Below are 115343 nucleotides of genomic sequence, written 5' to 3'. Positions count from 1 at the left end.
GATTGGAAAGTGGACAAGGGTATCCGACTCTCAGGAATTAGTTCATTTGGTTTAAGTGGCACTAACGTACATCTCGTATTGGAAGAAGCGCCTTCTGATGTAGAAGATAAGCTTTCGTCCGAAGATGAGATGTCATCCTGTTACGAAGGTATTTTTACATTGTCAGGGATGACGGCGAACAGTTTGAAAGATTTACTGAAGCGCTATCGTTCATGGTTCGCGGCGCAAAGTGGACATTTCTCAGACGTGCGTAACATTAGTTATACAGCCAATGTCGGCCGTAGTCATTACAGTTATCGATTATCGATTGTTTATGTCGGCATAGAGGATTTGATATCTAAGATTGACACAGCCTGTGACAGCGATCTGGATACGCTTACCCATTCAGATATTTATTACGGCTGGCATAAACAAGCATCGAACAGGAAACCGGGAGGGCCCGGAACGGAACCTACAGCTGCAAGTAGTACAGACTTCAGTCGTCTCGCGGAGAGCCTAGTGCAGCAGCTTGTTAGAACGTCCGATTCGACCATAGATGGGCTCCGAGAACTAGCAAGATTGTATGCGCAAGGCGCAGATGTTCGTTGGAAAAGCCTATATTCGTTTAAATCAAACCAACGGGTTCATTTACCGGCGTACCCGTTTGAGCGGAAGCGATGCTGGCCGGACTTGAGCGCTGTCCGGGCAGCCAAACCGAGTTCATCCGGCGCAGAGGTTCTCGGTTACGGGGAAGAGTACATACACCCGCTACTGCAAATAAACGTGTGGGAAGCAACCGATCAATCATTATTCATTTCAAATTTTAGTACAGACAGTTGGATATTGTCGCAACATAAACTGTTCGGTCAATTTGTTGTTCCGGGAACTACATATATCGAGATGGCGATGCAGGCAGGCCAAGCCTATAGACGGCTTCCTGTTACGAAACTGTATGACTTCGTATTCCTGGAGCCGATTATTCTGACTGAGAACACATCTTGCAGGGTGCAAAGTATGATTCGCAGAGAAGGCGAGCATATCCATTTCAAAGTAATCAGCAAGCGTGAAGGTGAACATCATTGGCGGGAGCATGCACAAGCTAAGCTCGAATTCGACAGACTTCTGTTACCCGACCCTACCATTGACTTCAGTAACATGCAGAAGGAAGCTCACAATGTGCTTCACGCTACGGACATTTATAATGGGAATATTGACCAGAATTACGGTCCCCGGTTCAAAAATTTAAAGAAGGTATGGGTGAATGGTAATACGGTGCTATGCCACTTGAAGCTGGCCGATACCGAAGATCTGAATCATTATTGTCTGCATCCCGGGCTGCTGGACAGCGCCGTAGGAAGTATGGTGTATTGCGGCTTATTAGGCAACGAGTTGTATCTTCCTTTCACCTACAAAGAAGTTTCTTTTTATCGTGCGCTTCCAAGTGAAATATATTGTGTTTGCACAAGAATTGACGATCCCGGCGTGCAGGGAGAAATTGTGAAATTCAATCTATCTATCATGGATCGATATGGAGAGGTTCTGGCCCAAATTCATGAATACTCGGTCAAACGGGTAAACGAGCTTTCAGCCCAACGTCTTCTTGACTTATCGGATACCTCCGCAAATATAATTTGGCGGTTGGCTTGGCGGCGAGAGGATAAACCTTACAATGAAGATCCGTCGTTTGACGTGCCTATTGCTGTGTTCCGTTATGAAGGGGATAGCTGCAATAGACTTGATCGTGACAAGAATGGCCGACGTCTGAATGTGTTCGATAATATCATGAACGGGCAGCAGGATCAGGCTGAGTTCAATGCAATGGTGTCTGAATTAAGAGCTAAGAGTATTGAAACTGTCATATATATGGCTCCTGCGGAATGGCACAATGATACGCCCGATGAAGAGGTCATAACTGATTTGTTTCGGCTGTTCCGCGCCTTAGTCAGTGAAAAGCTGCATGAACGACTTACGTTGTGTATTGTGACTGAAGGTGCATACCAAGTTACAGTAGAGGATGCGGTAGTAGTACCGAGAAACAGGGGGCTATTGTCTTTGGGCAGCGTCATCAATCAAGAACACCAGACGTTGCACTGTATATGCATAGATGTCGATGGACAAGTCGATATCTTAAGGATGATCAGACAAGAGTCTGCATTAAATACGCAATCTCCGGTCGCTTACCGGAGCGGCAATCGCTATGTTATGGAGTTAGATCGGTCGATTGTGACTCCTGAAACTAACGAGTTATCCATACAGGCAAATGGCGTGTATGTCATTACAGGCGGTCTAGGTGGAATCGGACTGGAAATCGCCTCCTGCCTTGCCGACTTGAATTCGAAAGTGACAATAGCATTAATAAGCAGAACCACATTGCCTCATAGAGATCTATGGGATGATATCACCGCATCGTCGGATGACAATAAGCTGACCTCGCGGATTCAGAAGATCCGCGACCTTGAGGCTACGGGAGCGACAATAATTAGCTTCACGGTAGATGTTGCGGATTCTTCGGCAATTGAATCGTTATTCGTAGGGTTGCGGGAACGATTTGGTCGTATCAATGGAATTGTTCATGGTGCTGGAATAGCAGGAGACGGCTTCTTATTCAGGAAGGAGGAGTCTGGATTCACTGACGTGTTGCTGCCGAAAGTACGTGGTGCCATCGTACTGGATTCGCACACCGAATCCGACGAGCTCGATTTCTTTATTGTATTCTCATCGATAACCGGCTGGCTTGGCGGGGTAGGACAAGGTGATTACGCGGCGGCAAGTGCTTATCTTGATGCATTCGCACAAGCCCGGACCATGCGCGGTAAGCCTACTCTTGCAATCGCGTGGAGTGCATGGAAGGAGACCGGGATGGCGGTCGATTATAATGCAGTAACGGAAAATTCCATATTTAAGCCCCTTTCTACTGCTATTGCATTGCAAGCATTCAGACGGTTATTAATGGCTTCGAATGGGCAGGTTACGGTTGGCGAGCTCAATTACGACCGTATCAGTACAGTGAAGAACGAGCATCCGATTATGCTTGCCAATGCGGTTCAAATTGAAGTTGATAAGCGAGTATATGAGTCCGACCGACAAGGCTTTGGTTCTGGCACTCAGCTTAAGTGTGTACGTCTGCTAGGTAAGCAGGAAGAGGAGATTTCGCCAACGGAACGGAAGTTGGCTGATATATGGGGAGATATCTTAGGTATCGAGGAGCTTAACGTCTACGACAATTTTTATGATCTGGGCGGAGACTCGATTATTGCGGTTAAATTATCTAGCCATATTGCGCATTATATGAATCGCGAGGTTGACGTTACCGACATTTTTAATTATTTGACAATAGCCGAACTTGCCCGATTTCTAGTTCCGGCTGGCGAAACCGAAACGGATAAGCAAGAAATAGAGGAGCAGGGTCAACCGCAAGTGCCCTCCATAAACCGGACATCTGGTGCTGATGCTGCAAGGGGACAGCAGCAAGGTGAATATAATTATGCCAATCAGCTGTCTTGGCGCCAATTCAATTGCTATGACAGGGGATTAGCACTTATGATGACGGCTGACGAATCGTTGATCCAGCATTTCAAGCTGCTGCTGGGGATGAAGAGGGGGTTTGACTTGCAGGATGAAGGCTACCCTTTCGATTATTATAGTCAAGAGGAAGTGAGTGGGTACCCTTCCGACAACGAGTTACTTCAACAATTCGGTTATTGTGTTCGCACCGAGAAGGTTGACGATATGCAGCAGCTGCACAGGATGATTACTCGTCAACTAGATAATAAAATGCCAGTTATGGTTTCATTTGACGAGTATTATACGTTCTATACGCCATTTTATATGAAAGAGCATACGGATCACCTGACCATACTTACCGAGTACGATGCGGATAAAAAGTTGTATATGATAATCAACCATAATCATCTGGCAAGGACGAGCCATCAGAAAGTTTCGTATGGTCAGTTCATGACAACTTATCAAACGATCGAAGAGATTTATGCATTCCTGCCGGAAGAGTCCAGATGCATTCTAACACTTGAACGGGTGCCGGACAGCGAAGCTCCGCTCCAGTTTGATTATGCGCAGCAATTGAATCGACTGCTGTTGGCATTGCAGGACAAGCAGCAGGTAGGGAGAGAGTTCGAAAATATATATGCTCTAGTGGAACGTCCAGAACTTGAGGAAAGTGAACTAAAGGAAGCGTTGAATGAAATATATGTAAACCTTGGCGGCAAAGAGCTATGGGTGCAGACCTTGCTTGATTGGTACGTTCCTTCCGATAATCAAGAGCTCCGCCAATTAGGCGATAAGATTATAACGATCTCAAGCCGGTTGGTGAATAACTTTGTGTTAAGCATTTATAGAAAGAAGCGTATGAAACCATCCGATATAACTGTTGCGATTGAAGAGCTGCAACCGATAATGGCTGTATTTATTCAGAAGATGATTGACTACACAACGACACATGATACTGACATGAATGTGATAGGGGGAGGCAAGGATGTTGACCGGACAACTCCAATGGAAAGAACGAGCATTAAATAAGCTGTCAGATTTAGCTGGGATTGTAGGCCATACGCCATTAATGAAGCTGGATCATCCACATATCAACTTGTATTGCAAACTTGAGTTTCTGAACATAACCGGTAGTATTAAAGTTAGGCCAGCTTTATACGCGCTCTGCGAAGCGGTAAAGAGAGGTCAAATTACAGAGCATACGGTTGTGATTGAATCTTCTTCAGGTAACTTTGCGATCGCACTTGCAACAATTTGTAAAATGATTGGCACAAAATTTATTGCAGTAATTGATCCCAATATTTCTGCAACATCGGAGAAATTCTTGAAACAAATTGCCTACGATGTCGTCAAAGTGACGGATCGTGATGAAACCGGGGGGTATCTGTTAAACCGAATTCACATGGTCCAGCAACTGCAAAATAAAATAAGCGATAGCTACTGGACCAATCAGTACGGAAACCCGGATTGTTATCGTGCATATTATTATGGTTTAGGTGAAGAATTGGTCAGTAGTTTGGATAAGATAGACTATGCTTTCATTGGCGTCGGCTCAGGGGGTACGGTTACGGGGCTTTCGAAAATACTGAAAGAGAAGTTAGAAGGTATAAAAATAGTCGGCGTTGATACTCTAGGGTCGGTAATCTTTGATCAGGCACCTCGGAAACGGCATATTCCGGGGATAGGTTCAAGCATTAAGCCGAGCATATTGCGAGAGGCTAGCATTGATGAGGTTATATTTGTATCGGAGGTTGACGCAGTAACCTCTTGCAATCTAATGTTTGAATGTCATGGTCTGTTTGTAGGGGGCTCAACCGGAAGTGTGTATCATGCTATTCAACAATATTTTGATTCAATCGACATAGGCTCACAGCCCAATGTCGTTTTTTTGTGTGCAGATGGCGGTACAGCTTATTTGGATACAGTCTACAACTCCGAATGGTTTGAGTGGTTACATGCGATGGAAAATGCAACAACAGTTCTTTCATAAGAGATATCGAAATGGAAAGCGGAGGCTGAGATATATGTTGTATTTGAACACAGCGGACTTGGTGAAATGTGGATTGAATTGGTGTGAAACAGTAGGTGTTATCGAAGAAACGGTACGATTGCTGCATACAAATGACTACAATCAGCCCATTAAGCCTTATCTGCGTTACTATGATCCAGTTAATCGAATTATTGCTATGCCTGCCTTCGTAGGAGGCGACATATTTGCTGCCGGTATCAAATGGATTGCCAGCTTTCCTGGAAATTTAGCGATAGGGATGAAGAGAGCCCACTCGGTTACTATTTTGAATGACACATCAACAGGTAAAGCTCTAGCAACTATCAATTCAGCGCTGATCAGTGGCATTCGTACGGCTTCTGTATCAGGACTTGTAGTTCAATATTACGATACAATACGTAATTGGAATGATGGCGTCGTAGGCATAATCGGTTTTGGGCCGATAGGCCAACTTCATTTGGAAATGCTACAGGACCTTTTTGGAGACAAGATAAATAAATTCATCCTTTATGATATCGCTGGTGTTAACGTTAATGCTCTTTCCGAGGATATCAGACATAAAGTCGTCATCGCAGCACATTGGGTTGAGGCATATGAAGCTTCGGACATTGTCGTTACTTGCACAGTATCAAAGCATCGGTATATCGATCAACCGCCCAAACCAGGATCCTTGTTGCTCAATGTGTCGCTTAGAGATTATAAACCTGACATCATCAATCACACCTCGTCTATCATCGTTGATGATTGGGATGAAGTATGCAGAGAGAATACAGATATTGAAATGCTGGCAAAGGAGAGGGGATTAACCAAGGATCAAACCAAATCAATTGTAGAAATGGTATGTGTGGCTGAAAAATGTCGGTTCGCAGAAAGTGATCCCATCTATTTTAATCCTATGGGGATGGCCGTATTCGATATTGCGGTGGCTTCCTACTACTACAAGAAAGCATTATCGACTGGGAACGGAGTCCGATTAGATGATTAATGGCACAAGGGTAGAAAAGGAGAGTAATCAGGCTATTCGATTATGTTGTGTTTCTCATGCGGGGAGTTCAGCATCGATTTACATGAGTTGGCAGAAGTATCACAATGATCATATTAAAATCGATCCATTGGAGATAGCCGGGAGGGGTAAGAGGTTTGGTGAACCTTTTGCCCAAACGTTAAGTGATTGTGTTGAAGATATATTTCAATCAATGGTAGCCGATTCTGTGTTCAATGGTTCGGCTTACTCCCTGTTTGGCCATTCCATGGGGGCGACAATTGTGTATGAATTATATCGGAAAATTAAACTATTAAACCTTGTTCAGCCCAAACATATTTTTTTATCGGGGCAGAAACCGCCGCATTTGATGTCAAGTGGTATTAAATGCCATCTTATGTCGAATAAACAATTAATTGATAAGCTTAGAGATCTTGGAGGAACTTTAAAAGATCTGTTTGAGGACGTAAAGTTGCAGGATGTTTTTCTGCCCATTATTCGGTCTGACTATAAAATGATTGAAGAGTATCAACATGAAGGCCCGATAGGGAAATTTGGCTGCAATGTTACAGTTATGCACGGAACCAAAGATACATTAAACTTAGAGGAAGTAAAGGAGTGGGACCAATACAGCTCACCCGACACCAATGTTCGCTTTTTATTATACGAGGACGGGCACTTCTTTATTCAATCTCACCAAGCTGAGATTAATAAGGTAATAGCAAAAACGTTGGCAATGAGTTAGTTGCCCTCGTGCTTCTCTCAATAGTCAACTGGTGTGGCCGACTCCAATAGAAGTGAGGTACGCGATGTTTATCCGAATAACGACAATTCTTATTACGATTCTACTGGGCATAAATTTTTTACTATCAGCTCCTGCTGAAGCCGAGAGTGTAACACCACCTAATGACAGTGAAATGCAAAAGCTCGAACAAATTAACACATATGTTAAGAAACAGATGAAGAAAGGTAAGATTCCTGGATTTGCTTTGGTTATTGCTATGGATCATAGTATTATCTACAGCAACGGGTTTGGATACGCAGATAAAGAACATTCCACAAAGGTAACGGCAAGTACATTATTCGAATTGGGATCAAATAGTAAGGCATACACAGCTGCGGGTATATATTTGCTGGAGGAAAAAGGGCTTTTACGGACAAGTGATCCGGTCAGCAAATATATACCGTGGTTGAAATTGAAATTTAAAGGCAAATATAAAAATGCCGCTTATGATGATTACGTTGATATTACGTTAGAGCAATTGCTGCACCATACTAGCGGCATATCCTCCCAAATGATCGGGTATATACCGGAAACGACAAAGGATGACGCGTTAGAGCAAACGGTCAGATTATTGTTGGATCACAACCTTGATTTTTATCCAGGACAGAAATTCGAATACGCAACATTGAATTATGATGTGCTAGCGCTTGTAATTGAGAGCGTTACCAAAATGTCGTTTGAACGTTTCATTAAAGATTCACTGTTGGTGCCACTAGGGCTTCATCACACGTATTTCGGGGTCGAAAAACCGCATTTAGACGAAATGGCCACAGGCTACAAAATGAGATTTTTTAGGCCAACTGCATATGATGCACCGATTTATCGAGGAAATACGGCAGCAGGCTATATTATTACAGATGCAGACGACTTGGGTAAGTGGATGCTGGTTCAATTCAGAGGAAACGAATTAGCCAATGAGAGTCCTATTTTAAACGCTATCCATAAGACGCATCTGCCAAACCGCCAAGTGCCTCCTAGTATAGAGGGAGCATCATATGCAGGTGGTTGGGAAATTATACAAAATGGGGGCGGCGAGCTTCAGCACGGGGGGAATAATCCGAACTATTCCTCATATATATTGCTTCGGCCAGAGACGGGGCTAGGTATAGGGGTAATGTCCAATATCAACACTTCCTATATCAAAGGAATAGCACTAGGTATTGAGAGTATATTGGATAATGAGACTGTAGCGAAAATCAGCTCGGATCATCTTGCCGACATAGACAAAATGATGAGCCTTGTCATTCTATTTTTACTGACACTGATTGGGGCGACTACAGTTGCTTTGAGCCGGATGATGTATCAATTGCTTCGCGGCAAGAGAAGATTGATGCATAATGGCCGTAAGAGTGTATACAAGCTCTTCTATTTTGTGCTGGTGCTCGGTGGCTTCATGTATATTATATATCAGATGCCTAATGTCTTCTTTGAACAAATGCCTTGGTCAGCAGTTTCGGTATGGGGACCTGCTACAATAATCCCTGCTGTCATCATGTTACTCGTCGTAGAGGTTTTGTTCTCCGCATATATTCTTTTAACCCATTTTTTCCCTATGGAAGGCGAACGGTTATATTTCCAGCTTACAACAGTCGGGTTACTTACTGGTCTGGGAAATGCCTCTGTCATCTTTATTATCAATGAGAAGTTAAATCAAGCCGATAATCGAAGTAGTTTTGATTGGTTTTTATATTTTATTATGGCAGTAGCGGTATATGTTATCGGTTCAAAGTTCGTACAAGCTAATCTTATCACTCTAACGAATAACGTTGTTTATAAGAAGAGAAGTGTTTTGATCGATAAGTTGCTTCATGCTTCTTATCATAAATTCGAAGAATTAGACCGTGGTGCAATCCATACTGCTTTAAACAACGATACTGCAGCGATAAGTGAATTGCCACGAATGCTTTTGAATGGTGTAACGTGTTTGGTTACAGTGCTATTCTGTTTTATATATTTAGGAGCCAAGAATGTCTTTGGGTTGCTGCTTGCAATCGGTGTCATACTGCTTGCCGCGGGGCTCTATAGATATATTGGGCAGCAAGCCAATGTTTTTTGGAACCGGAATAGAGACACACAAGAAACGTTCTTTGGATTCATTAATGATCTCGTGCATGGTATGAAAGAACTCAATCTGCACCAAAATAAGCGGGAATCCTTTAGGCAAGATATTATGGAAAGCTGTGAAAACAACCGCTCGACCAATGTGCAAGGATCTTTGAAATTCGTAAATGTGTTCGTTATTGGAGAACTGCTATTTACGTTTGTGTTGGGAACAATCGTATTCGGATTTCCGTATATGTTTGCTAATGTGACAAACGATATTCTACAAAACTACGTGTTGGTTATTTTGTATATGGTAGGGCCGGTACATGGCATATTAAACTTTATTCCCAGTATCATGCAGCTACAGGTAATATGGAAACGGTTAGAAAGGTTTGAAGAGCATATTTCCTCTATGGATGCAGAGAAAGCCCATGTTAACATCGGTGTGAATGACGCAATGCCAATTTCTATCGCGTTAAGAAATGTTGAGTACAGTTATACAGATGAGAATGGCGAAACATTTCATTTAGGGCCCATCAACTTCACGTTTAATCAGGGTGAGCTTATTTTTATTACCGGGGGAAACGGAAGCGGGAAATCGACATTGGCGAAAATTATTACGGGCCTGTATGTTCCCACCAAAGGTGAAGTTGTCGTGAATGGACAGCCTGTCTCTCAGGACATGTTAGGAGAGTATTTCTCGGTCATTTTTAGTGACTATCATCTGTTCGATAAACTATACGGTATCAACGAGGCTGCTATAGACGAGAAGCTTGAGCGCAGCATGAAACTGTTACAGATCGATCATAAGGTGAAAGTAACCGATAGACGGTTTTCGACTACAAAGCTCTCATCTGGACAGAGGAAGCGCTTAGCTATGTTAGTGAGTATGTTGGAAGATAAGCCTGTCTCGCTATTTGATGAGTGGGCTGCCGAGCAGGATCCTGAATTCAGGGAGTTTTTTTATCAAGAAATGCTAATGCGGTTTAAGAATAGCGGGAAATGCATCATTGCGATTACACATGATGATCGTTTTTTTTCCTTAGCAGACAAGATACTAAAATTGGAAAGGGGGGGGATGGTGGCTATAGATGAGTTCGGATTTGTAGCCCATTGTTAACAAGTTGGGCAGTATTCACCTCTACAAAAATAGAGCGGTATGGCAGGTGAATAACAGTAGGTAACTGGTAAATAGCCATAACGTTCACGTGAAGTTTTTGTGAAAAGTTGTCAGAGATTGGGACTGTATTAGCCGGGGGGCTGTTCTTCAACGAGAAATTGAGTTGAGTGCTGCAAGTTTTGGATCGGAAAAAGATTCACCCCGGCTACTATTTGACTTTGCCGCACCACGTGCCAGCCGAGTTTTGTGGGGGATCGCCACAAGTCAGGGTGTAGACCGGAGCAGACTCAAACGCGCAGGTTTAATTTCACTGTTTGATGTGGTTCTACCTTTGCTGCGATAATTTAGCAAGCTACTTTTTTCGACATATTTAGGAAAAATACTACAAAATATCCTAATGATGGACTTGGGAGGGTGGTATATAATAATAAATGAATGTGAATTAAATATCACTTTATGGGTGAAATTTATTGCGAAATTTCAAGAAGGAGAAATATTATTCTAGGAGATAATATACCCGAACACTAGAGCTGATCCTTGCTCAAGATTATTGTATGAGAAACAGTTCTATATAAGGATTTGAATTGATTAAAATAGTACATTTCAATATTCTAGTAGGTGGTATTTAGATGAAATGGTACGCGTTATTTGTAAAAAACGGCGAGGAAGAATATGTAAGGTATCAGATTCAAATTGAATTGGGAAATGTAGATTGCAAATGTTTTATCCCCAAAAGAAAGGTTCCTGAAAAGAAAAGTGGCGTAATAGTGCATGTCATTAAAATGATGTTTCCTGGTTATGTGTTTTTACAAACTAAAATGGATTTTTCTAAATACAATAAAATCAAAAAAATACACTATATAATATCTTTCCTTAACTACAGAAACAAAAAGGATATTCAGTTTCAAAATGAAGATGTTTTTTTTAAGTGGATCCCTGATGAAGAAATGGAAGTACTCTTTGAGCTAATCGACCCTAAAACTGATACTATAGAATACTCAAAATTTTGGTTGTGCAATAACAAATTGACTATTTTATCCGGTCCATTGGTCGGAATGGAAGACCGTATTAAGAAAATCGATAAGCGACAGCAACGAGCGAAGCTTGCGATTTATATAATGGGTCAAGAAAAGTTAATTGATATCGGTTTCGAAGCTATGGATTCAACAACGAATACTTTGCTGAATCCAATACAGTGTCCTTGGCTTGAAGTAAGGCAACGAGTTGAAAACATGATCAAAGAATTGCTTCAACTTTCAACGTTAACATCACTTAGCAATAAATTTATTAGTAACGGAATTAATTCGATTTATTTCATTAAGCTTATTTATAACGTAGAGTCGGAATTTGGGATTAAAGTATCTGATGACTTTCTATCTATGGAAAAGCTACAAACCATTGATGATTTAGTTCATTATATCCAAACAGAATCTCAGTAATAACAAAAATACATAACCACGAGAGAACGGGGAAGTAAAGCAATAGAATACGAACTAATTTGAAGTGAGATGAAAGCGCTATCTAAGGGAAAGGGGGTCTTCCTCAATAAGTTATTCCTATAAGGAATTCTAAATCCGGTATCACCTCTTGCGTCAGTTCATTCGCACATGAATTTTTCGTTTTTTTAATGAAAAGTTCATCTGTTCTATGGCTCTAGCATGGGAAGGCTCTAGATTTCACCCGTCCGTTTATTTAAAATGATGCTGATTTGGCATCCGCTCGGAACCTGTATTGGTAAAAGAGATCGATATAAACCTGGCCTGAGCGGGTTCCCGCCCATTCCACCATTAGCTGGAACCGGAATAACTGGTTGTGGGAACTTCTGTTTTTCAGGATATCTTTGATGAATTGGTCCGGCTTGCGATCTTCCACCACATAATTACAAAACGTCTACTGATTACCGATTCTATGCTTATCCAGCCAATGCCAATAAAAACCTCTACACGCTTGAGGTTCTAAGGAAACGCCCCAACCCATCTGCAGGAATTGGAGCAGGAGGTTAAGGAGAGCCGTAAAGCTCACGGAAAAAAGCCTTTGCCTTCTGTGTGCTTATATCCCGGTAATAGTTGTTTTCATGTATTTTTTAAATCATTAACCAACAAATTCAATGCGTGATCTTCTTTACACTTAATTTCTCTTATGATTTGTATGATTTTACTGATTACTTGCTCTTGTCGTATAATCTCGTATTTCAAACTGAGATTTCGAGATATCAAGGCGTTCCTTTCTATATCAAAATATTCTTCTAGGATTAAAGGGTTAAAATGGATACCCAATTCATCGATTAAAAAACGTATTCTAGAAAACATACATTTCTTATGTTCATAGAATATATGAAAAAAACGTATATCTATTTCATCTTCTATATGCATAAGGTATTTGATAATTGAATTATAAGTATCCATACCATAAATGAATTTATTGTTGTTATTTTCGTACATTCTTAATCTATAAGAGGTATCACTTGAAGATAAATAATCTTCTATAAATTCTATGAAAATCTCTAAATCAAAGTTGTATGAATTTTCCGGTTTTAATTGTAATAAGTGCATGCCATCAGCCCATTTAGCTAAGTCTCCTGTTGCTAATGTACTATAAAAAGCTTTTTCGAAATTTAAGAACTCTACTTCGGAAGTTCCAAGAACTCTTTTGTTATTGTATCCAGCAACGTTGAAAATTTTCCTTGTGTTATCATATCCATATATAAGGATGTCGTGTATATAATGATATTTTTGATACGCAACTCTTTCAGGTATATAAAATTCATCAACAAACGTCACTATATAGTGGTTATTCTCCAATGAATCGATTAGAAATTTTATAGGATTAACATATCGTTCAATTAAACTTTTTGGGATGTACATTTCGCCTAGAAATGGTGATTTTGATTTTAGGCTTGGAAAGTCATAAAAGTTAAAACTTAGTCCAGATCCTATATCCTTATTACAGTATATTTGAATATAATTACAATTAAACCATTGAAAAAAATCGGGGTGTAAAGAGCTAATAAGAAGAGGAAAAGCATGATGTTGATATCCATTTATTGGTGAATCACCTAATGGCAACTGTATTGACAAATTAATTCCTCCAATTGGATGAGTGTTCATTTGAAAGGCACAGAGTGACGGACAGCATAAGTATCCCTGTCATCAATTTATTTTTTATTGTAATATAATTCTCCACATTACTTTAAAGGCCTGCTTAGCCTAAGATAAAGACACTGAGGTCTATTAATTATCTTTATTATGTCTAGCGTTGATCCTCCGCCTCTGGTCAAAGTGGCGGCCGAAATACATTGACCGGTGCCCTTATGAATATCTCGTACCAGATTCTTATGGCAAGGGTGATTCTGCCCGGCCACCGCATGTAATATTTTTTGTTGGTTGAATATTAAATATATGGATTTAGTTGCGGTGAAGTACGTTATTAATGGGGGGATTGTTAAATGAGTAACATCAAAATGCTAACAATTAATAGATTATTGTTACTAAATCTATTGGTAATTAAGGAGACAGTATGATTGATTTGAAAACCTCATTAAAACTGTTGTCTGTCGATAACATTAAAATGCATGAAAGCTTCCAGGCAACAAGATTGGAAATAACAATGTCAGCTATATCAAATGAAAAAATATTGATAAACCCTATAGTCACAACCAGAATTAATGAACATGATTATATGATAATCGATGGAGTTCATCGTTTTTTATCTTTAAAGGAGCTGGGCTTTAGAACGGTTGCTTGTCAAATTGTAGAGGAAGATGATGTAGAACTTACAATGTGGTCTCATCTTGTAAAAGCAGGTGCATGGTTAAAAGATTTTACAGATAAAAATGTGATACGAACAAAGAAGGAGCTCGGTAATCAAAGATATGCGTTTAAAATAACAGACTCAAAACAAGAAGTCTTTTATTTTTATTTAATTGACGATCAAAAATTAATGAGCTTTGTGGAAGCAATGCATAGTATTATTGCAAAATATAGCAGCAAATATTTTGTAAGAGTTAGTGAGTTAAGCAAGAGTGAGATTATTGGGGACGATGTACTGGTTGAGTTTTATAACATTAGTATGAAAGAGATAAATAATATTGTGTCTAGAAAGGACCAGTTACCAACAGGAGTTACGCACTTTTCTGTAAATAACCGGCTGTTGAACCTGAAAATCCCTTTGGAATACATGGAACCTGCAGCTAGTGGACGTAATTGGCTTGATTTCATAATGCATATTCAACAAAAATTGAGGTATTACCCCGAATCTGTATATATTTGTGAATGATTTTATGAGTGATCTTTCACTGTACGAAGTACAAATAGGAGGAATTGAGATGAAAAAAAGCTATAGTTCATTTATTTCGATTTCTGATACTTCTAAACATGATTGATTACACCTTAACCCGCGAAGAGTTTACTCCGGCTGTTCTTTCTCTGCCTGAAGGTTATGTTTTGGAAATGGTTGATCTGAAGGTGCTTCGGCATAAAAACTACGTGAACGCAGACAAAATTTACGATTGGGTAGAGGCATGGGGGAGCGATGAGCATTTGGATAAAGCAGGTTGCGGCTGCTATATTCGTTATCAGGATACAATCGTCAGTTGGTCCATAAGCGACTGTTATGCCAGAGACAGAATTGCTGTGGGAATTCACACGGATTCCAGCTACAGAAAAATGGGGTTGGCCAACAAGGCCGCTTCAGCAGTCGTTCAATCCTGTTTTGACAAAGGTTATAACATCGTAGAGTGGTTGTGCGTATCCACCGATGTTGGCTCCAAAGCAATTGCCCATAGAAAACCTGACTGATTTAGACGAGTATGGGTGGTATGAGTGGGGAATTTATTTGGAACAAGCATTACAGGAAGAACCAAGGCTGTACTGGGAATGTCTGAATTGTTTTGTGAAGGCGAAAGCCGTTGAAAAGACGATAGAAATAATCGGTGAAATGAATCGCACAGGGAATCCATGTAATCTGGAGCAGTTGACTGGAGCGATCTCTTACTACCAAAGTGAAGGGTTATGTTCTGCATTCAAGACTCCGAAGTGGGAGGAATTTAAACATCAGGCATTTTTTTATCAAGGATAATGTGGAGGAAAAGTATATAGTCCGTATCAAAAAGAGACTCTATCCCGCAAGGCACCGGGCCCTGCGTGAAGAGTCTCTTTTGTTTACGCGGTGATTATTTTCCAAGCAGCTTGGCAATATCCGCTTCAATCTGATCCGGTGTAGTCTGCGGGGAGAACCGTTTCAGCACCCGGCCCTCCTGGTCAACCAGGAACTTGGTGAAATTCCATTTGACGCTCTTAGAGCCCAGTACGCCTGGTGCTTCCTTGGAGAGGTATTTGAATAACGGATGAGCTTCGTTGCCTTTTACATCAACTTTCTCGTACATCGGGAAGGTTACGCCGTAATTGATCTCGCAGAACTCTGCAATATCTTCACTCTCACCCGGCTCCTGGCCGGCGAACTGATTGCTGGGGAAACCAAGCACTTCAAAACCGCGGTCCTTAAATTTATCGTACACTTCCTGGAGACCCTTATACTGAGGAGTGAATCCGCACTTACTGGCTGTATTGACGACGAGCAGCACTTTGCCTTTGTACTTGGACAGTGATTCTTCCTGGCCTCGCAGTGTGTTTGCTTCAAAATCATAAATACTCATGGATAATTCCTCCCGAACATTGATTTATCACAATTTAATTTTACACTATTTATTAAAAGAAGCAAGCTAAAAGGCTGTAACAATATTGCGTATTCGTTTCAAAATGTGCCAGTGGTTTAAGTTAGAAGTATGCGGAAGTAAAAATTTGGCTTGAAAAGGAGCGGATAGGCGATGACAGCATTGAAAATGAAAGCATTATACACGGCTTCAGCTACGGTACGGGGTGGACGCGAAGGTTCAGTGGAATCCTCGGACGGTGCTCTCAAGCATGATTTGAAAATGCCGAAGGAGCTAGGTGGACCGGGGGGCATGGGTACAAATCCGGAGCAGCTGTTCGCTGCAGGCTATGGTGCATGTTATGAAAGTGCGCTGGCGAATATTGCCCGTAAAGAGGGTGTGAAGCTTCAGGATGTCGTCGTGACTTCCAATGTGCTGATCGGCAAGGATGAGAGCGACGGAGGCTTCAAACTGGCCGTAAGACTGGATGTGAGCCTGCCCGGAATTGAACGTGCGAAGGCGGAGGATTTGGCCGAGAAGGCTCATGCCTTCTGCCCTTACTCTAAGGCAACACGCGGCAATATAGAGGTTGAACTTAACGTGCTGTAACAATGGTAAGGAGTGGCTTGCAGACAGTAATGTTTATATCTAAAATAAGCCGGACAGATATGTCCGGTTTTTTGGTGTTCTCCCTAAATGGATGGCATATATATAAGGTTTCTGGAAATAATGTCTAAATGGAGTCGGGAAATTCAGGTAAACGCATAAATGCAAGTCCAGAGAGTCTGCTTTGGTTGACATCACCCCTAAAATTCTTTAATATGTCTAAGTATCTGTTAATGTCGCGTGTGCTATTAACTACCAAAAATTTAAATAATGGGTGATGAAGATGTCTTACAGACCGAATATTACGAATGTGACCAAAGCCAGCAGCAACGATAAGGAAGGATTGTACGAGTTCATTATCAAGCTTGCTGACGGAACGGAGTGCCGCGCGTTCTACAATCGGTTTCCGGAATGGAAAATGACGAACATCAGCCGCCTGCTTAAGACACCATGTCCGGTATGCCGCAAAGACTTCATCTGTAAATGCATGGAGGCTTTCACAGCTGATTTCGAAGGGCAAATGCTCGGGGACGAATGGATCGACAAGGCAATCGCAGAATAACTTAAACGGACGGATCATGACGGCGCGGGAGCTTATCCCGCGTTTTTGTTTTTTTCTAAGCATAGTTCTGGATATACTGTGACTAACGGAAGGGGGAGAGGGCAATGAAGGAAGAACAGAGGGGAATTATGATGAAGGACAAATCTGTTGTGCTGATCGACGGGGTCTGCCATCTGTGTCAAGGTATGGTCCGGTTTATTATTCCGCGCGATCCCAAAGGCAGGTTTCTATTTGCCCCGTTGCAGAGCGAGGTTTCTCATCAACTGTTGAGAGACAGCGGTCTTGTGCCTGGTCAGCTAAGCACGGTAGTTCTGATCGAGGATGGGGTCTTCTATACGGAGTCGGCTGCGGTGCTGCGGATTGCGCGCAGGCTGCGTTTTCCTTGGCCGGCTGCCTATCTGCTCATTGTTGTCCCCCGGCCGCTTCGCAGTGCCTTGTACAGATTTGTAGCCAGGAACCGTTACCGTTGGTTCGGCCGGGATGATCAGTGCCTGGTCCCAACGCCAGAGATCCGCCAACGGTTTCTGTGAGGGGATATGGTTCCAAATAAAAACGCAGCAGATGCTCCTGGCAGGGAGTCTGCTGCGTTTCATTTTATATCAGGAAATTGTCCATTTAGCCTATTTGGTCAGCGGTTCGATATTTAGATTGTAGGTTTGAACCAGCTTCCATTTGCCATCTGCTGATTTCTTGACGGTTGTCACGGTTTCTGCCCGGTAATCGGTGAATTGTGGCCCCTTCAGCTTTTTGGATGTTAATACGGCATAGATGGCGGCCTCGTTATTATTGTAGTAAATGATTTTGGAAGATTCCACAGCGGACTCCAAATCATAAGCGGCGAAAAGCTGCTTATAGGTTTGTTCGCTCTGTGCATAGGCTGGTGAGGATTCGTCTATTGTAGACAGTACGCCGCTCAGGTCTTCTTTGTTGGAGAAATCTGTATTGGCCTGCAGCACAGCCTTGATTTGATCTTCATCAGCCGCGGGAACAGGAGGTTTGGCTTCAAGTGTGCCGTCAGGCAGGGAGTATTTGATGGCCTTAATCTGCACATTGCTGATCAGCCAGTCGGAGCCGCCAGCATTTTTGGTAAGTGAATAAATGTACTCCGCGGTGCTGTTAGGTGTAAAGGCTCCGCTGTTTCTAACGGTTGTTTCCACAACGTCCACCGTTGCTTCCTTTGCCTGAACATCGATAATGTCCATTTTTGCAATCGCTGTGGTGGTATCAGATTTTTCCATCTGCTCTTTGAGTGCAGGGGCTGCTGCGGCAAGTGGTGATTTCGGATCAATCAGACCCAGGAATCCGGCGAAATCATTTTTGTTGGAATAGCTGGTGTATTTATCAAAAAGCTCCGAGATTCCCTTGGTCACGGCGCTGCTCTGATTGCTTTTGATTTCTACGGTATTAGCTTTAGCATTCCAGGTGACACTGTTGCCTGTCGCTTCGCTTACGAACCGGAGAGGGACATAGGTAACGTTGTTGATCATTTTGGGTGCGGAAGTGAGCTGCTTCACAGTCCCGTTCACACTTGCTTTTTTGCTTCCAAGCTGCAGGGTGATTGTCAGGCCCTCCTTGGAGGCTGTAATCGTGCTTGTCTTGGCATTCCATACCAGGCTGAGGCCCAGCTTCTCAAAAATAGGACGCATAGGAACGAGGATGGCATCATGGTCTTTGACCGGTGCACTGGTGCTTAGGTTCAGCTTTTGCTGATCGATCGTTACGGTGATAGGTTGGTCTGATGCTGCTGCTGCTGATACGGTGATGGCACCGGATAAGGCTAGTACTGCAAGAAAACCGGGTACGAATTTCATGTGGTGTAAATCCCCTTTGTTATGGTTTTGAGTTAGGTGAATGATGAACGTATGAATTATACAGGGGGATAGAGAACTTGGGAATATCCAGCACTGGATATGGGAGTTCGTGGGATTTTGAGGTAATGAAAAAAAAGCTATTGCTGTACTCTTATATATATGCTACTATTGCTGTAAATTATAGGAATAGTAACGGAAGCACCGTTCAATGACCGTATCCCACGGTTATTGGCGGTGCTTTTTTGCTGTCTTTATGCAGAAAGGAGAGAGGGATCATGGCGGCAAGAATCGTACTTGCAGTGCGGGAGAGTCAATACATTGAGCCATTGCTGCACTATATTCACCATAGTGAATATGGAGGAATGCTGCGGATCAGCGCTTTCAGCCGGTTGGATACTTTTATGGAATTCATGAAGGGGGAGGAGGTGCCGGATGCTGTGGTAGCAGATCCTTCTTTCATCGAGGCCTGGCTGGTGGAGGGGAAGAGTACCATTCCGTGGGCGGTTCTCAGCGATGCAGGGGACGTCCGCGGCAAACCTTCCGGAAATCTGGCGGGGGGACAAGTGATTGAAAAGTATCAATCGCTTCCTTCTTTGCTGGATGCCATTCTACAGCTGTGCGATGTGAAGCGGAGCAGAATGGCGTCCATCTCCAAGGAGGAGACACTGCTGATTGGAGTTGTTTCAGCCAGTGGCAGCAGCGGCAAAACCACGCTTGCACTCAACTTGGCCAAGCAGCTTGGAGGGCTGGGACTGTCCGTTTTTTATCTGAACCTGGAGAGTGTGGACAGCAGCGGGTTGTTCCTGCGGGTGCCGGACGGAAACGCCCCCGGTCTGGAGCGGCTGCTCTATGAACTGAAGGCGAATGAAGGGGAAGGGAGCAAAGTGAAGACACAGCTGGAGCTTGAAAGGTATGTGATCAGACACGAGAGTCTAAGGAGTGAAGCCTTCAGACCGGTAGAGAATCTTAAGGAAAAACTGCAGATGACACGTACGGATACGCTGGATGTTCTGGAGCAGCTGTCCGGGGCAGGACGCTATGATGTTGTCATTGTTGATACGGGAGCCCTTGAGGAGGAACAAACCCAGGCAGTTCTGCATAGATGTGGACTTCTGCTCTGGGTATTGACAGGTGCTAAGACCAGTCACCATAAGACTGCCGGGTGGCTGGGTCACTGCAGTAATCCGCATTCTGGCATGCTTCAGGAGGTACCCGTCAAAAGCAGGTTTGTCATGAACCTCGCAGCCGATGCACATAACGCGGGGATTCTTCCTGAAGGGATGCAGATGGATGCTGTGCTTCCTTATATCCCATCATGGGCCATACAGCATCATGTGGAGCTGTGCCTGAATTCCCCGCAATTCACGGCCGGAGTGCAGCAGCTGTGCTCGGAAATCATTGAACCGGCGCTGCCGCATGTCTTTACCGGGAATGTATATGAATGAAGAAATGTTCAGGTCGCTGCGCAGTGACATCCGTTCCGGGCTGGATCTGACGTCTGCTGTAGGCAACCGTGAGCTTACCGCGTATATTGAGCGGACGGTTCTTGCACGGGACAACCTTCAGCATCTGACGGCTCAAGAGAAACATGCCTTGGTCAAGAAGCTGTTCGACTCCTTCCGGGGGTTGGATGTATTGCAGCCGCTGGTGGATAATCCGGCCATCACCGAGATTATGATTAACAGTCATGATGAAATCTTCGTAGAGGAGGAGGGGCAGATCCGGCGTCTGCCGCTGGCTTTTGAGTCCAGAAGCCGGCTTGAGGATATTATCCAGTCCGTAGTATCGGGTGTGAACCGGGTGGTTAATGATTCCTCGCCAATCGTTGATGCGCGGCTGAAGGATGGTTCCCGTGTCAATATCGTTCTGCCGCCGGTAGCACTGAAGGGGCCGGCAATGACAATCCGCAAGTTTCCCGAAACCCCGATGACGATGAATGAGCTGATCCGCCGGGAAGCAATAAGCGCGGAAGCAGCGGAAATGCTGCAGATGCTTGTGGTGGCCAAATACAATATTTTCATCAGCGGTGGCACCGGTTCGGGCAAAACCACCTTCCTGAATGCTTTGTCGCAATTCATTCCGCCGCAGGAACGTGTGATCACTGTAGAGGATTCAGCGGAGCTGCAGATCGTGACTGTACCGAATCTCGTCTCCCTGGAAACAAGAAATGCGAATACGGAAGGCCGCGGCGAGATCACCATCCGTGATCTGATTCGCTCCTCACTCCGGATGCGGCCGAACCGCATTGTGGTCGGCGAGGTCCGGGGCGCAGAATGCCTTGATATGCTGCAGGCGATGAACACTGGACATGATGGCTCACTCAGTACTGGCCATTCTAACAGTGCGCAGGATATGCTCAGCCGTCTCGAAACGATGGTACTCAGTGCAGCCGATTTGCCCGTGGCAGTAGTCCGGCAGCAGATTGGCTCCGCAATTGATATTTTTGTGCATCTGTCGCGTCTGCGTGACCGTTCACGCCGGGTGGTGGAAATCTGTGAGGTTACCGGGGTTCAAGAAGGGGAGGTGGTGCTTAATCCGCTGTATGAATTCCGTGAAACAGGTGAGAGGAACGGGCGGGTCCAAGGGGGACTGATCCCCAGCGGGAATCCGATGCTGCATACCGGCAAACTCAGAATGGCCGGAATTGATAAGAAGGAGGAAGTGCTCTGATCTCATTGAGACAAAAGCCGCAAGGACTGCGTGATACCGGAGCGGAGGCACAACTGCCAGATTATACGGTGTACGTCCTAACCTCCTTGCAAAAGATCACGGCGATGCTGACTGGCGGAACGCTGTTATGGGCAATAGGATACCTTTTTTATCACAATGGGCTGCTGTCTTGTCTGCTGGTGCCGGGCGGGGTATATGCTCCACGGCTGTTGCGTGACTACCTGCACCGGCGGCGCCGTACTGCCCTTAATCTGCAATTCAAGCAAATGCTGTTCTCGCTGTCTTCATCGCTGTCGGCCGGCCGCTCTGTTGAGAATGCATTTCGTGAAGCGGTGCAGGATCTGCTTATGCTCGACCCCGAGGGGGGAGGCGATATGATCTTCGAGCTGAATATTATCTGCACGCGCATGGAGTATGGCCAGCCGGTAGAAGAAGCACTGGAGGATTTCAGCAAGCGGGCGGGCATGGAAGATGTCGAACGGTTCGCTGATGTATTCTCCGTGTGCAAACGGACTGGAGGTGACCTGGTAGAGATCGTGAGGCGTACTTCAACCATTATCGGAGAGAAGCTGGATATTCAACAAGATATAGCCGTCAGCATCGCCCAGAAGAAATTCGAGGCCAAGGCTTTACTAGTTTCCCCGCTCATTATGGTGATGTTCATGAGTCTGACAGCAGGGGATTATATGGAACCTATGTATACAGGTGCAGGTATAGCGATATCTACACTTGCTCTCGGGTTGCTGTTTCTGTGTTATCTGTGGACTTCCAGAATCATGAATATTCCACTGTAAAGGAGGTGAAATAAATGATTTGGCTAAGCGGCACCATCACGTTGGTGTTGACACTTGGTTGGGGTTTGCTCCACCTGAAATGCGGCAGTCGCTACTCCGGGCTACGCTCACTCCCAATGGAAGGGCTGCGCCTGCGTCGGCTGGGTGAACCCTTCCTTTGGCTGATCGACACCTGGAAGCTTGGAAGCCACATTCCATCTGTCATGTTCCGGATTCAGCGCTCACTTCAGCGGACCTACGGCAACCGTTACAGTGCAGAGCGGACACTGCTTTTCATGGGAGAAATGATCACCTACAGTTGGCTATTCCTGACAGCTGGCTGTGCGTACGCGCTATTTAGCGGGGAGAAAGCCGGGATTGCACTTGGAGGGATGCTGGCAGTAATATTGCCGTTTGCCCTGGTCAGTGACCTGCATAAGAAGGTGCGTCTGCGGGAGCAGAATATCATGCTTGAGCTGCCGGATCTGCTGAACAGCATCGTGCTCCTGGTAGGTGCAGGTGAGACGGTGCAGAGAGCAATCATCCGTTGTGTGGAAAGCCGCAAAGGGGACATGGCACATCCGCTTTACAAGGAGTTGCACAAAATGACTGCCGAGTGGGACAGCGGCTATTCGTTTCAGCAAGCTTTTGAGAATTTCAGTAAACGCTGTGCGGTACAGGAGGTTTCTTTGTTCACTACCACTGTTCTGCTTAATTACCGCAGGGGTGGAGCGGATTTTGTCTTGTCGCTGCGTGACCTCTCTCGGATACTCTGGGAGAAGCGGAAGTCTGTCAGCCGGACGCGCGGGGAACAGGCTTCCTCGAAGCTGGTTTTTCCGATGGTGGTCATCTTTTTAATTGTTATTGTGCTGGTGGGAGCACCGGCGCTCATGATGCTCAAAATGTAGAGGAGGAAGCTGTGTATGAGTTCAATGATTGTGGAAGCTGTAAAGCGCTTTTGGAAGGATGAGGAAGGACTAGGTACATTGGAGATGATTATGATCATCGCTGTGTTGATTGCAGTAGTATTAATATTCCGTACGGAAATTGTGAAGGTCGTAAAAGATCTGATTGCTACAGCGGGTGAAAAGAGCCAGGAAGTTTTTGAGTGAGCTCACTCCGGAAAGACGAGGGCAGCTTTACTATTGAAGCCTCTCTATTGTTGCCGATCGTTATGTGCATCACTATGCTGCTGCTGTTCTTCTGCTTGTACAGCTACCAGAAGTCGATGCTTCTGCAGGTAGCTTCAGCCGCTACGGAACGCGCTGCTTACAATTGGGATAACAGCCACAAAGAAACGAAGGGTTCTTACGCCATTGGCGAATATGATTCTCTCTATTGGCGTATTGGCGACGACGATCTGCTCTCCTCTTTGTTCGGTATCGGTGCGCCAGAGGGCGGAGCAGCTATTACGCTGCCTGCTGCCGGGGATGGAGGCACTCTGCCTGTGGTCAAGCTTACGCATGCATCCGCTATGGTTCCGGCAAATATGCCAGGAGAGATGAACTATACGTATAGCCTTACGGGCCGTAAAGTAAGCGCAGAGCTGAAGCGGGTACTGAATTTGCCTGTGCTGAACGAAATTCTGTCCGACAAGGCAGTGCCGGTGGTGCAGGCCCGGTCCGCAATTGCTGAACCTGTTGAATTCATCCGCACCGTTGATCTTATGCGTTATTATGGAGCCAAATTCAAGGGTAATGCGGATAGCACCAAGTCAGGGACAGGCATGGACAAGAAAAATGCTGCCGTCATGATGAGCAAGCTGCATTAAACAAGTTGAATTAGCTTAATTCCTAATGAATATGGGACAGCAACTGAGGGGCGAAAGGGGGATATGACACGCTTGAAGGCAGAGAAAGGGCATGCTTTTGAAAGAGTGGTAAGATACATGGTCAGCGGGTATACCCGATCCGAAGGTTCAGTCTCTATCTTTTTAATTATGGTGCTGGCATTTGTCTTTCTATTTACCGCAGTGCTGATTGACTATGCGCGCATTGCGGCTGTAAACGTCCAGGAAGAGCGTTTAGCCAGAGCTGCAGTCCGCTCAGTAATGTCTTCATATGATATCGAACTGAAAGATAAATACGGACTGTTCGCCTATGGCGGCAATGACGGTGATCAGCTTTTGGCCGGTGTGCTGAATGATAATCTGTATGAGAGCGGGCGCGGTGATTCTTTTAATCTTCTGCCCTTGGGTCTGGATTCCTCCTCCTTAAGCTGGAGCCGTCCGCTTGGAAGCTATGACATTTTCCGGCGGCAGATTGTGGAAGAGATGAAGTACAAGGCGCCGATTGATTTCGCCCTAGAGCTGGCTGGCAAATTCAAGCCGCTGTCTGCGGCCATGGGTGAGGCTTCACGGACAACCAAGGTGCTCGGCAAGCTTCAGCCTTTGTATGATGAGCGTGAGGAAGCGCTGGATCAGATGCTGAAGTCGCGGAAGCAGGCAGGGGAGAGTGGACAAGCACTGCAGGAGCTGATCATGAATCCACCTGGTGGTAGAATGATACCCGCTACATTAGGCACCATTGGCACTGCTGCGGATATTGCGGCTATGTACGGCGACTATGTGGGCAAATATTATGCTGATTTGTATCGTGATGAGAAAAGGTCTGCACAGTACCAGGGGCTTTTGGCGGCTTATATACAGCAATCCGGTGAACTGCTTGCCCGGTTTCCTGATGCACAGGCTTCTTATCAAGAGAAACAATCGCGTTATTTGGAGGAGGCGGCAGCCGCGCTGGAGCGGGCGAAAACTTTGAATGCCCAAATGAAAAGCCTGCTTGAGCAGTCACGAAACAGCGGGCCGGACGATGCGCAGAATTCAGCCCGAGACTGGGATATCCCGGACACTTCAGCTGAGTTAAGTGCAGATCCCATTAAAAAGCTGCGCGAGCAGGAAGATTCGCTTATCCTCACAGCAAACGAGGTCAGCACGATGGAAAATAGCTTGTCAGCACAGCTGACAGCTTCACAGGCCGTGGTACCGAAGGTGGTTCTTTTGCCAGGAAGCTTGAGCCCGGCTTCGGGACTTAATGCCGACGTTTCCAGCATGAATGCCAGTATTCTCAACGCTTCGGAAGCGGTGAATAATTATTTGCGCAATTATGGAAACGCGGGGACGCTGATTGCTTCCGAAAGTGCTCAAATTGAAGCACATCGCACATATGATAACCAGCGCAAGCAAGTGGAGCAGGAAGCTAAAGGCAAGCTTAGCGAGGCCATGAAGCTGCTGGATCAGATTCGCGGTCTTGGCGCGAGCGCCGGGGAAGCTATGAAACGTTATCAGACTCTGCATAAGTATTACAACGACAATATCGCTTTCAACACGGGAGTGGATCAGCCAACTGAGCCAGGGACTGCTGATCAGAATCCCTATACTGCCGGAAGCGCCTCTATGGTTAAAGTGGACAGTCTCTATGCTGCAATGGGCAATGTGCTGGAGGGGGCCAGGGACAGGCTATTTCAGACAGAGTATTCGGCGCTGTATTTTCCTCCCTTTGATATTTCACAGCTGGCCGGTCTGGCCTCAGGCTCTGTAAATGAAGGAGCAGGAAGGCTGGCGGATCAGCTTGATCCTAATGCCCAGGAGCTGGAGTATATTCTGTATGGATTTTATAACCCTGCCGGGAATATAGCGGCAGCTTACGGGGAGATTTTTGCAGTGCGGCTGGCTATACGTACCATGGAGGGATTTACAGAACGTGCGGGGCTTGCCAATCCGCTGCTGATATTGGCAGCAGCACTTCTGTACGGAGTTGAGCAGGCAGTACAGGATATGCTGCTGTTATGTAAAAATGGTGAAATTCCACTGTCCAAATACATACCTGTCAAGCTGAGCTACCGGGACTATCTGCGGCTTTTTCTGGTGCTGCATGGAGGGGGCGATGTTCAATTGTCGCGTATGCTGGCCTTAATCCGGCTGAACACAGGAAGCAACTTGGATGAGAAATTTACATACACAGCAGCGGATATCAAAATGGCTATGCCATTATGGTTTTTGCCGGGAGTGGTGAAGCTGCTGGATTATGGTACAGGTCTTTCCGGTGAAGTGCAGGGCAAATTATATTACCGGACTGTGCAGGCTGATTTTTCTTACTAGCGGGAGGTGGAACCAGGTGGGGTATGGGAATCGGAAGCAAAAAAATCTGGGATCTGAAGGCAGTATGGTAGTAGAAGCCGCAATGGTCCTTCCTATGTTTCTGCTCTTTGTCCTGTTCCTGATCTTCATCGTGCAAATGACCTTATATTCAACTGCGCTGCAGAGCACGGCTTCGGATACGGTAAAAGTGATCTCGACTCATATGTACCCTGCTGCGTTGGCAGCACAGAAATGGGAGGACAAGAAAGGAGATGCTGCCGGTGGTCCTGGCGGAGCGGGAGCGGCTTCGGACGGTGCTGCATCCACGGATAAATGGAGCGTTCCGCGGCTCTCGCTTGAAGAGTGGAGTGACAGCTATGTGGCAGATCTGCCGGAACCAATAGCGGATTGGGTCAGCGCGGCCGTAAAGCGGGGGGAAGAACCTTTGCAGGAACTACAGGCAGAGGCATCCGAAGGCGTACTGGATCTAGCGCTCAAGCCTGTAATGAAGCCTTATCTATCCACAGACTGGCTGGATTATGACCGCATACATGTTTCGAATGTGATTGTCCCGGACCTGAAGACGGGGTCGCGGCCATACTTTGGACTTGTGGTGAGTTATGCGCTGCCGATGAAGGTACCTTTTCTGAATCAGCGCATCGTGCTTGAGGCCAGTGCGGTGGAGCGCTTGTGGATAGGGAATACAGATGCCGAAGGCGATGAAGACAGCTCAGCAGGTGAAGACGACCATAGCACTATTGTGATTCTGGAGAAACCAAATCCAGGAGTAGCGAATGATCAGGGCAGGATCCGGGTTAAGATACCGCCTAATGCTTCTGCCAGTCTATCTATCTTCTACAAGAGCGGTCAGAGTACGGCTAAATATTTAGGGTGGAAGCAGGCGGATGCGAACGGATATCTTGAGTGGGAATGGAAAATCGGGGTTAACACTACTCCGGGTACATGGCCATTTGTTATTCAGCTGGAGGATGGAACCTCTCTGGAGGCGACCTTTACAGTGGTGAAAAGAAATCAAGTGAAAGAAGTGAAATGATAATGACGGTATGGGCATTCTGGAGCTGCCTGCTATTTCTCGCAGCGGCACTCCTTATGGATATCCGTTTCATGAGAATACCGAACTGGATTACGCTTCCGCTATTGATTGTAGGACTGATTGCGCAAGGTGTGATGAATGGACGTCACGGAATCCTAACGGCTATATGCGGTGCAGGTGCAGGGTTTTTACTGCTGCTGATCTTGCATGTTCTGGGGGCGGTTGGAGCTGGGGATGTGAAGCTTTTTGCGGGAATCGGTGCCTGGACTGGGATATTGTTCACACTGCAGGTCACTGTCTATTCTGTATTGTTCGGTGCAGTAATTGGTTGGATTATCGTTCTCGCAAAACATGAAACGGGAAGCCGGGTAAGAGGGATTATCAGCAGAAGTGCCGGGTTTCTAATGCTCCGGGATCCCCGGATATTGAAGACCGGCAGCAAGGAAGCGTTGAAATTCCCTTTTATGCTGGCAGTTATGCCGGGGTTCATCTGTGCTTATTTGTACTTATAATGAAGAGGTGAGGAGTATTGTTCGGATTAAGCCGTGATTTTGTACAGCAGGACGGTATTTCGATGCTGCTCAGCAAGCCTGGGGGGCTAAGACCGGCAGAGCTTAATATGATTCAGGCCCGGATGCTGATGAATTCAGGAATTCCTCATCATCTGAGGCTGCAGCTCCGGGAAATAGATTTGCAGGTAACCCTGGAATATGCGCTGTCCCGCCGGAAAATGCTCAGTCATCTCCTGAAAGGGGAGAAGCTTGGCTTGTCCGATTTCTTCGGACTGCTGCTGCAGATTGCGTCGGGGATGGAAGAGGGGCGCCTGTACATGCTGCAGGCTGAACAGTATTTGCTGCATGAGGATTATATTTTTATTGATGGGCCACTGCATGGCGGCAAAGTATACCTCACTTATCTCCCTATGCAGTCTGCTGAGAATTCAGTGAGTGCCGGAAGAGCGCTAACGGCATTGATTATGGCGCTTATGGCGTCCGTGAGAGAACTGTCCGGTGACGGGGTTCAGAGGCTGTTGCAATACTGCGGGGAGGAGGGGTTCACTCCGGGAGGGCTAAAGGAACTTCTGGCAGAGCTGTTGACAGAGGGTGGAGGGACAAAATGGCATTCGGATACTGTCCGGCCTGCACCAAGTACCCTTATGCCTGATGTACATGTACCCGCTGTAGAGAGAAGTATTCAGAAACGGAGTGGTTCATTGCCTGGCGTTACTCTACCCGGTGAAGAGCAGCGCAGCACGGATCAGAGTTTCGCGAGTGTGGCTGCAGAGCCTCCCAAGCCAACTCCATGGATGAGCGGCTATCCGAGGCTTAAGCTGAAGGAGGAACAGCAGCAGCTGCTGGCGGATGATCGGGATCTTGGGAGCAAAGCGGCTCCCGATACCTCTGCTTACAGAACCTATGCAATGCTGGGTGGTGTTGTGGCCGATGCGGTGTTGTGGAAGTTTCTATATTTGAACCATCCCAAACCGCTTTGGATGGTTGTATGTATACTTGCGACGCTCATGTTAGGTGTATTCTGCTGGCTGGTATGGAGTGGAAGGCTGATCTTGGGTGGTACCCAAGCAGATGAAGAGGCAGGAGACGAGATTGGGGCTAAGGGCCGGAGGACTCCTAAAGAGCTGGACTGGGACTTTGTCCGAAACACTGCAGTTTCTTCTAATAAAGTAGATACTTCAAGGGCACCCGTTCCGGTACGAAACTTGGAGCACCCTATTCACAATGACATTCACACTACGGTGACGAAAACCGAATGGCCGGAACGCAGTCTAGCCAAAGCACCGGTTCCAACACCTCCATTATTTGTAGAAGCTACAGCACTGCTACAGCATGATTCCCACTCCAGGAAGGAACAGGAGCAGGAAGGGGGGCGTGCGATACCCTATCTTGAAAGAATTCAGGAAAACGCAGGTGGGATTCCGGAAAAGATCGAACTGAACCGTCCCAGTTTTCTTATCGGCCGATCCCCTGATGTTGCTCAGTATGTGGAGAAGTCTGAGGGGGTCTCAAGAGTCCATGCAGAGATTTCCAAGAGTGCGGGAGGATATATCCTGAAGGATCTGGACTCCAGGAATGGAACTCTGTTTCAGGGAGAGGCAATGATTCCATACAAGGAGTATCCGCTGACTGAGGGAGCGATGTTCACTATAGTAAAAGGATGCTATACTTTCCGTTCCGCCTGAGAGGCGGGGCTGACTGTTATTCCGATTTCAGATGTTCCAATGATGGCTGTAAGGTAGGATAAGTAAAGGAAAACCCGTGCTGCAAGGCTTTGGCAGGGAGTACCCGCTGGCCTTCCAGTAAGATTTCCGACAGTTCACCGACGGCAGCCTTCAGCAGAAACGACGGGATGGGGAACCAGTGTGGCCGATGATATACCTTACCGATCATTCTGCCAAATGTCTCATTGGTAACAGGGTTCGGGGCAGTAGCATTGACAGGACCTTCAATTCCGGGAGTTTGGACGCAAAAATCGATCAGCCGGACGATATCAGTGAGATCAATCCAGGACAGCCACTGCTTTCCGCTGCCGATTTTACCGCCGAAGCCTAGCATGTAGGGCAGCTTCATTTTGGGGAAAGCGCCGCTTTCGTTGCCGAGCACTACTCCTGTGCGCAGCTTGACCACTCTTGCGTTCTTATAAGCTTCGTCCACAGCCGCTTCCCAAGCCTTAACAACCTCGGACGGAAAGTCCATGACATGAGCCGGAGAGGCTTCGTCATAGGTACCCTGCAGTGAAGTTCCGTAAATAGCTACGGCAGAGGACTGGATCACTACGGAAGGTCTGTTCTTCAGTGCATTCAGAAGCTTGGCCACTGCCGAGACGGTTTCAAGACGGGACTGCATAATGGCCTTTTTGCCGCTTGGGGTCCAGCGCTGGCTGAGTGAAGAACCGGCAAGATTAACCAGCGCATCTGCCCCTTCGGCTAGCTCCGGATTTGACGCTAGGCTGTCCCAGGTAAGGAAGCTAAGGCCTGGATGGGCAGCGGTCTGGGATTCAGGCTGCTTGCGGCCGACAACAATGATCTGATGCCCGCCCTGGAGCCAATATTCGGTAAGCTCGCGTCCGATAAATCCGCTGCCGCCGCAGATTACGTATTTCATACAATCGCTCCTTCGGTTACTTAATCAGATGCTGGTAAGGAGAGTAGTCAATGCCGTTCTTTTCAAGGAAGCTGATGAGAAAGCGGTTGTCGCGCCGTGGTGTAGCCACGATATAGCCTCTGATGCAGTGCTCGCGGGTGACCTCCGGCGCATGACTCTCCACGGCGATCCTGCCAATCTCGGCAGCTATGGAGTGCTTGGCGATATCGCGGAAGGGACCCGGCACAGGCTGGACGAGCTGATCCAGAAAAGCTTTCATCTCGTCGCTCCACAGAGGACGGCTGCGTTCGACCCAATAATTTTGCCAGTCCAGCTTGGATTTGCCATCGGCTTTGGGCAGCACTTTGAGAAATTTGCGAAACATAAAATAGCCGCCGATGCACATGCAGCCCAGCAGCAAAAAAGTCCAAAATGCGATGGAGTTCATAAACCAATTGCTCGGTGCTGCGGATAACAAGCTTAAGCTTGATTTAAATGACATGATTACACCGCCTTTGACAATGATGATTGTCACAAACTTCATTCTCATCTAAAGTATAGCGTATTTCTATAGTTTTGCGAAGCGGAAGCAGGTACATGGAGCTTGCCTAGATTTATTTTCCCGATCACGGTAGAATAAGGGTTAATTCGTGAAGGAAAGAGGGAAAAAAGCATGCTGAAAATAGGTTCACATGTGTCCTGTGCGGACAAGGGTCTCCTGAGTGCGGCCAATGAAGCAAACGAGTACGGATCAACCTCATTTATGATATATACAGGTGCGCCGCAGAACACGCGCCGCAAACCAATTGAATCGATGTATCCCGCTGAAGGTAAGCTGGCAATGAAAGAGAACGGTGTGGAAGAAATCGTAGTCCATGCCCCCTACATCATCAACTTGGGTTCCTACAAGGAAAGCACATATCAATTGGCTGTTGATTTTCTGCAAGAGGAAATCCGCCGTACCCATGCGCTTGAGGTGAAACATATTGTACTCCATCCGGGAGCATATACGGACAAGGATGCCGAATACGGCGTACAGCGGATTGCTGATGGCCTGAATGAGGTACTTGACGGTACGAACGAGACGGAAGTGCATATTGCACTGGAAACGATGGCAGGTAAAGGGACAGAGGTGGGCCGCAGCTTCGAAGAAATCGCCTCGATTATCGATAAGGTCACACATAATGAGCGGCTGTCCATCTGCCTCGATACCTGTCACATTCACGATGCCGGATATGATATAGTCGGCGACCTCGATGGTGTGCTTCAGCAGTTTGACCGGATCATTGGCCTGAATCGGCTGGGCGTAGTCCATATCAACGACAGCAAAAATCCGCGCGGAGCGGGCAAAGACCGTCATACCCCTATCGGCTCAGGGTACATTGGCTTTGAAACCATCAACAAGGTAGTTCACCACGAAGCTCTTGCGGGTCTGCCGTTCATTCTGGAGACGCCTTGGATCGGGAAGGAAGCGAAGACACTGCGTCCTATGTACGAGGTGGAAATTGCGCTGCTTCGCGGCAACGTTGCTGAACGGTTCGGAGCGGAGTTCCTCGGTGAGGTTGAGCAGCTGCAGGCCTTTTTTGCCAAACAGGAGCTTGATCCCCGCCAGTATGTGCTGAATGTATGGGAACTGCTGAAGAACGATGCGAAGGCCAAGAAGGCGGACCCGCGTGAGCCTCTGGAACGTTTGTACGATTCGGTTGCCGAGGCACAGCTGTTTCCGCAGCTAAGCGAGGAAGCTGTCAATCAGCGGCTTATTGCCTGGCTGGCAGGCAAGCAATTACTCGTGAACGCATAAGCCAAACTACAGAATGCGCAAGTAGATGAGAGGATGGAAAGAGAACTATGGTGTTGCATGTGAAAAGAGATCATTCGTCAAGCGGACAATACCCGGACCGGGCACGCATGCTTATCTCCTGTCCGGATGGGCCGGGGATTGTGGCTGCAGTATCGCATTTTCTGTACCAGCACGGCGCGAATATTGTTCAGTCGGATCAATATACCATGGACCCGGATGGCGGAATGTTTTTTATGAGAGTGGAGTTTGACCTGCCCAAGCTGGATGAGCGGATTGACGAGGTGCGTTCGATCTTCGGCGGGGTTGCTGAACGTTTCCAGATGAACTGGCAAATTTTCAATGTTAGCCACAAGAAGCGGTTGGCCATCTTTGTCTCCAAAGAGGATCATTGTCTGGTGGAGTTGCTCTGGCAGTGGCAGGCCGGGGATCTCGATGCGGATATCGCGCTGGTTGTCAGCAACCACACGGATATGCAGGCCTATGTGGAATCCTTCGGTATTCCGTTCTATCATATTCCGGTCACGCCAGATACCAAAGTGGAAGCGGAGCAGCGCCAGCTTGAGGTCATCGGAGATGACATTGATGTGATTATTTTGGCGCGCTACATGCAGATTATCTCACCAGCGTTCATAGAGCATTACCGTCACCGGATCATTAACATCCATCATTCGTTCCTTCCGGCGTTCGTTGGCGGCAAGCCCTATGCCCAGGCCTATCAGCGCGGAGTGAAAATTATCGGTGCAACCGCCCATTATGTTACAGAAGAGCTGGACGGTGGTCCCATTATTGAGCAGGACGTGCAGCGGGTCAGCCACAGCGATGACGTGAACGAGCTAAAACGCATCGGGCGTACCATTGAGCGGGTCGTTCTGGCCCGGGCGGTCAAATGGCATATCGAAGACAGAATTCTTGTACATCATAACAAGACAGTGGTTTTTAATTAATTGGAATTTCTCCGGTGAACAGCAGCAGTCATGCTGTATTTTGACAGTGTCTGCCGTTCACCGGAATCCTTCTCCTGCCGGGAGCTTGCTCCCGCAGTTATCCTCAAGCCCAGTAACTCCTCATTGATAATCTAATACTTTTCTCAATCACAACAGGTGAAAAAGCATTTTACCGGACATTTTGGCGCACTATGCCAAAGTGTATTTTGTCGTGTTCACTAACTCATTTATAAGGGGGTAAAAGGCTTGGTTTCACAGCGGAGACATTTGTTAAGACGCAATTATTTGTTTGCTTTTCTCATTTTACTTATCGGCTTCGGCGGTCTGCTCGGCTACGATCTGTACTTCAAGCCATACGTGCTGTCGCAGACTGTAGTTAAGATCAAAGTGGCCCAGGACAGCTTTTTGCCTAAAAATTATGAGCTTAAGCCAAGTGATCTTTATCTGGATTCTGTCCAGACCAAGGATATTCCTTCAGGGGTAATTACGGACATCAGTCAGGTGGAGCATAAGATCACTAATGTTAATTTGACGAACGGAAGTATTCTGACGGCAGCTCTTGTGGATGTCAGTGATTTGGAGCCGCAGCAGGATGAGGGGATTTTCCCGATTCCCAAGGAAGCGATCTATGCGATCAACGGCTCACTGCGCAGCAGAGACAAGGTGGATATTTATCTCGTCGAAGGCGATTCGGCGGATCAGGCACGGAATAGCGGATATAGAGCCTCAGTCGCAACCGCAGGTGATGGGAAATCCGGCACAAATGGTTCAACAGCAGGGACAGGAGCCTTGGAATCACAGCTCCCCGCCCCTCCGCGCAAGGTGTTTCTCACCGGAGTCACTGTTAATTATGTAAGAACTGAAGACAACAATGATGTCCAGGATTCCGAGAATGGCAACACGAACAACCGCTTCACCTCAACAGGCAAGGTAGCTGCACCCGAACTGAAGCTGAAAAAAAGTGACGGCGAACGGCTTGGACAATATCTGGAGCAAGGTAAAAAGCTGTGGATAGTGCGTGTTGAGTAAAAGGGAAAGGAGGAGAATGAAATGAAAATATTCAGTTATGGGATGGATCAGCTGACCATCAATGAGCTCAAGCTTGCCGGATTCACGGTGGTTACGCAGAATGTCCTGCCCGAGCCTTCACAGACTCAGGGGCAGATGCTAATGGTTACAAGCGAACAGGTGCCCGTTTCAGGCTTAAGTGAACTGCGGCAGGGTTATCCGAACTCCTCCATATTATATATTTACCGGCAAAAGGGGGTAAGGAGCTATCAGGCTATTCATATGTTATGTGAAAGTCTGGGGATCTTCTTTATCCCGCCCCGTGCGACCTCTTCAGCGATTGTGGAGAAGCTGCGCTACATTCTGGAGGATGAGCATGAAGAGCGCGGTAATCTCGTCGGATTTTTCGGCTCCGGTCCTGGTATCGGTTGTACGAGTATCGCCAAATTATTCGCCCGGCGGATTGCCGCTGCTGGCCAACGTGTGATTCTGCTCGGACTTGATCTGTATGATCCCGGATTCGACCGTAAGACGGCCATCAGCCTCGACAGGCTGCGCCCCCGGATGACCGGTAAAATGCTCCAGGCAGCGGACTTTGAAAGTCTGGTTAAGCAGGAGGGGTACGCCTATTTGCCGGGCAATTTTGATTATTTAAGTGTTCAGGATTACCAGGAGGAGGAGATTGAGTATCTGCTTACCCAAGCCGCCGGGAATGCCGATGTGGTAGTCGCCGACTTCGGGTCCATTCCCGAGAGTGCCGCATGGTATGTGGGGATGCAGAAAACGGCTCTGCGCATGATGGTTACGCATCCGAAGCATGAGTACCGCCTTCAGCCGCTCATGGAGCTTGCCGGACACATGGATCTGCATCCGCAGGATTTCCAGTGGATCATCAACCGCAGCAATGTGGAGGAAATGAGCTCACCTAAGAATTTGGCCCTCCGCTTCGGCAGTGAGATTTTGCTTGAGTTGCCCTATTACCAGCCATTTCAGGACAGTCTTCCACTGGGCAAAAGAGAGCTGCAGCAGGTGGACGACAAGGTTCACGCGCTGCTGGTATCCCTCGGTATGGCACCGGAAGCCCGAAAGAAGGGGATTTTTCAATGATTGAATATCGGGATGAGGTATGGCCGGCAAGTTGGAAGCAGCAGAAGGAGACGAAGCTTGAAGTCGGAGCGTTGGAACATGTACATGAGCCGTTGCGGCTGCCGATTCTACAGGATAACCATAGGCTGTTTTCACTGAAGCAAAAAGTGCTGAGTACCTGCAAGCCGGGCAAGGAGGACTTTTACGGTTTTCTGCAAAAAATGAAAAATGACATGAACGCCGAGCTGGAGCGAGAGGACGACGGGTACTTTGAGCTAAATGCAAAGGCGCTGATCGGGGATCCGCAGGCCGTTAGCTTTTTTATGAATGAGATCGAGAAATATCTGCGCAAAACACCGTTTACCGGCAAAGTGCCGGATGCCTACGGGACAGCGGCAGAGGCGCTGTTTCACGAATGGAAGGGATTTGGACCTGCCTACCGCTGGTTCACTGACCGGGCCTATAGCGAATCTACCGGGCTGCAGATGATCGGACGTCAGATTTTTTATAACCATCGCGGGAAATTTGTGGTGTATCCCTATGAGATGCCTTCACTGGACCGGGTTGAACAGCTCAAACGTTCCTTGCTGAAAAGCGACCCCAACAAAAAACTCAACAAGGATAACCCCTCCGTCGAGTTCAAAATGGATGATCCCCTCTGGCCCGGCCGCTTCATCCGGCTCGCGATTTGGGTATCGCCCAGGGTGTGGGAGGGCTTCACCACGATCTCGCTGCGGCGGCAGGTAGTGGAGTTCCTGGATCTGGAGGATCAGGCCGGTACCGAATGTATCCCTGCAGAAGCTATTGAGCTGATCCGCGCGCTGTCGGGTACGTTCCGCAACACCATTATCGCCGGTGCAATCGGATCAGGTAAAACCACTTTTGCCAACACGGTTGTAGGTGAGCAGTTGCTCGGTTCCTCTTCCTGCATGGGAGTCGTGATGATCGAAAAGCATCCGGAGTCGATTTTGCCGTATCAGATCAAAGGCCATCGGATTATCCCGATCCAGGCAGCCAATGAGGAATTGATGGAGGTTGGGGTAGAGTCGCTGCGGCATGATCCGAACATTCTCTATATGACGGAAATGCGGTATAACGAATGGGAATTTTATCTGTGGAGCGGTGAAAAGGGCTATGACGGGATTACAGGAACCTTTCATACGGTGGATTCGGAAGATATTCCTTATCAGGGCGCTTTTGCGGTGTCCACCCGGATCGGCGGCAGCCTGAAGGGCCATCTGATCTCTGCGCTGAAGTCCTGTGAGCTGGTGTTTATTCTGGAAAGTGTAGCGGACGGAAAAAAGCGGCTGGCCCGGATCTCAGAGGTGTACTATGACGAAGCGGCCAACTCCGTATTTGCCAATGATCTGATGCGCTGGGAAGAAGAAGAGTCCGCCTGGAGCTACAACGACAAGCTGACGGCCGGCCTGATGCAGAAGATGAAGAAGAAAAATCCGCGCGCTTCGCGGGTGTTTCTGCAGGAGCTTGGGCATCTGGCTGCGCTGAAACCGATGGACGGACCGCTGAAGGAGAGTCTCAAGTCTAAGATTGTCCTGAACGAATGAAATGAGGGGGAGAGCGTATGGAGCTGTTATTTTATGTGCTTCAGGTTGCCTTTCATTTATTGATTGCCGGTGGCCTGTGGCTGCTGGTGAAGCCGCTCATTGAGAGGCATCTAAGGCAGCTTGGACAAAAGATCGACCAGCGGATGAGCCTGCGGATTAGTCTTTTTGGTAAAAGGGTCAGCAGCAATAAAAAGCGGAGGTGGCTGTACCGGCATTTGGACGATCTGCTCTATTTTGCTAAGCGTAAGTATGAGCCGGGGATTAGTGTCACGCGTTTTTTGATTCACACGTTGTTTCTGTTCAGCGCCGTGTTTCTCTCGGGAATGCTGACCCTAAGCGAACTGCCGGGACATTTGAGCTTCAGTAATCCGTTTTTGGAGGGCATCAGCTTCGATGAACGGATTCCGGTTCAGGGGAATTGGCGCTTCCCGCTCTTTGTTGCAGTCATTGCAGCCAGTATTCCTTATTTGCGGACGAGATACCTCTATGCTCAACGCAAGGTGCGCGGGAGCTACGATCTATTGGATGTGATCAAAATCGCCACCAAATTTACTCACCTGTCGGTAGACTCGATTTTAACCAAAACCGCTGAATTCTTAACGGAAGAAAGTGTGCTGAAAACCCCGCTGAGACTGCTGGGAGCGGCCTTCTCCAACTATAGCAATGAACGGGAGCTGACCCGTGAGGCAGAGCGGTTTGCGGGGGCTATTGGAACTACCTTTGCCGTGGAATTTGTCTCGGATTTGCTCTACTGCGAGAAAGAGGGCACCCGTTATCTGAAGAACACGCTTATGATGCTAAGCCGCTCCATGGAGCAGCAGCGGGAGACGATCCTGACAGTGAAGGCGGGCAGCAGGGACGCGATTAGTCTTGGACTGTACGGCAATCTGGTGGTTCTCGTATCATCCGTCGGTACGTTTATTTACATGCTGAAGCCGGATGTTTATTTCAAATTGCAGTTTCAGACCACTGTGGGTTTGACGTTTTTGATGATTATTATTGCTGGACTGTTCATCTCTTTCATGATCAGTACCATACTCGCCAGGCCAAAGCTGGACTACCACTAAGGTGATGAATGAATTATGGACAGACTCTTACTTTTGATTGCTGTACTGGGAATTGTATATCTTTCGTTGCTGGTTTTTGTGAGTAGCAGTTCAAGACAGGAGCGTTATCTGCTTCGGCTGGGTACAAGGTGGAAGATACTCGGAGAACGGATGCACAATGAGCGGCTGCAGCTGCTGTTGAATAACAGCGGACTAACCCTTTCCGCAGGCAAAATCACACTGTTCCGCTATTCGGCCGCAATGATCTATTTGTTGGTTCAGGGGGCAGGAGACTTCCTGCGTTCGGAATCTTTTTCTATCTATGATCTACTTGTTGCTGCTCTGATTCTGTTGATCACCAGTCCGTTAAGATATCTTCCGCTGGGGTGGCTGCTCGCCTGGCTACATCAGAAGACCCTTATTCAAAAAGACGGTGAGTTGATCTCCTTCATCCGGCTCTATGAGAACAATCGGCTGCGCAAGCGGGGTTACGTGCAGTTTGGAGCTTTTTGCGCCGGAACGGCCGGACATTTTAATTACATTCGCCAGGATCTGTATGAGCTGTCCGAACGTGCAGTCGATGAAGGGACTGAACGGGCGATTGAATGGTTCTGCGGTAAATTCCCGGACAATCACGCTTTTATCAACGATATCCGTTCTATTCTGCTGGCTACGGAGGGGATGGACGATGATACGGAAGCAGCCAATTATTTGCGGGAGCAAGGCAAGATCATTACCAAGATCTCCAGTGATCAGTATTTGAAAAAATGGTCCTTCATCGGAGACGTCTCCACCATCATCAACGTGATTCCCTCCATCGCCACTTTCCTAATGATTGTGTCGCTGGCAATGCAGTACATTTTGCTAATCAAAGGCAACTTCAATGGGGTGGGGATGTTTCAGTGAGTGGGTGAATTGCATCGTATGAAATTTTCTATATTCAAGAATCATTTAAAAATATAAAATGAAAAGGGAGATATTAACAATGAAAAAAGACGCCATTTCTACTGGATTGTTCATCGCTATCGGATTCCTGTGTGTTGCCATCGTAATTGCCATTTTGATTCCGGTTGTTCGGGATGTCATTAACTCTGCGGACGACAACAGACCAACCATACCAGGCGTCACTATGGTGCAACCGGTAGAGGACGGGCCATCGGCTACACTCGCCCAGACCCAGTTCCACACTTCGGTCTAATCACGATGAAAAAAGACTCCATATCAGTCGCAATGTTTCTGGCTATCGGTTTTGTGATTGCGGGCATGTTCATCGCAGCGGCAACTAACATTATCGGCAGCAGCCAGGACGATATCATCACACACACCAAACAAGTCGAGCAGTATTAAGAGGGGGCGTAGGCATTGAAAGCTACCGTTCTCCGGGCATTATTCATGTGGCTTGTCTTGTTCATTATCCTGCAGCCCATCTTCACCTACATTGATTATCTGCTCGATTTGCAGGTCAAGGCCAATACCTCCTATATTACGCAAAAAGCGGCAACGGAGGGGATGGTCACGGCTTCAATGAAAAGTGAGGTCATCGCGAATCTAAAGGCTGTTGGATTTCCTGAGGCTTCGATTCATATCACAAGCAGCACGGAAACTGTTCAGGAACGCAAGCGCCGCATGGATGTGTATATCTCAGCACCACGAATGAATCTTTTCCCGTATAATTTTTCCGGAGTGGCCCAGCCCACGCGTTATTACGGGCACGGTTCTATCATGAGTGAGTATCTCGACTGATTAAGGGATGAGCCTAATCTATGGACTATATTATTAAGCTGGCGTTTGTTCTACTGATCTTCGTCTATTCCTGGTTTTTTCAGATTCAGAATCAGGAATGGGACATGCTACGCAGCATGCTCAAGGATGCTAATAACATAGCCGTCCATGACGCATCACAGGAGCTTAATGAGTCCGCACGGGCACAAGGCCGTCTGATCATCGATCCCGCTGAAGCTTTTGCCACATTCCGGCAATCCCTTCGAGCGAATCTGGGACTGGACGACGGCCTGTCCCCTCTGGCGGGCAGCAGGCTTCAAACTCAAGTGAAAATTGTAAAGTTCGACATTGTCGATCAATCCAGCGGAGTTACTTTTCCTTTTCTCTACGAGGATAGCAACTATGGTATCACTAAATACATACAAGGTCCGTCGGTAATTGCCGTTATTGAGACGACCCATCCGGTGCTCATCTCCCGGGCGAAGGTTCAGGAGGCCATCATCGTTCCTGCTGTGCAGGAGTATAAGATGAATGATTAATCATTCAATTAGAATGGATAATATTTCAAAGTATGGACTTATGAAGGATATGAGTTACCGGCTACTGTGATGACTCGTGGTTGAGTTATACGTTGGAGAAGATAATGATTGGTGCTTTTTCTCCAAAGCTGGAGACTGATACTACGAGTAAAAAGTGATTTAGCATTCGGATTGGTAATTATGATCTGAGGCGAGCCTTAGCAGGCTGCATCCAAATACAATAACAGGAGTGTTCGAAGATGAAAAAGACAATGATGAAAGCAATTATGGCAGCAACAATGTTAATCAGTACAGTAGCAGGTCAGTGGGAGATTTCAAATGCAAATGCAGCTGAAGCAACTCCTGCACCGATTATCAGAGATAACCTATTTAAGTTTGGTCTGAAAAAGGAAGTTGAGTTGCCGGTGACCATTACGTCCGGAGGGTTCAGCTATACGCTGGAAAAGTTAATGATTTACGATGTCAATTCCAATGATGCACAGGCGCTGATGAAGAAATATGGATATATTGATCGTCTCTACAAAACTCCAACTAAGTATATGGTATGGACAAAAATTACGATTGAAAATAAAAGCAAGAAGATTGTGCAACGAAACGCTAAAGACCAACAAGATAAGTGGTTTTTATGTTTCGATGGTTATAACCTTAATTGGCCAGCTCCTAAAAAAGTATTTGAAGTAGTAAATAGTAGAGAAGCTTTAAATACTTGGGTATTAAAACCGGGTGAAAAATTAACTACTTATCAAATGTATGGATATTTCAAAGAACCAACATTTATAGCTGTTCGTACTTATGTCGGTGGCGGTTTTGATGAAGAAATAATTGTAAAGGATTAAAAAATGAACAAAATATACATTTCTTTACTTGCCGTTATCTTGTTATTCCTTAGCATCCCGATTTCTATGAAGGCTGCGAATTCACAAAACAAGACAATATCTATACCAACGGAAATACTTACTGGAACTAAAAGCAAGCAGACATACTATTTAGCTTTGCCTAGTGGAGTCTCCGGTTCTTCTATTAATACGTCATCGTTAAAATATAATGGCACAAATGAAAAAGTGGCTCTCTCCATTGAAAATGGCAAAGTGAAGGTGACACTAAAAGGAGTAGAAGCAAAACAAAGAATTGATAATATATTAGGCTATAATGCTTCATGGCAAGCCCCTTTTGTTACAACACCAGGTAACTCTATTTGGAGATACTCAGATGGAATACGCTGGCAAATTAATCAGTGGGATCAGTATTCGAATACTCAAAAGCATAATGATGTAAATGGTCTAGGTTCGGGGGTACCTAGGGATGATCCCCCTGACATGACAATTGCAACCAAGTCGGATGTGTCTAGGGATGGCTTGAAATGGTATAACAAAAGTGTAGACCAAGTTATAGACCCTGTGAGCATCATAGAATCGTCTGTTCAAATAACTGTGTTAAAGGAGTCTCTTCCACCCCAATATGTTAGTCATAATATTGTGAACGGCAGTCAGTTTATCATTTATTATAAAACGGATGCAGCAGCTACAAACTATGATGCGGAGAATTTACCCGATAGCTGGAAGGGCGGATGGGCTACAGGAAGGCGTTACAGAACATGGCTGAATTATTATTTCACCGCCTCCGCAAACGTAACCTCCTACAAATACAGCGGCAATGTTTCTTTCGACTACAATCTCCCCACGGAACCGACCCTTACAGGGGACGTTACCCTCATTAAGCCCAATCCCAATCCCGCAAAAATCACGGATAAAGTACCCGTCCGAATCTCAGTAAAAGGTGAACTACAAGCCTACTCAGATGTAGCGAATATCAAAGAATGGGTGTTTTATGCTAAAAAGAAAGACCAAAACGGGACATTGCAGACGAAAAAGGAAAATGCCAAGTCCTTAACGGCAAGCAAAGAGTTTGACTTTGAAATTGCCACGGCTGATTTTTCAGGGGAAGAATTTACTCAAAATTATGATTTGTCAGTAATCGTGCGTTTCAATAAAAAGGTTTATACCAAAGCAGGAGAGATTGATTCGCTAGAAGTTAAACTGAGAACTTCGGCAGGGGTATACAAGAATACTCCGACAGTCACCTTTCCACCTGTTGTAAACCCACCAGCCCCTAAAGGAAAGCCGCCTATCGCCAGTATTAGAGCTCCTAGTGAAGTGAAGGCCGGTGATGATGTTTTAATCTTTGGGAATGGTTCTTATGATCCCGATGGGTATATCAAAGATTATTGGTGGGATACATCTGGAGCGCAAGAAAAAATAGGAAATGCCCCAAATGGAACTACATGGTATAGCCAATCGGATGTTGGTAAAACGTTCAATATTCTATTAACCGTTGTGGATAATGATTCGATGTTCGGTAGCACGAGTACAGAGATTACAGTAATCAAACCCGAACCATACGCACGTTTAAGTGTGGGGGGAACGTTAAAGCAAAACCGGAAAGTCATACTCACGAATAGTAGTACCAGCCCCACACGTTTTCCGTTGGTTCCAGAAAAAACATATGTTGTTTTAACTGCTCTTACGGGTGGTTCAAATGCGGACATTAAGTATAGCGGAACATTAGGACAATTTGAGACAAAAGAGCTGCTATTCAAACAGCCCGGAACCTATAAGGCTGCAGTTTATGTGGAGAATACACTTGGCTACTCTTCAAGTACTTCCATTACATTTACCATTGTCCCTGATGAAGTTCCAGTAAATTACTTTTCCATGGCTGGTGTAGCTTACCGAAGTCCGGAAAATGCTAACAAAGCTCTTGTCTCCATTGATGATATGTCCTATTCGCCAGATAAAGATGTCATTGGCCGGAGAGTATGGGAGTATCGCTATGACTCAAATAATGATGGTAATTTTAATAACGAAACTTGGGTTATGTATAGTGATGCAAATCAAGAGCGCTTGAATATGGAATTGAGCCAAGTAGGTAAGTACGAAGTGCGATTAACCGTGTTTGAAGAATTTGGCCAACCTACGATAGATGAATTTGTAACAGCGGGTGACCGGAAATCCACAAATTCGGATGGGCAGGTACAATCGGAAAGAATTGTGGAAGTGAAAAACCGGGCACCAGAAGTGGATTGGTCTTGGTAAGGAGGAGTAACAATGAATAAAAACAAGCTTACCTTTATTCTATTTTTTATGGTATTTCTAATTGGAATGCTCTTTAATCTTCCTTTTGGACCTATGATTGCAAAGGCTTATACAGGAGATCCTAATATCATTCATTATAGAAATATTAATATTCCTGCACATTACAAAACGGAATCCTATTCAGATACTGGGACTATATCGGGATCTATAAATGACCAGCAATTTAGTAACATCCAATACAATCTTACAACAAAAAAATTGACCTTTGATATCAGTCCAACAGCAACATTAACTGTCTCTGCTGATTTGGTACCCTCAAATAGTGGCCTAGATAAACGAGTCGCTAAGGCGGGGGTATGCGTAGCGGGCATTCCTGAAGGTCAACCACTGGATGATGACCCTCTGGTTTATAGATGTCCAGGCCAGTGGAATTCTTCTTATATTTGGCATACAAGTTGGACCCCACTAGACCTAGGGTTTTTTCATGGTCCTTTTGAGAGTAATTCTTTTACGACCACATTTAACCTGGGTACAGAAGCTCCCTATAAAAAAGATATTGGTATGAACTATTATGGCGAGCTTCCAATCGGCATTGCAGTACAATATTTATATGCAGCAGGACAAAATGACGGTAGGGACGGCTATAGTGGAGAAGATGGACTAGGGGGGCCAGCGATAATGACTTGGTTTAACCTCATATTCCCCTTGATTCCCAACAGTCCACCAACCATTAGCATCAACTCACCAAATGATCAGGTGTTGCAAAATGAACCCGGACGAAACACCATGAATATTGAGGGATACGTTCATGATCCGGATAACGAGGATCTCATCGTTAGCGCAGAAATCCCTAACTTATTCTATAAAAAGACAGTTGTAACCCAAACCAAAGGATACAAGCCGTTCTCGATCCCTATAGATGCCATTGAGGATTCCTTACCCCCTGGAGACTATACAATCAATGTGAAGGTATCTGATCCTTCCAATATGACAGAATCCAAACCAATGACTGTAAAAGTAAGGAACCGATTGAAACGCAATGCTTACGTTTTGGTTAACAGTCCGATTGAAAACAGCGGCACAACCTATACGGATTATGAGAGTGATCCGAAACTGATAGAGCGAGTCAGATATCAGCACGATCCTAACTATTTTGAGAATTCTAGGGGCATCATCAGTGATTCCGGATTATGGAGAACGAGCCTATACAACTCCTTTCCTTATACAGGGGAATATGTAGTGACGTATCAGGCCAAAGATATCCCAAAAACCGAGAGTAGTTTCGCTGAGTACCAAATGTGGAGTAAGGATGCTGCCTCCACGATGAGCTTCCAGGTTCACCGAAAGCCGATTGCACTATTTACAGCGCGTCTTGTCGGGAGTTCCATCGTGCTTGCGGATAGCTCATACGACTTGGACCATGTATCCAGAGCAGATAAAGGACTCATGCAATGGCAGTGGCAGTACAAAAAAAGCTATGAAGAAATGTGGACCGATGGCCAACCAACCGGTGCAGTCTCAAGCAAAGATAATTATGATATCCGGCTAAGGGTGCGGGATGTGGATGGAGATAACGGGGCAGGTGCATGGAGTGATTGGTGCCAGCGAACGGTGGGAACTGCTGCGGGGAACTTACCGCCTGTTGCCATGTTCACCGTGAATCCCAGCATTGTGTCATACCATAAGACCACAACGATTATAGATAAATCCTTTGATCCGGACAATGACCCCCTGGATACATACAAATGGAATGTGGTTAAGGATGGCTGGAACACGGTATGGTCGCATTATGGTGCCGCGAATATACCGCCCAATATCGCAGCATATGGGGTAGGAGATTATCAAATTAGCTTACAGGTGCGTGATAACCGGGGGTTATGGTCCGATACGTATAGCCAAAACGTACAGGTAGTAAATCATCCACCGGTAGCCGCGTTTAACATGCCCAATGAAGTCTATAGGGACACGCTGATCACCCTGGATAATCAAACACCTGATCCGGATGAAGATGGCGATGCACTCACGTACACATGGAATGCAAGGGTTAACAGCAGCCCGTATTATTGGTCTGGTAACAATCGGTACCAATCCCTGACCATTCGGGACCTCATTGCCCGTAATGGGATTTCTCCGAAGCAGGCAATCTCAGACGGCTGGGAAATGAGGCTAACGGCTTCGGATGGATCGCTTAGTTCCAATGCTACACGATCATTTGTTGTAAAGAATCACGCGCCTGTAGCCGCAATAAACGGTTCTGCAACGGCCCATCAGTATGATACCCTGTCCTACTCTTCTGATGATGTGGACGAAGATACATCCGATCAAGGCTCCTTAGCCTACTACTGGAAAGTAACAAACAGTGATGGGGCCATAAAGTCATACCGCACATCAAATGTGAATCTTACCTTTCCAGAGCCGGGAGTGTACACCATGGAGCATTGGGCCATAGACCAAATCGGAGATAAATCCAATGTGGCCGTGCTCCAAGTGAGTGTGACGAAGAATCTTGCACCATCTATGGTCCTGACTTCCCCTCCGGGAGCACCGAGTAATCCAACGATTATAGATGCCGAGCTTCAAGGAGATCCTTTGATTAAGTGGACCTATTCTGATCCGGAGAATGATGCTCAGGAGAAATTCCACCTGGATTTTTTCTCGAAGGAAGATGATCTACTGAGTTTTTCTGTAGAAAATCCGGACAGTACTGGATCGCTGCGGCAATATCAAGTTCCTGATCAAACCTTTGAGAGGTTTAAATATTTCTACCTATATGGGAGTGTATTCTCTAAAGAGGCCTGGTCGGATCTTTCGAATGAGAAAGCATTTATCATCGACAACCCACCGCATCCGTGCTTTACCCTGATCACAGATACCGGACGTGACGCGACTACCGTGCCGATCTACCGGACAGATGTACTCCAGATTAAAAGTACAGCTACAGATGCCGATTTACCGAAAGGTGATAGTATCGGGTATCAATATTACCTGAAGCCATCAGGTGGGGCGGAGAGCTTGGCGGGTACGCAGAGCACGTTTACCAAGCAATTCAGTTCGAACGGTACTTTTACCCTGCGGCAGAGGGTTACGGATTCATTGGGGCTGTACCGGGAACTGACTCAAACTCTTACGGTTGTGAACCGTATCCCTACGGCTGATATCACATACCCGGCCAGCGCCAGCCAAGCTAGTCCAACGATCGTCAGTACGCTGACTCCAATCATCAAATGGGATTATCATGACGAAGACGGAGATCTCCAGCAGCGATATAAGGTAAGAATCATTAATCTGACTACCGGAGCGGTCACTGTGCAGTCCAGCGAACAAGCATCAAGCGATGAACAGTGGCAAATACCGTCCAGCGCCTTGGTGGAGAATCAGAAGTATGCTGCAGAGGTAGAGGTCTATGACGGCTTCAACTGGAGCACCGTGTCTCTCCGTAAATACTTTATGGTCAATCTGCTTACGGTGAAGGGCGGGGTCAAGCATACACCAGAATGGAATGCCAATCGCCAAGCCTACAATTTGAATAAAACCGGGAGTGCAGAGAGTCCGCGGGGGTATAGCGTGTATTGGGCGGGAGAACGCTTTGTGCTGCAAGCGAATGCAACCGGGCTGCCAGATACGATTGATGTAGTAATGTCTGGCGGGTATACGGCACAGCTTAGTCCTATAGACAGCGGTAAAACATTATGGAACGGTGAATTGTACGATCCCATTTTTGAAAAACTGCCAGACGGTCCAATTACGTTTACTTTCACCGCAAAGAATGAATATAACACCAAAATAGATGCGGTAACCGTTACGGTGCTGGGAGACTGGACAGAATATTTTCAGAGCCATAGGGTCAAATAGAAAGATGAGGATACGCAAGCTTTAGCATTGTGAATTTTGAACCTGATCATCTTGAACCTGACCGATGTGAGGCATTTTTTGTAAGCAGCAGCGCGCGGAGAGCGGGTGTTCAGACAACCTCTTCCGCACGTTGATCCTGCAGCCTCATCAATCGTGCCGCAACGGAAGCCGGAACTGCGGACCCTGAAGAAGTATGTACACCAGAAGCGTAGCCTGTCATTCTATGTGTTCTGCGCATATAGTAGGACAGCTTGCCGCTGAAGATTTTGTGAGCGCACAGAGAGTCAGCGAAATCTTCGGGAGTCACGAAGCAGGAGGGCTTGGCTACCGGATGAACAGCAGACTCTTCGAACACAGAGGCGACAAAATGGGAGCAGAAATAAGCGTCTTCCCGGTTGATTTTCACATTCAGCAGAACTCCGATCAAGCCTAACAAATGGTATTTGTAGCGGTCCTGATGCTCCATCATGCCCTTCACGTGGTTGTACATCTTTTCGTATTCGTTTTTGCTCACTCGGAGCTGATAGATTGCACAGTCCGCACTGTTATAAAAGGGATGGATAAAGTCCTCGCGGATCAGTCCTGCGACAAAGGGGTTATAGGCTTTTTTTCGCCCAAAGCTATAGACCTCACGAAGTTCACAGTCAAAGGCAATCGAAGCATGATTGAGCTCGGCTTTGGTAAACCATTTAATGAGCCCGCTAAAAGCAGTGCCCGTTCCGGTAAGCACAACGTAGATATTATGATTTGCTGTCATTTTCGCGATTCCTTTCTGCTGGAAATATGAATAATTTGGTATAACCGCTCACTTAAGTAATTCCATCTTACTGTATATTCCAGCATCGTAAAACAAACTTTAGTCTAATTCGGGTACTGGACCAAAGCCTAAGTTGTGAACTGGTCTTATGTATGTTGCAGAATATTTAAGAGGATAACTCCTCCGTTACATCTAAAATAAAACGTTTTCATTCATGAATCTATCATACTCTATTTTTACTCTGGCAGCCTGTTCTTTTCATAGTGCGGGCTGTTTTTTTACTGCTGTTGTAAGGGAGGGAGCTGTTGTTAGTCACTGGAAAATTGATGCATAGATAAGACTGAAACCGCAAAATATAAGCTGTTCGAACATTGAGATTGCAAAAACAATTGGAAATGCTTCCACTTTAGTGATACAATAATAGTCAAAATGACATTCTTGAATTCGAGGAGGATTATTTTCATGACTGAACAGGCAAAAGAACAAGCCATCCACAAAAAAGAAAACTCCACAGTGGACAACCTGGCCATCACGACGATCCGCACGCTTGCTATCGATGCGATTGAAAAAGCAAATTCCGGACACCCGGGAATGCCGATGGGTTCAGCTCCAATGGGGTATCAGCTGTTTGCGAAGACAATGAATCATAATCCGGAGCACCCGACCTGGGTCAACCGTGACCGCTTTGTATTGTCCGCAGGACACGGTTCCATGCTGCTGTACAGCCTGCTGCACCTTAGCGGCTATGATCTGCCGATGGAAGAATTGAAGCAATTCCGCCAATGGGGCAGCCTGACACCGGGACATCCGGAGTTCGGCCATACTGCAGGTGTTGATGCCACTACCGGTCCACTGGGTCAGGGTATCGGGATGGCAGTAGGGATGGCAATGGCTGAGGCTCAGCTAGGCGCTACCTATAATAAAGGCGAACACAATGTAATTGACCACTATACGTACGCAATCTGCGGCGACGGCGATTTGATGGAAGGGATCTCTTCCGAATCTGCTTCGCTTGCCGGCCATTTGAAGCTTGGCAAACTGATTGTCATGTACGATTCCAATGATATCTCGCTGGACGGCAAGCTGAATCTTGCGTTCTCCGAGAATGTTGCCAAACGTTTTGAAGCTTATGGCTGGCAGGTTCTGCGTGTGGAAGACGGCAACGACCTTCCTGCACTGGGCAAGGCTATTGGTGAAGCACAAGCCGACAGCAGCAAGCCAACACTGATTGAAGTGAAGACGGTTATCGGCTATGGCAGCCCGAACAAACAAGGTAAAGGCGGCCACGGTGGTACTCACGGTTCCCCGCTGGGAGCAGACGAAGCCAAGCTGACGAAGGATTTCTACAAATGGGTATATGAAGAAAACTTCTTTGTGCCTGATGAAGTCCGTGCCCGTTTTGCTGAAGTGAAGGAAAAAGGCATTGCAGTCAACAAAGCATGGGACGAGAAATTCGCGGCATACAAAAAAGCATACCCAGAGCTTGCAGCACAGTTCGAAACGGCTCTGAAGGGTGAACTTCCTGAAGGCTGGGATGCGAATCTGCCATTCTACAAAGCTGAAGACAAAGCGGTGTCCACCCGTGTTGCCTCCGGTAATGCTCTGAACGGATTGACTGCGGGAGTTCCTCAATTGGTGGGCGGTTCTGCTGACCTGGAAAGCTCGACAATGACCCATCTGAACGGTCTCGACCAATTCACTCCGGATTCCTATCATGGCCGCAATATTTATTTCGGTGTACGCGAGTTCGGTATGGCTGCGGCGATGAACGGGATTGCCCTGCACAGTGGTCTCAAAGTATTCGGCGGTACGTTCTTCGTATTCACCGACTACCTGCGTCCGGCGGTTCGTCTGGCTTCGATTATGAAGCTTCCGGTAACTTATGTGCTTACGCATGACAGTATCGCTGTTGGTGAAGACGGTCCGACACATGAACCTATCGAGCAGCTCGCTTCCCTGCGCATCATTCCGGGCCTTACGGTGATCCGTCCGGCTGACGGCAATGAAACCTCTGCAGCTTGGGCCTATGCAATGGAAAACACTTCAAATCCGGTAGCGCTGGTGCTGACCCGCCAAAACCTGCCGATCCTGCAAGGCACGGTAGACGGAGTGCGTGATAACATCAAACGCGGCGGATACGTGGTTTCCGATTCCAAGAACGGTACACCGCAGGCACAAATTATCGCAACAGGCTCCGAGGTTCAATTGGCTGTGAAAGCACAGGTTGCTCTTGCCGAAGAAGGCATCGATGTCCGTGTTATTAGTTTGCCGAGCTGGGATTTGTTCGAGAAGCAAGATAAAGCCTACCGTGATTCCGTTATCCTGCCTGAAGTCAAAGCGCGGCTGGCTATCGAAATGGCGCAAACCTTCGGCTGGGAACGTTACACCGGCGATCAGGGTGATATCCTGGGTATTACAACGTTTGGCGCTTCCGCACCTGGCGATACTGTAATCAGAGAATATGGCTTTACGGTTGACAATGTAGTCAGCCGCGTGAAGGCCCTGCTATAATAGACGGATTAAGGACAAAGGGGAGAATAAGCAGATGAGTCAGTTCACCAACGCGACAATTCAAAAAGCAGCTAATATTTATTACGATGGAAAAGTTACCAGCCGTACAGTTACATTGCAGGACGGCACTAAGGTGACGCTCGGCATCATGCTGCCTGGAGTGTATGAATTCGGTACCGAAGGCCCTGAGACGATGGAAATTCTGTCCGGCGATCTAAAAGTGCTGCTTCCCGGCTCAGACATTTGGAAAGAAATCAAGGGTACAGACACCTTCCACGTTCCCGGCAACTCCAAATTTTCGCTGGAAGTATTCGCATTAACTGATTATTGCTGTTCTTACCCGATTTTGTAATTTAAGCCAAGGAATGAAGAGTGTCCCAACAGCTTCGGCTGCTGGGACACTTTTTTTGTTTCAGGCAGATAAATCTACTAATTATTAATATTGACGACATGAATACATTCTCATATGCTTCACTAGCTACCAGAGGGGCCAGAGTGCCTCAAGCAGATAGAATGGGAGATGGGAATGTGATAAAGTCAGGGTTTTGCAAGGAAATACATAAGGTTACGTTATTTTTATTAAGTTTTATGTTGCTACAAACCTTGTGAACCCCAATCAGGTATATTCCTATACGGTAATGCGGATATTGAGAGAGTAGTGAAGCAATACCCCGACCTGGAATCGCTGGGACAAACCGCACCAGGATCAGGTCTGAGAATAAAGAGGTTGGGCTGTATTCTGCAATGCAATCCTATTCATTATGGCTTAAGAAGCAGACTATTCAGTATCTTCAGCAATCTATGAGTTCATATTGAATCAGTGTTTCTCCACTAGGTTCGAGTGAAACCTCGGCGATCTGCACAAATCCCAGCTTTTCATAGAAATATTGGTTTCTGACCGCCCATGAAGGGGTATCCAGTGTCCATTTCTGCGCATTGGGGAAAGTGCTGAACAGGAAGTTGAATGCATCTTGCCCGTACCCCCGGTTTTGATACAGCGGGTCAATGAAGATACGGCCGAGATGGTATTCCCGTTCATCCGGTGAAGCGAATACAAGCATTCCGCCGATGATAGAGTCATCTGCAAGCAGCTTGTAATATAGGCCTTTCTCCATCATCTCGCTTTGCCAGGAGCTGGAGCTATATCCCGGCGGTCCGTCTTCAGCTTTGTTCTGAAACCGCCGGGCGTCGTGATCAAATGTGACTTTTTGGACTTTCGCTAACGCAGGGGCGTCTAACGGATCAGCTAACTGGATAAACAGCATATGGATTTCCTCCTTGGGATTTTAGCCATCAAAAGACGCAGCCTGAAATTCCAGCTGCGCCAAATGAAAACCTGGGTATGTGAGAAGAGTATGCTTATTCCTTGCTTGCGCCATCGCCGATCTTCTGGCCGATCCATTCTTCATAGGATTTGACCACTGCGGACAGATCTTCGTCCCCGAAGCCGTGGTTGAATCCGGCCTGGAACATGCTTTTGGCTACGCCAAGCATAGGTGAAGGCACACCTGTAGAGTCACTGAGTGAGGAGGCCAGCTTGAGATCCTTCAGCATCAGCGCAAGGGAGAACTGGTTGCTGAAATCATTATCGATGATCTTCTGGCCCTTCAGCTCGGCTTGTTTGCTGCCGGCCGACCCGTTCTTCACCAGTTCCAGGAACTTGTCAGCGGGAACGCCTGATTTCACCGCGATGGAGAAGCCCTCAGCGAGCGCGACATTATGAATGCCGACCATAGCGTTATGTGCCAGCTTCGCAACTGCACCGCTGCCGTTGCCGCCCATATGCAGCAGCAGTCTGCCCATAGAGTCGAAGATATCCCGGTGCTCTTCAATGACATCAGCACTGCCGCCAACCATGAATACCAGTGTACCTTCAATGGCGGCGGGTTTGCTGCCCGTTACTGGCGCATCCAGGAACTTTCCACCCCGTTCCTCCACGGCTGCGGCAATTTCACGGGCCAAACCAGGAGATATTGTACTGGAATCGACTACGGTTGCCCCCGGTTTGATCGCATCCAGGATACCGTTTGCGCCATAGAATACTTCACGGATAGAATCATCGTTGCTGATCATGGTAATAATAACATCCTTGCCTTTGGCGGCTTCTTGAGATGTTGCAGCCACCTGGGCGCCTTCTGCCCTGAGAGGTTCGCTTTTGCTTAATGTCCGGTTGTACACTGTAACCCCAAATCCGCTGCGCAGCAGATTGGAAGCCATAGGTGCACCCATGGTTCCGAGTCCGATAAAGCCGATCTGTTTCATTCCGTTTCCACCTTCGCTCTTTGAAATGGCATGCTTTGTTATATTCTATCACGCCCCCAGGGCTTGTTCCACACAACCGTGCTTTGCTCTAGCGGCAAACGCTTCCACAAAAACTTTCAAAAACATGGTACTAAAGCCCGGGATGTGCCTTAAGACCTTGCCAGTACAGGCAAATTAAAGTATCCTATTATAAAGTTGTAACAAACGGTGTCAAATCTAAAGAGATATACAGGAGGTTACCAATACCGATGTCCAAGAAGATTAATTTTGACTACACCAAAGCCCTTTCCTTCTTTAGCCAGCATGAGATTGACTACTTTGCCGCCCCGGTGAAGCTGGCCCATGAGCAGCTTCATAACAAAAGTGGAGCAGGTTCCGACTACCTGGGCTGGATCGATCTGCCTACAGCTTATGACAAGGAAGAGTTCGCCCGTATCCAACAGGCTGCCAAGAAAATCCAAGGGGATTCCGATGTGCTTATCGTTATCGGTATCGGCGGTTCTTATCTGGGCGCGCGTGCAGCGATTGAAGCTCTCTCGCATTCCTTCTATAACAACCTTTCCAAAGACAAACGCAAAACACCGGAAGTTTATTTTGCAGGGAATAATATCAGCTCGACATACATCACACACCTGCTTGACCTTGTAGAAGGCAAAGACTTCTCCGTGAACGTTATCTCCAAATCCGGAACAACTACTGAGCCGGCTATCGCATTCCGCATTTTCCGCGCTGCGCTTGAGAAGAAATACGGCAAAGAAGAAGCACGCAAACGTATCTACGCCACTACTGACAAGGAGAAGGGCGCACTCAAGAAGCTTGCGAATGAAGAAGGCTATGAGTCGTTCATTATTCCTGACGATGTAGGCGGACGTTATTCCGTGCTTACACCGGTAGGCCTGTTGCCAATCGCAGTGGCCGGAATCAACATCGAAGAAATGATGCAAGGGGCCGCAGCCGCAGCCGATGAGTTCAACAATCCTGATGTGGCTACCAACCAGAGCTATCAATATGCTGCAGTCCGCAATGCTTTGTACCGTAAGGGCAAAACAACGGAAATTCTCGTCAACTACGAACCTTCCCTGCACTATGTATCCGAATGGTGGAAGCAGCTGTACGGCGAAAGCGAAGGCAAGGATTTCAAGGGTATTTACCCATCCTCTGTTGATTTCTCCACGGATCTGCATTCCATGGGCCAATTCATCCAAGAGGGTAACCGTAATATTTTTGAAACAGTGATTCAGGTTGAACAAGTTCAGCATCATGTATCGATTGAGAATGATCCGGATGATCTGGACGGTCTGAACTTCCTGACTGGCAAGACCATGGATTTTGTCAACAAAAAAGCGTTCCAGGGTACCATGCTGGCGCACACAGACGGACAAGTGCCGAATCTGATCGTGACCATCCCGGATCAAACGCCTTATACCTTTGGGTACCTGGTGTACTTCTTTGAAAAAGCTTGCGGAATCAGCGGATACCTGCTGGGCGTTAATCCGTTTGACCAACCGGGCGTAGAAGCATACAAGAAGAATATGTTCGCGCTGCTCGGCAAACCGGGCTATGAGAAAGAAAAAGTAGAGCTCGAAGCCAGACTTACCGAATAGTATTGCCGAACACCGCAGATCATTCATACAAGCAGTAAGCACCCGGGAGCAGTCCATAGGTAATCCAATACCATGGCCTGCTCCTAATATATATCAAGTTATTATATAGATGTTAGGAATGGAATAATGATGCTGGAACAATACCGGACGGTGCGCTCTCCCGGTTCCCGGGAAGTCGTAATCCGTAAGTCACGCTTTATCGGTCATGTTATGCCGGTAGAGAACGAAGAAGAAGCAGTTCAATTTATCGAGAATATCAAGAAGCAGCATTGGAATGCCACACATAACTGCTCTGCTTATATGATTGGTGAGCGGGACGAGATCCAGAGACAGTCGGATGACGGGGAACCGAGTGGAACGGCCGGTAAACCGATTTTGGAAGTAATTCGCAGCCAAAACGTTAAAAATGTCGCAATTGTTGTTACCCGTTATTTCGGAGGCATTATGCTGGGTGCAGGCGGATTAATCCGGGCCTATACGGACGGCGCTGTGCTGGCACTCGAAGCTGGAGAAGTGATCACCCGTGTGCTGAGGCGGGAGGTATTTGTTGAAATCGACTATACCTGGCTGGGCAAGGTTGAGAACGAGCTTAGAGGAAGAGGCATTCAGACGGGTGAAACTTTATTTACGGATAAGGTTACGCTGCTGTGTCTTCCACGCAATGATGATGGCGACACATTTATGGCATGGATAACGGATCTTACCCAGGGGCAAGCACTGGTTACAGAAGGGCGGCGGCTTTACTACAGCGAAGGGGAATAAGATATGGCAAGAAGAGCAGTCGAGCAGGAATTGTCGAGGGAAAGAATCCTGGAAGCGGCCAGGCATTTATTTATTACCAAGGGATATCGGGCCATATCGATGCGCAGCATTGGCCAGCATTTGGGGTACAGCCATGGGTCGCTCTATTATCACTTCAAGGAAAAGGCTGAGTTGTTCTACGCCATCGTCGTCGAGGATTTCAATCATGTAGCCACATTGCTGAATCAAGTCATGCAGACTCCTCCTGAAACGGGAATGACCCGGGTGGAACAGCTGATTCTGGAATTTATCCGTTTTGGCTTGGATCATCCTTATCAGTATGAAATTATGTTCATGATCCGTGACGAAGAGCTGCTTGCTTATTGTCGTGCGGAACAGGGCCGATGTTTTGAGTTATTCGCAGGTATTGTGCGTTCTCATATGAAGGAAGAGGGGTATGTGTCCGAAGACTGGCAGAGCATCCCGTTAACCTTGTTCTTGTCTGCACACGGATTTATTTCTTACTATATTCAGGATAAGGTATCCTTCGAAGATGTCAGGCAGGCTGCAATCATGCATGTCAAGGTATTAAGCCGCAGTTTGTAGGGCTTGTTTTTTTATCACTTATCAATTTAGCGCGTTGCATTGGTATTACTTTATTACTTTCAATGGTGAAAGTGCGAAGGCAGTTCTCATAGGTATAGGTGTATAAATAGCGGCTCGCCGGACCAGGCGGAGCCGCTATTTTTGTTAGGCAGGGAAGTGCTTTTGAAATTTGGCGGTTAAGGCTGTCTTAGCCCTCGATGATCTTAAAATGGCATTGCCGGTGTCTGGGCCCGTCGAACTCACAGAAATAAATACCCTGCCAGCGTCCCAGCAGCAGTGCTCCTTCATGAATAATAATACTTTGTGAGGTGCCGGCGGTGATGGATTTCAGATGGGAAGCAGTATTGCCTTCTCCATGGCGGTATTTGGGATGCTCCCAAGGATAAACCTCATCAAGCCTCATTAGCACATCATGCTTGACATCAGGGTCAGCATTCTCATTAATGGCTATTCCGGCTGTGGTATGCGGGCAGTAGACGACGATGATGCCATTCTGTACACCGCTCTTTTTGACATAGGAAATGACTTCGCGGGTGATGTCCCGCAGTTCATCCCGTTTGCTGGTACTGATCTCCATAGTGTGCAGCATAACGTTATCCCCTCTCTGTGTTGCCAATATACTATATTTTACCCCAAAACAGCATGAAAGTAATTGACGGGGCAAGGGGCATTTGGTAAAGTAGTGATAACTTTAAACCAAGTATATTAATAGGAATAATTATGGCTGTAAAGGCGAGTATACCGACCGGTAAGCCGGAGGTGGGGGGACTTATTCTTGAATACGCTGCTTAGACACAAGGGATGGACCTGGGGATTCCGCACGACGATACTTCTTTATTTTGTTGTACTTATTGTTCTGCCGATTCTCGGTGTCTATTACAACTCATTCTCTCTGGGCTTCGGAAACTTTGCCGAGAGCGTCGGCGACCCGATTGCCTGGAAGTCGGTACTGTTGACATTGAAACTGGCCGTTATTGCTACAGTTATTAATGTTCTGCTCGGCACGATGATTGCCTGGGTGCTGATCCGCTATCCATTTCCCGGTAAGGCACTGCTGAACAGTCTTGTGGATTTGCCATTTGCGCTGCCGACTGCGGTTGGGGGGCTAATGATTCTGCTGCTGCTGGGTCCGGGCAGTCTGATCGGCGGCATGGCTGAAGCATTGGGATTTGAGATTGTATTTCACCAGCCGGCTATTGTGATTGCCATGGTCTTTGTAACTTTTCCATTTGTGATCCGTGCGGTCCAGCCGCTGCTGGAGGAATTGGACCCCTCTGAAGAGGAAGCGGCTTATACGATGGGGGCTACACGCAGCCGGGTATTCTGGCAGGTTATTCTTCCTTCCATGGCCCCCGGGATGATTAGTGGCGGCATGCTTGCATTCTCCCGGGCACTTGCCGAATTTGGAGCTGTCGTGCTCGTAGCGGGCAATATTCCGGGACGGACACTAGTGTCCTCCGTGTTTATTTTCGGTGAAGTTGAAAGTGACAATCCGGTCGGTGCCGCAGCAGTGTCCATTATCCTGTTAACCTTGTCCTTTCTCATTCTCTGGCTGATTAATATGCTGCAAATGCGGGGGAGAAGAGCATGAGGAAACTATGGATCGGACTGACTTATCTTGTGTTTTTCCTGCTGATTGCTGCACCTCTCGGGAAAATGGCAATCGGTGCCTTCAGTGAAGGCTTCGGCGGCTTCTGGGCTGCGCTGACCCGGCCGGAGGCGCTGCACGCGCTGATGATGACAGGATTCGTCGTTGTGGTGGTCACGCTGCTCAATACGTTGTTTGGCATTATGATGGCCTTGTATTTGGTAAGGGCGAACTGGCTGGGCAGACGGGTCAGAGGGCTTTTGAACAGCATTGTAGATCTGCCTTATGCCGTATCGCCGGTTATTGGCGGACTGATGATTGTGCTCCTGCTCGGGCCGGATAGTGCGCTGGGTGCTGTATTTGAGCAAATCGGGATGAAGATTGTGTATGCTTTTCCGGGAATGGTCATTGCCACACTCTTCGTGACTTTTCCCCTGATGGTGCGTGAAGTCATGCCTGTGCTTCAGGAGATCGGGTCGCAGCAGGAGGAGGCAGCTTCAACGCTTGGTGCGTATGGCTGGACTACCTTTTGGAAGGTAACCTGGCCCTCCATCCGCTGGGCTGTGATCTACGGTGTGATTCTGACGGTTGCGCGTTCCCTGGGTGAATTCGGGGCAGTGCTGGTGGTTTCGGGGAATATCATGAACAAAACCCAGACGGCCACTACCCTGGTCTATCAGGACGTCGAGAACTTCAATGTAACGGCTGCGGGCGGTATAGCGCTGGTGCTGGCCGCATTCTCCGCGGGTCTGCTGCTGCTTATGGAATGGAGTAAAAGAAGAAAGGAAGTGCATTAATATGCATGTGGAAGTCCGGGGACTCGATAAGCATTTTGGAGATTTTCATGCGGTGAAGGACGTTAACTTCGGAATTACCAAAGGCCATCTTATTGGCCTGCTCGGTCCAAGCGGCGGCGGCAAAACCTCGATACTGCGCATGCTGGCGGGCCTTGAGACACCGGACAGCGGCGAGATCATTTTTCACGGCAAGACTGTAAATAATCTACCGCCCCAGGAACGCGAGATCGGCTTTGTATTCCAGAACTATGCGCTGTTCAAGCACATGACTGTGTATGAGAATATTGCTTTTGGACTTAAGGTGAAAAAGGTGAACAAAAACACGATCCAGCACCGGGTGGCCGAGCTGGTGGAGCTTACGGGACTGAAGGGCTTTGAGAAACGCTATCCGCATCAGCTTTCGGGCGGGCAGCGTCAGCGGGTCGCTTTTGCCCGGGCGCTAGCACCTGAGCCGCAGCTGCTGCTGCTGGATGAGCCGTTCGCCGCGATTGATGCCAAGATCCGGCAGGAGCTGCGTTCATGGCTTCGCGAGCTGATTGAGCGCGTCGGCATCACCTCCATTTTCGTGACCCATGACCAGGATGAAGCCATTGAAGTGGCGGATGAGATTATGATTATTAATCAGGGACGGCTGGAGCAGAAGGGTACACCTTGGGATATCTATAAAGAGCCGAAAACGCCGTTTGTGGCAACCTTTATCGGGGAATCCACACTGATCGGGAGCGCTTCCGAGCTAAAGGGCTTCAACAATGCAGGTGGCGGCAAGCCTACCAAGGCGCTGATTCGTCCGGAATACATCGAAGTAGGCAACCTCAATGAATTCAAAATGGCTTCGGCCACGGAGCAGGGCATCGTGAAACATCTGCATTTCCGCGGCAGTGAATGGCTGGTTGAGGTGGAAGTGAACGGCCACAAGCTGGTGACTTACCGTTCTCTGGAGAAAGAAACCCTTACGCCGGGTCAGGAAATCGCTGTGCTTGTCCACCGTGCCTACTTGTTCAATGACGATCGGAGCTGGATTCAAGAGAATGGACTGAAGGAAGATCCAATGCCTGTATTTATCTAATACTAGAAGGATTTCTAGGTTATCGGGGTTCCCGCAAGTATTTGAGTACGCTTCGAAGTCAAATCTCCACTTTGTGGGGTATCTTGTCAAAGGATGTGTCGCCGGGATGAGGCTTATCAAAAGGAGCAGACAACTGCACGGATGGCTGGCGCCCTTAATGCTGGCAATGCTTGCACTGGCCGTGGCCGGTTGCGGGAATGGTAAGGAAAGTACGGCGGCTGACAGCCCGCAGCATGGGGATCTTACGCTAGTGATTGGAGCCTATAGTGTTGCGAAGGATGCCATGGGTGAGATTCTGCCCCTGTTCGCAGCAGAGTGGAAGGCCAAAACGGGGCAGACACTCACCTTTCAGCAGTCTTATGAGGCTTCAGGAACCCAGGCACGGGCCATTGTTGGCGGATTTGAAGCGGATGTGACGCTGCTGGCGATGGAAGGCGATGTGGAGAAGCTGGTTAAGGCTGGACTTGTTGAACCTAGCTGGAAGGACCGCGGGGTGAACGGAATGGTGACCCGCTCAGTGGTAGCACTGGGTACCCGGGAGGGCAACCCGAAGGGCATTCATGATTTTGCGGATCTGGCGAAGCCTGGGGTGAAGGTACTCTATCCCAATCCGAAGACCTCCGGCGGGGCACAGTGGGATATCAACGCCATCTACGGGGCGGGTCTGAAGCTGTCTGAGGAGCAGGAGGGGGTGAAAGACCCTGCTGCCGCCAAAGCATTTTTGGAGAGCATACACGCGAACGTAGAGTCTCTGGACAAAAGCGGACGGGCTTCCATGGCGGCTTTTGAATACGGGGTTGGCGATGTGATCGTCACTTACGAGAATGAGCTGCTGGCCCGGATTGCAAAAGGTGTGAAATATGAGGTGGTTATTCCCAAGAATACGATCCTGATTGAAAATCCGGCTGCGGTCGTGGATAAGTATGCCAAAGAACATGGTACCAGCGAAGCTGCGGACGCATTGGTGGATTATCTGGCTACACCGGAAGCGCAGGAGGTCTTTGCCAAATACGGGTTCCGGCCCGTTGACAAGCAGGTCTATGCAGAGAATGAGAGCCGTTATCCGGTTCCTGCGGGTCTGTTCGACATTTCGTATCTCGGCGGCTGGAATGAGGTTCGCACTACACTGTATTCGAAGCGGGGCATCTGGTATCAGGTGCTGGCTGGAATCTAGGATAGAGAATTCAGATGAAAAAGAGGGGTCTCACGGCAGGGCAAACCTGCGGATGAGGCCGCTCTTTTTTATATTCAGTTGGGGGGTAGTCCGATGGACCGGAGCCACTTCTTACCGTAGGGTGCAATAGGTGGCTGAGCTGTTCTATAATGATAAAGTGTTTCTGAACATCCGTGACGCATGACGCGAAATTTAAGGAGGGCTGGCTTGTGGACACATTGGTATTCTTGGGAACCGGGGACGCCATGGGCGTACCCCGGGTATATTGCAGCTGTGAGACCTGCATGGAGGCGAGAAGCAACGGAGAAAATATCCGGCTGCGCTCCTCAGTGCTGATTGATAACGCCAGTGATTTCTGGGTCATAGACTGCGGTCCGGATTGGCGGCGCCAGATGGAGCTGCAGGGGCGGCGCAGCATGCGCAGGCTGCTGGTCACGCATGCCCATTTCGACCATATCGGCGGATTGCCGGAATGGGCAGACAGCTGCCGCTGGATGGGGTATAGAGGGGAGCTCTATGCGCCGGCCGAGGTGATTCCGGTGATTCAGCGGCAGTATCCGTGGCTTGGCGGCCACATCGATATGATTCCGTGTGATGACGGAATTGAACTGGACGGCTGGCAGATCCGCACCTGGCGGGTCAACCATGGGAAGAACGGCTATTCCTATGCCTACAGGCTGGAAAAGGACGACTACACCTGGGTCTATTGCCCGGACTCTATTTCCCTCTCGCCGGAGGAAATGAAGCATATGCATGGGGCGGACCTTCTGGTGCTGGGAACAAGCTTTTATTATGAATCTGCTGAGCTGTCCACCCGTTCAGTCTATGATATGACCGAAGCTGCAGAACTGCTGGACATCGTACAGCCAATCCGTGCCGTGTACACCCATATGTCGCATGATGTGGACTTCAGAAAAGACTACATCCTTCCGGGAAATGTGACCCTCGCGGTAACAGGACTGAAGCTGCAACTGGGCCATGGTGAAGGATAAGGCTGACAGAGACAGGACATCCGGAACTGAGGCCAAGCCTATAAGAGAAATTCTCCCCAAGCGTCCCCATTGTGCATGACTGCTGCTGCTCAAGTGGGGGCCTTTTTGCTTTTCACAGGAAATTAGGGTCTTCCTTCGGTGTGAATATGGGAATGGAGGGTTGCTGGGCGCCGTGGGAAATCGGAGTGGAATTAGTGAACTTAAATGGGACTCCAAGGCGTTGGGAAGTGGATTTAGTGGGAATTAGTAGACCTAATCTAAGCGGATTTACCCGTACGTGTGCGAATGGGCCAGATTAAGTTTACTTTGTCCAACTAGCGTTTGCGGGGGATAGAAAAAGGAAGTATTAAGTTCACTTTTTCCACTTGAGCTTGCCTCTGGCCCAAGAATTCTCTCCCCGTATAAGCTCCCGGCTGTGTTCGAAATCTAAGATAGCAGCGGATTTCCGATTGTCGGAAACCCGCTGTTTTTGATTCCTGTCCCTGAAAAATATTGTTCCCCCGACGCTATGGTGACAAGCACAATTGGCTTTTTTACGGGACTTCATGGAGGAGTTCTAAAGAAAGGCATAAAAAGCGAAAAATGTGCAGATCACGCCGTCATGTTACCTACACCCCCTGCATAATCTAGAGTAATTCGTTCACTGCAAGCTTGTTTTGCCTGGTAACGGACGGAGAAAAAAGAGGTCTTTTCTTGGCAGACATGCGGGATGGAGGAACACGCTCGATGGAAGGGTTGCTTGGCAAATTAGTTGAGCAAAACGAGTTGGATCAAGAAGAAATAGTCTATTTTCTGCAGCATCTGACTCCTGAACTCAAGGTCCGGTTGTTTGATCTCGCGGCACAAACCCGGAAGCTGCACTATAATGAAAACGTTTTTATGAGGGGCCTAATTGAATTTTCAAACTTTTGCAAACAGGACTGCCTGTATTGCGGTCTGCGCAGGTCGAACGCTGCGGCGGAGCGTTACCGGCTGACTGAGAAGGAGATTCTGGAGTGTGCAGAAGAGGGATACCGTCTCGGGTATCGTTCATTTGTCCTACAGAGCGGAGAAGATTTCCACTTCACGGAAGCACGGATGGTCCGCTTGGTCACGAGCATGAAGATCCGTTTTCCTGAGGCGGCAATCACTTTATCCATTGGAGAACGGAGCGAAGCTTTTTATCGTGCGCTTTTTGATGCCGGAACTGACCGGTACTTGCTTCGGCACGAGGCAGCTTCACGTTCGCTGTACCAGTCATTGCATCCGGGGATGTCGTACGATAACCGTGTGAACTGCCTGCGTACGCTCAAGAAAATTGGCTACCAGGTTGGAGCCGGCTTTATGGTGGGACTTCCCGGACAGACCCATGAGCACCTGGCAGAGGATCTCCTTTTTCTGAAGGAACTCCATCCGGAAATGATCGGCATCGGCCCGTTCATCCCGCATAGCGCAACTCCGCTTAAAGATGCTCAGGGAGGGACGGTTGAAGATACGCTCGTGATGATTGCAATGGCAAGATTGCTCATTCCGGATGCGCTGATGCCTGCCACAACGGCAATGGGAACTCTTGATCATACAGGCAGGGAAAAGGCGCTTGCAGCGGGTAGTAACGTAGTGATGCCCATACTCTCCCCACTGAGCGTCCGCAGGAAATATGCGCTATATGAGAACAAGATTTGCACGGGGGACGAGGCTTCCCAATGCAGAAGCTGTATGGAGATGAGGATCGCAGCCGCCGGCTATAAGATTGATCTCACTAGAGGGGATCACTGCAGCTTCAACCGCACACCAGAGAAAAGCTAGAGGGAAAGGTTTATTTTAGGCTTATAAGTGAATAATTTCACGTTCGATGGCCTGGAGATAAAAGTACATGCAGCCAAGAGGGTTTTATACGAAGTGATCGTGATCTCATAGAAGGATGCTGACATAACTAAGTTCATGCTTCCGGAGCTAGTTTTGTACGAAGTGATCTCATAGAAGGATGCTGACATAACTTTTAGGAGGAGATTTAATGTCAACGTTGCCAAAAAAGAATGCGCTGGGTTTTTATGAAATCCGTCTGGAATCCATCGGCGGACTTGGGGCCAACCTTGCGGGTAAAATGCTTGCCGAGACCGGTGCGATTGAGCTTGGCTTCAATGCATCCAACTTCTCATCTTACGGCTCCGAAAAAAAAGGGACTCCTATCAAAACATTCGTCCGCTTCTGTGATCCAGAAGTCGAAATCAGGGACCACAGTCCAATTGAAGAGCCCCATCTGGTTGCTGTTTTTCATGAGGCCCTGTACAAGACGGTTAACGTGGTCAGTGGCCTGCAGCCGGACGGTGTTGTCCTGGTGAATACCTCGCGCGGTTTCGATGAGGTCCGGGCAGATCTGAAGCTGGAATACGGTACGGTTGCATTGGTGGATGCCATGGGGATCGCCGTTGAGGAGCAGACGAAAGTCAATACCTCGATGCTTGGCGCTATGTTCCGTATCTGTGATTTCCTTGATCCGGAAGCGATGCGCAAGGTGATCCGCAGAACCTTTGAGAAAAAATATCCGCACCTGGTGGAACCGAACATCCGCACCTTCGACCGGGGATATAACGAAGTGAAATTCAAAACCTACGAAGTGCCTGCAGGGACACAGGCTGTACCTTTCAAGCGTGCGCAGTCTCTGCTCGGCTACGAGACACAAGTTCCCGGCGGTGTGATTCTCGCGCAGGGCAACAGTATTCAGAAGGATCTGAGCGGCTCGCGTTCAGGTGTACTGCCGGTCCTTGATGTGGATTCATGTATTAGCTGCGCGGCATGCGACAATGTATGCCCTGACAACTGTTTTGTCTGGGAGGAAGGCGAAGACAAGCGTGGACGGCCCCAGCAGATCCTGCTTGGCATCGACTATCACTACTGTAAAGGCTGCCTGAAATGCATTGAAGTATGCCCCACAGAAGCCCTCACCAGTATCCGTGAAGAAGTGGGTTTTGCCGAAGAGCATCGCGTTCCCCAAGTGTTCAAGTGATGGAAAGGGAGGAAACAACAATGGCTGTTAGTGAAGATGCACAGACTGAGATCATTGTAGCTGAACAAGTCACTCACTTCGAATCCGGTAATGAAATGGCGGCTACTGCGGCTGCCCAGATAAATTACCACATTATGGGTTATTTTCCCATTACACCATCTACAGAAGTTGCCCAGTACTTGGATCAGATGAAAGCGAACGGTCTACACGATATTCAACTAATCGCAGCAGATGGTGAACATGGTTCTGCCGGGATATGCTACGGTGCGGCTATGGCGGGTGCACGCGTGATTAACGCAACCAGTTCCCAAGGTTTTCTGTATATGCTGGAGCAGCTTCCCACCCAGTCCGGGACACGGTTCCCGATGGTGCTTAACCTCGTTACCCGTGCAGTGAGCGGGCCGCTTGATATCCGTGGAGATCATTCTGACTTGTACTACGGTCTTAATACAGGCTGGGTGATCCTGACTGCCAGCACCCCGCAGGCTGTATATGACATGAATATCATGGCCCTCAAAATAGCTGAACATTCTGAGGTGCGTCTGCCTGTAATCGTTGCTTATGACGGTTTCTTCACCTCCCACCAGAAACGCAAAGTCCAATACTTTAAAGAGAATGAAGTTGTACAAAATTTTGTAGGTCCGAATCCCAATCCCAACTATCCGAATGTCTCGGACCCTGCCCATCCGGTGACCATAGGGGCGCATATGGGTGGTGATGACCTGCTGAACAACCACTATCAGCTATCGGTAGCTCTGGAAAAAGCAGGTGAGGTCTATGCGGAGGTCGCCCGGGAATATGCCGCGTTGTCAGGACGTGAACATAAAGTTCTCGACCTGTACCGTATGGATGATGCCGAAGTCGCTGTGTTCCTGCTGAACTCCGCAGGGGAATCCGCCAAGGATACCGTAGACGCGCTTCGGGCTAAAGGCATCCGGGCAGGCTTGGTCCGTCCCAACCTCATTCGTCCGTTCCCGGCGGAGCAGCTGCGGCAAGCCCTTAAGAATGTCAAGGCACTGCTTGTCGGTGAACGCGCTGATTCCTATGGGGCCCAGGGCGGTAATCTGACCCACGAGATCCGTTCTGCGCTGCAGGTAGATCCGGACAACAAGACAATCATCCTCTCCCGTATTTTTGGTCTGGGCGGCAAGGATTTCTATGCGGATGATGCAGAAGCCTTTTTTCAACTGGCTATGGATGCAGCGGCTAAAGGGTATGCCGAGAAACCGTTCGACTATCATGGTTACTACCCCGGGGATGCCAAGGATGCACTTGTTCCTGTGATGGAACCGCTGCATGGCGATGCGTACAAAAGCGGCCTCATTGAGGTGACTCCCAGTGAAGATACCGGCCTGCTGAAAGTGAAGCTTCCCCCGCTCCGTCAACTGACTGCCAAGCCGCACCGCCTGGCCCCGGGGCATGGCGCCTGTCCCGGCTGTGGCGCACTTTCGGCACTGGAGCTGTTCTTCAAGGGAATCGAAGGCGATATGGTGGTCCTGTTCCAGACGGGCTGTGCGTATGTGGTAACGGCAAGCTACCCGTATTCCTCCCATAACCAGACCTTTGTACACAACCTGTTCCAGAACGGAGCAGCTACACTCGCCGGAATGGTGGATGCCTTCTACGAATTGAAGCGGCGCGGCGAAGTCCAGATTAGTGACGACATCACCTTCGTGATGGTGTCCGGCGACGGCGGTATGGATATCGGCATGGGGGCAACCGTAGGCGCGGCTCTCCGCAACCATAAAATGATCATCCTTGAATATGATAACGAGGGCTACATGAACACCGGCTCCCAACTGTCTTACTCGACTCCGATGGGGCACATGACCAGCACCTCCGGGGTAGGGAAGGCGCAGAAGGGTAAAAAAGGGCATCACAAGGATACGGCGCAAATTCTGGCGGCCTGCAACATTCCTTATGTATTTACCGGTGCTGAATCCAACCCCCAGGATTTGCTGCAAAAGGCTGCCAAGGCACAGTGGTATGCCAACAACGTCGGTACTGCCTACGGAAAGCTGCTCTGCGCCTGCCCGCTGAACTGGAAGACGAGTGACCATAGCGGCTATGATCTGGTAAAAGCGGCTGTGGATTCCTGCTTCTTCCCGCTGTATGAAATTGAACAGGGCATCACGAGCATCACCTACAATCCGGAATTGAAGGGCAAGCGCATCCCGGCAGTAGAGTGGCTGAAGGGAATGGGCAAAACCAAACATCTGCTGAAGGATGAAGAGCTGCTGCAAAATTTCGAAGCCGAAATTGAACGCCGCTGGAGCCGGTTGAAGCTCAAGAATGAGAGTTCGCTGCTCTAACTGCCCTAGGGCAGGGTTGTGTAGAGGCCGACAGATAAAGGGGTTGGCCTCATCCTCATCCTTTTTAACTGAAAATCATTCTCAATATATTCTATTTGGATTTCAGCAAAAGATGTTGCATTTCTAAATATCGCGCTCAACTTTTTACCTTGAGTGGAAGGAGCATTCTTAATGAAACAACAACCAATCAGTAACAGTGGGGGCGTAGCGGAGGCCGACGAGAAGCTGATGAAAGTCCAGGCCGCGATTTCGCAATTCAAAATGATTCAGGGGGCTTTGATTCCCGTGCTTCATGAAATTCAGGATATCTACGGCTATCTGCCGGAGCCCGTTCTCCAGATCGTGTCTGCTGAACTTCACTTGCCGATGAGTGAAATCTATGGTGTGGCATCGTTTTATCATTTCTTTTCGCTGACCCCCAAAGGGGAGAATGTGGTCCATGTGTGCCTCGGCACAGCTTGCTATATCAAGGGTGCACAAGGTGTGCTTGACCGGCTGAGCACGGAGCTGAAGGTCCCTGTACAAGGAACCACCGAAGACAATAAATTCACACTGGAAGCGACCCGCTGTCTGGGGGCCTGCGGCCTTGCACCCGTCATGACCATTGGCGAAAAAGTCCATGGACGGCTGGTACCCAATAACATTCCGAAAATTCTGAAGGAATACAATTGATGCTCTTGCGCCTCTGGCGCATTTGATACGGGAGGTATGAGTATGAAGCTCTTAACGGATCTTGATGCTATCAGAACGCTTACGCAAGGTCGTCTGGATAACCGGAAAATCACCGGAGAATCTCCTGATTCCATCCGGTTCAGGTCAGTGATGGTATGCGGGGGGACAGGATGTACATCGTCTGATTCCAATCAGATTATTGCTAAGCTGAACCAGGAAATCGCAGGCCACGGCATCCAGGAGCAGGTGGAGGTCGTGCGCACAGGCTGCTTCGGCCTATGCGAGCTCGGGCCAGTCGTCATCGTCTATCCGGAAGGTATATTTTATAGCAGGGTAGAGGTTCAGGATATTCCGAAGCTGGTGGAAGCACATCTGCTCCATGGCAAACCTTACGAGAAGAAAATTTACGAGAAGACCAAGCAGGACGGCGAAACCCTGAACTTTGAAGAAACGGAATTCTACAAAAAACAAGTGCGGATCGCTTTGCACAACTGCGGGGTTATTGACCCGGAAAATATTGATGAGTACATCGGCAGTGACGGCTATCAGGCGCTTGGCAAGGTGCTGAAGACCATGGGACGCCAGGAGGTGATTGATACCATCAAGCAATCGGGTCTGCGGGGACGCGGCGGCGGCGGGTTCAACACAGGTCTGAAGTGGGAATTTGCAGCCAAGCAGGATAAGAAGCAAAAGTACGTCATTTGTAATGCGGACGAAGGGGACCCCGGGGCATTTATGGACCGTTCAATCCTCGAAGGCAACCCTCACTCGGTCATTGAGGCGATGGCGATTGCCGGGTATGCCATTGGTTCCAGTCAAGGCTTCATCTATGTCCGTGCGGAATATCCAATCGCTGTCCAACGATTCGTGAAAGCGCTTGCCCAAGCCCGCGAATATGGTCTGCTCGGCGATAATATCCTGGGAACCGGCTTTTGCTTTAACATTGATGTACGGCTTGGAGCCGGAGCTTTTGTCTGCGGAGAAGAAACAGCTCTGATTCACTCGGTGGAGGGTCACCGGGGAATGCCAACCCCCAAACCGCCTTTTCCGGCCGTTCAAGGTCTGTGGGAGCAGCCGACAATCATCAATAATGTTGAAACCCTGGCAAATGTTGCCCAGATTATTCTGAAGGGTGCCGCATGGTATGCAGGTATCGGAACCGAAAAATCTAAGGGCACCAAAGTATTCGCTTTGGGCGGAAAAGTCGTGAATACCGGCCTGGTTGAGGTTCCCATGGGAATAACCCTGCGTGAAGTTATTTTTGAAATCGGCGGCGGGATTCCGGGCGGTAAAAAATTCAAGGCGGTACAGACCGGAGGGCCTTCCGGCGGCTGTCTGACAGAAGAGCACCTGGACTGCAGCATTGATTTTGATACGCTGACCAGTCTGGGTTCGATGATGGGCTCCGGCGGTATGATTATCATGGACGAAGATACCTGCATGGTCGACGTTGCCCGGTTCTACCTGGATTTCACACGTGATGAGTCCTGCGGGAAATGCACGCCTTGCCGCATTGGCACCAAACGTCTGCTGGAGCTGCTCGACAAGATCACTGAAGGCAAAGGAAGTATGGAGGATCTCGAGAAGCTAGAGAATCTCTCGGTCCAGATCAAGAATGCCTCCCTGTGTGCCTTGGGCCAGACCGCTCCGAATCCGGTATTGTCCACCATCAAGTATTTCCGCGAAGAGTACATGGCCCATATTGTCGACAAAAAATGTCCGGCAGGCGTCTGTAAATCGCTGATTTCTTATCAGATCGATTCTGATCTGTGCCGGGGCTGCAGCCTTTGTGCCAAAAAGTGTCCAACGGATGCGATCTCCGGTGAAATGAAGGAACCGTTTGTCATCGACACGGCGGTCTGCATCAAGTGCGGGGTCTGCTTCGATGTATGCAAGTTCAAAGCCGTAGCGATAGTCTGACGAGAGGAGTGATTACTTTGGATACGATTAAATTCATGATTGACGGGATCGAGGCAGAAGTCACCAAAGGTACAACTGTGCTCGAAGCAGCCCGTAATCAAGGTGTTGATATACCCTCCCTGTGTTATTTGAAAGAAATCAACCACTCGTCCAGCTGCCGGGTATGTGTGGTTGAAGTGGGCCCGAGGCTCATTGCCTCCTGCACGCTGATTGCGGAAGAAGGCATGAAGATTCAGACGAACACCCAGAAGGTCCGGGATGCCCGCCGTGCTTCCGTCGAGCTTTTGCTGTCCGATCATAATCAGGAATGTCTAAGCTGCTCCCGCAGCGGCGGCTGTGAGCTGCAGGACGTCTCCAGTAATCTTAATATCCGTAAAGTGACTTACACCGGTGAGAAATCCAGCCAGGAGAAAGACTATACTTCTCCGGCTATCGTCCGTGATGCATCGAAATGTATCCTTTGCGGCCGCTGTGTCGGGGCTTGCGGGACTATGCAGACCGTGGGTGCGATCAGCTTTGCGAAGCGCGGGTTTGATACGGTGATCTCCACCGCGTTTGGCCGTCCGCTTGCCGAGTCCACCTGCGTCAACTGCGGCCAGTGTATTATGGCTTGTCCTGTAGGCGCACTTAGTGAACGTGAGAACATCGACGATGTGTGGGATGATCTTGCAGACCCGGCCAAATATGTTGTTGTCCAGACAGCGCCTGCTGTTCGTGTAGCCCTGGGAGAAGAATTTGGCCTGCCGGTTGGAACCCGGGTTACCGGTAAAATGGTCGCAGCCCTGCGGAAGCTTGGATTTGATAAAGTATTTGATGCTAATTTCGGTGCCGATCTTACCATTATGGAAGAAGGGACCGAACTGCTCTCCCGCCTTGGCAGCGGAGAGAACCTGCCGCTTATGACGTCCTGCTGCCCCGGCTGGGTGAAATTTATGGAGCATAACTTCCCTGACAGGCTGGGTAACCTGTCTACCTGCAAATCGCCGCATGAAATGGAAGGCTCCATGGTGAAGTCCTTCTTCGCCAAGAAAGCGGGGATAGATCCAAAGAATATTGTGGTTGTCTCCATCATGCCTTGTACCGCCAAGAAGTACGAGGGTGCGCGTGAAGAACTGTCGAGGGAAGGGCTGCAGGATGTCGACTGGGTCCTCACCACGCGTGAGCTTGCGGCAATGATCAAAGAAGCCGGTTTAGACTTTGTGAACCTGAAGGATGAAGCGTTCGATAATCCGATCGGCAAGGGTTCGGGTGCTGCTGTTATTTTTGGTGCAACCGGTGGTGTGGCAGAAGCGGCACTTCGTACCGTGTTCGAGATCACCTCAGGCAAAGCACTCGATACCATTGAATATACCGCTGTCCGTGGCATGGAGGGCATTAAGGAAACCGTCATTGATTTGCCCACCGGCCAGAGAATTCGTACGGCTGTTGTTCATGGCCTCGGCAACGCGCGTAAGCTGATGGAAGCGATGGAGCGGGGTGACAAGACCTATGACTTCATGGAAGTCATGGCATGCCCCGGCGGCTGTATCACTGGCGGGGGTCAGCCCATCGTGGATGCCGGAACCTCCGAGCGGATTGATATTAAGGCAGAGCGTGCAAAAGCCATCTACACCGAAGATGAGGCCCAAACGGTTCGCAAATCGCATAACAATCCTTACATCAAAGCTCTTTATGAAGAATTCTTAGGGGAGCCTAACGGTCACCTGGCACATGAACTGCTGCATACTCACTATATTAAGCGTTCCAAGGTTTAGGCTTATGCCCACAAGCTTTGAGGTCTAGTTCATGGAGGTTGATGGATGTGCGGAAGGATTGGGAAGCAGCGGACTTTATCAATGATGAGGAAATTCGCCTGAGTCTTGAAGAAGCCAAGGTGAAGGCGGGTGATTCCGCCTATGTCCAGACCATCTTGGAAAAAGCGAGAGCATGCGAGGGACTGACCCACCGGGAGGCGGCTGTCCTGCTTGAAGTCGCAGAGACTGAGGTGCTTGACAGTATTAACTGCTCGGCCAAGGTAATCAAAGAGAAAATTTACGGCAACCGCATTGTATTGTTCGCTCCACTATATATAAGCAACTATTGCGTCAATAATTGCGAGTACTGCGGATATAAACACACCAACGGGGATTTTCTGCGGCGGAAGCTGGATCTGGATAAGTTGGCGGATGAAGTCCGTGTGCTTCAGGAATTAGGCCATAAACGGCTTGTCGTTGAAGCAGGAGAAGATCCGGTGAATTGTGACATTGACTATGTTGTCGAAGCGATCAAGACCATCTATTCGGTTAAGGTGGATAACGGAAGCATCCGCCGTGTGAATATTAACATAGCAGCTACTACCGTTGAAGACTACTCAAAGCTTAGGGATGCAGAAATCGGAACCTATATTTTGTTTCAGGAGACCTACCACAGACCCACCTATGCTACCATGCACCCTAAGGGACCCAAAAGCGATTACGACTGGCACACTACAGCCATGGACCGGGCGCAAATGGGAGGGATTGATGATGTGGGGATAGGTGTTCTCTACGGCCTATATGACTATAAGTACGATACAGTTGCCATGCTGATGCATGCGGAGCATTTGGAGGAGAGGTTTGGGGTAGGCCCTCACACCGTTTCCGTTCCCAGATTGCGGGAGGCGGAGGGCGTGAATCTGGAGGTGTATCCGCATTTGGTGAAGGATGAGGACTTCAAAAGGCTTGTTGCTGTCTTGCGGCTCGCCGTTCCTTATGCCGGAATGATTCTGTCCACCCGCGAAGAACCGTCATTCCGTGACGAGGTGATTAAGCTTGGCATTTCTCAGGTGAGTGCAGGCTCCAGTACGGGGGTCGGGGGTTACATGGAGACCAAACAGGGAACCGGAGGCCGGCCGCAAGAGAAGCCTCAATTCGAAGTCAGCGACCATCGTTTGCCGGAGGAAATTATCCGCGGATTGTGTCAGGACGGATATGTTCCCAGCTATTGTACAGCCTGCTATCGGGAAGGACGGACAGGGGACCGTTTTATGCGGCTCGCCAAATCCGGACAGATTCATAATATATGCCAGCCGAACTCTCTGTTAACTTTTAAAGAATATTTGCTGGATTACGCAGATGAAACAACACGTACCTTGGGGGAAGAGATCATTCGCAAGGGGCTTGAGGATATTCCGAAGGAAGCCGCGAGAAAAGCAACGATGGACCGGCTCCGGCGCATTGAGAATGGTGAACGGGATTTGCGTTTCTAAAATCGCATATTGAGGAGAGAATTGCTATGCAATTTACACCACAATCTAACAAAATGCACATTGCTGTTTTTGGCAAAAGAAATGCCGGAAAGTCCAGTCTGATCAACGCGCTCACAGGGAAATCGACCTTGCTGGTCAGTGATGAGCCCGGAACGACGGCTGAACCCATTTTTCAATATGTGGAGATCAAGAATGTGGGGACCGCTATTATCGTAGATACAGCCGGAATTGATGATGCTGACCTCTTCCGCGTGCAAAAGACGAGAGAGGTGATGGATCTGACCGATCTGGGCATCATGATCTTCTCGGATGAAGCGGGCGACTACAAGCTGGAGAAGGAATGGGTACACGAACTGGACAAACGGAACATTCCCGTCATTGGAGTCATTGCCAAAACCGACGATCATTATGTTGATATTGATTCGCTGAAGGCAAATCTGAATGTACCCATCGTGAAGCTCAGTGTGAAGCGGAATTCCAATCTTGGCAGTCTGCGCCATGCCATGAGCGCCTTGGCTCCTGCTGAATTTGAACGAAACAGCATTGTAGGTGATCTCGTGAACCTGGGGGACCTGGTCGTTATGGTAATGCCGGAGATGATCCCTGCTCCCAAATACCGGCTGGTTGCCTCCCAGCAGCAAATCCTCCGCGACCTGCTCGATCATCACGCGATAGCGTTGTCGGTTACTGAAGAAGAGCTGCCTGAGCTGCTCGCGCGCTTAAACAAGCTGCCCGATCTTGTTATTACGGATTCGCAGGTATTTGACAGAGTGAATGAGATTATACCGGCGAGTGTGCCATTAACCACCTTTGCAATTCTGATGGCGCGTTTTAAGGGGGATTTGAAAACCTTTGTGACCGGTGCCGCGATGATATCCAGCCTGAAGCCTGGGGACAAGGTGCTGCTGTCAGAGGCCTGTATCCACCACCCGCATAACGGAGAGATCGACCGTATGCTCGTCAAAGCCAAACTGCAGGAAATGGCTGGCGGCGGGCTGGATATTACGACAAGTGTGGGGCCTGATTTCCCTGATGACGTCTCTGATTATAAACTGATCGTTCACTGCGGCGGCTGTATATTCAACCGGAAGCAACTGATGATGCGGCTGCGGAGCTCGGGTGTACAAAACGTGCCGATTACCAACTATGGCATCGCCTTTGCCTATTTTCACGGGATTCTGCCGCGTGTGCTGGAAGTCCTGGAAGTGAAGGCTTGAGCAGGCTGTCCAGGGTGGAGAACCCGCTGAAATCTTTCCGCGAAGAGCAGGATGCACTAGGTGTCAGGAATATACCAAAAGCAGCGTATTACGGGATTCATACCGCTAGGGCTATGGATAATTTCGCTGTAAGCGGCAGAACGGTCAACGTTCATTTGCTTCATGGCCTAATAACAGTGAAGAAAGCTGCGGCACAGGCTCATTTGCAGCTAAATACCTATCCGGCAGCGATAGCCCGGGCGATTGTGCAGGCCTGTGATGAGCTTCTGGCCGGTGCCTACAGGGAGCAATTTACGGTAGATGCCATGCAGGGCGGTGCCGGGACATCGGCCAATATGAATGTGAACGAAGTCATCGCTAACCGTGCTATTGAGCTCATGGGCGGAGAGCGGGGAGACTATTCACGGGTACATCCACTGGATCACGTCAACTGCTGCCAATCTACCAATGATATCTATCCCACGGCACTAAGAATTGCCGCAATCGGGCTGGTTCGGCGGCTGAGTCAAGCTTTTGCGTCCTTGCAGGAAGCCCTTCAGGAGAAAGAGCATGCCTTCGCCGATGTGCTCAAGCTGGGCCGTACCGAGCTCATGGATGCCTTGCCGATGATGGCAGGGCAGGGCTTTGGAGCCTATGCCAAAGCGGTAGCCCGGGACCGCTGGCGCCTGTACAAAGTGGAGGAGCGGCTCAGGGAGATCAACATTGGAGGAACTGCAATTGGCACGGGCCTCAATGCACCGGTAAAATATACGTTTTTGATGACTGATATTTTGCAGGATTTGACCGGATATGGGCTGGCCCGTAGTGAATATCCGATGGACCCTACGCAGAATATGGATGTTTTTGCTGAAGTATCCGGGCTGTTGAAGGCAGCTTCTATTAATCTATTGAAAATTTCCGGTGATCTGCGTCTGCTGGCCAGCGGGCCGGTTGGGGGTCTGGGGGAGCTTGAATTGCCGGCGGTGCAGGCAGGCTCCTCCATTATGCCGGGTAAAGTCAATCCGGTAATGGCAGAGATGGCGGGGCTTGTGGCGATGCGTGTCATTGCCAATGATACGGCTGTAACGCTGGCGGCTGCGGGCGGCCAGCTGGAGCTGAATGCGTTCATGCCGCTGATTGCGGATGCGCTCCTGGAGTCCCTGGAGGTCCTGGCCAATGCTGTACGGCTGTTCGAAGAGCGCTGTGTCCGCGGTATCCGGATCTGTGAGCAGCGGTGTTATGAAAGGGTTGAGAATTCCTCCGCTTTGGCAGCCGCGCTGATACACCACATCGGATACGAGAAAAGTGCCGAGGTAGCCAAACGGGCAAGCCAAGAAGGCAAAACGGTGCGGCAGGTACTGCTGGAGGCTCAGCTTCTACCGGAGGCTGAGCTGGATCAAATCCTGAATCCGTATCAAGTAACCAAACCGGGTGTACCCGGTAAATAAGTCCAGCTCGGTGCTAGCCGCTGGGGGAAGGAGAGAGCCGTGTGAGTGTGAACGATACCCCGCGCCCGAATCGCCTGCATATCGCCCTGTTTGGCAGGAGCAACGCAGGGAAATCAAGCCTGATCAACGCAATCACCAAACAGGATGCCGCGGTTGTGTCACCCGTCAAAGGAACGACAACAGATCCGGTGTATAAAGCGATGGAGCTGCTGCCGCTCGGGCCAGTAGTATTTATTGATACCGCCGGCCTGGATGAAGCAGGTGAGCTGGGTGAGTTGAGGAAACAGAAGACGTTGGAGGTTCTTAACAAATCCGATATGGCCCTGATCGTTGTCGATGCTGTCTGCGGTGTGAACCCATATGACCGGCAGATTGCCGAGACCGTCCGCAGTAAGAGCATCCCCGCAATGGGCATCTTGAATAAAATAGATTGCATAGCGGACCAGCAGACATCTCATGCGGGTGATCTTGCTGTTCTTGTTGATCAGGCGGAGCAGGAACTGGGCTGTAAGGTGATCCCTGTATCTGCACTTGAGCAGCAGGGAATTAGCGGACTGATGAAGGCACTGATTGCTGCTGTGCCGGATGCCGAGGATAAATTCCGCATTATCGGCGACCTGGTCTCTCCGGGAGACTTGGTCGTACTGGTGGTTCCGATTGACAAGGCAGCGCCCAAAGGCAGATTGATTCTTCCGCAGCAGCAGACCATCCGTGACCTGCTGGAGAGCGATGCCATTGCGGTGGTTACGAAGGAATTCGAGCTGAAGGAAACGCTGGAGAGTCTCGGCAAGAAGCCCCGGCTTGTGGTGACAGACTCACAGGTATTCCTGAAGGCTGCAGCTGATACACCCAAAGACATTCCGCTTACCTCATTTTCTATCCTGTTTGCCCGGCACAAAGGTAATCTGGAAGAGATGGTGAGGGGCGCGCGTGCCATCGACGGGCTTCAGCATGGTGACAGAGTGCTCATTGCCGAGGCCTGTACCCATCACGGGCAGGCAGATGATATCGGCAAAGTGAAAATTCCGCGCTGGATCCGGCAAGCCACCGGCAAGCAGCTGCAATTCGAATACGCCAGTGGCATGAAGTTCCCGGACAATCTGGATGATTACTCCCTTATTGTGCACTGTGGGGGCTGTATGCTGAACCGCAGACAGATGCTCTGGCGGGTGGAGCAAGCGATTAGAGCCGGGGTGCCCATCGTCAATTATGGCGTTGCGATTGCCTATGTCCAGGGTATTCTGGAGCGGGCGATTTTACCGTTTCCGCTTGCCCGTATAGCCTGGGAAGAGAGCGGGACGCATGAGTGATTTGTGTTTGTGTAAGAGGGATGACCGCCTTTCTGGAACCGAAAGGCGGTTTTTCTATGGGTTTCCTTGCATAGGTTCTGCTCCTGCATATTAATTTTCCTTTCAAAGAAAGATAGCCGCCTATATAATGGGAATCACTTGTGGTTGATTTGGTTGAAAATTGAAATTTGCGAAGAACTGAATTTTAGAGGGAGATGATGGATTGAAGCAGAAAGGCGCATTTTCGAGGTTGAGTACATATATGCTGAAGCACAAGCTGCTCTATACCGTACTGCTGCTGATTACATTGTTCAGCATTGTTCTGGATCTGACAATGGCCTGGTTTCTGGCCAGAATTACGGATGCGGCGGTCCGTATGGATGTGGAGGCTTTCAGCGGACTCGCCTGGTTCGGGGGGCTTTTCCTGATTACCGCAGGCGTGAGCAGCTATTTCAGTGCCTACCTCAAAATCAATATTTCCGCCAAAATCAGAAATGAGCTGCGCCTGGATCTGATGAACCATACGCTGCTGCTGCCGCAATCCTATTTTGACCGCAATCATTCTGGAGATCTATTGTCCCGTTTTACCAATGATAATCAATCAGTCGGAGAAGCCTGCGGACAGGTTATGATTGATCTTTTGCGCAATCCGCTCTTGGCTGTGGCGTCTTTTGCCTATCTGATCTATATTAACTGGCTGCTTGCACTGATCTGTATTACCATGGGGCCGCTGCTCTATCTGGTCGGTAAGGTTTTTGGCAAAGCGATGCGGAAGAACAGTGTGCAGGTACAGGAGAATATGAGCCGGACGACTTCATTTCTGAACGATATTCTGGGCAGTAGTATGGTCTTCAAGTCATTCTCGATTGAGCGCAGACTGATGAAGCAGTACAAAGGCTACAGTGACAGCATTAATGCCGGAGAGCAGAATCGGGGACGGATTGAAGGGGCTACGGGGGCACTGTCCTCTGTATTAGGAAATCTCACCTTTCTGCTGGCTCTGGTCATCGCGGGATATTTTGTCGCCAAAGGTTCGCTTGAGGTAGGAGCCATGATCGCATTCATTCAATTGATGAATTATCTGGTTATGCCTTTCTCGGCGTTGCCGGGACTTGTGGCTTCCATGCAGCAGTCGCTGGGAGCGGCGCAGCGGATCTTTGAGGTGATGGATGCGCCTGCTGAGGTAGAGGCTCTGCCTGAGAAACAAATGCAGCATCCCGAGTTTGAGCAGCTAAATCTGTCGGAGGTAACGTTCAGTTATCCCGGGGCCGGGAAGCTCAGCTTAAACCAGGCTAGTCTTGAATTGCCGCAGGGGATGCAGATGGCGGTGGTCGGGCCGAGCGGAGGCGGGAAGTCTACGTTATTCAAGCTTCTGCTGGGCTTCTACAATCCGGATGAAGGCGAGATTTTAATCAATGGCCAAACGGTTCAGGGGATGAGTCTGGAGCAGCTTAGAAGCCATTTTGCCTATGTGCCACAGGAGTCCGGGCTATATACAGGCAGTATCCGCGAAAATATCCGCAATGGCAGGCAGGATGCCTCGGAGGAAGAGGTAATAGAGGCGCTTCGTCAGGCCAATGCCTATGATTTCGTAATGGAGCTGCCTGAAGGGGTAGACTCTGAGATCGGTGAGCATGGCTCGCGGCTCTCCGGCGGCCAGCGCCAGCGGCTTTCGATTGCAAGAGCGATGCTGAAGAACGCGCCGATTCTACTGCTGGATGAAGCAACAGCCGCGCTGGATAACGAATCGGAGAAAATGGTGCAGCAGGCCATCCGCAAGCTGATGAAGGACAAAACCACCATCGTTATTGCCCACCGTCTGTCAACGATTCAGAGCGCCGACGTCATTCTGGTGATGGAGAACGGGGAGATTGTAGAGCGCGGTAACCATGAGGAACTGCTTGCGGCAGAAGGGCGCTACTATGATCTCTACAACTCCCAGCTGGAGCAGGAGGAGACAGAGGGGAAGGAAGAAAGGTCAACGAATGAGGAGTATGGGGATAAGCAGGGGGCTCTCCTCACTCCAAGCTGAAATTTTGAGGGGTAAACATGAACATAAATGATAATTATCTAAAAGAACAATGAAGCCACGTGTATTGGATAAATGGCGGACCTTGCGCCGGAAAGACCTGGTGAGATCAGAACGGCAAAAAAAACCTGTTGAGCTTGCTGCATATCACAGCCGCAATACGGTGATTGGCTCGTTGTCGCAGATTTCGCCGTTGTCATGGAAGCCGAAACTTTCATAGAGCTTTCAAGATTGAATAGGATACGCCGGTTCTCCAGCGTGATTGTTCTAAGTGAAATCATACAGGTCATCCCCTTTCGGTGAAAAGTCACCCGGACTAAGCACTATTGTATATTCTCCCGGGTCATATGCTAAAATGGCACTAATACATTATACCAGACAAGGAGGCCGCCATGCAGCCGATACTCCCCGAAGATATCCAGTTCCAGATCGATCAACTTGCCAATCAGGAGCTTTATGTACACCTTGAACTTACGACAGGCGCCTATGCCAGTCATCTGGACAGTACCCGGCATCCGGCATCAGCCTTCATCTCCAATGCGGTGATCCGGTATACACAAGGTTCTATCTCTGGTACAGGTCCATACCGGGTGGGCTTAAAGACAACGCTTGGCTGGATTTATGCCGAAGGCCTTACACACATTGATGAAATGGACAAGGATCGGCTAATCCTGGCAGGGCATGACAGTCAGGGAAAGCTGATTGTTGCCTTGCAACTAAGCCGGGACAAGTTTTGATGAAAGCGGAGGATCAAACATCTATGAATCATAATCATGCAGAACACCAGCGAATCCTGGTTGTGCTCCCTCATCCCGACGACGAATCTTTTGTTGCATCAGGGACGTTATCAATGTACATAGCAAGCGGTGCAGAGGTCACCTATGCTTGTCTGACCCTAGGAGAGATGGGGCGCAACATGGGCATCCCGCCGTTCGCGAACCGTGTCACCTTGCCGGCAATCCGTAAGGACGAACTGGCAGCCTCCTGCCTTGCGATCGGTATCCAGGATCTAAGAATGCTCGGGTTCCACGATAAAATGATCGAATTCGAAGACGAGGATCTTCTGGACTCTCAAATTATGCAGCTGCTCAAGGAACTGACGCCATCGCTGGTCATCACCTTCTATCCAGGGTACAGTGTGCATCCCGATCACGATGCCACCGGAGCTGCTGTCATCCGAACGATTGACCGGCTCCCTGCGGCAGAGCGTCCATTGGTATATTGCAGCGCGTTCGCCAGCAATCGCGAGCAGATGATCGGAAAAGCGGATGTGACCATAGACGTAACCGAATTCCTTGCGAATAAAATGGCCTCGATTCAGGCGCACCGGACGCAATTCCAAGCGGCAGAGCTTGTGGGAAACCAGGATCTTACGGAAGAGGAAATGCGGAGGCGGTTTGGAACAGAACAGTTCTGGACCTACCGGTTTGTTGAATCTTCGTAACATTGTTATGAAATTGTACGAATCTTAAGTTATCTTACAGTAATACAAAGGGTGCCTTACAGCCGGATCACAACCGGAGAAAGGCACCCTTTGTACTGCGCTAGAGTAAGCTTACGCTCCCTATTCCACAGTGTGCAGGATGAATTTATCGATGGCGTATTTCACGCCGTCTTCATTGTTGCTGAGGGTGATGAAATCGGCAATGTCCTTCAGCGCCGGGATTGCGTTAGCCATGGCTACGCCAAGGCCGGCAGCTTCGAGCATTTCGTGGTCATTCCAGGAGTCGCCGACGGCGATGGTTTCGGACAGCTCGCAGCCGAAGTGGGCTGCCAGGAACTCCAGAGCCAGACCCTTAGTACCCTCATGGTGCATGATCTCCAGGAAATGCGGCTTGGATTTCGTGATGTGTACGGAATCGCCCAGCAGCTCACGCAGAATCGGTGACAGCTCATCCAGGAAGGCCGGATCGTCGATGATCAGCATTTTTGGTGTTTTTTGCGGAACAAGCTTTTCCCAGTCCGGCTCAATAAAATATTGGGTTCCGTTGAGTGTGGCATAGTCAATCAGCTTTTGATTTTCTTCACGTGCATACAGCTTGTCATCAATGTAGGTCTGTAAGTGCAGGTTATGCTCTACGCAATAGCTGAACAGCTTCCGTACGGCATCTTGTGGCACATAACGCTCGTAGAGCACCTTTTCATCCATCAGGTTCTTCACAAGTGCACCCTGGTAGGTGATAATCGGTACGTTCAGTCCGGTCTGGCGGGCAATAGCCTGGGCGGAAGCATAGGCGCGTCCGGTAGCCAGGGTAACCACAACGCCTGCGGCAACGGCCTGTTCCAGTGCTGTTTGTGTGGCAGGGGTAACTTCCTTGGTATCCGTAATCAGGGTGTCGTCAATATCGATTGCAATCAATTTGTACATGCAGGTTCTCTCCTAATGGTTTGGTGAGCGCAGCCAATGAGTGTTTCCACACCCGTGAGATACGCTGTAGTAATCATGCTGTGAGCCTATGCGGAAGGCTAGACTCTTTCTCTAATAGGCGGAGAACTTGGGGGAACTCAGGCTTTTTTTCTAAAATGCTGCATTCGCTGCCTGGGATCAGGTTCCCTCAAGTCATCTCGCATTTCACCTTTACTTCAAGCATCGTTCGGGTGAATCTCTGTACATAAGCGCAATTTGTCTGATCAAATCATTTATCTGATGAAATCAGAAAGCCAGGTTCTTCACTTTCTTGGGCTGCAGGTCCAGGTTCCGGGCTAAGTTCGGCCATCAGCATAGCTGCAAGAATACATAGACAGCCAAGCAACGCCGACATGCCGAGCGTCTCCCCGCCAAACACCAGTCCTGTCAGGGCAGCGAATACCGGCTCCGTGGCAAAGATAATCGCCACCCGGGAAGGTGTAGTGTATTTCTGGCAGGCGGTCTGAATCCAGAAGGCAAACGCGCTGGTTGGTCCGATGGAGACGAGCAGTGCCCACACTACCTCTGGTTTCAGGATCAGTGCCCCGCTGTGCGCAAGCGGGGCAGGCCCATCCACAAGCAGGGAAGCGAGGGCGCTGAGCAACCCGACAAAGGCAAGCTGCAGCGTGGCCAGCGGCAGCGCCGGATACTGCGGAGCATATACGCCGGTATATGCGACCTGCAGCGCAAAGGCGACGGCACATAGCAGGACGAGTGCATCGCCCCGGTTCAGGGACAGCGCAGAGCCGGTGAAGGTGAGCAGGTAGAGGCCTGCCACCGCGAGTCCTGCGCTGAACCAGGTATACCGTGAGATGGCATGCCGTAACAAGGCCAGCGACAGGAAAGGGACGAGGACTACCGACAGTCCAGTGATAAATCCGGTGTTGGACGTAGTGGTATAGAGCAGTCCCATCGTCTGGAAGCCATAGCCCAGGAACAGAAAAAGACCCAGCAATAAGGCGTGCCCAGTCATGCGCCAGCTCAGCAGCCTCCATTCCCGGCGGTAGAAAACGGCGGTGATCAGCGCCAGCAGCACGGCGGCACCGGTGAAACGGATGCTGTTAAATGCGAGCGGCGGCAGCACCTTGACTGCGCTTTGCACAATCAGAAACGTACATCCCCACATCATCGCCACCAGCAGCAGACTGAGATCGGCTATTCGGGAGCGATTCACAGAGGTCATCCTTTCTTGGGTAAGGGCAGAATGTATGCCAAATGAAGTTGTCCAAATTGTATCGTGAACTACACACCACCTAAGAGGTAGGTGCTTCTTGGTCAATAGAGCTGTTGCTCCAAGTTTACCCAAGCTTATAGGCTAGTTCCTAACCCGATACGTGTATTTACATTGCTAATTTTAGAAGATTTGCAGCAGCATTCCGATCTCTGTCGTGTTGTGTAAGACATTCAGGACAAGTCCATTCTCGTACAGCAAGGTTTTTCACTTCTGTGTTTTTGTAGCCACAGCAGGAACATAATTGGCTGCTTGCATAGTTTTTGGGTGCAATAATCAATGTTCTACCGTACCAGTTCGCCTTGTATTCGAGCATTGAACGAAACCTACTCCAGGATGCTTCGGATATGGCTTTAGCTAATTTGTGATTCTGCATCATGTTCTTTACACGCAAGTCTTCCATAACGATCACTTGGTTATCGCATATCATTTGGGTTGACGTTTTGTGCAAGAAGTCTTTACGCTGATTGGCTATTTTTTCATGAAGCTTAGCGACTTTCAAGCGTGCTTTATATCGGTTATGGCTCCCTTTCTTCTTTCTCGATAAGTTCTTCTGCAACTTGGCTAATCGTTTTTCGGATTTACGAAAATGTTTAGGATTGGCGATAACTTCACCATCCGAAGTAATGGCAAAGTCTTTCAGTCCTAGATCAACGCCAATCTTCTTTTCTGTTTTCGGCATAGGAGCTATATCTGTTTCCACCAGTACGGAAACAAAGTATTTTCCTGATGCTGTTTTGGATAGGGTGCAGGATTTGATTCGCCCCGTGTATGGACGATGCACCTTGATTCGAATTCTTTTCTTTAGTTTCGGAATTTTGATCGTTCCATCTTTAATGGCTATCGTTCCGTTTTGATTGTTCGTTGTGAAGCTGTTGTTGTTCGTCTTCTTGCTTTTGAATTTAGGGAAACCAACGTTCTTATCCCGAAAAAAATGCGTATAGGCTTTCTCCAGATTAAGCTGGACGTTTGCTAATGCAAGGCTGTCCACTTCTTTCAGCCACGGGAATGCTTTCTTGTACCTGGTAGGCGTATTATAGAGCATTTTCTCCGTTTGTTTATAGTGTTCGATCTTATCAGCAAGCATCTTATTGAAGATGAAGCGAACGGAGCCGAATACTTTTGCCAGATATTGTTGTTGCTCATGGGTCGGATAGATGCGGTATTTGTAGGCTTTCAGCAAGTGTTCACCTCATTTCTGACCTTGAGTTTCAATATACTTTTGGATTACATCCATAGGCGCTCCACCAGTCGTTATTAGGCAATAGCTTTTTGACCAGAAATATTCCTTCCAAAGTTGTTTACGAATAATCGGGAAATCTTTCTTGATCAGTCGAGAGGAAGCACTTTTATAAGCGTTAAGAAATTTGGAAATCTCGGTATTGGGATAAGCCTTCATAAGAACGTGAACATGATCCTTGTCATAATTCCATTCTTGCAGCGTGATATTGTATTTGGGCTGAATATACTCAAATATCTCTTTCAGTCTATTCGATATTTCATCACCTATTACTTTTCTGCGATACTTCACGACTAAAACAAGATGATAATGAAGCGAGAATACTGAATGGTTATTAGAGTCTAATTCCATTGATTACACAACCTTTTATATGATACGACCGAATACTTTTATTCTAGCGTTTTAGGTTGGATTCGTCAAAGAAGAAAGACCGTTGCCATTCATCTTGCCACTTTAGAGGCAGGGGAATTCTGACAACTGATGGTTAAATCAGGGGGGAGGACAAGACGAAACTGCTCATCAGGCAAGCCAGCTAAGAGTTCGGCACCCGAAAAACAGCCAAAGGCTGGACAAAAAAGCCAGCAATTGATATACTTCGATAACCGTACACTTGTTCTTATTTTTGCATTAGATAACCCTACACCTTAGAAAGGAGCGGGTACACCATGATGGGCAAATCCCATTTCATCATCAGCACCGGGGTTACCCTATCCGTCATGAGCCTGCTCGGCCATGAGATTACGATTCCGGCGGTTGCCGTAGCGGGACTTAGCGCCCTCTTACCTGATATCGATGAGCCGAATTCACTGCTGGTGCGCAAAGCTCTGCCTGAATTCCTGCTGCGGATACTGCAGGTGGCTCTGATCGGGGCGGCCATCTATCTGTATTTTTCCGGAATCGCCGCACCGCCCTGGAACATTGCGTTGGCGCTGCTTGTCGGGAGCGTATCCTTCCTGCCGGGCAGGCGGCTGCGGCATCTGGTGATGCTGCTGCTGGCACTGGGGCTGTTTGCGTTCGCGGAAGACTACGACCCATGGAACTACATTGCAGCCTGCGTGCTTGTCGTATCCTCGGTTGTTCCGCACCGCGGACTGACACATACGCTGTACGGCGTGGCCGGCTGGGGAGCGTTGCTTTATTTTGCCTCGCTTGGCATGAATGACGGCGGCAGCCTGTGGATTGCCGGAGGCATGTCCTACGCGCTGCACCTGCTGGCCGATTCCCTGACCCAGCGCGGCATTACCCCGCTGCCTCCTCTGCCCTTCAAGCTTCGCCTGAAGCTGATGAGCACCGGGACGAAGAAGGGCAATGCGGTGGAGAAGTTCTGCATCATACTTACGTTTGCACTGGTTATGTATGTTTTTGTGCTTACTCCCGGTATCTAAAGTGCTTTTGCCCGAGGACATCAAAAAGGCTTTCTGCGGATCATTCACAGAAGGCCTTTTTGGTCGTTGGGAAAAGGGAGGGCTGGTTCCTGCAAGAGTGGCTCATCCCTCTTTCCAGATTCGGCTCCGCTAACCGGGAGCTATTCCTCCAGGAAAATCAAACCGATGAAGTCCTCCGGCTCGATCCGGCCGAAATAATGCTTCAGGTCCAGCCCGGATAGGGCGTCTCTGACCTCTGCATCTTCATAGCGTTTGCCGCGCAGCGCGTTCTCCACGTCCACCACATCGCCGACGCCGAAGAAGTCGCCATAGATTTTAATATCCTTAATGTAGGAATCTTCAATGTCCATGCGGATATCGACGAGCCCTGCCGGGAACTTGCGGGTATGCTTCACGTTGCTTTTTGGCGAGAGGCCGTAATTCCAATCCCAGTTCTGGTAATGCTCCTTGGAAATTTCGTTAATCCGCACCCAGTCGTCCTGGGTCAGCTTGTACTGCGGAACCTCGGAGGGCTCCATGCCAAAGATGGAACGCAGCAGGCCCTCACGGAATTCCTCAATGGTCATGTCGCTTCCAAGCAGTTCCTTGATATTAGCCACACGGCTGCGCACGGATTTGGTGCTCTTGGACTTGAATTTCTCCGGGTTCACATTCAGGGAGGCCTGCACATCGTCCAGATTAAGATCGAACATCAGGGTGCCGTGGCTGAACATGCGTCCGCGTGTGGAGAACTGGGCATTGCCGGAGATTTTTTGCTCCCCGACCTGGAGATCATTGCGTCCGCTCAGCTCGGCATTCACACCCATGGACTGCAGGTAGTCGATGACCGGCTGGGTGAATTTCAGGAAATTATGAAAAGACTGTCCGTCGTCCTTGGTAATGAAGCTGAAGTTGAGATTTCCGAGATCATGATAGACAGCTCCGCCGCCGGACAACCGCCGCACGACCTGAATATTGTTGTCCTTCACGTATTCCTGGTTGATCTCTTCAATGGTATTCTGATGTTTGCCGATGATAATGGACGGGCTGTTGATATAAAAAAGCAAATAGCTGTCGTCCATCGGCAGATTCTTGAGCGCAAATTCCTCAATCGCGAGATTGATCGATGCGTCTGTAATTCCGGTGTTATCGATAAAAAGCATAGTAAATTCCTCCGCTTGGGCATGATGAACTGCTCTAGTTATTTTAAACCAAAAGCACGGTTTGTACAAAAGAGCCGATGGTTGCGAGGCAGGGGCTAGTCTGCGGCAAGCGGCATTGTCTTGCGGTACGGGGATGCGAAACATTGACGTATTTCTGGCAAAGGGGCAATAATGGGGACAATGAGTGAATAGAAAGATAAAGAGGAGTGTAGGCATGCTTGAAAAATACGGACACGGCGGCGATTTGCTGACGGCAGCGGAACTTTACGGGGAGGGGAGCGGCGCTTTTGTTGATTTTAGCGCGAATATCAACCCTCTTGGTCCGCCGCCCGGTGTGCTGGACCTGCTGCGTAATTCATTGTCAGTTGTGACGGCCTATCCCGATCCAGGGCACCGCAGACTGAAGTCCCTGCTTGCGGAGAATCTGGGGGTAGACAACGACTGCATTACGGTGGGCAACGGGGCGGCGGAATCGATGGCGCTGCTGCTCCTGGCTGTGAAACCGCGTAAGGTGGGCATCATCGAGCCCTGCTTCTCAGAATACCGCCAGCTCGCAGAGCAGTTCGGTGCAGAGGTCATGTCCGTTCAAGGCACGAAGGAGCAGGGCTACCGTGCCGGTGCGGATAACATCGCCGGACTGCTGGAACAGGTGGACCTGCTGTTCCTCGGGCAACCGAATAACCCGAACGGCGTCCAGTATGCGCTGGACGAACTCCGGGTGCTGGCGCAGCAGGCGGAGCGCTGCGGGGCGGTGCTGGCGGTGGATGAAGCGTTCATCGACTTCATCCCCGAAGAGCGGCGGCAGTCGCTGCTGCCGGAGCTTGGGGCTTATCGTCATACGGTGCTGATCCGCTCGATGACGAAGTTTTATGCCATTCCGGGGCTGCGGCTGGGCTTCACGATCGCAGCCCCGGAGCTTGCCGCGGCCATGACCGGCAAGCAGGTGACCTGGAGCGTGAACGGCCTGGCGCTGCTGGCCGGGGAAGCCTGCCTGCGCAGCGGGCGCGAGTATGAGGAGCGCACGCGCGGGCTGATTACCGCAGAGCGCGAAGCGCTGCGGCAGGGTCTGCTGCGGCTCGGCTGCGAGGTGCCGCCGGGCGAAGCGAACTTCCTGCTGCTCGGACTGCCAGCAGGGTGGAGCGCTGCAGCCATGCAGGAGAGGCTGGGCCGCAGCAGCATTCTTGTGCGCAGCTGCGCGATGTATCCGGGCCTTACGCCGGGGCATATCCGCATCGCGGTCAAAGGCAACGAGGACAACGCGCGTCTTCTTCACCAACTGGAGGCGACGCTGCGGGCGGGAGTAAAGGATGAAGGAAACGGAAGGATGGACTAAAGACCGGTAGCGTAGGGAAGCAGGCTGACAGCGGAATGAAATACGCGTGAATGAGATAAGCGTGAATGAAATAAGCGGAATGAGTACAGTCAAATATCTAATGCCTCTGCTCGCTAGCCTGGTTGATTGCTAAGTGGAATTAGTATAACTAATTTGTGGAAATCCACGCTACAGCGGGCATTAGTGGGATTTTCTACAACTAAATCAGGCGAAACCCCTACATATAAGCTGAGAGGGCCGGATTAGGTTTACTTTTTCCAACTAGTTCCTTCCGGAGAGCCGACAGGTGTAGATTCGTGGGAGGAATTCCACTTATACATCAAGGTCGTCTGAGTATCTCCCCATTCCACTGGAATGGTATGATGTTTATATCAAATCATACATAATGGTAAGAAGAGCGATATAAAACTATGCATCTATTGTACTGATGTACTGAAAAATCATTTTAGGAGTTTGAAATTATGAGTATAGAAGTTGTAAAAGTACCTTTGGAAGAGAAAGCAATATTGAAAAATCTATTGAAAATGTATTGCTACGAGTGGTCACAGTATAATAAATTTGATGTAAATGACAAAGGCGAATATGAATTTGAACATCATATTTCTGATTATTGGGATAAGAAAAAACACTATCCGTTTTTCGTAAAAGTGAATGGAATATTAGCAGGGTTTGTCCTAATTGATGATGATTTCGTATTACATCCTAATTATGATTATTCAATGGGTGAGTTTTTTATTTTGCATAAGTATCGTCGATCCGGTGTAGGACGATATGCAGCAAAAGCTGTATTTGACATGTTTCGCGGGAAATGGGAAATAGGAGAACACCCGGATAATATTTCGTCTATTAGATTTTGGGATAGCGTTATTAATGAATATACGGATGGTAAATATGAAATCATAAAATCTTGTCCAAATCTTGTATATCATGATGGAACATGTGGTAACGTTATTTCATTTGAGAATTAGCTTTTTTTCTGTGTAAGATGGATATGATCTGAAATCACTTCTAGTGTTTTATGAAGATAAATTGAATTTTGTTTATCACAACATTTTTTAAGTCTAACTCTTTTTCTGATTTATTGTTTCCGGTAGTTATAGTAGTTATTGAACATTAATGCTGTGAGAGGAGCGGGATCAAATGGGTGAAGTACAGCTTCCTTTTAACCCAGGCAGCGGCGCGGCGGTGTATCACTCTAGCGTCTGGCCTGGACTTGTGCTCGAATGGAAGCAGGAGCATCTGCTGCTGGAATTCCCGGTTGAAGCAGAAGGGCTGTCGAGCGCGGTGTACGGCGGCGGGATGGTCCGTCTGAAACGGGCGGTCAACCAGTTCGTCAGCCGTGATTATGAGTGCAGCAATCCGGTGCGCGATATGGAGAACAAATTGCGCGAATGGGGTTATCCGCTGGAAGGCTGCGCCGGTCTGATGACAGCGGTGCCGCTGGAGCATGCTGCTGTTGCCGAGGAGGATATCGGCTCGGCGGGTATTTTCTGCTGTGTTACCGCAGCCTCGGGTAATGCCGCGCGCGCCGGAGTCCGGCGGAACGTGCTGGCCGCTTACCGCTCCGGGACGATCAACATCATGCTGGGCATTGACGGTCGACTGACTCCGTCTGCGATGGTCAATGCCGTGATGACGGCAACCGAGGCGAAGGCTGCCGCGCTCGCCGATCTCGGGGTCACGGATCCCGAGAATGGCCTGATTGCCACTGGCACCACTACAGATGCTGTCGTGCTCGCAGTGAGTGGGAGCGTACGCTACGCCGCAGAGCATGTCTACGCCGGAACCGCCACCGACCTGGGCGGAGCAATTGGCAGGCTGGTGTATGCCGCTGTAACGGCAAGCCTCGGATCAGTGAAAGCAGCCCAACTGGCAAGGAAGGACAGCCAATGAGCCGCATAAGCAACAAGCCGCTTGCGGGTGCTGCCCGGTGAAGCTTGCGATTATTTTACTTGCAGCCTATGTGCTGGACCGGATCATAGGCGACCCGCGCAGTATCCCTCATCCGGTGGTGCTTATGGGAAAAGCGATTACAGCTCTTGAACGGCTGATCCGCCGCTTCTGCACGCAGCCGCGCACTCTGAAACGCGCAGGAATCCTGCTTCCGCTGCTGGTCGCAGGCGGAGCCTGGGGAGTGACAGCAGCCCTTCTATTGCTGCTGTCCCGGGTATCGCCTGGACTGGGCTGGGCAGCGGAGGTCTGGCTGATCGCTACAACTATTGCCTCTAAGGGACTAAAAGATGCCGGGATGGCCGTCTATGTGGAGCTGCGCAAGGGAGATATCCCTGCAGCCCGCACGGCGCTCGGGATGATCGTTGGCCGCGACACCACCAAGCTGGAGAGCCCGGATATTGTCCGGGGCACGGTGGAGACTGTGGCGGAGAATATTGTCGATGCGATTATTTCTCCGTTGTTCTTCGCCCTGCTCGGCGGAGCACCGCTGGCTATGGCTTACCGTGCGGTGAATACGCTGGATTCCATGGTCGGCTACAAAAACGACAAATACCGTGATCTCGGCTGGGCCTCCGCCCGGCTCGATGACGTAGCCAATTACATAGCGGCGCGGATGACAGCAGTGCTGTTGGTCTTGTGCGCCTGTCTGCTGCGTCTGGACTGGCGCAGCAGCTGGCGCATTGTGCGGCGCGATGCGCGCAGCCATCCCAGCCCAAACAGCGGATTCCCCGAATCGGCGGTAGCCGGAGCGCTTGGCATCCGTCTGGGCGGCGAAAATGTATACCACGGCGTAGCCACGTTCCGCGCCTATATGGGCGACCCCCTCCGGACTATGGAGCCGGAGGATATCATTCTTGCCTCACGGCTGATGATGTGGTCTTCCGCAATTTTCGTCTGCCTGTGTGCAGCGGCGGCTATGCTGTGGCACGGGATTGGAGGCTGATCCAGAGAGATGGCAAATAACCGAGCCGGATTGGACGCTGAGCATGTACTGCACCCTGAGTATATGCCGGGCGCCCGGAATGAAAGGAAACCTGAGGCAGCACTGAATCCTGAGTATGAACCAGACCCTGGACAGGATGCGGACCCTGAGAGTGAACCAGACCCTAAGAGTGAACCAGACTCTGAGAGTGAACCAGACCCTGAGAGTGAACCAGACCCTGAGAGTGAACCAGACCCTGAGAGTGAACGGGCATATGAGTGCAAAGTAGATCTTCAAGTTGAGCTTGAGCTGGTGCTGATCCGCCATGGACATACCCAGTGGAATGCCGAACGCCGTTACCTGGGCAGCACCGATCTTCCGCTGCTGCCTGAATCGGAGGTGAAGTTGTCTGCTCTTCGGCACCAGCCCGAACTTGCCGGCAGCTTCTGGCGTGTGTACTGCAGTGATTTGCGCAGATGCCGCGAGACACTGGCGGTCATTGCCCCTTCACTTGAGCAGTCAGCAGTGTACGATTCACGGCTGCGCGAGATGAGCTTTGGTGCTTGGGAGGGACAGACTTATGAGCAGCTGCAGAGTAATCCAAGCTATCGGAGCTGGATTGATGATCCTACGGCGTTTACTCCGCCGGACGGAGAATCCTGGGCAGAATTCACCGGACGCGTGGAGAGTTTTTTGTCTGAACTGCTCCATATAGCTGCCGAGGCGCCTGGCCTTAGGAATGGACCTATTCGTATACTGATTGTGACTCACGGCGGCGTTATCCGCCAGATGCTGGCACGGACAACCGCGGGGCTTGGCTTCCGTGAAGCTGCTGCACCTCCGCCGGGAACGGCAACCACGGTGAGGCTGCGGTGGCGCGGAGGGGAAGAGGGCAGTTGCCACTGAGTAAAGTGGAAAAGGGAAAACTAATTTGTGAATTTCACCGATTTTTCGATGAATAGGTGCAAAAGTAGATTTAATCACCTCCATTTCCATCCATTCAGCGCTATCTGGGGGAATGATATGGATTTTTTCCCGTTAAGCCTCTCCGTGGTGGTCTCTCAGCAGAATGAAGTGGATAAATTTCACCAAAGCTATCTACCTAGTAAATAGGGGATTTGTATTTCGAAAAAATGGCTGTAAGCGATCGCCCTGGGTACCGGGCCTTTTCAGCTTCTACAGCCAAAGAACCACGGCCGGAAGAAAATTCCGGGCCGTGGTTCTTTTTTTACGAAGAGGACTGTGCCATGATAGCTATGGGGGCGATGGAAGCATGTTCAAGGATTTCAGGCTCATTGCCGGACGGCCGGTATTCATTCAAGTAAAAGATTACATGAAGCAGCTGATCCTCAGAGGCGCCCTCCAGGGTGACCAAAAGCTGCCGTCTACACGCGAGCTCAGCACGCTGCTGGGGGTCAGCCGCAATTCGGTCATTTCCGCCTACGAGGCACTTGCGGATGACGGCTTTACTTATGCGGTGCAGGGCCAGGGCAGCTATGTATCACAAGCAGCGGCTGATCAAGCCGGAAGTCCTGGAGATTCTGCTTGGACGGTGGACTGGAAAGAGCGGCTGAGCAGCCAGGCCAGGCTGGCCGAGGAACTGGATATTATGAAGCGCGGAATACGCGCGGCGAAGGGTACGATTTCTTTTACCAGCATCGCGCCTGATGAGAGCCTGTTCGATCTGGACAATGTGAAGCGGGCATTTATGGAGCGCATGGCGGTAGAAGGCAATGTTCTGCTGAACTATGGCTATGCCAAGGGGTATAAGCCTTTAATAGACTATTTGCTGCAATATATGGAGCACAAGGGTGTGAATACGCGGGGCAAGGACATTCTGATTACGAACGGATTTACGGAAGGGTTTGATGTGGTATTGTCCGCGCTTGGCCGCAAGGCTGGGGCGGTGCTGTGCGAGAATCCGACGCATCACACGGCGATTAAGAATATGAAGCTGCACGGTTTTGAGATTGCGGGTGTGCCTATGGAGCGGGACGGCATCCATCTGGGTGAGCTGAAGCGGGCGCTTGAGGCGCGTGAGTATGACTGTGCATATTTGGTTCCCTCCTACCACAATCCAACGGGCATCGTCATGTCTCCCGAGAAAAGACAGCGGCTGATGAAGCTGATGACGGAATACAAGGTACCGGTGATCGAGGACGGTTTTAACGAGGAACTCCGGTATTCGGGTTCCCACGTGGCGCCTCTGATCGCAGCAGCGGGCGGCGGGAATAGCGTGATCTATCTGGGAAGCTTCTCCAAGGTGCTTTTTCCCGGACTGCGTGTGGGCTGGGTGCTTGCGGATCAGGAGCTGATCTATTACCTGGAAAGCGTCAAAAGAGCGCGAAGCATTCATACCTCAACGCTGGATCAATCGATTCTGTATCAATATCTGCTGGGCGGCAATCTGGAGAAATACCTGAAACGGGCGAGAGCGGAATATAAGCGCAAATACGAGCTGACCCTGGCCTGCTGCCAGGAGCACATTCCGTATACATCACTCACCGGGGATGGGGGCCTGCATCTTTTTATTACGTTTGCTGAGGGCTTCAGCACGAGGGAGCTGCTTACCGCATGCCGGGAGCAAGGGGTTATTTTTACAGCGGGAGATATATTCTATACGAATGGGCAAGGGCAGAACACACTGCGGCTGGGGTTCTCCAGAGTGGCTGACGGGGATATCCGGAAGGGCGTTGAAATTATTGGCAGCACTGCACGGCAACTACTGGGATGAAGAGGGGTTAAGGGAATGAGAAAAGTAGGCGTAATTATGGGCGGGGTATCCTCGGAATATGAGGTGTCGCTGAATACGGGCAGAGAAATGCTGAAGCATCTGGACCGCAATAAATATGAAGGCGTCCCGGTAGTCATTTCTTCGCGGGAAGAGCTGGTTGATGCGGTAAAAGATCTGGATTTCGCGCTGCTTGCCCTCCATGGAGCCTACGGCGAGGACGGAACCGTACAAGGGACGCTGGAAACGCTGGGTATTCCGTATTCCGGCAGCGGTGTGCTGTCCAGCAGCCTGTGCATGGATAAAGCGCTGTCCAAGACCATTCTCCGCAGCCAAGGGGTGCATACGCCCGCCTGGATCTGCCTGGACCGTATGGAGGATTTCGTGCCGGAAGCTGTAGAGAAGCTCGGATATCCTGTAATGGTAAAACCAAATTCGGGCGGCTCCAGCATCGGCATGACAAAGGTGAACAGCCGTGCGGAGCTGCGGAGCGCAGTAGAGAAGGCTTTTGCCGCTGACCGTTCGGTGCTGATCGAAGAATATACCGAGGGTCAGGAAATCACCTGTCCCATTCTCGGAGGAAAGATGCTGCCCGTTATCGGCATCCGCTCACTGGGAGCGGATTGGTTCGATTACAGTGCCAAATATGAGTTGGGCGGTGCGGAGGAACAGGTCATTCAGCTGCCAGTAGAGCTTGAAGAACGGGTGCGTGCGGCGGCTTTGACCTGCTATCAGGCGCTGAAGTGTACGGTATATGCGCGGGTGGATATGCTGCTTAAGGACGGCGTTCCTTATGTGCTTGAGGTAAACACATTGCCGGGCATGACCGAAACGAGCCTGCTGCCAAGAAGTGCGCTTGCTGCCGGATATACCTTCAGCGGGCTGCTGGATGAGATTATCTCCGGTTCGCTTGCAGAGCGGCGGGGGATCGCTTCGGAGCCGGAGGTTCCAGGCGCTGTAGGCGTACCGGGAGTCCGGCGCGCACAGGGAGAAGACGGCAACGAAAATAAGCAGGACGCTCAGAGTTTGCGGGACACGCAGGCACTGCAGACTGTGCGGCAGGGGGCTGTCCACTATGGATAAACACAAACGGTTTCAACAACAGGATCACAGCGCCCTGCTGAGCGAGCTCATTGCTCCGCGTGTACGGGAGATAGCGCCCTCGGGCATCCGTGCTTTTTTTGATCTCAGTGCGGGTAACAACGAGATTATATCACTGGGTGTAGGCGAACCCGATTTCACTACCCCTGAGCATATCAGAGCCGCCTGTATCCGTGCCCTGGAGCGGGGAGAGACGAGTTATACCCCGAATGCCGGTCTGCCAGAGCTCCGGGAGGAGATTGCCCGCTATCAGCAGGAAAGCTTCGGACTGTCCTATCAGCCTATGGAGGAGGTGCTGGTAACGGTGGGCAGCAGTGAAGCCCTTGATCTGGCGCTGCGTGCCTTCACCGCGCCGGGTGATGAGGTAATCATTCCATCGCCCAGTTACATCGCCTATTCGCCAATCGCCTATCTGAACGGGGGAACATTAGTGGAAGTGGAGGCTACTGCGGAGCAGGGCTTCAAGCTTACCGCCGAGGCGCTGCTTAGAGCCATTACCCCGCGCTCCAAGCTACTGATGGTGAACTTCCCGAATAACCCAACAGGGGCAGTAATGTCTTATGAGGATTGGCTTCCGATTGCAGAAATCGTAAAAGCCCATAATCTGATCGTACTTTCGGATGAAATCTATGCCGAGCTGACCTATGACAGCAGGCATGTCAGCATTGCTTCGCTTCCCGGCATGAAGGAGCGGACGATCGTAATCAGCGGTTTCTCCAAAGCTTTTGCCATGACCGGCTGGCGGGTCGGTTATGCCTGCGGGAACCGGGAACTGCTGTCTGCAATGCTGAAAATCCATCAGTATACGGCGATGTGCGCGCCTGTTCTGGGCCAGATTGCCGCGATCGAATCGCTGCGCCACGGATTGCCGGACAAGAATACAATGAAAGAATGCTTCCGGCAGCGCCGTTCTCTGTTTGTTGAAGGACTCAGATCCATCGGGCTGCATTGCCATGAGCCGCAAGGGGCTTTTTATGCCTTTCCCTCTATTAAACATACCGGAATGACTTCAGAAGAATTTGCGCTTCGCCTGCTGCAGGAAGCAGGGGTTGCAGCTGTGCCGGGACACGTATTCGGTATGGGCGGTGAAGGTCATCTCCGCTGTTCCTATGCCGCTTCCACAGCGAAGCTGACCGAAGCGCTTGAACGGATGGAAGGTTTTATGAAGGTAAAAATGTAATTGTAAGATTAATCTCTATCCCCTATAATCCATAAGGAAGAAATAGGGAGTAATAGGGACGGAATAGCTGGCGATCCGCAGCAGAGGGCCCACTTCTTCAGAGAAGGGGGCCCTTCTAATTTCAATGCAAGAACAAACAGGAGGCTATAATGATGATTTCAGCAATTGAAGAAGTAACGGGACGGATTGCTCCGCCGGATGAACAAGCCGAACTGCAGGCAGCGCTTCGCCTGAACAGTCTGACCAAGCCGCCGGGAAGCCTCGGACGCCTGGAAGCGCTGGCTGTCCGGCTGGCCGGCATCTCGAAGAAGGCGCAGCCCAGTTACGGAACGCGCACCGTTGTTGTAATGGCTGCCGACCACGGCGTCTGCTGTGAGGGGATCAGTGCTTTTCCGCAGGAAGTTACTGTGCAGATGGCCTATAATTTTCTCACCGGTGGGGCGGCGGTCAATGTCCTGGCCCGTCAGGCGGGAGCAAGCGTGCAGTTCGTGGATATCGGAATCAATGCGGAGCTGGAGCATCCGGAACTGATCAACCGCAAGGTGCGGCCGGGAACGGGCAATATGGCAGCAGGACCAGCCATGAGCCGGGAAGAGGCTCTTCAGGCTGTACTTGTCGGTGTAAATGTTGCCCGGGAAGCAGTTAAGAACGGAACGGAGATTTTTATCACCGGTGAAATGGGCATCGGTAATACAACGGCCAGTGCCGCCATTCTGTGCGCTCTGGAGGGCATCTTGCCGGAGGTTGCTGTGGGCCGCGGAACAGGGATTGATAATGAACGGCTGCTGCATAAAATTGAAGTCGTAGCGCGTGCACTGCGCGTGAATTCTCCAAACCCGGCAGATCCGCTGGATGTGCTTGCCAAGGTAGGCGGACTTGAGATCGCTGGTCTGGCCGGGCTCATTCTTGGAGCCGCTGCACTCCGCGTACCCGTCATTCTGGACGGATTCATCTCCGGTGCCGCTGCACTTGTGGCGAAGGCCATTGCGCCTGAATCCACAGCGTATATGATTGCTTCCCATGTGTCGAATGAGCAGGGCCATAAGCTGATGCTGGAGCGCCTGGGACTGGAAGCACTGCTTGATTTGGGGCTGCGTCTGGGCGAAGGAACGGGAGGCGTGCTCAGCCTTCACCTGATTGACGCGGTCAGCGGCATCATGACGGAGATGGCTACCTTTGAGAGCGCCGGAGTTTCCGGGGCTGAGGGAAAATGAGCATCCTTGTAACCGGAGGAGCGCGGAGCGGGAAAAGCGGCTTCGCCGAACGGCTGACGCTCTCCCTGGCGGATCAGGCCATATATGTAGCTACCGGACAAGCCTTTGATGAAGAAATGAAGGCAAGAATTACCCTGCACCGCAAGCTTCGTGAAGCGAATAGCAGTGCCTGGGAGACGCTGGAGGAGCCGCATGCTCTGCCAGCGCTTCTGGACCGTCTCTCCGGCGGAAAGGCGGTGCTTGTGGATTGCCTGACTCTATGGCTCTCTAATGTGCTGCTGGCCGTGGAGGATCAGGAGGACAGACAGGAACGGGTGGAGCGGGAAATCGCCCGCTTGGAGCACAGTGTATCGTCTTTTCAGGGTACACTGGTGCTGGTGACGAATGAGGTGGGGGACAGCATTGTGCCGGAATATGCGCTTGGCCGGCTGTATCGGGATCTGGCCGGCCGCATGAATGCGCTGCTGGCCCGGAGCAGTAAGCAGGTCTTTCTGGTCACTGCCGGCATTCCGATAGAGCTGAAAAGCAGGGAGTATCTGTTATGAGCGTACGTGGGGATGCTGCCGCCGCATTTCAGTTTCTTTCGCGGTTCCCGGTCAAGGGTGGCGGAGATTTCTCCCGCGATTTGCTGCAGCGCAGTGTGGTCTATTACCCGCTGGTTGGCGCAGCTATCGGACTGAGTGCAGCGCTGGGTGGAGGCATCGCGGCCTGGCTGCTGCCTGCCTGGCCGGCTGCTGTGATTACTCTCATTCTGTGGGTGGGGCTGACCGGCGGCCTGCATCTGGACGGCTGGATGGATAGTGCGGATGCGCTCCTCAGCTACCGTACACGTGAGCGAATGCTGGAGATCATGAAGGACAGCCGCGTAGGGGCCATGGGGGTGCTGGCCTGCGTGCTGCTTCTGCTGCTGAAGGCCTCGCTGCTAGCGGCATTCATCGAAGGCGGCTCCTGGGCGGAGCTGCCGCTGCTCCTGCTGCCGCCGGTCTGGGGCCGCTGGTACATGGTGCGGGCTATGGCCCGCTACCCGCTCGCCCGCGGCAATGAAGGGCTGGCCGCCAGCTTCAAGGGGCTGCCTGCCCGGCAGGAGCGGCGCACGCTGCTGCTGGCAGCGCTGCTCTCGCTGGCCGCAGCCGCCGCGCCTCTGGCGCTCGGCGCGGACAGCGCCTGGCCGCAGCTGCTGGTAGCGGCCATCCTTGCGCCGGCTCTGGCGCTGGCCTGCGGCACGCTTGCGGCCCGGCGGATCAGCAGCCGGCTCGGCGGGCTCACCGGCGATGTGTACGGCGCACTGAACGAGCTGCTGGAGGCGCTGCTCCTGCTGCTTCTGGTGCTATTACAGCACAACCTGTAGTGCGCCGAGCCTTAGAGCGCTTATCATAGCCGGCCTGTGTGCCGGCTTATTTTAAGAATATAAGCATTTATATGTTTCACGCTATCAATCATCCTTATATTTCTCCGGCAGCAGAATAATAGCAAGGAGGCTTGGCATGGAAGATCAAGCAGTAACTACACGTATGAAGCCACAGCCTGCGGCTGTGCTGATGATCCAGGGAACAGCTTCGGATGTCGGGAAGAGTCTGGTTACCGCCGCTATTGGGCGGATTATGACCCGGGACGGATACCGGACAGCGCCTTTCAAATCGCAGAATATGGCGTTGAATTCCTACGTCACTGTGGACGGCAAGGAAATCGGCCGTGCCCAGGGCATGCAGGCTGAAGCATTCGGCACTACCGCGACCACCGATATGAATCCGATTCTGTTGAAGCCCTCCGGCGAGATGAGTGCGCAGATTGTAGTGCACGGCGTGCCGCATGTAGCGCTGAGCGCCCGCGAATACCGGGAGAAATTCCTGCCGGAAGCCAAAAGCACGGTGATGGATGCGCTTGGACGGCTGCGGAGCTCTTATGATGTCGTATTGATGGAGGGCGCAGGCAGCCCGGCTGAGATCAACCTAAAGGCGAGGGACATCGTCAATATGAATCTTGCGGGATGGGCGGATGCTCCGGTGCTACTGGTGGCCGACATAGACAGGGGCGGTGTGTTTGCTTTTCTGGTCGGTACCTTGGAACTGCTGGAGCCGCATGAGCGGGCTCGTGTCAAAGGCTTCATTATCAATAAATTCCGCGGCGATTTGTCGCTGCTCCAGCCTGGGCTCGATTGGCTGGAGCAGCGGACAGGCATACCGGTTCTGGGAGTCCTGCCATTTCTGCCTCAATTGCGGATCGAAGCTGAGGATTCCGTGGTTCTGGAAGGAACGACTGGACGGTTGCAGGCGATGAAGGGCAAAGAGCTGGATATCGCCGTCATCCGCTACCCGAGAATCTCCAACTTTACCGATTTTGATCCTCTGGAGGACGAGCCGGATACTGCTGTGCGCTATGTGGCAGCTGCTGATGAGCTGGGCACGCCGGATGCCATCATCCTGCCGGGGACTAAGAACACAGGTGCCGATTTAGATTATCTGCGGGAACAGGGTTTCCCGGAAGCGATCGCCGCGGCAATGAACCAGGGGACCAGGCAGCTTGTTGGCATCTGCGGAGGGTATCAGATGCTGGGCCGGAAGTTGTATGACCCGCATGCGGTAGAAAGTTCAGAACCGGGGGAAAGAGAAGGGCTTGGGCTGTTACCGCTGTCCACTTCTTTTCTCCAGCAGAAGACTACGGTCCGAGCCAGCGGTGTACTGGCTCAGAACCATCCGCTGCTCTTAGGCGGAACACCTCCCGGATCAGTAATGGAACTCTCTATTGAAGGGTATGAAATTCATATGGGAACCACTGCGAACCATGATCCCTCATTGGTCAGAAGCCTCTTTCAGCTGAAGGGACCGGAAGGGAGTACGCAGCCTGAAGGTTGGGGAACACCGGAGGGCCGGGTCTGGGGGACCTATCTGCATGGATTGTTCCACAATGACGGCTTGCGCAGAGCATGGCTTGATGGTCTGAGACTCTCCAAAGGGCTTATACCGCTTGCGCAGACCTTCTCGGCAGCAGCGCTGCGCGAACAGGAGTTTGACAGGCTGGCGGATAGCGTGCGTGCGAATCTTGACATGGCAGCGGTCTATGAGATCATGGGATTAACTCAATAAGGGAGGTAACCATGGCCATAGCGATTCTTCTCTTTATCGTTGCCGGTCTGGCCGAAATCGGCGGCGGGTATCTGATCTGGCTGTGGCTGCGCGAATCGCGTCCGCTCTGGTACGGAGGAGTTGGAGCGCTGATTCTCGTAGTATACGGCATTATTCCCACCCTTCAGAAGTTTCCTTCCTTCGGCAGAGTCTATGCAGCCTATGGCGGGGTATTCATCGTGCTAGCCGTACTATGGGGCTGGCTGGTGGATAAAAAAACACCGGATCTCTATGACTGGATCGGTGCCGGCATTTGTGTAATCGGAGTGGCCGTCATTCTCTGGGCACCGAGACATTGACCGGCAGCAAGCGTGAATGCTCACCAGTGTACCGGGACTCAAGGCCACACCACCTACACACAAAAACAGCAACGGGTGCCGTTCCTTCATAGGACGGCACCCGTTGCTGTATGCTTCTGCGGCAATTATCATAATTCACCGCAGGACTAAATTTTGAACTGCTGTACCGCTTCCTGCAGCTTCACGGCTTGCTGGTACAAATGCTCTACTGTCTCAGCATGAACTTCAAGCTCCTGATGCTGCTGCTCGGAGTTGGCAGCAAGTGTGTCGGCATTTTGCTGTGACTTGGAAGTGATCTGGGCGGTTTCCTCCACGGATGCACTGACCTCCTCGGTACCTGCCGAAATTTGCTGTGTAGCGGCAGATACGGACTGAATGCTGTGGTTGATGCTCTGAATAAGAATCAGCAAGTGGCTAAAAGCATTTCCGGCCTCAGACACTTTGCCCACACCCGAAGCCACCTCGGCATTCACATGATTCATTTCTTCTACCGACCGGTTCATATCCTCCTGCAGGCTAAGCAGGAACTCACGGATTTGTTCATTCGATTCTTTGGATTGCTCGGACAGCTTGCGGACCTCTCCGGCAACCACTGCAAAACCGCGGCCATGTTCACCCGCACGTGCGGCTTCAATGGAAGCATTCAGCGAGAGCATTTGAATCTGCTTGGTGATCTCTGTAATTCCCTGGACAACTTCACCGATCTGCATAGAGCGCTCATTCATGATGCGGAACTGCTCCAGCGACTTCACCGAAGCCTCTGCCACATGACGCATCTGATCCACAGCACTTTGAGCGATGTCATTGCCGCCTGAGGCTTCTTGGGAAGCCTCAATGATCTGTTCGGTAACTTCACCTGCGGCTGAAGCAATATGCTGGATGCCGATATTGATCTCATCCATCGCCCGGGAATTATCCTGCGCGCTGCCGGCAATGGCCGTGCTGCCTTTGCTGATTTCCACAACAGACAGGGCGGATTCCTCAGCCATTCCGTTCAGAATGTCAGTGCGTTCCTTCAAGACATTGGAATCCGTGACCACAATGCTGGAGGTATCCAGAACCTGTCCAATCATCTCTCTCAGCCTCTCGCTCATGGTCCGGAAGCTCTCAGCCAGCAGGCCTACTTCATCGTTTCCTTTAATCTCCAGCTGCTGGGTGAAATCCCCGCTGGCCAGCTTCGTGCTGTAGACTGCAAGCTGTGTGATCGGACGTGTGATTCTGCGGGTCATAAGCAGCGCAGCGCCCACACCAACGATCAGCACACCCAAAGTGATTCCTGCACTAACCCAAAGGATACTGTTCATTTTATTCTGGATAAAAGCAACATCTGAACTTGCTCCGATGACCATTGTAGTGCCGGGAACCCCGACATACGCGGTCTTATGTATTCCGTGACTATCACTGTATATTTCACTAAGTCCGGCTTTTCCCTTGGTCGCCCGCTCCATGGCGGGTTGTACCTCAATGCTCTCATCCGGCTGCAGCTTCGCTCCATGATCTGCAGTTAATACAGTAGCTTTGCCTTCCTTCAAATCGATGAGAAAGATGGTTTCCAAGCCATGCTGTTTTCGTTTATCCTGAAAATAAAATTCAATCGTTGTCATTGATTGTTCGTTTTTGTTCAGAGTCTGCTGGGCATATGTCGCATTCATATTTTTATAGATGTCCTGCGCGGAACTGGTCAGAATCTTGTCAATCTGCGGGATCACATAACTGTCAAAGGTATTGATAGATATGAAATAATAGCTGGTACTTAATAAAGCAGATGACAGCAACAGAACAATGAACAGCAAAAACGTAAATCTACGGCCAATGGATTTCTTGACTTGAAACATTTCATTCTCTCCTTTTCCTTCAATTACATCCTTCTATCCCATGCCAATGCTTTTCGGGCAGGCAAGCAGCAATATATTCCGTAGGTAGGGTCATATATGAAGCTATCGTTTCCGGGAATGTGATTGATAACTATTCTATAGAATTAACCTCAGGTTGAATAGTGAAAAATTGCTTAATGATGAAGAATTTTCAGAAAATTTATGTATATTTATCGAATACTTTAGCTGTTTTATGAAAAAAATGAATTTATATTTCATAGCATGTTAGCTTTGATTGTGGTAGAGTAGAAATGTTTTGTTCTCAAAAAAAGAACGCCGCGGTTCGTAACCATCCCGCGTAACCAAAACTAGGAGGAATAATAGATTCGTGTTTAATTTGTTGTGGGGAATGTTGTTCGTAGTTGTCAATTTTGGTTTCTATCTGCTTTGCTACCGGCTTTTTGGCAAAAAAGGCCTGTATGCCTGGGTCGGTGTGGCTACTGTCATCGCCAACATTCAGGTCGCCAAGACGATTGCCTTGCCCTTCGATATTGTGATGACACTGGGCAACACGATGTATGTCACACTCTATATGACCAATGACCTGTTGAATGAGAAATATGGAAGAGCCGAGGCGCGGAATGCGGTGTGGTTTGGTTTTTTTACATTGCTGATGACTACGGTAATCATGCAGATGGTGCTGTGGTTCGAGCCCCAGGAGACGGATTTCGCCCAACATTCGCTCGAGATCATCTTTGGTCTGATGCCGCGTCTCGCGGCGGGAAGCCTAACCGCTTATTTTATCAGCCAGTTTCTTGATGTCCGGCTGTATGCCTGGATTCGCAAATATTACAGCAGTTCAAGACAGCTCTGGATCCGCTCCAACGGCAGTACGATGGTCAGTTCTTTTGTTGATACACTAATTTTCTGCACCATTGCCTTTGCCGGAACTTATGATCTGCGGGTATGGACAGAAATTCTGCTGACCACGTATATCGTGAAATTTCTGCTTACCGGTGCCGGAACACCAATTCTGTACATTGCCCGTTCCTTCAAATTTGCAGAGGACGAGTTGCCTGCTCAACCGGCAGCAGATTCACGCAGCGCTTCCTGAAGCCTGGGAGAAGAACCGCCGCACCACAGAAGGTGCCTTATCATTGCATCAAAAAAAGCAGCAAACCACTCCGGGAGGAGCTGGTTTGCTGCTTTTTTATTAATGTAAGGATTTACGCTATAAATCTATAAATGCAGCACCGTCAGCTCTTTCGGCAAAGTCGTCAGCGTCTTGGGACCCTCTGGTGTAATCCAGACATCATCTTCAATCCGGACGCCTCCCAGACCCGCTACATAAATACCTGGCTCTACAGTGAAGACATTGCCAATGTCGATGAAATCCCCATTCATTCCGTGCAGTGAAGGATATTCATGCGTGTCCATCCCGAGGCCATGTCCGACCCGGTGCATGAAATACTCGCCGTAACCTGCGGCTTCGATCACTTCACGGGCCGCGCGGTCCACCGAACCGAAGGTCGCTCCGGCCCGCGAAGCCGCAATACCGGCTTCATTGGCAGCCAGAACCGTGTTGTAGATTTCAACCAGCTTGGGATTTGCCTCTTCAACGGCATAGGTGCGGGTGATATCGGAGGCATAGCCTGCGGCGTATACGCCGAGGTCGAACATCAGGAAGTCACCCGGCTGAATGACCCGGCTGCCAGGCACACCGTGGGGCAGTGCGGTATTCGGACCGGAGAGGACCATCGTATCGAAGGAAGGGCCGGAAGCGCCAACCTTTTTCATCAGATAGTCCAGCTCGGCCACCAGCTCGATTTCGCTGACTCCCGCTTTGACATGAGTGAGGCCTTGACGGAGTACCTCCTCTACCAGCTCGGCGGCATGCTTCATGCGGCTGACTTCCTCCGGGGTTTTCTTCGCGCGCATCGCCCGCAGGATAGGGCCGATATCACGGAAAACATCCGCAGGAACCGCTTCTGCCAGTTGTTCATAACGGCTCACGGTGAAGTGCTCCTTCTCAATGCCCAGCGTTCCGGGCCTCAAGCCTGCAAAACATGATTTCAGCAGCTCATACGGATTGTCCGTGTCGCTGTGTGTCAGAATCTTGGTCACTGAGGAGGCAGCAGAAGCGGCTTCGGCATCGAGTGCGGGAACGATCAGCACCGGCTCCTCGCCGCGGATCAGCAGCAGTCCCAGAAAACGCTCATGAGGATTGCTGGCAAATCCGGTCAAATAGTACACATGCTTAGGATCGGTGACGAGCAGCGCATCCAGGCTCCCGCCAGCCATTCCCTGCTCCAAAGTGGATAGAGCCTTATTCATTTCATTAGTTCCCCTTTCGGATTCACGTTAAAATCAACGTTCTCATTATAGATCATAACCCGTCAGGGTGCACGTGCAGTGACGCTGGTTATTGAACGGGAAACGGATAATCATGTATTTCTTACATGTTCGTGAAATGCACAACTTTAGTCCTATCTCTATCTTGGGTTTATTGGGGGAATGTGACAAATTATCTTTTTTTACGATAAAATGCGAGATTTTAATACAGGAATAGATTGACATCTAATAGGCCGTTGGGTAGGATTTCCACTAGGTCTATCTAATTATGACAATTCTGCTGGGGGAGTAGTCATGGGTAGGATACTATCATGGGGAAAAGGGAGACATCTATGTATTCAAAAAGGTTGAGAACTACGGTTTCACTGGTTTTAGTTTTACTTTTATCTTTTCTAAGTGTGCTGGAGGTATCGGCGGCATCTTTGAAGGCGGGGGTGGTAACCTCGGAAAAAATGCTGAACGGGAAGCAAAAAATCTCCGTCAACAGCGTACTGGATGTAACCTACGGTGATTATACGACGCTAAATACGGTGAAATTCTCCCTTCTTAAGGAAGGGAATGAAGTAGCCAGTCAATCGAGGTCGAAATACCAGATCGTGCATATGTCTGCAGCAGACTCGGTTTACTCTGTCTATTATTCCAACATTGCCTTTGAGGGGCTGAATGCAGGAGAGGAATACACTCTGCGGGCAGAGTACCAGGGAAAGTCGGGGGTAGTCGTTACAGATCCCCAGAGCATAACAATCCCTGCTTCAACAAAAATTAAAGTGGTCGTAGAACATATGGCCAAAGACTCGGATACATACGTGGAAGCCGCTGCAGGGGAAGTTCGCAGTGATGATAAAAGCATCAGAATCTCGTTTATGAGCAATGGGGTGCCGCTGGTAAATGAGAGAATTGGAGTATCGGCGTATGCTAAGTATTCTAATGGCTTTGTTACCAATTCCCTAGGTCAGATCGAACTGGTGGGCAAAGCAGATTTCCCATTAGTGAACTCTGTCCTGATCCTTTCTGTCAAATCAGGAACGGATAACTATGAGGCCACACCAGTGTATATTACGGATAAGCAGGAGGCAGGGACATATACAGCTGCTATCCGTTATCTTGATGCTGATGGTAATCTGATGCGCCAGAACTATGACAATTCTAGCTGGCCAAACGGTGTTGTTCAAAGAATTGGTGTTTCTGGACTAGATGTGCTGGTTCTAAAAACAGCCGGTATAACAGGTGATTTCAAAACACTCATTAAATCCGCAAACAATGAAATGTATATGTTCCATACGAGCCAATCGGCGCTGTACTCCGCCGTAGACGGAAGTCATCTTGCCATTATCCAGAATGGCAGTGACTATAGCCGCCTGAACCTGAAGTACTCTTGGGATGGAGCGCCATTAGAGGTGAAATCCGTCTCGGTTACAGCGAATAATCACTATAAACAGCTCAGCAGCTCCAACATCTCTCAGGATATAACTGCAAATGTATTATACGTTAAGAAAGACATCGAATACGATGTCACAGCCGTTGCCGCTATTCCGGGAACGGACAGCAGAGTTGTGTTGCATCATCAGATAAAGCCGGGTGAACCGGTTAGTACCATAGAGTATGCAGCCAAGTCTGAGGACTTCAGTGCACTGAAGCTCCAGGTCCCGGATCGGGGACAAGGTCAAGGTCAGATCAAGGTATCTTTTTTAAATGCCAAATTGAACTTCAACCAGGCCAGCGTAACAGTGCCTTCAGCGGATTCAACCGTGTATGTTCATAAAGGGGAAGAAATTCACCGTCTGACTGCGACAACAACAATCGGAAATAATGGCAGCAGCAACTACACGAATCAGGTTGTTCTGAAATCCTTTTTCACGCCGGTAGAGAAAGAGTATTCCCTTAAGGCTGGGAGCAGCTACAAATCGCAAATTATTCTGAATGTGCTGGGCTCGAATTATTATGCTCAGGACGAAGTCCGCAACCAGATCGTTCTGGGTGAAAACCTGGAGACGCGGGTGGTTATGACTGACGAGAATCAGAATGTTGTGGATCTGAACGGCAACTACAGAATTCAGATTCTGGATGCAGCCGGAGCTATCGTTGAAGAGAATTCGCTCTATTGGACTACGGAAGAAAAGGATGGCTATCTCCAGCGTGTGAACAAACGGGAATGGAAACCTGTGAAGTCCGGAGACTATAAAGTCCAATTTGTCCCTTACTTCTATCAGAATGGGGGATATGTGAAGGGTGAAGTTCTTGCGGAAGCCGACCTGAAAGTCTTGTCTAAGCAGGAACTGGAAGTGGAAGTCCGCGATAAGGCTGGTAAGCTGGTCGACTTGGTGAATAAACCTTATCTAACCGTGGATCAAGCCGGGAAGGTTACCTTCACTGTACGTGAACATGTAACAGGGGCTGTTGGTAAGGCTCTTCCAGGTGTGAAAATTACTCGTTATGGACAGGAAATAGGAATCACTGATGCAGAGGGGCAATTCACACTGCCTGCAAGCGAAAGCTCCTATCTTGGAGAGTTCTTCTTCCAAAAATCGGATTACTTGTCCAAAACGGTATCGGTAGCTGTAATTGATCCGAAAACGCAATCCGTAATACGGGTCCGGGGACTCGATAAGCCGGAGGGGGAATATGCCGGCGGAGTTCCGCTGGATTATGCCTATGTGCAGGCTAGAATCAAGAAAAGCGACGGCACATATATTCAACAGACTGAGTATATCAACATTGATGACCAGCAGGCTTTTCTTATTGTAGAGGCACCTTCGGTAGTCGGTGTAGACTTTATGCGCTACAACCGCAGCAATATGGGAGTAGAGTCCAAATACGGGTATTATATGTACGGTTCTGTGCAAACCAATCCAGGCAAGGAATATTCACTGGTGCTGGATGCCAGAGATCCTCTTCAAGAGGTAAGTAAAGTCAAGCTTACAGAGTACATGGAGGAATTATCTCTTATCCGTAAAGGATTGTCAGGAGTGGATTATGTTCCTTATGTAATCGACAGCAACAGCAGTGATCAGAACTACTTCTATGCTACAGAGGGAACTTACAGTGTATTAGCTCATACCAGCAGAGACACTTTCATTTATCGTGATAATGTAGTAGTCACCAAAGGGGATAACACATGGCTGTATACGGATTCTGCCAGTGATCTGGCTACGGTCGTTGCACCGGAATCAGGAAGCATCTACACGGTGGATTACATCACAGCAGATCAATCGAAGCTTAGGGGTTATGCTTATGACGCTACACAGGTTCAACTGACACCCGGCGAAGTGATTGTGAATCTGGACCAGATGATCGGTAGTCTGGAGTATCAATATAATATCCACCTTTCAGGAGATACACTCAAAGCGGGAACCTTCAACGAGCTGAGTCCCGGCGCTATTGCCGGACTGGATATAGTGGGTCTGAAGAATGGGAAATTGGTTCGCAGCAGTGCCTATAACTCGCTGAATATCGGATTGGTTGATACAGCAGGTAACGCAATAAGCCAACTGTCCAAACCAAGAATTCTGGTTACAAGCTATGGTTCATCCAGCGGTCACACCACGATTAATCCGGAAGCATCTTCTTACACCATTGAGGATGAAGCGGGGAACAAGCTGTATGAAGGAAGTTCGTTAAGCTATCCATTGAATGCTTCCGTAGTGTTGAAAGACGGAAGCTATGTAGTGAAAGCGAATGTTACTATTGACGGAAAAACTTACACCCTTAACAAGAAAATCGTACTGGAAACGAAAGCGGGCACAATAGTTGATCCGGGAACCACTCCTCCAGGTGAAGATTTAGAGAACGGTGGCAGCACACCAGGAAACGGAACTAATCCTGGCAGCGGCACTGGTAGTGGTACAGGTGGCGGTACAGGTGGTGGCACAGTAACAACTCCTGTACCAACCCAAGCGCCGAATGTAAGCGTAAATGAACAGAACACCAAGCTTCAGGAACTGATCAAAAATGTGACAGGGACACCGGCAGAGCGGGCAGCCGCAGCTCAAAGCGCACTAAGCAGTATTGCTAATTCGCTCAAATCCGTGACAACGGCTCAAGGGGCTGAGCAGAACAGCAAGAGCTTGTCCCAAGCCTTGGACAGCGCTGCCCAATTACTCGCAACGATTCAAGATCCGGCAGAGAAGCTGAAGATTGTCAGCTCAGTCAATGATCTGGTAAGCAGCGCTCCTTATGTGCTGAATCATCTGGAAACCGGTGAGAAGGCAGTTGCTTTTGCACAGTCGCTGATTCAGAATGCAGCAGCAGTCTTGAATAACGCACAGGGGGTCGCTGCGGCCGATATCCTGCAAATCAAGAATGGCATAGTGTCTTCCAGCCAAGCGGCCCTGAACAAAGCTGGTGAAGTAACGATCGCCAAGGAAAACGTAACGGTGGAGGGAAACTCTGTCTCCTCTCAATTGACAGAAGGATTGGTCAGCAAGCAGATTGAAGCCTCCAAAAAAGCTCTGGCTGCTGTATCAGAGGACCTGAACGCCAAGCTCGGTGCGGGTCTGGCCAGTGAACTCAAAGTTTCCTTGACCGTAGAGATCCCTCCGGTTGGTGAAGGTGTGAATAAGCTGAACACTTCGCTCCCATCGGAGATTCTGACGATGATACAGAACAATGGTATTGATGGACTCAAGCTCCAGATGGGAAAAACGGCATTTACCATTGAGCCGGATACATTTGGTACAGTGAAAGCCGGGGAGAAGATTACCCTTGCAGCTGAAGTTGTGGAGAATGCTGTAATCGGCAAGCCAAGCCAGGCAGAACCGCTGGCTACCCTGCCTGTGATGGAATTCAGCGCAAAGGTAGGAGATAAGGCAGTCAAAAGCTTCGAGAAGCCGATCAACGTGTCCTTCGACGTATCTGCAATTGACACATCCAAATACTCGGCAGCCAGCCTTGAAAAACTCACAGTGTATGTGCTGAATGAGACCAGCCTGACCTGGGAAGCGGTTGGCGGTAAGTTTGATCCGGTTACACAAACCGTGACTGCGCTAAGAGGCCACTTCAGCCGTTATACCGTAATGCTCGGAAAAGGTGCATTTACGGATGTAGCTGAAAATCATTGGGCTGTGAAAGAAATCAATTACCTGTTAACTAAGGGAATTGTGGAACAGACGGCCAAGTTTAATCCTTCGGATAAGGTAAACCGCGCACAGTTTGCTGCCTGGATTTCCAAAGCCTATGGTCTGGATGGCACAGGGCTGACTCTGCCATTCAAAGATCTCGCTGCCGGAAGCGCCGGTTATAATGAAATCGCCGCTGCTTATGCAGCAGGAATCATTACAGGCAAATCTGCTTCGGTTTTTGACCCTAAGGCGACCATTTCCCGTCAGGAAATGGCCACAATGCTGGCACGTGCTCTTACTCTCTATAACGGGGCTAAGAACGTTTCCGATCCAGGGAATGTAAATGCAGCCTTTACCGATAACGGTAAAATTGCCAAGTGGGCAGCTGCAGGTGTAGCTCTGACCAAGAGCAGCAAGCTCTTTGGGGGCTTTGAAGACGGTACCTTCCGTCCAGCACAAACGGCAACTAAAGCAGAAGCAGCAGCACTGATCTACAGACTTTATCAACTGAAGTAGAGTAAACTGTCCTACAACCAACTAAAGGCTGGCCTGTACGTAGATAACATTCTACGGGCGGGCCAGCCTATTTGTGTATTAGAGCTTTTCTTCATCCCCTGATATGATGTAACATAATCTTAAATCATGTGCTTTGTAAGGGCCAGGCCGAAGCGGATGCCGTCCAAAAAAGAACGGCGGAGCCGTATCCACCTGGAGGAGAGGGGACTTGCCCATGCTAGGGAAGACGGTGCTGGTCACCGGAGGCAACTCCGGTATGGGACTGGCGACAAGCATTGAAATGGCCCGGCGGGGAGCGGCGGTCATTATGGCCTGCCGCAGCCGCCAGCGGGGAGAAGAAGCGCTGGCAGAAGTGAAGCGGCAAAGCGGGTCCGATCATATCAGGCTGATGCTGTGCGATCTGGCCTCGTTCAAGAGCATCAGCGCGTTTACGGAGGAATTCAAGGCCGGCTATCCCGTGCTTGATGTGCTGATTAATAACGCAGGAGTGGTTACAGTCAAGAGACAGCTCACGGCAGACGGGTATGAAATGGATTTTGGTGTGAACCATCTGGGCCACTTTTTGCTGACCAATCTGTTGCTGGAGCCGCTGGCTGCGGCAGAGCAGGGCCGGATTGTAGTGGTTGCCTCAGGAGCCTATAAAATCGGCAAACTTCATCTGGATGATCATACTCTCTCGCGCGGCTATAATCCGGCGAAGGCTTACGCCCGTTCCAAGCTGGCCAATATTTTGTTCACCCGGGAGCTGGCTTCACGGCTGCAGGGGACAAGGGTCACGGTGAACGCCGTGCATCCAGGTGCGGTTGGAACAAGCATCGGGGTGAACCGGGAGACTGGCTTTGGACGCTCGGTCCTGAAGCTGCTGTCTCATTTCTTTTTGACGCCGGAGCAGGGAGCAGATACAGCCATTTGGCTGGCAACAGCGCCGGAGCTGGGGGAAGTAAGCGGAGAGTATTATTACCGCCGTAAGGTTCAGGAGCTGTCCCCCAGAGCGCGGGATGCTGCAGCCGCAGCACAATTGTGGCAGTGGAGTCTGGATCAGACCGGGCACGTTTGAAATTCATATATTTGCAGGAGGAATGGATCAATGGCAGCGCAGAATTACAGGATTGAAGATGCAGTGGCTGGGGATTTAGCGGCTATAGTAGATATTTATAACTCAACTGTTGCGGGAAGGATGGTGACTGCTGATCTGGAACCGGTGAGCATTCAGGACAGAGAGAAGTGGTTCCAGGAGCATAACAGTCATCACAGGCCGCTCTGGGTGCTCAAAAAAGACAGTGAAATCGCCGCCTGGTTTAGTTTCCAGTCTTTTTACGGCCGTCCGGCCTATAACGGTACTGCGGAAATCAGTGTCTATGTAAATGAAAAATTCCGCGGCACAGGGGCAGGTAGCCTGCTGCTGGCCAAGGCTCTGGAGGAGTGCCCGCGTCTTGGCCTGCAGAATCTGGTCGGCTTTGTGTTTGGCCATAATGAGCCAAGCCTGTCGCTGCTGCGGAAATTCGGTTTTGAACAGTGGGGCCTGCTGCCCGGTGTTGCTGAGATGGACGGCATTCTGCGTGACCTGGTGATTATCGGCCGCAAACTGTGAGGAATGGCAGCTTCTCCGGTATCGTTCCCGTATTCTGGCTTAATGCGGACGGACAGATTCAGACTGGCACTCTTCGGCGGTAATCCATGAATCTGACCATTGCTGAAGATCCCGAATAACCGATTCCAGTGCCCGGCCTTTGTCTGTCAAAGAGTACTGGATTCGAACAGGTGTCTCAGGAAACACCTCACGGAGGACAATGCCTTCTTGTTCAAGTTCCTTGAGCCGCTCTGAGAGCAGCCGGCCGCTGACCGGCAGAGAGGCTTCGATAACACTAAACCGCTGGGGTCCCTGTAGAAGCTGGTAGATGATTAAGCCCGTCCAACGTCTGCCGATGATATCCATACTTTTTTGTAACCGTGGACACAAGTCTGTAGATTTCATAAGGGTCACCTCTTAATTAACATTATAAACGAAAAGACCTTTAACTAAAACAAATTTGAAGTATAAAGCGTTTCCCCGAAAGGATGATTGAAGTGGCAAAAAAGAAAAAACCAGCCCATACACCGCGCCCCGCAGCTCCGGAGGCTCCGGCAACTCTGAAGGATCTGCTGAGCAGCGATGTGCTGGAGAAGCTGAAGGCGCAGGGTGATGCCCTTAAGGCCGAAGAGAACGACAAAAAAGAAGCTGCCCGTAAGGCGGTGGAGGACCAGCGCAAGGCGGAGCAGAAGCGTCTGGAGAATGATTTTGCCCATTTGCTGGAGAACAGCAGCCAGGATTGGCACAAATTTAAATAAACATTTTTCCAGTAAAAGGATTGACATGAACCGGAACGTGCGTTTATATTGGGTTTATCAAATTAAAGGGAGGTCGATGAGTCATGATTGGAAATACACAGCTTATAACCGCATATAGAAGATCTGATCTCATCGGCCCCGTCCGGGAAACATGATGTGCACCGGCCTGTTCTGCTGAATTTACACAGGACAGGTACGACTGGCATACTGTAATGAACCTTTGGCAGGGTGCTATATACGGAAACTCTGCGAAGAGCCGTGGATCAGAATGATGATCTGCGGCTCTTTTTGCGTACCCATTTTATTTGCTCCACACATTAATAGCTTACACTTTGAAGGGAATTGAACAACAATTATGAATATGAACATGCAACTTGCGGGCAATGATACGCCCCGTTATAAACATGAGCTTGCCCTGCCGGGCGGCGACCTGAAGGTATATGCCAGTGAGCAGCTGTTTGCCACACTGGATTACAAAGTGCTTGAGATGGCGAACAACAATCTGCAAATTCCCAATATCGAATATATGAGCTACACCCCGGATGTGCATGTAGGCGTCGGAACCTGCATTGGCACTACGGCAGTATGGGATGCCGCTGAAGGGTATGTGTCTCCCTCCATTGTGGGCAGTGATATCGGCTGCGGCATGCGCGTGCATCTGACGACATTGCATAAGGATGATCTCCGTGAAGTGAAGCTACGCCGGAAGCTGGTGCGCGCCATTGAGAAATATTTACCGATGGAGCAGCAGCAGAGGGGGACTTACAGTGATATCCGGCTGGAGAACATTGTCCGCAAAGGGCTGCATGGGCTGCCAAACAAATATGTGCCGGACAGCTATACCCCGAAAAAGTCGAGCGCTTTGTCGCATGTTGAGATCAGCAAGCTCACGTTTGACGAGGAGATTCTGAATGAGCTACCCGACATGGCCTGGCACCGGGGACACCGCCAGCTCGGAACCCTGGGCGGGGGCAACCACTTTGTGGAGATCCAGTCGATTGAAGTTGCGGAGGAGCAGCGTGAATTGGCTGAAGCTTGGGGGTTGCATGACGGGCAGATCGTCGTAATGATCCACTCGGGCTCCCGGGCCTGGGGAGGGATCGTCAACCAGTTCTGCACACCGGCCTTCGTCAAAGTGATGGGCCAACTGGGTCTCGGCAGCGCCGATCCGCGCCTGATCTATGCACCGCTGGCACATCCTCAGGCCCAGCGCTACGTCAATCTGATGTACTCTGCGCTAAACTATGCAGTGGTGAACCGCCATCTGATCGGCTACGCGGTCCGCGAGGGGTTCCGCGAAGTGTTCGGACCCAAATGTGAGCTGCGGACTCTTTACGACCTGATGCACAACTATGCCTGGCAGGAACAGACTGCTTCGGGGTCCAAATTCGTCCACCGCAAAGGGGCAACCCGCGCGCTGCCGGCCGGACACCCGGATAACCCACGGCCGTATGCGGCTACCGGCCATCCGGCGCTGATTCCGGGCTCCATGGGTACGGCCTCGTATATCATGGTCGGTCTCCCGGGAGGGGAAGAGAATTATTATTCCATCTGTCATGGTGCCGGACGCATCCGTTCACGGTCTGCAACGAAGCGGCTGGTGTCGGTCCATGATTTTTCCAAGTCGATGAGAGTAGGCAAAGAGGATGAGATTGTGGTTAATCAGCATTCCCTGGAATCTATCATTGACGAATCGCCTCAAGCCTATAAGAATGTAGATGAAATAATAGAGAGCGTTACGGGCGCCGGGCTGGCTGCAGTCGTAGCCAAATGCAAGCCGCTCGCAGCGATAAAGGGGACCAAGTAACCATGGAGAAGGAGAACACGAAGCATACTGTAATTTATAAATACGACGAAAATACTGCTGGTATGATCAAGGGCTACGATGCCTACGCACGTCTGGTGGACGGTATTCTTGAGGCTCTGCACACCCGTTATGGTGTCCGTTATGAGCTATATGCCAGTGACGACCCCAACAGTGAATACTGGAAGCTGCTGGAGAATGATGTGCAGAGCGGCAATCCCGGCGTGGAGCATGTGGCGCGGATTTTTGACCGCCTGGAGGACCGGACATTTGTATATGACGATGACAAGGAGCAGCCGGAATACAGCATCCACTTGTCGATTCGCAATAACGTGTTGGCCTATCCGGATATGGGCGTGGCCCTTGCACGGGTCCCTGTATTTCAGGAGAACGGCATCAACTTCCAGGACTATGTGTTTGCTGCCTCCGACGGGCAGCTGCAGTTTTTTCTCGGCAATGTGCGCAAGCGGCAGCGGGAACAGAATATCAATAAGGTGACTGTGTACACCGACAGACGCAATGGAATCTTCCGTGAGGATGAACCGATTACACGTTCTGTCGGGCGTGAGGATGTGGTGCTGGAAGCTGGAATCAAAAAAGAAATTTTCCGTTCGCTTGACCAGTTTTTCGATTCGGACCGCAGCTTTTATGTAACCTATGACATTCCTTACAAAAGAGGGATTCTGCTGTACGGACATCCGGGGAACGGGAAGACCACGCTGGTCAAATCTATTGCAGGAAGCGTGCCTGGTCCGGTCGTCTATTGGCAGATTACCGAATACACCAGCAGTGAATCGGTGAATGAGGTGTTCGAAGCCGCAGCCCGGCTGGCGCCTATGGTGCTGGTGATCGAGGATATCGATTCGATGCCGCAGGAGGTCAGATCCTTTTTCCTGAATACGCTGGACGGGGCCACCTCCAAGGAAGGGATTTTTCTAATCGGGACCACCAACTATCCGGAGAAAATAGATCCCGGACTCATGAACCGCGCCGGGCGCTTCGACCGGGCCTATGAGATCCGAATGCCGGACGAGGAGCTGCGGATGGAGTATCTGAAGCTGCGCGGCTTCACGGCGTTTGCCGGTGAAGAGGGTGTGGCCACCGCAGCGCGCCTGACGGCGGATTTCTCCCTGACCCAGCTCGGTGAGCTGTATGTCAGCGCCGCACTGGAATGGCACGAGAACGGGCGGGCCGATGTCGAGGCCCTTGTCCGGGGGATGCGCGGCGAGCTAGATAAAGGCCGCAAGCGGGAATGGATGAAGGACGCTGCGTCGACTATCGGATTTTATTAGAACAGTAATTTTCATTATTGCATTTGCAGATAAGCTGTATTGCAGCGTAGGGGAGCCGGAGGGCTCCCTTTTTGCGTGCGCCTCACAGTCGCACTATCTAGGTGGTTCAAATCCACCCGGTGACTTTACCCTTTAAAGTGCCGTAGCCGAAGCAGACTTCCGGCAACCGAAGGTTGCCGGAAGGGCAGGGTGTCTTCCGTAAGGAAGAATCCGAAGGGCCTGCAGGCAAAGTCCAGCCCGGAATGCAGTGAACCAGAGGTGGCGGCGATGCTGGGTGACCCGCCGTAAAAACGGGGAAACCTATACGAAATCGTATATCTTACAGGAAAACACACAAAGGGAAATGACCTGCAAGACTCATCGACGT

At 49.5% G+C, this 115343-nt stretch carries 99 protein-coding genes (1 of these 99 running past the window's edge); 80 read left to right on the top strand and 19 right to left on the bottom strand.

The window, feature by feature from the left end; all coding sequences use genetic code 11:
- The 6 genes from A3844_RS33825 to loaP form a co-directional block, all read left to right on the top strand.
- Positions 1 to 4512 carry the 3' portion of a beta-ketoacyl synthase N-terminal-like domain-containing protein gene (locus A3844_RS33825; protein ID WP_074109318.1) on the top strand. It extends 1281 nt beyond the left edge of the window, so only the last 4512 of its 5793 coding nucleotides appear in the window; its start codon lies off the left edge, out of view; its stop codon occupies positions 4510 to 4512.
- Positions 4469 to 5473 carry a 2,3-diaminopropionate biosynthesis protein SbnA gene (gene sbnA / locus A3844_RS29310; RefSeq protein WP_074109317.1) on the top strand — a complete coding sequence of 335 codons (1005 nt, stop codon included), beginning with the start codon at positions 4469 to 4471 and terminating at the stop codon, positions 5471 to 5473. Before A3844_RS33825 ends, sbnA begins: the two co-directional genes overlap by 44 nt.
- Positions 5474 to 5507: 34 nt before the next feature.
- On the top strand, positions 5508 to 6476 hold the full coding sequence (locus A3844_RS29305) for a 2,3-diaminopropionate biosynthesis protein SbnB (RefSeq protein WP_074083271.1): 969 nt from the start codon (positions 5508 to 5510) through the stop codon (positions 6474 to 6476).
- Positions 6469 to 7218: a thioesterase II family protein gene (locus A3844_RS29300; protein WP_074109316.1), complete on the top strand. Its 750-nt coding sequence runs from the start codon at positions 6469 to 6471 to the stop codon at positions 7216 to 7218. The genes A3844_RS29305 and A3844_RS29300 overlap by 8 nt, the downstream gene beginning before the upstream one ends.
- A 64-nt stretch (positions 7219 to 7282) precedes the next feature.
- Positions 7283 to 10420, top strand: coding sequence for a cyclic peptide export ABC transporter (locus A3844_RS29295; protein WP_074109315.1), 3138 nt, complete (start codon positions 7283 to 7285; stop codon positions 10418 to 10420).
- 629 nt (positions 10421 to 11049) lie between these two features.
- Positions 11050 to 11859 carry an antiterminator LoaP gene (gene loaP / locus A3844_RS29290; RefSeq protein WP_074109314.1) on the top strand — a complete coding sequence of 270 codons (810 nt, stop codon included), beginning with the start codon at positions 11050 to 11052 and terminating at the stop codon, positions 11857 to 11859.
- 633 nt (positions 11860 to 12492) lie between these two features.
- On the opposite strand, the gene A3844_RS29285 is transcribed toward loaP, so the two are convergent.
- Positions 12493 to 13497 (bottom strand): cysteine peptidase family C39 domain-containing protein, encoded by a 1005-nt coding sequence (locus A3844_RS29285; RefSeq protein ID WP_074109313.1) that lies wholly within the window; start codon positions 13495 to 13497, stop codon positions 12493 to 12495.
- 439 nt (positions 13498 to 13936) lie between these two features.
- Here A3844_RS29285 and A3844_RS29280 point away from each other — a divergent pair, with 439 nt between their 5' ends.
- The 3 genes from A3844_RS29280 to A3844_RS29270 all read left to right on the top strand — a co-directional run bounded on the left by A3844_RS29280 (position 13937) and on the right by A3844_RS29270 (position 15496).
- A complete protein-coding gene (locus tag A3844_RS29280) occupies positions 13937 to 14695 on the top strand; it encodes a ParB N-terminal domain-containing protein (protein ID WP_074109312.1) in 759 nt (252 codons plus the stop codon).
- 98 nt (positions 14696 to 14793) lie between these two features.
- On the top strand, positions 14794 to 15216 hold the full coding sequence (locus A3844_RS29275; RefSeq protein WP_074109311.1) for a GNAT family N-acetyltransferase: 423 nt from the start codon (positions 14794 to 14796) through the stop codon (positions 15214 to 15216).
- Positions 15217 to 15253: 37 nt separating this feature from the next.
- A complete protein-coding gene (locus A3844_RS29270; RefSeq protein ID WP_074109310.1) occupies positions 15254 to 15496 on the top strand; it encodes a hypothetical protein in 243 nt (80 codons plus the stop codon).
- A gap of 94 nt (positions 15497 to 15590) precedes the next feature.
- Here the strand turns inward: A3844_RS29270 and A3844_RS29265 are convergent, their stop codons facing one another.
- Positions 15591 to 16073, bottom strand: coding sequence for a glutathione peroxidase (locus A3844_RS29265; protein ID WP_074083280.1), 483 nt, complete (start codon positions 16071 to 16073; stop codon positions 15591 to 15593).
- Between the two features lie 186 nt (positions 16074 to 16259).
- On the opposite strand from A3844_RS29265, the gene A3844_RS29260 reads away from it, so the two are divergent.
- The 3 genes from A3844_RS29260 to A3844_RS29250 all read left to right on the top strand — a co-directional run bounded on the left by A3844_RS29260 (position 16260) and on the right by A3844_RS29250 (position 17768).
- Positions 16260 to 16679 (top strand): organic hydroperoxide resistance protein, encoded by a 420-nt coding sequence (locus A3844_RS29260; protein ID WP_074083343.1) that lies wholly within the window; start codon positions 16260 to 16262, stop codon positions 16677 to 16679.
- A 280-nt stretch (positions 16680 to 16959) separates the two neighbouring features.
- The gene (locus A3844_RS29255) at positions 16960 to 17238 is read left to right on the top strand and encodes a hypothetical protein (RefSeq protein WP_074083281.1); all 279 of its coding nucleotides are present in this window, start codon (positions 16960 to 16962) and stop codon (positions 17236 to 17238) included.
- Between the two features lie 104 nt (positions 17239 to 17342).
- The gene (locus tag A3844_RS29250; RefSeq protein WP_143192193.1) at positions 17343 to 17768 is read left to right on the top strand and encodes a thiol-disulfide oxidoreductase DCC family protein; all 426 of its coding nucleotides are present in this window, start codon (positions 17343 to 17345) and stop codon (positions 17766 to 17768) included.
- Between the two features lie 90 nt (positions 17769 to 17858).
- On the opposite strand, the gene A3844_RS29245 is transcribed toward A3844_RS29250, so the two are convergent.
- Entirely contained in the window at positions 17859 to 19049 is a 1191-nt protein-coding gene (locus A3844_RS29245) for a copper amine oxidase N-terminal domain-containing protein (RefSeq protein ID WP_074101624.1), read from the bottom strand.
- Between the two features lie 275 nt (positions 19050 to 19324).
- Between A3844_RS29245 and A3844_RS29240 the strand changes: the two genes are divergently transcribed.
- From A3844_RS29240 to A3844_RS29195, 10 genes are all read left to right on the top strand, one after another.
- On the top strand, positions 19325 to 20494 hold the full coding sequence (locus tag A3844_RS29240; RefSeq protein WP_074109309.1) for a CpaE/TadZ family protein: 1170 nt from the start codon (positions 19325 to 19327) through the stop codon (positions 20492 to 20494).
- Positions 20487 to 21719, top strand: a complete 1233-nt coding sequence (locus tag A3844_RS29235) for a TadA family conjugal transfer-associated ATPase (RefSeq protein ID WP_074109308.1) — start codon at positions 20487 to 20489, stop codon at positions 21717 to 21719. Before A3844_RS29240 ends, A3844_RS29235 begins: the two co-directional genes overlap by 8 nt.
- Complete coding sequence (locus A3844_RS29230) at positions 21719 to 22513, top strand: type II secretion system F family protein (protein ID WP_371915997.1); 795 nt, start codon at positions 21719 to 21721, stop codon at positions 22511 to 22513. Before A3844_RS29235 ends, A3844_RS29230 begins: the two co-directional genes overlap by 1 nt.
- A gap of 14 nt (positions 22514 to 22527) precedes the next feature.
- Positions 22528 to 23400 (top strand): type II secretion system F family protein, encoded by an 873-nt coding sequence (locus tag A3844_RS29225; RefSeq protein ID WP_074109307.1) that lies wholly within the window; start codon positions 22528 to 22530, stop codon positions 23398 to 23400.
- 15 nt (positions 23401 to 23415) lie between these two features.
- A complete protein-coding gene (locus A3844_RS29220; RefSeq protein WP_074109306.1) occupies positions 23416 to 23604 on the top strand; it encodes a Flp1 family type IVb pilin in 189 nt (62 codons plus the stop codon).
- Positions 23601 to 24263: a TadE/TadG family type IV pilus assembly protein gene (locus tag A3844_RS29215; protein ID WP_074109305.1), complete on the top strand. Its 663-nt coding sequence runs from the start codon at positions 23601 to 23603 to the stop codon at positions 24261 to 24263. Before A3844_RS29220 ends, A3844_RS29215 begins: the two co-directional genes overlap by 4 nt.
- 63 nt (positions 24264 to 24326) lie before the next feature.
- Positions 24327 to 26591 (top strand): hypothetical protein, encoded by a 2265-nt coding sequence (locus tag A3844_RS29210; RefSeq protein WP_143192192.1) that lies wholly within the window; start codon positions 24327 to 24329, stop codon positions 26589 to 26591.
- A 16-nt stretch (positions 26592 to 26607) separates the two neighbouring features.
- Positions 26608 to 27624 (top strand): TadE/TadG family type IV pilus assembly protein, encoded by a 1017-nt coding sequence (locus tag A3844_RS29205; RefSeq protein ID WP_083607083.1) that lies wholly within the window; start codon positions 26608 to 26610, stop codon positions 27622 to 27624.
- A 2-nt stretch (positions 27625 to 27626) separates the two neighbouring features.
- Positions 27627 to 28136 carry an A24 family peptidase gene (locus A3844_RS29200; RefSeq protein ID WP_074101617.1) on the top strand — a complete coding sequence of 170 codons (510 nt, stop codon included), beginning with the start codon at positions 27627 to 27629 and terminating at the stop codon, positions 28134 to 28136.
- 17 nt (positions 28137 to 28153) lie between these two features.
- A complete protein-coding gene (locus tag A3844_RS29195) occupies positions 28154 to 29821 on the top strand; it encodes a DUF6382 domain-containing protein (protein ID WP_074109304.1) in 1668 nt (555 codons plus the stop codon).
- Positions 29822 to 29837: 16 nt separating this feature from the next.
- On the opposite strand, the gene A3844_RS29190 is transcribed toward A3844_RS29195, so the two are convergent.
- A complete protein-coding gene (locus A3844_RS29190) occupies positions 29838 to 30743 on the bottom strand; it encodes a TIGR01777 family oxidoreductase (protein ID WP_074109303.1) in 906 nt (301 codons plus the stop codon).
- Between the two features lie 16 nt (positions 30744 to 30759).
- Positions 30760 to 31224 (bottom strand): DUF2621 domain-containing protein, encoded by a 465-nt coding sequence (locus A3844_RS29185; protein WP_074084942.1) that lies wholly within the window; start codon positions 31222 to 31224, stop codon positions 30760 to 30762.
- Between the two features lie 171 nt (positions 31225 to 31395).
- Here A3844_RS29185 and A3844_RS29180 point away from each other — a divergent pair, with 171 nt between their 5' ends.
- From A3844_RS29180 to A3844_RS29120, 14 genes are all read left to right on the top strand, one after another.
- Positions 31396 to 32523, top strand: coding sequence for a deoxyribonuclease IV (locus A3844_RS29180; RefSeq protein WP_074109302.1), 1128 nt, complete (start codon positions 31396 to 31398; stop codon positions 32521 to 32523).
- 47 nt (positions 32524 to 32570) lie between these two features.
- Positions 32571 to 33467: a formyltetrahydrofolate deformylase gene (purU, locus tag A3844_RS29175; RefSeq protein ID WP_074084820.1), complete on the top strand. Its 897-nt coding sequence runs from the start codon at positions 32571 to 32573 to the stop codon at positions 33465 to 33467.
- A gap of 246 nt (positions 33468 to 33713) precedes the next feature.
- The gene (locus A3844_RS29170; RefSeq protein WP_074109301.1) at positions 33714 to 34496 is read left to right on the top strand and encodes an SAF domain-containing protein; all 783 of its coding nucleotides are present in this window, start codon (positions 33714 to 33716) and stop codon (positions 34494 to 34496) included.
- 21 nt (positions 34497 to 34517) lie between these two features.
- Complete coding sequence (locus tag A3844_RS29165) at positions 34518 to 35582, top strand: CpaE/TadZ family protein (protein ID WP_074109300.1); 1065 nt, start codon at positions 34518 to 34520, stop codon at positions 35580 to 35582.
- A complete protein-coding gene (locus A3844_RS29160; RefSeq protein ID WP_074109299.1) occupies positions 35579 to 37126 on the top strand; it encodes a P-loop NTPase family protein in 1548 nt (515 codons plus the stop codon). The genes A3844_RS29165 and A3844_RS29160 overlap by 4 nt, the downstream gene beginning before the upstream one ends.
- A gap of 17 nt (positions 37127 to 37143) precedes the next feature.
- The gene (locus A3844_RS29155) at positions 37144 to 38193 is read left to right on the top strand and encodes a hypothetical protein (protein WP_074084880.1); all 1050 of its coding nucleotides are present in this window, start codon (positions 37144 to 37146) and stop codon (positions 38191 to 38193) included.
- A 15-nt stretch (positions 38194 to 38208) separates the two neighbouring features.
- On the top strand, positions 38209 to 39078 hold the full coding sequence (locus A3844_RS29150) for a hypothetical protein (protein WP_074101608.1): 870 nt from the start codon (positions 38209 to 38211) through the stop codon (positions 39076 to 39078).
- A 79-nt stretch (positions 39079 to 39157) separates the two neighbouring features.
- Complete coding sequence (locus tag A3844_RS29145; RefSeq protein WP_074101607.1) at positions 39158 to 39370, top strand: hypothetical protein; 213 nt, start codon at positions 39158 to 39160, stop codon at positions 39368 to 39370.
- Positions 39371 to 39375: 5 nt separating this feature from the next.
- Entirely contained in the window at positions 39376 to 39519 is a 144-nt protein-coding gene (locus A3844_RS32940; protein WP_020428330.1) for a hypothetical protein, read from the top strand.
- 15 nt (positions 39520 to 39534) lie between these two features.
- Positions 39535 to 39915 carry a hypothetical protein gene (locus A3844_RS29140; RefSeq protein WP_074084883.1) on the top strand — a complete coding sequence of 127 codons (381 nt, stop codon included), beginning with the start codon at positions 39535 to 39537 and terminating at the stop codon, positions 39913 to 39915.
- Between the two features lie 20 nt (positions 39916 to 39935).
- On the top strand, positions 39936 to 40433 hold the full coding sequence (locus A3844_RS29135; RefSeq protein ID WP_074084884.1) for a hypothetical protein: 498 nt from the start codon (positions 39936 to 39938) through the stop codon (positions 40431 to 40433).
- Between the two features lie 239 nt (positions 40434 to 40672).
- On the top strand, positions 40673 to 41269 hold the full coding sequence (locus A3844_RS29130) for a hypothetical protein (protein ID WP_074109298.1): 597 nt from the start codon (positions 40673 to 40675) through the stop codon (positions 41267 to 41269).
- 3 nt (positions 41270 to 41272) lie between these two features.
- Entirely contained in the window at positions 41273 to 43525 is a 2253-nt protein-coding gene (locus A3844_RS29125) for a hypothetical protein (RefSeq protein WP_074109297.1), read from the top strand.
- A 678-nt stretch (positions 43526 to 44203) separates the two neighbouring features.
- Positions 44204 to 47377 carry a hypothetical protein gene (locus A3844_RS29120; protein WP_143192191.1) on the top strand — a complete coding sequence of 1058 codons (3174 nt, stop codon included), beginning with the start codon at positions 44204 to 44206 and terminating at the stop codon, positions 47375 to 47377.
- Between the two features lie 109 nt (positions 47378 to 47486).
- On the opposite strand, the gene A3844_RS29115 is transcribed toward A3844_RS29120, so the two are convergent.
- Complete coding sequence (locus tag A3844_RS29115) at positions 47487 to 48134, bottom strand: hypothetical protein (protein WP_208619473.1); 648 nt, start codon at positions 48132 to 48134, stop codon at positions 47487 to 47489.
- A 462-nt stretch (positions 48135 to 48596) separates the two neighbouring features.
- Here A3844_RS29115 and tkt point away from each other — a divergent pair, with 462 nt between their 5' ends.
- Together tkt and ppnP are read left to right on the top strand one after the other, a co-directional pair.
- Complete coding sequence (gene tkt / locus A3844_RS29110) at positions 48597 to 50645, top strand: transketolase (protein WP_074109295.1); 2049 nt, start codon at positions 48597 to 48599, stop codon at positions 50643 to 50645.
- A 34-nt stretch (positions 50646 to 50679) separates the two neighbouring features.
- Positions 50680 to 50997: a pyrimidine/purine nucleoside phosphorylase gene (ppnP, locus tag A3844_RS29105; protein ID WP_074084889.1), complete on the top strand. Its 318-nt coding sequence runs from the start codon at positions 50680 to 50682 to the stop codon at positions 50995 to 50997.
- A gap of 439 nt (positions 50998 to 51436) precedes the next feature.
- Here the strand turns inward: ppnP and A3844_RS29100 are convergent, their stop codons facing one another.
- On the bottom strand, positions 51437 to 51910 hold the full coding sequence (locus A3844_RS29100) for a GNAT family N-acetyltransferase (protein WP_074084890.1): 474 nt from the start codon (positions 51908 to 51910) through the stop codon (positions 51437 to 51439).
- A gap of 94 nt (positions 51911 to 52004) precedes the next feature.
- Entirely contained in the window at positions 52005 to 52907 is a 903-nt protein-coding gene (locus A3844_RS29095) for an NAD(P)-dependent oxidoreductase (protein ID WP_074084891.1), read from the bottom strand.
- Positions 52908 to 53155: 248 nt separating this feature from the next.
- Between A3844_RS29095 and A3844_RS29090 the strand changes: the two genes are divergently transcribed.
- The 3 genes from A3844_RS29090 (at position 53156) to A3844_RS29080 (ending at position 55858) form a co-directional block, all read left to right on the top strand.
- Positions 53156 to 54511 carry a glucose-6-phosphate isomerase gene (locus A3844_RS29090; RefSeq protein WP_074109294.1) on the top strand — a complete coding sequence of 452 codons (1356 nt, stop codon included), beginning with the start codon at positions 53156 to 53158 and terminating at the stop codon, positions 54509 to 54511.
- A gap of 129 nt (positions 54512 to 54640) precedes the next feature.
- The gene (locus tag A3844_RS29085) at positions 54641 to 55273 is read left to right on the top strand and encodes a YigZ family protein (RefSeq protein WP_074109334.1); all 633 of its coding nucleotides are present in this window, start codon (positions 54641 to 54643) and stop codon (positions 55271 to 55273) included.
- 3 nt (positions 55274 to 55276) lie between these two features.
- Positions 55277 to 55858 carry a TetR/AcrR family transcriptional regulator gene (locus A3844_RS29080; RefSeq protein ID WP_074101599.1) on the top strand — a complete coding sequence of 194 codons (582 nt, stop codon included), beginning with the start codon at positions 55277 to 55279 and terminating at the stop codon, positions 55856 to 55858.
- A 187-nt stretch (positions 55859 to 56045) separates the two neighbouring features.
- On the opposite strand, the gene A3844_RS29075 is transcribed toward A3844_RS29080, so the two are convergent.
- Complete coding sequence (locus tag A3844_RS29075; RefSeq protein WP_074109293.1) at positions 56046 to 56447, bottom strand: secondary thiamine-phosphate synthase enzyme YjbQ; 402 nt, start codon at positions 56445 to 56447, stop codon at positions 56046 to 56048.
- Positions 56448 to 56633: 186 nt separating this feature from the next.
- Here A3844_RS29075 and cysT point away from each other — a divergent pair, with 186 nt between their 5' ends.
- The 16 genes from cysT (at position 56634) to A3844_RS28995 (ending at position 78556) form a co-directional block, all read left to right on the top strand.
- On the top strand, positions 56634 to 57449 hold the full coding sequence (cysT, locus tag A3844_RS29070) for a sulfate ABC transporter permease subunit CysT (RefSeq protein WP_074109292.1): 816 nt from the start codon (positions 56634 to 56636) through the stop codon (positions 57447 to 57449).
- Positions 57446 to 58243 carry a sulfate ABC transporter permease subunit gene (locus tag A3844_RS29065; protein ID WP_074084896.1) on the top strand — a complete coding sequence of 266 codons (798 nt, stop codon included), beginning with the start codon at positions 57446 to 57448 and terminating at the stop codon, positions 58241 to 58243. The genes cysT and A3844_RS29065 overlap by 4 nt, the downstream gene beginning before the upstream one ends.
- A gap of 1 nt (position 58244) precedes the next feature.
- Entirely contained in the window at positions 58245 to 59309 is a 1065-nt protein-coding gene (locus A3844_RS29060) for a sulfate/molybdate ABC transporter ATP-binding protein (protein WP_074084897.1), read from the top strand.
- Positions 59310 to 59415: 106 nt separating this feature from the next.
- Positions 59416 to 60483, top strand: a complete 1068-nt coding sequence (locus A3844_RS29055; protein WP_074109291.1) for a sulfate ABC transporter substrate-binding protein — start codon at positions 59416 to 59418, stop codon at positions 60481 to 60483.
- 209 nt (positions 60484 to 60692) lie between these two features.
- Positions 60693 to 61475: an MBL fold metallo-hydrolase gene (locus A3844_RS29050; protein WP_074109290.1), complete on the top strand. Its 783-nt coding sequence runs from the start codon at positions 60693 to 60695 to the stop codon at positions 61473 to 61475.
- A gap of 702 nt (positions 61476 to 62177) precedes the next feature.
- Complete coding sequence (gene hydE / locus A3844_RS29045; protein ID WP_425270628.1) at positions 62178 to 63260, top strand: [FeFe] hydrogenase H-cluster radical SAM maturase HydE; 1083 nt, start codon at positions 62178 to 62180, stop codon at positions 63258 to 63260.
- A gap of 208 nt (positions 63261 to 63468) precedes the next feature.
- Positions 63469 to 64461, top strand: coding sequence for a 2-oxoacid:acceptor oxidoreductase family protein (locus tag A3844_RS29040; protein WP_074084901.1), 993 nt, complete (start codon positions 63469 to 63471; stop codon positions 64459 to 64461).
- A gap of 20 nt (positions 64462 to 64481) precedes the next feature.
- Positions 64482 to 66773 carry a thiamine pyrophosphate-dependent enzyme gene (locus tag A3844_RS29035; protein WP_074109288.1) on the top strand — a complete coding sequence of 764 codons (2292 nt, stop codon included), beginning with the start codon at positions 64482 to 64484 and terminating at the stop codon, positions 66771 to 66773.
- Positions 66774 to 66944: 171 nt separating this feature from the next.
- Positions 66945 to 67445, top strand: coding sequence for an NADH-quinone oxidoreductase subunit NuoE family protein (locus tag A3844_RS29030; RefSeq protein WP_074101591.1), 501 nt, complete (start codon positions 66945 to 66947; stop codon positions 67443 to 67445).
- A gap of 42 nt (positions 67446 to 67487) precedes the next feature.
- Positions 67488 to 69365 (top strand): NADH-quinone oxidoreductase subunit NuoF, encoded by a 1878-nt coding sequence (nuoF, locus tag A3844_RS29025; RefSeq protein WP_083607082.1) that lies wholly within the window; start codon positions 67488 to 67490, stop codon positions 69363 to 69365.
- Between the two features lie 17 nt (positions 69366 to 69382).
- Complete coding sequence (locus A3844_RS29020; protein WP_074109287.1) at positions 69383 to 71119, top strand: NADH-dependent [FeFe] hydrogenase, group A6; 1737 nt, start codon at positions 69383 to 69385, stop codon at positions 71117 to 71119.
- Positions 71120 to 71166: 47 nt separating this feature from the next.
- A complete protein-coding gene (gene hydG / locus A3844_RS29015; protein ID WP_425270627.1) occupies positions 71167 to 72591 on the top strand; it encodes a [FeFe] hydrogenase H-cluster radical SAM maturase HydG in 1425 nt (474 codons plus the stop codon).
- 26 nt (positions 72592 to 72617) lie between these two features.
- The gene (gene hydF / locus A3844_RS29010) at positions 72618 to 73808 is read left to right on the top strand and encodes a [FeFe] hydrogenase H-cluster maturation GTPase HydF (protein ID WP_074109285.1); all 1191 of its coding nucleotides are present in this window, start codon (positions 72618 to 72620) and stop codon (positions 73806 to 73808) included.
- A 14-nt stretch (positions 73809 to 73822) separates the two neighbouring features.
- Positions 73823 to 75235, top strand: coding sequence for an aspartate ammonia-lyase (locus tag A3844_RS29005; RefSeq protein ID WP_074109332.1), 1413 nt, complete (start codon positions 73823 to 73825; stop codon positions 75233 to 75235).
- A 41-nt stretch (positions 75236 to 75276) separates the two neighbouring features.
- On the top strand, positions 75277 to 76545 hold the full coding sequence (hydF, locus tag A3844_RS29000; protein WP_074101587.1) for a [FeFe] hydrogenase H-cluster maturation GTPase HydF: 1269 nt from the start codon (positions 75277 to 75279) through the stop codon (positions 76543 to 76545).
- Between the two features lie 202 nt (positions 76546 to 76747).
- Entirely contained in the window at positions 76748 to 78556 is a 1809-nt protein-coding gene (locus tag A3844_RS28995; RefSeq protein WP_074109284.1) for an ABC transporter ATP-binding protein, read from the top strand.
- A 38-nt stretch (positions 78557 to 78594) separates the two neighbouring features.
- Here the strand turns inward: A3844_RS28995 and A3844_RS33250 are convergent, their stop codons facing one another.
- The gene (locus A3844_RS33250) at positions 78595 to 78834 is read right to left on the bottom strand and encodes a hypothetical protein (RefSeq protein ID WP_208619472.1); all 240 of its coding nucleotides are present in this window, start codon (positions 78832 to 78834) and stop codon (positions 78595 to 78597) included.
- A 111-nt stretch (positions 78835 to 78945) separates the two neighbouring features.
- On the opposite strand from A3844_RS33250, the gene A3844_RS28990 reads away from it, so the two are divergent.
- Positions 78946 to 79290 carry a YojF family protein gene (locus A3844_RS28990; protein WP_074101585.1) on the top strand — a complete coding sequence of 115 codons (345 nt, stop codon included), beginning with the start codon at positions 78946 to 78948 and terminating at the stop codon, positions 79288 to 79290.
- Positions 79291 to 79313: 23 nt separating this feature from the next.
- Complete coding sequence (gene bshB2, locus A3844_RS28985; protein ID WP_074101584.1) at positions 79314 to 79997, top strand: bacillithiol biosynthesis deacetylase BshB2; 684 nt, start codon at positions 79314 to 79316, stop codon at positions 79995 to 79997.
- Positions 79998 to 80117: 120 nt separating this feature from the next.
- Here the strand turns inward: bshB2 and A3844_RS28980 are convergent, their stop codons facing one another.
- The 4 genes from A3844_RS28980 to tnpA all read right to left on the bottom strand — a co-directional run bounded on the left by A3844_RS28980 (position 80118) and on the right by tnpA (position 83782).
- On the bottom strand, positions 80118 to 80921 hold the full coding sequence (locus A3844_RS28980) for a Cof-type HAD-IIB family hydrolase (protein WP_074101583.1): 804 nt from the start codon (positions 80919 to 80921) through the stop codon (positions 80118 to 80120).
- A gap of 268 nt (positions 80922 to 81189) precedes the next feature.
- Complete coding sequence (locus tag A3844_RS28975; RefSeq protein WP_083607081.1) at positions 81190 to 82134, bottom strand: DMT family transporter; 945 nt, start codon at positions 82132 to 82134, stop codon at positions 81190 to 81192.
- Between the two features lie 166 nt (positions 82135 to 82300).
- A complete protein-coding gene (gene tnpB, locus A3844_RS28970) occupies positions 82301 to 83374 on the bottom strand; it encodes an IS200/IS605 family element RNA-guided endonuclease TnpB (RefSeq protein WP_074101581.1) in 1074 nt (357 codons plus the stop codon).
- A 9-nt stretch (positions 83375 to 83383) separates the two neighbouring features.
- Positions 83384 to 83782, bottom strand: coding sequence for an IS200/IS605 family transposase (gene tnpA, locus A3844_RS28965; RefSeq protein WP_074101580.1), 399 nt, complete (start codon positions 83780 to 83782; stop codon positions 83384 to 83386).
- 314 nt (positions 83783 to 84096) lie between these two features.
- Between tnpA and A3844_RS28960 the strand changes: the two genes are divergently transcribed.
- The gene (locus A3844_RS28960; protein WP_074101579.1) at positions 84097 to 84816 is read left to right on the top strand and encodes a metal-dependent hydrolase; all 720 of its coding nucleotides are present in this window, start codon (positions 84097 to 84099) and stop codon (positions 84814 to 84816) included.
- Positions 84817 to 84956: 140 nt separating this feature from the next.
- Here the strand turns inward: A3844_RS28960 and lplA are convergent, their stop codons facing one another.
- Positions 84957 to 85958: a lipoate--protein ligase gene (gene lplA / locus A3844_RS28955; protein ID WP_074084915.1), complete on the bottom strand. Its 1002-nt coding sequence runs from the start codon at positions 85956 to 85958 to the stop codon at positions 84957 to 84959.
- A 214-nt stretch (positions 85959 to 86172) separates the two neighbouring features.
- Between lplA and cobD the strand changes: the two genes are divergently transcribed.
- The 13 genes from cobD to A3844_RS28890 all read left to right on the top strand — a co-directional run bounded on the left by cobD (position 86173) and on the right by A3844_RS28890 (position 99813).
- Positions 86173 to 87291 (top strand): threonine-phosphate decarboxylase CobD, encoded by a 1119-nt coding sequence (cobD, locus tag A3844_RS28950; protein WP_074109283.1) that lies wholly within the window; start codon positions 86173 to 86175, stop codon positions 87289 to 87291.
- Positions 87292 to 87752: 461 nt separating this feature from the next.
- Positions 87753 to 88259 carry a GNAT family N-acetyltransferase gene (locus tag A3844_RS28945; protein WP_074109282.1) on the top strand — a complete coding sequence of 169 codons (507 nt, stop codon included), beginning with the start codon at positions 87753 to 87755 and terminating at the stop codon, positions 88257 to 88259.
- 172 nt (positions 88260 to 88431) lie between these two features.
- Positions 88432 to 89184: an adenosylcobinamide amidohydrolase gene (locus tag A3844_RS28940; RefSeq protein WP_074109281.1), complete on the top strand. Its 753-nt coding sequence runs from the start codon at positions 88432 to 88434 to the stop codon at positions 89182 to 89184.
- A gap of 37 nt (positions 89185 to 89221) precedes the next feature.
- Positions 89222 to 90187, top strand: a complete 966-nt coding sequence (gene cbiB, locus A3844_RS28935) for an adenosylcobinamide-phosphate synthase CbiB (RefSeq protein ID WP_074109280.1) — start codon at positions 89222 to 89224, stop codon at positions 90185 to 90187.
- Positions 90188 to 90196: 9 nt separating this feature from the next.
- Positions 90197 to 91072: a histidine phosphatase family protein gene (locus A3844_RS28930; RefSeq protein ID WP_083607080.1), complete on the top strand. Its 876-nt coding sequence runs from the start codon at positions 90197 to 90199 to the stop codon at positions 91070 to 91072.
- 367 nt (positions 91073 to 91439) lie between these two features.
- Positions 91440 to 92900: a MocR-like pyridoxine biosynthesis transcription factor PdxR gene (gene pdxR, locus A3844_RS28925; protein WP_074109279.1), complete on the top strand. Its 1461-nt coding sequence runs from the start codon at positions 91440 to 91442 to the stop codon at positions 92898 to 92900.
- Between the two features lie 15 nt (positions 92901 to 92915).
- Positions 92916 to 93980, top strand: coding sequence for a D-alanine--D-alanine ligase (locus tag A3844_RS28920; RefSeq protein WP_083607079.1), 1065 nt, complete (start codon positions 92916 to 92918; stop codon positions 93978 to 93980).
- A complete protein-coding gene (locus tag A3844_RS28915) occupies positions 93973 to 95178 on the top strand; it encodes an aminotransferase class I/II-fold pyridoxal phosphate-dependent enzyme (protein WP_074109278.1) in 1206 nt (401 codons plus the stop codon). Before A3844_RS28920 ends, A3844_RS28915 begins: the two co-directional genes overlap by 8 nt.
- A 152-nt stretch (positions 95179 to 95330) precedes the next feature.
- On the top strand, positions 95331 to 96392 hold the full coding sequence (gene cobT / locus A3844_RS28910; protein ID WP_074109277.1) for a nicotinate-nucleotide--dimethylbenzimidazole phosphoribosyltransferase: 1062 nt from the start codon (positions 95331 to 95333) through the stop codon (positions 96390 to 96392).
- Complete coding sequence (gene cobU, locus A3844_RS28905; protein WP_074109276.1) at positions 96389 to 96937, top strand: bifunctional adenosylcobinamide kinase/adenosylcobinamide-phosphate guanylyltransferase; 549 nt, start codon at positions 96389 to 96391, stop codon at positions 96935 to 96937. The genes cobT and cobU overlap by 4 nt, the downstream gene beginning before the upstream one ends.
- Positions 96934 to 97740 carry an adenosylcobinamide-GDP ribazoletransferase gene (gene cobS, locus A3844_RS28900; RefSeq protein WP_074109275.1) on the top strand — a complete coding sequence of 269 codons (807 nt, stop codon included), beginning with the start codon at positions 96934 to 96936 and terminating at the stop codon, positions 97738 to 97740. The genes cobU and cobS overlap by 4 nt, the downstream gene beginning before the upstream one ends.
- Before the next feature lie 136 nt (positions 97741 to 97876).
- Positions 97877 to 99475, top strand: coding sequence for a cobyric acid synthase (locus tag A3844_RS28895; protein ID WP_074109274.1), 1599 nt, complete (start codon positions 97877 to 97879; stop codon positions 99473 to 99475).
- Between the two features lie 11 nt (positions 99476 to 99486).
- Positions 99487 to 99813 carry a YnfA family protein gene (locus A3844_RS28890; RefSeq protein WP_074109273.1) on the top strand — a complete coding sequence of 109 codons (327 nt, stop codon included), beginning with the start codon at positions 99487 to 99489 and terminating at the stop codon, positions 99811 to 99813.
- A gap of 146 nt (positions 99814 to 99959) precedes the next feature.
- On the opposite strand, the gene A3844_RS28885 is transcribed toward A3844_RS28890, so the two are convergent.
- The gene (locus A3844_RS28885) at positions 99960 to 101648 is read right to left on the bottom strand and encodes a methyl-accepting chemotaxis protein (RefSeq protein WP_074109272.1); all 1689 of its coding nucleotides are present in this window, start codon (positions 101646 to 101648) and stop codon (positions 99960 to 99962) included.
- Between the two features lie 367 nt (positions 101649 to 102015).
- Between A3844_RS28885 and A3844_RS28880 the strand changes: the two genes are divergently transcribed.
- Complete coding sequence (locus A3844_RS28880; protein WP_074084928.1) at positions 102016 to 102741, top strand: queuosine precursor transporter; 726 nt, start codon at positions 102016 to 102018, stop codon at positions 102739 to 102741.
- Positions 102742 to 102866: 125 nt separating this feature from the next.
- Here A3844_RS28880 and A3844_RS28875 read toward each other — a convergent pair whose 3' ends face one another.
- Positions 102867 to 103961: a M24 family metallopeptidase gene (locus A3844_RS28875; protein WP_074109271.1), complete on the bottom strand. Its 1095-nt coding sequence runs from the start codon at positions 103959 to 103961 to the stop codon at positions 102867 to 102869.
- A gap of 350 nt (positions 103962 to 104311) precedes the next feature.
- On the opposite strand from A3844_RS28875, the gene A3844_RS28870 reads away from it, so the two are divergent.
- The 3 genes from A3844_RS28870 (at position 104312) to A3844_RS28860 (ending at position 111143) form a co-directional block, all read left to right on the top strand.
- A complete protein-coding gene (locus A3844_RS28870; RefSeq protein ID WP_167374769.1) occupies positions 104312 to 109552 on the top strand; it encodes an S-layer homology domain-containing protein in 5241 nt (1746 codons plus the stop codon).
- Between the two features lie 214 nt (positions 109553 to 109766).
- Complete coding sequence (locus A3844_RS28865; RefSeq protein ID WP_074109269.1) at positions 109767 to 110609, top strand: SDR family oxidoreductase; 843 nt, start codon at positions 109767 to 109769, stop codon at positions 110607 to 110609.
- A gap of 30 nt (positions 110610 to 110639) precedes the next feature.
- The gene (locus A3844_RS28860) at positions 110640 to 111143 is read left to right on the top strand and encodes a GNAT family N-acetyltransferase (protein WP_074109268.1); all 504 of its coding nucleotides are present in this window, start codon (positions 110640 to 110642) and stop codon (positions 111141 to 111143) included.
- Between the two features lie 39 nt (positions 111144 to 111182).
- On the opposite strand, the gene A3844_RS28855 is transcribed toward A3844_RS28860, so the two are convergent.
- Positions 111183 to 111527: a winged helix-turn-helix transcriptional regulator gene (locus tag A3844_RS28855; RefSeq protein ID WP_074084933.1), complete on the bottom strand. Its 345-nt coding sequence runs from the start codon at positions 111525 to 111527 to the stop codon at positions 111183 to 111185.
- Between the two features lie 83 nt (positions 111528 to 111610).
- Between A3844_RS28855 and A3844_RS28850 the strand changes: the two genes are divergently transcribed.
- The 3 genes from A3844_RS28850 (at position 111611) to A3844_RS28840 (ending at position 114976) form a co-directional block, all read left to right on the top strand.
- Positions 111611 to 111880 (top strand): YqkE family protein, encoded by a 270-nt coding sequence (locus A3844_RS28850; protein ID WP_178381967.1) that lies wholly within the window; start codon positions 111611 to 111613, stop codon positions 111878 to 111880.
- 361 nt (positions 111881 to 112241) lie between these two features.
- Positions 112242 to 113687, top strand: a complete 1446-nt coding sequence (locus A3844_RS28845) for an RtcB family protein (RefSeq protein WP_074103479.1) — start codon at positions 112242 to 112244, stop codon at positions 113685 to 113687.
- A gap of 2 nt (positions 113688 to 113689) precedes the next feature.
- Positions 113690 to 114976 (top strand): AAA family ATPase, encoded by a 1287-nt coding sequence (locus tag A3844_RS28840; RefSeq protein WP_074109267.1) that lies wholly within the window; start codon positions 113690 to 113692, stop codon positions 114974 to 114976.
- Between the two features lie 125 nt (positions 114977 to 115101).
- Here A3844_RS28840 and A3844_RS33245 read toward each other — a convergent pair.
- Positions 115102 to 115343 (bottom strand): hypothetical protein (locus A3844_RS33245; protein ID WP_208619429.1); only part of this gene is annotated, 242 nt, incomplete at its 5' end.

The sequence above is a fragment of the Paenibacillus helianthi genome (assembly GCF_001909055.1).
Classification (GTDB): Bacteria; Bacillota; Bacilli; order Paenibacillales; family Paenibacillaceae; genus Paenibacillus_AQ; species Paenibacillus_AQ helianthi.
The sequence above is the reverse complement of the archived record's forward strand: the minus strand, read 5'-3'. Positions and strand labels throughout refer to the sequence as shown.

What these genes read in the sequence shown, in the direction of transcription:
- A3844_RS29130 (WP_074109298.1), top strand. Translation starts at nt 40,673, where the DNA reads ATGAAAAAGACAATGATGAAAGCAATTATGGCAGCAACAATGTTAATC.
- A3844_RS28890 (WP_074109273.1), top strand. Translation starts at nt 99,487, where the DNA reads ATGGCCATAGCGATTCTTCTCTTTATCGTTGCCGGTCTGGCCGAAATC.
- A3844_RS29055 (WP_074109291.1), top strand. Translation starts at nt 59,416, where the DNA reads ATGAGGCTTATCAAAAGGAGCAGACAACTGCACGGATGGCTGGCGCCC.
- A3844_RS28990 (WP_074101585.1), top strand. Translation starts at nt 78,946, where the DNA reads ATGCAGCCGATACTCCCCGAAGATATCCAGTTCCAGATCGATCAACTT.
- A3844_RS32940 (WP_020428330.1), top strand. Translation starts at nt 39,376, where the DNA reads ATGAAAAAAGACTCCATATCAGTCGCAATGTTTCTGGCTATCGGTTTT.
- A3844_RS29225 (WP_074109307.1), top strand. Translation starts at nt 22,528, where the DNA reads ATGATTTGGCTAAGCGGCACCATCACGTTGGTGTTGACACTTGGTTGG.
- A3844_RS29275 (WP_074109311.1), top strand. Translation starts at nt 14,794, where the DNA reads ATGATTGATTACACCTTAACCCGCGAAGAGTTTACTCCGGCTGTTCTT.
- A3844_RS29150 (WP_074101608.1), top strand. Translation starts at nt 38,209, where the DNA reads ATGGACAGACTCTTACTTTTGATTGCTGTACTGGGAATTGTATATCTT.
- A3844_RS29185 (WP_074084942.1), bottom strand. Translation starts at nt 31,224, where the DNA reads ATGTCATTTAAATCAAGCTTAAGCTTGTTATCCGCAGCACCGAGCAAT.
- A3844_RS29165 (WP_074109300.1), top strand. Translation starts at nt 34,518, where the DNA reads ATGAAAATATTCAGTTATGGGATGGATCAGCTGACCATCAATGAGCTC.
- A3844_RS29250 (WP_143192193.1), top strand. Translation starts at nt 17,343, where the DNA reads ATGAAGGAAGAACAGAGGGGAATTATGATGAAGGACAAATCTGTTGTG.
- A3844_RS29080 (WP_074101599.1), top strand. Translation starts at nt 55,277, where the DNA reads ATGGCAAGAAGAGCAGTCGAGCAGGAATTGTCGAGGGAAAGAATCCTG.
- A3844_RS29255 (WP_074083281.1), top strand. Translation starts at nt 16,960, where the DNA reads ATGTCTTACAGACCGAATATTACGAATGTGACCAAAGCCAGCAGCAAC.
- A3844_RS28940 (WP_074109281.1), top strand. Translation starts at nt 88,432, where the DNA reads ATGGGTGAAGTACAGCTTCCTTTTAACCCAGGCAGCGGCGCGGCGGTG.
- A3844_RS29245 (WP_074101624.1), bottom strand. Translation starts at nt 19,049, where the DNA reads ATGAAATTCGTACCCGGTTTTCTTGCAGTACTAGCCTTATCCGGTGCC.
- A3844_RS29075 (WP_074109293.1), bottom strand. Translation starts at nt 56,447, where the DNA reads ATGCTGCACACTATGGAGATCAGTACCAGCAAACGGGATGAACTGCGG.
- A3844_RS29145 (WP_074101607.1), top strand. Translation starts at nt 39,158, where the DNA reads ATGAAAAAAGACGCCATTTCTACTGGATTGTTCATCGCTATCGGATTC.
- A3844_RS29135 (WP_074084884.1), top strand. Translation starts at nt 39,936, where the DNA reads ATGGACTATATTATTAAGCTGGCGTTTGTTCTACTGATCTTCGTCTAT.
- sbnA (WP_074109317.1), top strand. Translation starts at nt 4,469, where the DNA reads ATGTTGACCGGACAACTCCAATGGAAAGAACGAGCATTAAATAAGCTG.
- hydE (WP_425270628.1), top strand. Translation starts at nt 62,178, where the DNA reads ATGCGGGATGGAGGAACACGCTCGATGGAAGGGTTGCTTGGCAAATTA.
- tkt (WP_074109295.1), top strand. Translation starts at nt 48,597, where the DNA reads ATGACTGAACAGGCAAAAGAACAAGCCATCCACAAAAAAGAAAACTCC.
- A3844_RS28840 (WP_074109267.1), top strand. Translation starts at nt 113,690, where the DNA reads ATGGAGAAGGAGAACACGAAGCATACTGTAATTTATAAATACGACGAA.
- A3844_RS28885 (WP_074109272.1), bottom strand. Translation starts at nt 101,648, where the DNA reads ATGTTTCAAGTCAAGAAATCCATTGGCCGTAGATTTACGTTTTTGCTG.
- nuoF (WP_083607082.1), top strand. Translation starts at nt 67,488, where the DNA reads ATGAAGCTCTTAACGGATCTTGATGCTATCAGAACGCTTACGCAAGGT.
- purU (WP_074084820.1), top strand. Translation starts at nt 32,571, where the DNA reads ATGGTGTTGCATGTGAAAAGAGATCATTCGTCAAGCGGACAATACCCG.
- A3844_RS29260 (WP_074083343.1), top strand. Translation starts at nt 16,260, where the DNA reads ATGAAAGCATTATACACGGCTTCAGCTACGGTACGGGGTGGACGCGAA.
- A3844_RS29190 (WP_074109303.1), bottom strand. Translation starts at nt 30,743, where the DNA reads ATGAAATACGTAATCTGCGGCGGCAGCGGATTTATCGGACGCGAGCTT.
- A3844_RS29100 (WP_074084890.1), bottom strand. Translation starts at nt 51,910, where the DNA reads ATGCTGTTTATCCAGTTAGCTGATCCGTTAGACGCCCCTGCGTTAGCG.
- tnpA (WP_074101580.1), bottom strand. Translation starts at nt 83,782, where the DNA reads ATGGAATTAGACTCTAATAACCATTCAGTATTCTCGCTTCATTATCAT.
- A3844_RS29210 (WP_143192192.1), top strand. Translation starts at nt 24,327, where the DNA reads ATGACACGCTTGAAGGCAGAGAAAGGGCATGCTTTTGAAAGAGTGGTA.
- A3844_RS29220 (WP_074109306.1), top strand. Translation starts at nt 23,416, where the DNA reads ATGAGTTCAATGATTGTGGAAGCTGTAAAGCGCTTTTGGAAGGATGAG.
- A3844_RS28980 (WP_074101583.1), bottom strand. Translation starts at nt 80,921, where the DNA reads ATGTACAAATTGATTGCAATCGATATTGACGACACCCTGATTACGGAT.
- A3844_RS28860 (WP_074109268.1), top strand. Translation starts at nt 110,640, where the DNA reads ATGGCAGCGCAGAATTACAGGATTGAAGATGCAGTGGCTGGGGATTTA.
- ppnP (WP_074084889.1), top strand. Translation starts at nt 50,680, where the DNA reads ATGAGTCAGTTCACCAACGCGACAATTCAAAAAGCAGCTAATATTTAT.
- A3844_RS29095 (WP_074084891.1), bottom strand. Translation starts at nt 52,907, where the DNA reads ATGAAACAGATCGGCTTTATCGGACTCGGAACCATGGGTGCACCTATG.
- A3844_RS29300 (WP_074109316.1), top strand. Translation starts at nt 6,469, where the DNA reads ATGATTAATGGCACAAGGGTAGAAAAGGAGAGTAATCAGGCTATTCGA.
- A3844_RS28850 (WP_178381967.1), top strand. Translation starts at nt 111,611, where the DNA reads ATGATTGAAGTGGCAAAAAAGAAAAAACCAGCCCATACACCGCGCCCC.
- A3844_RS29115 (WP_208619473.1), bottom strand. Translation starts at nt 48,134, where the DNA reads ATGACAGCAAATCATAATATCTACGTTGTGCTTACCGGAACGGGCACT.
- A3844_RS29265 (WP_074083280.1), bottom strand. Translation starts at nt 16,073, where the DNA reads ATGAGTATTTATGATTTTGAAGCAAACACACTGCGAGGCCAGGAAGAA.
- A3844_RS28870 (WP_167374769.1), top strand. Translation starts at nt 104,312, where the DNA reads ATGTATTCAAAAAGGTTGAGAACTACGGTTTCACTGGTTTTAGTTTTA.
- pdxR (WP_074109279.1), top strand. Translation starts at nt 91,440, where the DNA reads ATGTTCAAGGATTTCAGGCTCATTGCCGGACGGCCGGTATTCATTCAA.
- A3844_RS29035 (WP_074109288.1), top strand. Translation starts at nt 64,482, where the DNA reads ATGGCTGTTAGTGAAGATGCACAGACTGAGATCATTGTAGCTGAACAA.
- A3844_RS29085 (WP_074109334.1), top strand. Translation starts at nt 54,641, where the DNA reads ATGCTGGAACAATACCGGACGGTGCGCTCTCCCGGTTCCCGGGAAGTC.
- A3844_RS28960 (WP_074101579.1), top strand. Translation starts at nt 84,097, where the DNA reads ATGATGGGCAAATCCCATTTCATCATCAGCACCGGGGTTACCCTATCC.
- A3844_RS29065 (WP_074084896.1), top strand. Translation starts at nt 57,446, where the DNA reads ATGAGGAAACTATGGATCGGACTGACTTATCTTGTGTTTTTCCTGCTG.
- A3844_RS29305 (WP_074083271.1), top strand. Translation starts at nt 5,508, where the DNA reads ATGTTGTATTTGAACACAGCGGACTTGGTGAAATGTGGATTGAATTGG.
- cobD (WP_074109283.1), top strand. Translation starts at nt 86,173, where the DNA reads ATGCTTGAAAAATACGGACACGGCGGCGATTTGCTGACGGCAGCGGAA.
- A3844_RS28945 (WP_074109282.1), top strand. Translation starts at nt 87,753, where the DNA reads ATGAGTATAGAAGTTGTAAAAGTACCTTTGGAAGAGAAAGCAATATTG.
- A3844_RS28895 (WP_074109274.1), top strand. Translation starts at nt 97,877, where the DNA reads ATGGAAGATCAAGCAGTAACTACACGTATGAAGCCACAGCCTGCGGCT.
- A3844_RS29040 (WP_074084901.1), top strand. Translation starts at nt 63,469, where the DNA reads ATGTCAACGTTGCCAAAAAAGAATGCGCTGGGTTTTTATGAAATCCGT.
- A3844_RS29030 (WP_074101591.1), top strand. Translation starts at nt 66,945, where the DNA reads ATGAAACAACAACCAATCAGTAACAGTGGGGGCGTAGCGGAGGCCGAC.
- A3844_RS28855 (WP_074084933.1), bottom strand. Translation starts at nt 111,527, where the DNA reads ATGAAATCTACAGACTTGTGTCCACGGTTACAAAAAAGTATGGATATC.
- A3844_RS29060 (WP_074084897.1), top strand. Translation starts at nt 58,245, where the DNA reads ATGCATGTGGAAGTCCGGGGACTCGATAAGCATTTTGGAGATTTTCAT.
- A3844_RS29120 (WP_143192191.1), top strand. Translation starts at nt 44,204, where the DNA reads ATGACTTGGTTTAACCTCATATTCCCCTTGATTCCCAACAGTCCACCA.
- A3844_RS28915 (WP_074109278.1), top strand. Translation starts at nt 93,973, where the DNA reads ATGGATAAACACAAACGGTTTCAACAACAGGATCACAGCGCCCTGCTG.
- A3844_RS29155 (WP_074084880.1), top strand. Translation starts at nt 37,144, where the DNA reads ATGGAGCTGTTATTTTATGTGCTTCAGGTTGCCTTTCATTTATTGATT.
- lplA (WP_074084915.1), bottom strand. Translation starts at nt 85,958, where the DNA reads ATGCTTTTTATCGATAACACCGGAATTACAGACGCATCGATCAATCTC.
- A3844_RS28920 (WP_083607079.1), top strand. Translation starts at nt 92,916, where the DNA reads ATGAGAAAAGTAGGCGTAATTATGGGCGGGGTATCCTCGGAATATGAG.
- A3844_RS29235 (WP_074109308.1), top strand. Translation starts at nt 20,487, where the DNA reads ATGAATGAAGAAATGTTCAGGTCGCTGCGCAGTGACATCCGTTCCGGG.
- A3844_RS29200 (WP_074101617.1), top strand. Translation starts at nt 27,627, where the DNA reads ATGACGGTATGGGCATTCTGGAGCTGCCTGCTATTTCTCGCAGCGGCA.
- A3844_RS29180 (WP_074109302.1), top strand. Translation starts at nt 31,396, where the DNA reads ATGCTGAAAATAGGTTCACATGTGTCCTGTGCGGACAAGGGTCTCCTG.
- bshB2 (WP_074101584.1), top strand. Translation starts at nt 79,314, where the DNA reads ATGAATCATAATCATGCAGAACACCAGCGAATCCTGGTTGTGCTCCCT.
- loaP (WP_074109314.1), top strand. Translation starts at nt 11,050, where the DNA reads ATGAAATGGTACGCGTTATTTGTAAAAAACGGCGAGGAAGAATATGTA.
- cobS (WP_074109275.1), top strand. Translation starts at nt 96,934, where the DNA reads ATGAGCGTACGTGGGGATGCTGCCGCCGCATTTCAGTTTCTTTCGCGG.
- A3844_RS29160 (WP_074109299.1), top strand. Translation starts at nt 35,579, where the DNA reads ATGATTGAATATCGGGATGAGGTATGGCCGGCAAGTTGGAAGCAGCAG.
- cobT (WP_074109277.1), top strand. Translation starts at nt 95,331, where the DNA reads ATGATTTCAGCAATTGAAGAAGTAACGGGACGGATTGCTCCGCCGGAT.
- A3844_RS33250 (WP_208619472.1), bottom strand. Translation starts at nt 78,834, where the DNA reads ATGATTTCACTTAGAACAATCACGCTGGAGAACCGGCGTATCCTATTC.
- A3844_RS29090 (WP_074109294.1), top strand. Translation starts at nt 53,156, where the DNA reads ATGTCCAAGAAGATTAATTTTGACTACACCAAAGCCCTTTCCTTCTTT.
- A3844_RS28930 (WP_083607080.1), top strand. Translation starts at nt 90,197, where the DNA reads ATGGCAAATAACCGAGCCGGATTGGACGCTGAGCATGTACTGCACCCT.
- A3844_RS28875 (WP_074109271.1), bottom strand. Translation starts at nt 103,961, where the DNA reads ATGAATAAGGCTCTATCCACTTTGGAGCAGGGAATGGCTGGCGGGAGC.
- hydF (WP_074109285.1), top strand. Translation starts at nt 72,618, where the DNA reads ATGCAATTTACACCACAATCTAACAAAATGCACATTGCTGTTTTTGGC.
- A3844_RS28865 (WP_074109269.1), top strand. Translation starts at nt 109,767, where the DNA reads ATGCTAGGGAAGACGGTGCTGGTCACCGGAGGCAACTCCGGTATGGGA.
- A3844_RS29240 (WP_074109309.1), top strand. Translation starts at nt 19,325, where the DNA reads ATGGCGGCAAGAATCGTACTTGCAGTGCGGGAGAGTCAATACATTGAG.
- cobU (WP_074109276.1), top strand. Translation starts at nt 96,389, where the DNA reads ATGAGCATCCTTGTAACCGGAGGAGCGCGGAGCGGGAAAAGCGGCTTC.
- A3844_RS28845 (WP_074103479.1), top strand. Translation starts at nt 112,242, where the DNA reads ATGAACATGCAACTTGCGGGCAATGATACGCCCCGTTATAAACATGAG.
- A3844_RS29280 (WP_074109312.1), top strand. Translation starts at nt 13,937, where the DNA reads ATGATTGATTTGAAAACCTCATTAAAACTGTTGTCTGTCGATAACATT.
- A3844_RS29125 (WP_074109297.1), top strand. Translation starts at nt 41,273, where the DNA reads ATGAACAAAATATACATTTCTTTACTTGCCGTTATCTTGTTATTCCTT.
- A3844_RS29295 (WP_074109315.1), top strand. Translation starts at nt 7,283, where the DNA reads ATGTTTATCCGAATAACGACAATTCTTATTACGATTCTACTGGGCATA.